This is a genomic window from Cohaesibacter marisflavi, from assembly GCF_900115225.1.
Lineage (GTDB): Bacteria > Pseudomonadota > Alphaproteobacteria > Rhizobiales > Cohaesibacteraceae > Cohaesibacter > Cohaesibacter marisflavi.
The window spans coordinates 230,309-345,651 of the sequence record NZ_FOVR01000001.1 but is presented as its reverse complement, the minus strand read 5'-3'; the positions used below and the strand labels follow the sequence as shown (position 1 = coordinate 345,651).

Genomic DNA, 115,343 nt, shown 5'->3' with positions numbered 1-115,343 from the left:
CTGGATGACTGCAAGCTAGATGGAAACCATAAAGCAGCCTCAGGTCAAGCCATTCCTTGAGCGGAGTGCAAATAGATGAGGTTCATTCTTATAGGCCCAAAATCTGCAAAAAGCGATACATATTGTTCATCAAATCAATAAAAATCTTCCCGATAACTCTGGAACATATCCTGTGATCACACGTTGCATTCTTATAACGCCTGTGCAAATTATAGGGCCTCACTTCAGTTGCGAATGGTGCAAATTTACCCGGACGACTTTCGTGGCCTATCCAAAAGACATTTCAAGGAGAAAAAAGCATGGCTGGCTCAGACGCATGCTCAATTTATGTATTTGATGCTTATGGAACCCTTTTCGATGTGCATGCTGCCGTGCGTCGATATTCAGACCGACTCGGCCCCAACGCAGCGCATCTTTCCGAAATCTGGCGGTCAAAGCAGCTTGAATATAGCTGGGTGCGCGCCCTCACCGGCCGCTATGTCGATTTTTGGACACTGACAGAACGCGCCCTCGATTTTGCCTATGAGCGCATTCCAGATGCTGATCGATCCATGCGTCAGGCCTTGCTGGACACCTATCATGAGGCCGATGCCTTTGAAGATGTTCGCCCGGTTCTTGAAGAATTAAAGGCCCGCGACGCGCAATTGGCTATCTTGTCAAACGGCACCCGCAAGATGCTGGACGCTGCTGTCGCAAAAAACGGCTTAGGCGACCTTTTCGACCATATCCTGAGCGCCGATGATGTGAAGACCTATAAGACCCAGTCATCGGTTTATGATCTGGCCATGACAGCGTTCCGCTGTTTCCCAGAAGCCATTTCTTTCCAGTCTTCCAACCGTTGGGATGTGGCTGGCGCGACGGCTTACGGTTTCCGCACGGTCTGGATTAACCGCACAGCCGATCTGGATGAATATCGCGATCTCTCCCCGGTTGCCCAGTTCAAGGATCTGAAAGGCCTTTTGACCTTGTAGAAGAAAGCAAGTTTGAAGTATTCAAAGAGCCCCTCTTGTCTCAGGTCATACAGACCATGACAAAAGGGGCTTTTTGTTATTTTACAATGCCTTTCCAAGCACCCAAAAAGTCTCCCCGCCTCTTTCAAAGGCTTCTATCTCGGAATAGCCTCGCGCTTCAAACCAGCTTCGCTCGTCTGCATGCACGAAGATTTGATCGTGGCCCAGATCCAGAGCTAGAGCTTCAACCTGATCGCTCAGAACAGATTTCAAAGCTTCCTGATCCTTGACTGCCGGACTGATTTTCACGCCAGTCTGCCAAGGTCCCAGCTCTTCAAAGGCCTCCAACTCGGCTGCAAGCAAAACCGCAAGACCTGCAATCTTTCCCTTCTGATCGCCTTCATCAAAGAGCGCCACGATCCCATCTTCCTGTTCACCATCCAGAGCGAGTCGACGGAAGGCTGCTATGCGCATCTCCAACCCCTCGCCGCTGTCATCACCAGAGAGCGTTGCATGAAAGCTGGCGCATTGCTCGACGATGGCGGGACAATCGGACAATCTTATAAATTCAACCATAAATGCCTCTTTCTGGTCAGGACCAAAAGTCTGCGTCACATCGAAATGCTACCATGCCAAAAGACAGACACGCTATCCTAGAGAGCATCATCTTTTGGAATCCATTTGCCAACCTTCGGGGCGGCATAGTTTTCCAGACGGTCGAATAGCCGTGCAATGTCCGTTTCGACAATTAGCATGTCTCGATGCTCATGCTTGACGAAAGCATCTTCTGCGGTACGATCCAGAAACCGGATGAGATCATCATAATAGCCAGCAACATTGAAAAGCGCAGAAGGCTTTTCGTGCCAACCCAGCGTGGCCCAGGTCCACATCTCGAACAGCTCATCCATCGTGCCAATGCCGCCGGGAATCGATATGAAGCCATCGGAAAGCTCTTCCATCAGCTTTTTGCGCTCATGCATGCTTTCCACCAAATGCAGTTCGGTTAGCCCCTTATGATCTATTTCCTTGGCTTTGAGCGCATCAGGCAGGATACCGATCACCTTGCCCCCTTCGGCCAAGGCAGCATCGGCACAGGCACCCATCAGTCCAGCAGAAGACCCGCCATAGACAAGACCATAGCCGCGCCGCGCAATCTCTTTCGACAGATTTATGGCAGCTTCTTCGAATTCTTTTCTGCGCCCCCAACTGGAGCCGCAGAAAACACATAGATTTTTCATCTGATTGTCTCACCTTTCAAGACGCCCGTCCCTGCGACCGCTTCAAAGGACGCCTCACGCACCGGATAGCGTTGGCTATTGCCGGATATATTCAGATGAGAGTATCGACGATTCGTTACTCAATGACGACAGCTGTTCCAGAGGCAGCCACCATCAGCATAGAGCCTTTGTCGCCAACGGTTTCATAATCGACATCCACGCCGATGATCGCATTGGCGCCCAGACGATGGGCGTGCTGGGTCATTTCATCAAGCGCGATTTCACGAGCGCGCTGGAGCTCGGATTCATAGGCGCCCGAACGCCCGCCGACAATATCCCTGATGCCTGCAAAGAAATCCTTGAACACGTTGGCGCCCAGAATGGCTTCCCCATTGACGATGCCCTTGTAATCGCGAATGACGCGGCCCTGTACGCTGGAGGTGGTGGTAATAAGCATGAAATATGAGTCTCCCATTGGATAGATCTTCAACAAGTGGGGAGCGCATCACAAGAGTCAAGAAAGAGGCCGCTATTTCCTGCCAAGACAGCCTGTCGCAGCTCAGGTAATGCATGTCATCAGATCGAAAAAGAGGCCACCCAAAGGGCGGCCTCTCTTTATGTCAAATTGCTTGAAGCAAAGCGCATTGCGCTTATTCAGCAGCGTCCTTGGTGTAGCCAAGGCGTTTGTTGAGCTGACCGATGAGATCGATAGCAGCTTCAGCAATAACCGTTCCCGGAGGATAAATGGCAGAGGCGCCCGCAGCATAAAGCGCATCATAATCCTGCGGCGGAATAACACCACCAGCAACGATCATGACGTCCGGACGACCTTCAGCAGCCAGAGCATCACGCAGAGCCGGTACGAGGGTCAAGTGACCAGCAGCCAACGAAGAGGCAGCAACCACATGCACGTCGTTCTCGACAGCCTGACGGCCAGCTTCTTCAGGGGTCTGGAAGAGAGGTCCGATATCAACGTCGAAGCCAAGGTCAGCAAAGCCGGACGCAATAACCTTCTGGCCGCGATCGTGACCATCCTGGCCCATTTTTGCGATGAGGATACGAGGACGACGACCGTCGTTTGCTTCGAACTCATCAACCAGTTTGGAGACTTTCTGTACGACGTCGGACATGGCACCAACCTCTTTACGATAGACACCGGAGATGGATTTGATTTCGGCGCGATGGCGACCGTAAACTTTTTCCAGTGCGTAGCTGATTTCACCAACAGTGGCTTTAACGCGCGCTGCCTTAACGGAGAGATCAAGCAGGTTGCCAGTGCCCTGCTCGGCTGCTGCGGTCAGGTCAGCAAGAGCCTGATCCACTTCACCCTGATCACGTTCAGCTCTCAGGCGAGCCAGTTTGTCGAGCTGCTGCTGACGAACAGAGGTGTTGTCAACCTGCAGCACTTCGATGTCTTCTTCGAAGTCTGGCTTGTATTTGTTCACGCCAACAACAGTCTGGGAACCGCCATCGATGCGAGCCTGAGTTTTTGCAGCAGCTTCTTCGATGCGCAGTTTAGGAATACCGGCTTCGATGGCTTTTGCCATGCCGCCAAGGCTTTCAACTTCCTTGATGTGAGCAAGGGCTTTTTCAGCCAGCTCAGCGGTGAGTTTCTCAACATAGTGAGAACCGCCCCAAGGGTCGATGACTTTGGTGGTCATGCTTTCCTGCTGCAGGAACAGCTGGGTGTTACGAGCGATACGTGCAGAGAAGTCAGTCGGCAGAGCCAGCGCTTCGTCAAGAGCGTTGGTATGCAGAGACTGGGTATGCCCTTGCGTTGCGCCCATAGCTTCGATCGCGGTACGCCCGATGTTGTTGTAAACATCCTGAGCGGTGAGCGACCAACCAGATGTCTGGGAGTGGGTACGCAGGGAATAGGACTTCGGATTCTTCGGATTGAACTTCTCTTTGACGAGTTTAGCCCAAACCAGACGAGCGGCACGCATCTTGGCAACTTCCATGAAGAAGTTCATGCCGATGGACCAGAAGAAGGACAGGCGCGGTGCGAAAGCATCCACATCCAGACCGGTTTCCACGCCAGCACCGATATATTCCAGACCGTCAGCGATCGTGTAGGCCAGCTCAAGGTCAGCCGTAGCACCAGCTTCCTGCATGTGGTAGCCGGAGATCGAGATGGAGTTGAATTTCGGCATATTCTGGGACGTATAAGCAAAGATGTCCGAGATGATGCGCATGGAAGGATGCGGTGGGTAGATGTAGGTGTTACGAACCATGAACTCTTTCAGAATGTCGTTCTGAATGGTCCCGGCCAGTTTGTCCTGAGAAACACCCTGCTCTTCTGCGGCGATGATATACAGCGCCATAACAGGAAGAACAGCACCGTTCATGGTCATGGACACAGACATCTTGTCGAGCGGAATACCGTCGAACAGGGTGCGCATGTCATAGATGCTGTCAATCGCAACACCGGCCATGCCAACGTCACCAACAACGCGCGGATGGTCTGAGTCGTAACCACGGTGCGTTGCAAGGTCAAACGCGATGGACAGGCCTTTCTGACCAGCTGCAAGGTTGCGGCGGTAGAAGGCGTTGGAGTCTTCAGCGGTGGAGAAACCGGCATACTGACGGATCGTCCATGGGCGCTGTGCATACATGGTAGGATATGGGCCACGCACGAACGGGGCCAGACCCGGCCAGGTGTTGAGGAAATCATATTTGGAGATTTCGCTCTCGGCATAGGCGTCTTTTACGTCGATACCTTCCGGCGTGTGCCAGAGGGAATCACCAGCGGTCACAGAAGGGCTGGCCGCCTTGAATGCTATGTCGGCAAAGTTAGGGATCTTGCTCATAATTCCAGCTCCTTATGCTTCTGCCTTGGCGACCGGGGCAATGCCCAGAACGTCATGAATTTTATTGAGTTCAGCAAGCACATCGCAGCTTTCGAAAGCGAAAGAATCAACACCGGCAGCAGAGAGTGCTTCCATGAGATCTTTCGGACGACCTGCGATATAAACCATTTTCGCGCCCGCTTCTTTCAGAGCCTTGGCGAATGCGGCACCATTTTCTTCATAAAGGCCATCAGGACCAACGATGGCTGCGATGGCAGCACCGGAAGCCTTTAAGTCGGCAACAGCTTCTGCCGGATCGGTGTAGCCTTTGTCAGACAAAGCCTTGATGCCACCCGCTTCGAAGAAGTTTTTGGTCCATGTTGCGCGTGCGGTGAAGTCGGCAATGCGGCCCATGTTGGCAAAGAAGACCGGAGGATTGCCGGCAACCTTGGCAGCATCACGCAGAGCTTCATAAGGCTCGGAAAGGCGAACCACCTTCAAAGGCGTGCAGGTTTCACCAGCAGCCGGAAGAGCCAGAGCAATCGGAGCAACGTCGACCACTTCAACATCTTTTTCTTCGATGTTCGGGAAGGCCGATGCGCCGGTCAATGCAGCGCGACGGGTTGCGATTAGCTTGTTGCGTGCATCGTTGGATCTGGCGATTGCATCAACAAAGAGGCCTTTTTTCAACGCTTCAACTGCACCACCAGCTTTTTCAGCTTCCTGGAACAGAGCCCAGGCAATTGCGCCGGTTTCATCAGTCATGCTTTCAACATAACCAGACCCTGCGGCAGGGTCAGTTACGCGATAAAGATTTGATTCTTCGATCAGCATGGTCTGCAGGTTGCGCGAAATGCGACGGTCATGCCAGGTCGGCAGACCCAGTGCCATCGTATGCGGAACGATGCAAACGCTGTCAGCCCCACCAACACCGGCAGCAAAGCAGGCGGTGGTTTCACGCAGAATGTTCACATATGGATCAAGGCGCGTCATCATTGCCCAGGAGGTCTCTGCATGAATGGAGAGAGGCAAGAAATCAACACCAGCGGCTTCTACAATCAGAGCCCACAAGTGACGCATCGCACGCATCTTGGCCAGAGAAGCAAACTGGTTTGCTTCAACGGAAAGCACCACATCAATCATGCCAAGAGCTTCAGAAGCCTCGAAACCGGCTTCTTCCAGAACACGCCAGTAAGCGACGATGGTTGCAGCAACTGCACCCAGTTCCTGTGCGTCGCTAGCGCCGGCATCATGGTAAGGCCGTGCATCAGCGGTAATGAATGGTCCCTTGAAGCCTTTGGCTTTCAGATCCTTGATCGTGCTGACCAGAGTTGCGGCCCAATCGGACGGCAGAGCACCGGTGCTTGCAAAACAACCGATTGGATCCAGGCCGAAGGAAACCTTCACAGAAGCAGCATCTGCGCCCTTGTCTGCAACAACATCCGCGAAAGCCTTGGCAGCAGCATCACCAGCAGCCCCGGTTTCCAGACGGAATGCAATCAGATCCATGACGACTTCGTTCAAAGCCTTTGCAAGAACATCCTTGTCTGCTGCCAGACCGTAGCCACGGGCGGTGGCGCTACCAGCAAACGGAATGCTGATCATGTTTACGCCGTTCAGAAGGTCATTCAAAACCAGTTCATTTGCCTTGGCTGCATCAGGATGATCCATCCGCTGACAAACGGCCCAAGGGGTATCCTTGGCGCGCATCGCCAAAGGCGCTTTTCCTGCGGCTCTTTCGAAAATCGGGGTGATTTCCGTGCCGTCTACTGTTTTCGTTGTGAGGCGAGAAATCGGCTGGCCCTTGAGTGCCTTTTCGACCATCGCGACCCAGTCTTCACGGGAATAGCCTGGAAATGTTTCGGCTATCCTCAACGCTTCGCTCATCATATTCACTCCCAATTATAGAGGAAAGATTCCGAAGGAGCTGATCGCCCCTGCGCACATTCCTCAAATCGTCTTTTTTCGTGCATCTGTCCTTATCGTGAACTGATACACTGCACTTATTTTTGCATCAGATCGCAAGGATATACACTTTGCATCACCGATCTTTGTCCTATCTCATTATCCTAAGCCAATAATTAAGCTGGTTTTCTGACATGTGTCTTTCTACAGGATAAAAAATTTTGCAAAAAACCGATGGAGCTTCGGCCTTGCATTAGCTCAGTTTGAAAGCACATGAATAGTTCGGATTTTTATCTAGTCCTGAAGATTGGCAAAGAAAGTGCAGCTAAGTCACTCCAGCCCTTAGACTAAAGCCTAAACACCCTACTTCGCAAGCTCTCCGAATGGCGCTGTTGATCGAAAATTTTCGGCCCCTGAAAAACGCCCCACCGTTTGTGTCCAAACGTTTCCTGCCGCATCGTCCAGCTGGACATCGTTTTTTCGCATAGCTGTCCCAGCAGAGAATCATATGTTTTAGAGCCTGTCAAAAATTACGAACGATTCCATGTGGCTCCGTATCTTAAAAAATCAAACTGGGGAAAATTTACCTAGCTTTTGAACCATACTGGCGAAAAATTACATTGATAATCTTGTCTCCCCGTTTTTTCGCTTGCCCAGATTTGTACAATAGTCCAACATCTAGAGCGGGTCTAAGTGGGAAGGCGATAGTGTGTCAGGAAAGAGATAATCCAACCTGATTGACTGTTGCTTTATTTTTTGTCGGTCAGGCATTTGTGTCTGATTTTATTTCAACATCGAAACAGCAGTTTATATCCATGACTGATACCCGTTGGGCTCCCTCCGATAAGTCCATTTCTGTCACTCAACCATCCAGAAATCCCGACGCCTTTTTCGAGAGTGTCGTATCACGATTCAGATCGTTCGGTGCAGAGCATATTCTTATCACAGGCCTCCCCCTTCCCGGCCGAGACCTTGGCAAACTGGTACTCTATCAGCACTGGGGTGATAGTATTCTGTCCAGCGCCCATCTTGCACAGGTGCGCGGTAGTGACGACCTTTTGCGACGCATTGCCGTCTTGTCCAAGCCGACAAGCTGGAATCTTGATGAAAAGGAAAATAGCTGGATCAAGGAATCCTCGCTCATTGGCCTTTTGCAGCGCAGCGGCACCAGCCCGCGCACCTATCGCACCTTGATCGGCATTCACGTTCATCATTTCAATGTCATGCAAGTGGCCATTTGCGTAGCCGGGCCTGAATTGAATGTGTCCGAACGTGAGCTGACAGCCCTGACAACAACCATCCAGCACGAGTTGGCAGAGATGCATTCTGTGCATCCGATCCTTTCCAGCCGCCCGGGCGAGCTTTCGACGCGCGAAAAGCTGGTTCTGAGCATGACGGCCGAAGGGAAAACCGCGGGCGACATTGCAGACGAGCTGCATATCTCGCAACGTACCGTGCATGCCCATCTGCAAAATGCCTCCGAGAAAATGCAGGCTGCCAACAAGACGCAAACGGTTGTTGAAGCCATGCGTTATGGACAGATCCAGCTTCGCTGATCTCGTAGAGGACGGGCATTGTAGATACGGGCCGCAGTACCAGTTGGGTGCGGCAGAGACGTGGTGTAAGAAACCGCAACTGAAGCGCTCTGAAAAACTGAAAAAGCCAGCGACATGGTTCGCTGGCTTTTCAATATGCTTGTGTTATCAGTTCAGTAGGTCATCATGGGAGGCAATTGTTTTGCCTCTGCAACCCAATTTTCAACATTTCCCAGAGCCGGCACCTGACGGACGAGCTTCTTCTCGACATTTGCCTCTTTCATGGCAGCGGTCAGGTTGGCAGCATTGCGATTGCGCAATTCCTTGACCGTGTCCACACCGGCAGCTTCCAGCAGTTCGGAATATTCCTCCCCCACGCCCTTGATACGCATTAGATCAGCCATATTCGCCCATTTTAGGATACGGGCATGGTCTATGCCGGTCTCCTCTTCCAGAGCCTTGCGCCCAGCGGCATCCTTGGCTTTTTCCAAATAAGCCTTGGTGTTGGTGATGCCAACAGCCTTCAGCTTCTCGGTATAGACGGGTCCGATTCCCTCGATTTTTGCAATAGAATAAGATGTCATAACTTGCCTCCACACAATAAATGGTGACCGAGCTATTCACCCATGGTCCGCCCGGCACCATCCTCCTGATTGTTGGCAGCGAGCATAGGGTATGATCACCACCAACACAGTGTAGTATAAAGAGGCGGTCTGCAAGTATTGGATGTGTCCAATTACAGGATCTGGCGAAGTGCAGGCACAGAATTGACGACATCATCCACCAGACTATCGTCTGCATTTTCCTTGGCGACGGTAATCAGCTCCGAAGCGACGGTCTGTATCTCACCCATGCTTAGGCCTTCGCTGGTCAACTGGTTCAGCGCAGCCATGGCACCGCCCATGCCACCCATGCCGCCCATCAAGCCGCCAAGCAGCCCGCCACCGCTTTCCTCGGTTTCAGCAGCGCTTTCCATAAGCGGCTGCGCTCCCAGAGCCTCAACCAGCATATTCATTTTGTCTTCGGGGGCTTCCTTGGAGAGGAAGTTGAGAATGATCTTGACGGCGGTCATGGCGAGGTCTTCGGATATGCCTGCTGCGGATGCGATCCGGGCAATGACTTGTTCCATAATGATCTCCTGAATGTGATTGGTTCAGACAAAGGCGTTTGAGTCTTTACATAGCTTACAATGGGCGATGAAAGAAACAGCAGATTGAGCCACCCTTGGGCCAATCACTGAGAATGAACTGCACGGGCGCCGGAAATATGGCTTCTATTGTCTGATAGCTGGTCCGGTTGCCTTCAATCATATTGCGCAGACAGATCAACCAACGTAAAAGATTCGGTATATTACACTCCTGACATTGCATGCGCATTTGCAGCTTTGAACCGGGACATTACTGTCAGGATCTGGAACTTCTTAGCGTTTGTATTTCATTCTACTGGGCGGGTCGGTCTTCTAGCATGACTGGCAAGCCAAAGACTCAGAGCAGGAATCGCCATGACCATGTTGCATGATGAGGCCGTTTATCTCGGCACCTCTTTTCTTTCCGCAGAAGACGGCACACAGACCAGTCAGGGTGAGTATCTGCCCCTTTCTTTGGCCAACCGGCATGGGCTGATCACGGGTGCAACAGGCACGGGAAAGACCGTGTCGCTGCAAATTCTCGCAGAAGGCTTTTCCAATGCCGGTGTTCCTGTCTTTTGTGCTGACGTCAAGGGCGACCTGTCTGGGCTGGCAGCCAAGGGGGAAGCGAAAGATTTTCTTGCCAAGCGTGCAGAGACAATCGGCCTTGGTAAAGACTATGACTTCGCATCTGTTCCGACAATCTTCTGGGATCTGTTTGGTGAGCAAGGACACCCTGTACGCACAACCATCACCGACATGGGGCCTTTGCTGCTTGCACGCCTGCTCGGGTTGAATGATACGCAAGAGGGCATTCTCAACATTGCCTTCAAACTGGCCGATGACGAAGGCTTGTTGCTACTGGATCTGAAAGATCTGCGTGCGCTTCTGGTCAATATGGAAGAGCGGCGCAAAGAGCTTTCCGCCGTATATGGCAATATCTCCACAGCCTCAATCGGCGCTATTCAGCGCGACTTGCTGGTTCTGGAGCAACAGGGTGCGGAGCATTTCTTCGGCGAGACTGCGCTTGATATCCTTGATCTGATGCGCACCACGCGAGATGGTCGCGGCGTTGTGTCCATTCTTGCCGCAGACAAGCTAATGCAGTCCCCTCGCCTTTATGCGACCTTCCTATTGTGGCTTCTCTCGGAACTGTTCGAGGAACTGCCAGAAATTGGAGACAGGGACAGGCCGCGCCTTGTCTTCTTCTTTGATGAAGCCCACCTCCTGTTTGAAGATGCCCCGAAAGTGCTCGTGGACAAGGTGGAACAGGTGGTCAAGCTTATCCGCTCCAAGGGGGTCGGCGTTTATTTCGTTACGCAAAACCCGCTTGATGTGCCCGATGACGTATTGTCCCAGCTTGGCAACCGTATACAGCATGCACTAAGGGCCTACACCCCTCGCGACCAAAAGGCCGTTCGGGTAGCAGCCGACACCTTCCGCCCCAATCCGGCACTTGATACCCGGCAAGTCATCACCGAGTTGGGCGTCGGCGAAGCACTAGTTTCCACCTTGATGAAAAAGGGTGTGCCCTCAATGGTTCAGCGCACCCTGATCCGACCACCAAGTTCACGTATCGGCCCCCTTTCAGAGGGAGAGCGCAAAGAGATCATAACCAATAGCCCCATTCTGGGCGTCTATGACCGGGTTGTAGACCGGGAAAGCGCCTATGAAGTGCTACAAACGAGAGCGCAGAATAAAATCCAGCGCGAAGAGGAACAGCGGCAACAAGAAGAAACAACCAAGGCCAAGAAAAGCCGTACAGGCTTCACTCTGCCCGACTTCAACAGGGGTGATCGGCCACAAAGCGCCCCCTCTAGATCCACCAGCAGACGCAGCTCTGGCCGCCAGACTGTTGCTGAGGCAGCAGTCAAATCTGTCGTCCGTTCGGTTGCCTCTTCTTTAGGCAGAGCTATCGTAAGAGGCATTTTAGGCAGCCTTAAAAGCGGACGTTGAGTGGCTATTCTATTGGCGCAAGTTCCTGTTAACTGACACTTATACAAAAACTTGAAATTTTACCGATTACAAGGAATTGTTAGCAATCATAGGCCATTACCAATAGGAGTGGCCTATTTTTGCATTCTTGTACAAAACAGGGGTCAAAAATAACAATAGGCTCAGACAACTGGGGGTCTGATGCCTAAACAACAACAATAATTTGGTGAGGCAAAAGTGTCGCGTCGCTTGATACCAGTGAAAAGCCTGTCAGTCATGATTCTCGCCCCTAGGCGACATGATCGTCAATTGTGGGCCGATCTGCTCAAAAATTGTGGCATAGAGCATCCGCTCTCCATGTCAGACATTGAGCAGGCGACGTCTATTGTTGCCGCAGGGCAGGCAGATATCGTCTTTGTTGATGAGAGCTATGGCCCTCAGCATCTGGCCAAGATGCTCATTCCCGCAAGACAGGTTGAATTTGCCGGAGGACGCGGTGTGTGTCTCATTCTGTGCTCCAAGAAAGCGACAGCTCAGGATGTACTCAATGCACGCAAGCTGGGTATCGCATCCCTCGTAATTCTCCCGACGTCGATTGACACTGTTCGAAAACATCTTGAACTGGCCGCCCGCTATATTCCGCAAACAGATGAAGAACTCGGCTGGACAAAGCCCAGGGAAAAAACGCCCGTCCCCACTCTCCAGAGCGAAGCCCAACCACCGAAAGATGCGGCTAGTGCCGAGGCTCTGAGTAAGCAGTTTGCAACGAAAAGCGGTGTGTCCAAAAGCACGGCCTTAAGCGATCTTGATGAAGCGCCTACTCATATCAAAGGTCCTTCGGCAAAGTCAGTGACAGCGGCTGACTTGACCGCGACACAAGCCGCCATGAAGGACCATAGTTCCCGGGATGCCTCCAATTCTGTTTCCATTAGAGAAAATGGCTCTACAGCAGATCTCGTCTCTGGGTTTGCAGAAAATATAGCGAATAGCGAGAAGCAGTCCCACGATGAAGGCAGCCCGGAGCCCCGTGCGGACCACCCTGATTCATTTCGTTCGGACGGTTTTGATGTCGACATTCCAGCCCTCACAGCACCGGGACGGTCAGGACAGTCAGCAGAAGAAGAAGTGGTATTCCTCTAGTCCGATGATGGCGTTTGCACTCCTTCGGATCGTTCCGGGAACATGTGTGAAAGTTACGAGCGCAAGGCTGGCGTCTCCATCAGGAAGCTGATAGCGTCTTGACCATCAGCATCGCGTGCGAGCGCGTGTTTATTCCGTTCCGATAAGGTAATTTCATGACAAATCTTGATTCCGTTTTGGCGCAGGTCGACGCCAATTTCGATGATTCTCTCAAACGCCTGGTCACTCTGGTCGGTTTTAAATCCATTTCTACTGATCCTGACTATAAGGAAGAATGCCAGAAGGCTGCCGAATGGATTGCCAACGAATTGAATGGCATCGGAATCGACACGCGCGTTCACGAAACTCCCGGACACCCGATGGTCGTTGGCCATGACAGCGACACTGCCGACAAACCCGGCCCTCATGTTCTGTTCTATGCCCATTATGATGTCCAGCCCGTTGATCCGCTGGAATTGTGGGATGATGATCCCTTTAATGCCAAGGTCTTTGAAAAAGACGGGGTCAAGATGATCTTCGGCCGAGGGTCTTCTGACGACAAGGGCCAGATGCTGACCTTCGTGGAAGCCTGTCGCGCTTATAAGGAAGTTCATGGCTCTTTGCCAATTGCGGTTTCTATTCTGTTTGAAGGGGAAGAAGAAAGCGGCTCGCCAAGTCTGTTGCCTTTCCTCAATGCGCATAAAGACGAACTCTCCAAGGATCTGGCGCTGGTCTGCGACACCACCATGTTTGATCCTGAAACGCCTGCGATTACAACGATGTTGCGCGGTCTGATGGGCGAAGAAATCATCATCACAGCAGCCAATCGTGATCTGCATTCGGGCGCCTATGGTGGCCCGGCGGCAAACCCGATCAAGATTCTGTCCCGCATTCTTGCCGATCTGCATGATGACAATGGCAGAGTTCAGATTCCCGGCTTCTATGATGGCGTGGAAGAACTCGCCCCGGATGTCAAAGCCCAGTGGGATGCGCTGCCTTTCGACGACGCAGAATTCCTCAGGGATGTTGGCCTTTCTATTCCGGCCGGGGAAACGGGCTACAGTGTTTACGAGCAACTCAACGCACGTCCGACCTGCGAATTCAACGGCATCACCGGTGGCTACACCGGCTCGGGCTTCAAGACCGTGATCGCGTCTCAGGCGTCGGCCAAGATTTCCTGTCGTCTCGTGGGCAAACAGGACCCTGACAAAATCCGCGAAAATCTGCGCGCTTTCGTCGAGGAGCGACTGCCTGCGGATTGCTCGGTTGACTATATCGAACATGGCTCGGCCCCTGGCCACAGCCTTTCTGCCGACTTCCCGCCGCTGCAAAAAGGAGCTGCCGCACTCAAGGACGAATGGGGCAAGGACACCATCATGATGGGTATGGGCGGTTCCATTCCGATTGTTAGCGAATTCAAGGATATTCTGGGTATGGATTCCATGCTCATCGGCTACGCTCTGGAAACCGACAATATCCATTCACCAAACGAGAAATACAATCTGGAAAGCTACCACAAGGGCATCCGCTCTTGGGTTCGCGTTCTGGCTGCTCTGGCTGAATAAGCCAAGAGCAAGCTTCCAAAAGATGTGAGGCTGGGTCCTGAAGGGTTCAGCCTCTTTTTGATCTTTTCTTTCCCTCTCTCAGGCATTTGCCAAACTAACGCCCAGATCCAGACTTAGTTGTTGTCAAATCACATGAAAGAAGACATAAGCCCCTTGTGAAGATTCGCATTGCACTGCGGCTTTTGGCCGAAAAAGGTATATGTATTCAGAGCTTGAATAATTTGGTCACACATATACACTTTTACCGGATTTTCTAGGATCTCCACCCCTGGATCAGATTGGAAGGATACAGGCTTGTTCGGCTGTTCCGACTGTCCTTCTCTTCCGAATCTGTTATGCATTCAGCGGCTGGTGTTTCGACCATGCGACAGGTTGCATTTGCGCCTGCACCTCTGTTTCAAATCGGTATCATTGATGCACACACTATTGCTTAAATCAGTTTTGCGTTCCCTTCCCGGTTTTGCCCTCTTGCTCACCTTGGCTGGTTGCAGCGTCCCGATGGGACCCATGACGGATTCAGCTGGCGCTCCACCGCCGCGGGCCGTTCTGACTGTCACCGATGCAGGCATTAGTGGCCTAACGCCGGAAACCGGATACGGCCCCAAGTCTATTGGCGCGGCCCTGCCCGGCTTTGACATAGAGACAATCCAGACCGCTGGTGAAAACGACACCCAGTGGACCTATGCGGCCTTTCGCGATGGCATGCAAATGGTTCAGATTTTCAAAGGCACCGGTGGCAAGATCGGCGTTGTCCATGGCGTTGGCGATGCGGTTGCCGGCCCCAATGGCGAACGTCTCGGCATGACCTTCGCACAGGCGCATCTGCCGCGCAGAGCCTGTCGAGTGGGCAAAAATCTCTGGCGCGGCATGGCCATTTGCAAGGCTGCCAACACAGAGAAGGTTTCACTCGTCTTTGCCATTTCAGAATATAAGGGCCCGTTTGATCGCCTGCCGTCGTCATCTGATTTGCAAGGGGCAACACTGCAGCGCATTCTCTGGACGCCCTAGTCTTTTAAATCATTGACTTAGTGCCCGTTTTTGCGTGATGGTCTGACGGCTATTGCGCAGTGTGCAATTCGGGGCATCGGCCTCAAAAAAGACCGGAAACTTATCTAAACCGAATCTTCCGCAAAAAGTCTTTTGCGAAAAGAGTGATTGAGATGACAGCGCAGACTGGCGAACATAGCTTTAGGCTTACAGACAGAGGTGGCAAAGCGCGCGCAGCGGTTGCGGGGCTGCTCGGTCTTGTGGCCGCTGGTCTTGCCAGCTCTTCAGCCCTTGCCCAGCCGTTACTTGAAAAGAGCAGCGCGAATGGCTCTGTGCCTGTTCTCTATAAAAGGATCGATGTGCACGGAGCGAGCCAGCCCCTAGTCGCAGGAAACAAATCGCCTTGGCTCCTTCAGTCTGATATTCGCACAGCTCCCTTTGTCATGAAGGCCGGTAGACCTTCTGCCCCCTTCTCACTCTTGGCCGCAGGCGCTACGACCGGTACCGGGAATGACGAGGCAAAGCCGACACCGGCAGCCCCTTCGGGGCAGTCAACCATGCCTCCCTCCATGACCAGTCCACTTCTGCCCAATGTGCCCTCCTCGCTCAATCAGGACGAGTTGGATATCCCGGCCCAAACCGGCGAGCCGAAGATTGGTGCCCCCATTTTGGATGTTACGCCCGCGACTGGCGATGGCATGCTTGCTGAAACCTCTGACGCGCCCCAAGAGACCGAAAATCAGGAAGCTGCGCCTTTGTCTGCTGCGGATAAGAATGCTTCCGATCTGGAAGAAGCGGCGAGTGCTGGCCCTGCACTGCGCAAGAGTTTTTCGGCTCTTTTCACTCAGCAGCGGCCATTTCTGCTTTATTCGCAAGACGCGTCCATAACCTATCTCATGCCCAATGCGCTGGTGGATCACACTAGGCTGAGCCGTTATCTGCGCAATATTCTCGAAGAGCGCGCTCTTGAGCAATGGCAAACACAGAGACAGCAGCAATCCGCTGCAGGAGATCCGGCGCGCGAACAGGAAGAAGACTCGCTCAATAGCAATGTGCCGCTTGAGGAACGCCCTGCGCTGGTGATTACGGGACGGGTGGAGGACCGATTTTACTCGGCGGATTTCAGCTCTCTCTATCTTGAAGAGGTCAAGAGCCTCGATGGGCAGAAGCAGATCGGCCAGATCCTGAGCTTCAACTATGATAATGTGAACAATGCCCCATTCGGGCTGCAGGATTTGTTTCAGGCCAAGGATGACAAGGAGCTGGCTAGCACAATCGAGTTGATCGATGCCTATATCCAGACCGATATCGTGCGGCAGAAATCCATCCGTCTCGGCACACTGGTGCGACCCGATCAGGATTCATGGCTCAAGGACCTCAAGCCCAGCCTGTCGCTGTTACAGAATTTCACGCTTGTTCCCTCGCGCGAAACAAGCAAAATCGCAGGCCTTTCCTTCCATTTCAATCCCGGCATTTTGGGAGCGGAAGCGGACGGTCAGTATGATGTCTATGTTCCGGCCTCTATCTTCAGTGCGACACTGTCTGAGCGCTTTGCGCCTCATTTCGGAGGGGAAGCCCTCAGGGTGAGCCGACATAATGCCAAGGGCTTTTCTGCTGCCAGCGTTAATGTAGAAGGGCTTCGGTCAGGGGCAGAGTTGGGCGGCGACATGCTGATCGAGGGCGAGGTTCCGGGCAACTGGTGCGATGGCTTCCACCTGACGCTGACAAGCAAGAGCAACCAACAGATCGTGACCGAAGGCGTCGTCAAGCTGCTGCCCGATCTACCAAGCTATGGTCTGGCCAGCAACATGATGCGCTTCCGCGCTGAACTTTCGGTTGCGGGCGACGGGGAAAAATCCGGCACGCTGCTGTTTGAGCCCTATGCGGTTACGGTTCAGGATGATCACGTCGTCTTGCGCGAAGATAGCGCTTGCAATCCAGCCAAACCGATCGCCATGCCAGACCCAAGCCGCGATCAAATCGCGATCGATGTAAACTATTAGGCCTTCAAACCACGGCTCAAGGCCTACCCAACCGAACGATCCCTTCCCGAACGAATGACGCCAAGCGGAAATCAACAGCCCATTTTGACAAGCAGACAAGGCGCTTTTGATGCGCTAGGCATTGTTCCGGCCTTGCCGCCACGCGACTCACATGGCAAAAAGGCCCTGAAAATCTGATCGTACGAACCATTGACACTGAGACAAGAGAGCGCCCACCCCAACGGGCGAAGGAAAGACGTTATGGTACCTGCTCATTTGAATGCTGATCTTCTGGCCAAACAAATCCTGGAGGGGAACAGAGCATCCCTTGCCAGAGCCATAACGCTCGTAGAAAGCCGCAAGCCTGAGCACAGGGCCATTGCACGCGATCTGCTGACCCAGTTGCTTCCCTATTCCGGCAAGGCTCATCGCGTTGGTATCACGGGCGTTCCGGGCGTTGGCAAATCCACGACGATTGACCAATTGGGCAAAAACTTGACCGAAGCAGGCAAGAAGGTCGCAGTGCTCGCTGTTGACCCCTCATCCACCCGCACGGGGGGTTCCATTCTGGGCGACAAGACACGCATGGAACAGCTCTGCAACGACCCGAATGCCTTTATCCGCCCTTCTCCTTCTGCCGGTACGCTGGGTGGCGTGGCTGCCCGTACACGCGAGACCATGTTCCTTTGCGAGGCTGCCGGGTATGATGTCATTCTGGTGGAAACAGTTGGTATCGGCCAGTCGGAGACCACAGTTGCCGACATGGTCGACTTCTTCCTCGTGCTGATGTTGCCCGGTGCGGGCGATGAACTGCAGGGCATCAAGAAAGGTGTTCTTGAAATCGCCGATATGATCGCTGTGAACAAGGCCGATGGCGACGGTTGGGCGCGCGCCCGTAAGGCTGCGGCACAATATCGCGCAGCCTTGCACATCATGACACCGGTAAGCCAGAATTGGACGCCACCAGTTATGACCGTCTCGGGCCTTGCCAACGAGAGTCTCGATAAGATGTGGAACAAGGTTGTCGAGCATCAGGAAAAGCTCACCGAAAGCGGCGAACTGCAAGATAAACGCAGTGGGCAGCAGGTTCGCTGGATGTGGTCCATGCTGGAAGACCGGATGAAATCCCTGTTGCGTGAGAATGAAAGCGTCACCAAACTGCTCGAACAGGTGGAAAAATGCGTAGAAAGCGGCACCCTGCCAGCCTCGGTGGCGGTTGAGGATGTGATGAGCCAACTGTTGACGAGCCTCAAGAAGGATTGATCGCCCTAGCTTTATGCGCTTGGCCCCAATCCAGCTTTTTACCTCTAAAAATCTCAAAAAACCGCGTGCCCCAGGTGCGCGGTTTTTTCTTTGAGCCTCATACAATTTGCAGCTTTGCGTTGGTGGTTCCTCCGATCGCACAAGCTACGCGCAACATACATGTGCAGAATGCCAAGAGACAGAAAGTGCGGGTTTGCCCTTTATATTTCTGATTGTAACATTTGTTTTAACGACTTTTCTGTAAGGTAGAAGAAATTGAACTTGAAATGGGGACGAGGTTCAATGCGGAGAGGCAAGGGAGCCATTGTCGTTGCAGATGCAAACGCCAATGAGCGCCAAGGCTTAGTTCACAAAATTTCCGAACAGGATCAAGATGTTGCCGTTTTGGAAGCATCATCCGCCGATCTATTGCGCAGCATTCTGGCGGAACAGCCCGTTGATATGCTACTCATTAGCGAGCAATTTGCTGACAATTCCGGTCTGGATATACTTGAGCTACTGGGCCCCCTTGTTCAAGGGGTGATAACCATCTTGATGGCGGACTATTTCAATCGAGAAACACTCGCTCAGGCAACTAGAACCAACCTTTATGACTGCATCCAGACGCCGCTTAAAAAGGCGGATGTAGAGCGCTTGCTGAAACGGCGCGATGCGCAGAAGACGCGATTGTCTGCTCTCGTTGTCGACTCGCAACCCGCAGCTCGCCATATCATCTTCAAGCTTCTATCCGACAGCCGGTTCGATCTGATGACCTCTGAAGCAGAGAGTGGTCCGCTGGCCGCTTCGCTTTGCAAAGCCATTCCTTACCAGATCATGCTTGTCGACCCTGCAACCAAGGATTGGCTCGGTGCAGGAATGGTCAAACATATCACGGACCGTCAGCCCCTTTGTCGTATTGTGCTGATGAGCGCCAAGGACAAGGAAAGCCTGAAAGACCAGTATCGCGACGTCAATATATCAGGTTTTCTGAAGAAGCCCTTTTACGCACAAGATCTGGATCGGGCGTTGCATAAGCTCATGAAGATTCCAGTTAGCAATCTTCTGAAAGATGATTTCTATGAAACCCAACGCCCACTGTCGGGCCCGCCCCTATCTGGCAAGTCGCGCAAGCGTGCGGCCGATGGCAGTCGGGAAATCGTCTGGCTTTAGGTGTCGGCACAAGTCATTCAGACCGGTCCATAACTTTGATGGGCTAAGCCTTGAGCTTTTGCATCAGATGAGACAGCGCGCCGTCGACCAGCTTCACTGTGCCCACATGAATACCGTTCCAGTTGACCAGCTTATGCTCGCGCCAATCGTCCATGGCGACGGCCTCTCCTTCACTCATGGGTACAAAGGCATCAATCGCAGCCGCCATCATGATTTCAGCAGCCCGGGTTGCGCCATCCCAGCATTTGATCGCCACCCCTAGACCCTGGTCTGGGAAACTGGCACAAAAGACGCCTTCGGCTCCGGTTTTGACAAAGGCTCGCTCTCCAAATATCTCCATGACGGACGTGCAGAAACGATCGTGCCCTGCAACCATGTACGGCGCCTTGGCAACCGCCTGCCTCAATCTTTGGGCTGCTTTCGCCCGTTCTGGCGCAAAATCTGTGCCGGTCCCAAAGCGAGCGAAGGCATGAGCAAGATTCTTGAGAGGAATGGCATAAGTGGGGATTGAGCAGCCGTCGATACCGCACAAGTCCATCCCTGCCTCTCCTTCAAGAGAGAAGCCGGTGGTTTGCTCAAGCACGGCCCGGACCTCCCGTTGAACCGGATGGTCCACTTTCACATAGCCATGATGATCAAATCCGGCCTCCTGCGCAAAGCAGAGGAAGCCGGCATGCTTGCCGGAGCAGTTGTTGTTTGCCGCAGTGGGGGATGCGCCGCGCATGTGCAATACGGCCTGATCAGCCTCATAACGCGGGCTATGTGCTCCGCATTCAAGTGCGCCTTCAGCCAGACCGCATGCCTTGAGCATGGCTTTGACCGTATCAACATGCACCTCTTCGCCATTGTGGGAAGCGCACGCGATGGAAAGCGCTTCGGACGGTAGATGAAAATGATCGGCAGCGCCGGATTCTATCAAGGGCAAAGCTTGCAATCCCTTGATTGCAGAGCGCGGGAAGACCGGACTTTCGATATCGCCAATGGAAGAAACCAGGTCGCCGGACGCGTCAACCACCGCAATGGCTCCCATATGCCAGCTTTCCACCCGCACACCGCGTGTTACCTCTACCAAAACAGACATTGCACCCTCGGTTCTTGATTTTTATCGTTGTGGACACTCATAAAGAAAACGACTTCGATTTGCAAAAGAGCCTAGCCCCAGTCCTTATGAAGCACAAGGGGTTAGTCATTCCAGAAGAGCCGCAGAATATCTTGAGAAATGCTGCACATTTGTCTAGGGTTCGCCAACTTTTCCTATGAGGCAACGAGACTTTGAATCATGGCATATGCGCGCGACTTTGACATTCAGATTGGCGAACGGCCGACTGGCCCGACCAACAGTATGGCCGACATAGAAGGCCTTTCCTTCGGTCACGTCACCTTGTCGGATGGTTCGACGCAAACGGGCGTCACCGTTGTGCACCCCGCGCCAGATTCGGTTTTCCAGACTAAATGCATTGCGGCTTGCCATGTGATCAATGGCTTTGGCAAAAGCATCGGGCTGATGCAGTTGGAGGAGCTGGGTCAGTTGGAAACGCCTATTGTTCTGACCAACACCTTGTCGGTTGGCACGGCCTCGACTGCACTGGTCAAGCATATGCTCGCCGGACACCCCGCCATTGGAGAGACGACGGGCACCGTCAACCCAATCGTCATGGAATGCAACGACGGGGCATTTCTGAACGATATTCGCGGGCTGCATGTTTCAGAAGAGCATGTTTTGCAGGCTCTTGCGCGCCATGATCCGCAGCTAGCGCAAGGCGCTGTTGGCGCGGGAACCGGCATGAGCAGCTATGGGCTCAAGGGCGGCATTGGCTCTGCTTCACGCGTAATCGGGATTGGCGCTCGCAGCTTCACTTTGGCCGCTACGACCTTATGCAACATGGGCCGCCTGCCCGATCTGATGGTCAATGGTCGGCCAATTGGCGCGGAGATACAGGCCTGTCAGGAAAGCGGAAATAATGCGGAACTTGGGTCTATCATCATTCTACTGGCAACAGATGCACCGCTGACATCGCGTCAACTCAAGCGCATCTGCAAGCGCGCAACAGCGGGTCTTGCGCGCACAGGCACCCAGTTTGGCTCAGGCAGTGGAGACGTGGTACTCGGTTTCTCGACAGCAGGTCGCCTGCCGCACGATGCTCCGGACACGCCCGTGCTCGCCATGGAAATGCTGCATGAAGATCAATTGGATCATCTCTTCAGCACGACGATTGAAGCCGTAGAAGAAGCGATTCTCAATGCGCTTTTCGCTTCGAAGACAACAAAGGGCAAACATGATCGCGTGCGCGAGAGCCTTGCGGACTGGTGGCTCAAGCTGAAGAAATAGCGCAGAAGCTGCGGCTAGCGGCTGCCGAGCAATGCGCGGGTAACCAAGGCAACCATCAAGGCCGGAATCGCCTTCAGCAGGGCTCCTGCGGGGTCCATCCATAAAGCGGGCACCAAAACACTGGCAGATAGCAGGTAGATCACGGTCATGACGACCATGGCCAGACAGACCTGATAGGCCATCCTTCGGATAAGGATGGCAATCCCCAGCGCAATATCAATGAAGGCAGCACTGGCAAGCAGAAACTGCACCTGAAGCACCGTTGCGCCAGAGCCTGTCAGATTCTTGGCTGCCAGTTGCATGTCGAACAGGGTCAGGACGCCGGTCAGTATCCAGAATAGAGACAAGGTGGCGACCAGTACCGGCAGCAACAAAGCCAGCTTCGAAAACCAGCGCTCCTGAGTCGTGCTCGGCATCATGGCCAGAGTTTCTTCATATGAGCGGCAATAGCGCCCGGAGATGGAATGCCACAAGGTCGGATCGCCATTGACATGTCCTTCGAGCACCTGCAGCGCAGTGGTACGCATGGGCGACCGCCAGCCCAAACGCCCGAGACCATTGGCAACGCTGGTAATCAGATCGGCTGTCCAGCCCGAGAAGCGAAAGCTTTTGACAGCAGGCGAAAAACCGAGCCAGTTGCGCATGCTTGCCACCAGTTCCTCGAAAGAGTGGCTCTCCGCTTCTACCAGATCGATATCGGCTTGTGCAGGAATCCGGCCTTCAACAGCCATAAGCGCAGCTTCGGTCAATTCATCAATATGAATGGTTTGAATACGACGATCCGCCATCATAAGCGGCTGTATATAAGGGAATCCGGCCAAAAGCCGTAAAAGAGCCGTGCCACTATAAGCAGATGGCGCCAGAACCAGCCCGGGACGCAGCACAACCCATTCGATGGAGGAATCCATGACGATATCGTCACCGATTGCCTTGGTGCGCATAAAGGCTGTGGGGGCGTTGGGTTCGGCGCCAGTCGACGAAATCTGCACAAAGCGCAAAATGCCGCGCTCCTCGCATGCATCAAGACAGGCCTTGACGGAAAGATGATGCACCGCTTCCAGGTCGGCCATCAAGCCATCCTGCAAAGCACTCGCAGCATTGACCACAGCGTCGACGTCATCCAGCAGATGCACCCATTCGCTGGATTCAAGCATGCGGCGCATGTCACCGGTATGCCACTCGACTTGCGGCAACAGCCGAGCTGCTTCTCTGGGTGTTCGAGACAGGCTCACGACCTCATGCTCAGCACGCAGTAAGGCTCGGCATATTTCCGATCCGATCAGGCCATAACCACCAAGAACCAGAATACGCATGATTGTCCCTGTCCACTCCTAAACGCAGCAAATAATAATAAAGAGCCACAATACCAGTTTAAAAACCTGATTGTGGCTGTCGACTAAATGAGTTCGATCCTAAGTCAGCGCGCGTTAAAATTCGTGCAGACTTTAGTCGCCCCTTCGCAAGAGGTCATCTTCGCAATTAGCATTACATATTTGTACCGAAACGTATCAAAAGCATCGCTCGGGGTAAATATGGTATACTAGCATATTTACGCGAGCCCATAAAAACCGCCGCCCCCACCTGTGCCGACCAAAAAAGTCGATGATCATGAGACATGACAAGCAGGTTTGTGAATGATCTCAATTGTCTGGGGATATCATCTACCCCAGACGCTTCGTGGGCTTCAACGGTAAATTTCGGTAAAATACACGGTCCCCTGCCCCGCTTCCTGCGGCCCGGGCAAACGATTCACATAGCAAGGAGGCCGCGCGGACCCTTTGGCCGCTATCACTGGCACCATGAGAGATATCAAGAATAAGGAGTGATCACGCGCAGTCGGGTCGGTGCATCTGACCAAGACCGCCAATCTGCTCAGCCATACCCAAAAGCGGCTTGAGACAATCGGGTTGAGCGACCATGTCTGCGAGTGTCTGCGAATCCAGAACCTTCAAGAAAGCCTCCAGAGCATTCTGCAGCAAGGTGCGGAATTTACATTCGGAGATCAGCGGGCAGGTATTGCTCTCCTCCGAGAAGCACTCGACAATGAGCATATTCTCTTCGGTTTGCCGGATGATCTCACCAACATTGATGTCCTTAGGGTCTTTGGCCAGACGAATGCCGCCATTCCGGCCCCGAATGGCATGAATGGCGCCGATATGAACCAATCGCTGGGCGATTTTATTCAGATGATGACCGGAGATGTCATAGGCTTCGGCGATCTCAGCCAAACGTACGGTCTGCTCAGGCTTGAGAGCGCAGTACATAAGCAGGCGCATTGCATAGTTGGAATGCTGAGTAAGACGCATGAAACCTCCAAACCTTGGCTAAATAAACCAGAGCCGCCGTTGCGATCTAGAATCGCAAATACCGACGCCCCCAACGGACTCTATACCTTAGTATAGCATCTTGGGTCGCATAGCCAACAATGACAGATTCATATTCAATCGAACATAAAAAATGCACTGCTGCCCATATCGATTAGAGACCGGGGTGATCGATACAGGCAGCAGTGCCATCGACTCTCCTCGTCGGAAAGCGATGAATGCTGAAACGTCCTCTTAAACCTTCATACTTTCGAATAAATATAAGTTTGTTGTTTCCCTACAATCAAATGTTGGTTATGTTGTAACACTTGTGATAAGAAGTATCAAGTTTACTTGTTTAAATTTATGCGGATAAATGGAGAGACAGAATGTCGCAGACAAACAACCCTCAGGAGGCGGCCTCCTCCTCTGCCGCAGCGGCCCTTAGCGGCGCATCGGGTCCCTCAGTAGCAACAGCGGAATCTCGGCTGGAGCATTTTCCAAATGCCTTCTTTGCTATGGTGATGGGGCTGGCCGGCTTTACCCTCGCGACAGAGAGACTTGAGAAAAGCTTTGGCATGGAACACAGCAACAGTCTGTATTTATTGACTTTTACAGGCATCGTCTTTGCCATACTACTCGGGATCTATCTGCTCAAGGCAATCAAGTATCCTGCAGCCATTTCGTGGGAATGGCATCATCCGGTGCGACTATGCTTCTTCCCTGCAGCTTCTATCGGGCTGATTCTGATGGGCACCGCGTTCGGCCCTTTTTCTCATGCTTTATCTTTCGGTTTCTGGGCCGTGGGCAGCGCGCTACATTTAATTGGAACGCTGGCCGTTCTCTCCACCTGGATCGGCCACAGGAACTTTGAATTGATGCATCTCAATCCTGCCTGGTTCATACCTGTGGTGGGCAATATCCTCGTTCCGATTGCTGGCAGTCGGCTGGGATATACCGAGATTTCCTGGTTCTTCTTTGCGATCGGCATCCTCTTCTGGGTCGTGCTTTTGACGCTGGTTTTCAACCGTCTGGTTTTCCACAATCCATTGCCAGAGCGCCTGTTGCCGACGCTGATGATCCTCATTGCCCCTCCTGCAGTGGGATTCGTTTCCTTTGTCACCATGACAGGCGGGATCGATCCCTTCTCGCGGATTCTCTATTACACCGGCGTGTTTTTCTTCCTGATCATCCTGCTTCAAGTGCCAAAGCTGTCGCGCATCTCCTTTGCCATGTCGTGGTGGGCTTACAGCTTCCCGCTGGCGGCGTTGACTATTTCCACTCTGCTCTATGCGGAGAAGATCCAGTCGGGCATCCACGAGACGATCGGATATGGGCTCTTCGCTCTTCTGGTCCTGGTGATCATCGGCCTGCTGATCAGGACGATGAAGGCCGTTCTTGGCGGCGAGATCTGTCAGCCAGAGTAAACCAGGCGAGCTTAGCCGGCTTCTTCATTCCGCCTCCCAAGGCGCAGAGCGCGCGCACTCGTAAAACCGAATCGCGCGCTCGTTTCCAGGTCTCCTCTGTCAGAAAACCATGCGGTGGCGCTCCTATTCAAAATGGATAGGCATGAGCAGAATCCGGTCATTTTCGCTGATTGCGAAGCCGCTCCCCCAGAGATCATTGACTCAAGACAAAATGAAAAACAAATCGGTGTTTTTCCTCATTTTTCTTGTCCAAAAATTTACAAATATTCGTCGATAGTTCACCCTTGGTCCGAATTCCCGCTACCCTTTGTTGGTGTTACACTTTAGGATGAAAAGAGCCATTATATTTGCGGTTCTCAATCAGGGAATACCCTCAAGACAATGCATGACAACCTGTCTCAGGCAAAGAAGATGTCGACCATCCCCGGAGTGGTAAAAGATCCGGCCCGCTATTCTTTCTTCGTAAGCACGGCTTTGCGTTGCCCGTCGACCTGTCTGGCCGCGCGCACTCGCGAGACAGAAAGAGCTGCGCGGCTGACAACCTCCGAACTGACCTCTTCGCCCTCCCGGTTGCATCATATCGAGAGTTGCTTTTCTGAAATGCGCCCACAATCCTCCCGCTCGGAACGTTGGGCAGACCCGAAACATTAAAAACAGATCCTCACAGGAGAAAACAAGAATGGGTATGTATGGAACACTGGAAGATCGAGTCCGCTGTCCATTCCTTATGAACAAAGTCATGAAGGTGGAAGACACCATCGACATGTTCAAGGATGGCATGAACTTGGGTTGGTCCGGTTTTACGCCTGCAGGGTATCCAAAGGCTGTGCCTATCGCACTGGCCGAGCATGTCGAGAAAAATAATCTTCAAGGCAAACTGAAATTCAACCTGTTCATCGGTGCTTCCGTTGGTGCTGAGACAGAAGGGCGCTGGGCCGATAACGACATGATCGACCGTCGCTGGCCTTACCAGACCGGCAAGAACATTGCCAAGGCCATCAACGAAGGCCGCATCCGCATGGGCGACAAACACTTGTCGCTTTTTGCTCAGGATCTGGCCTACGGCTTCTACACCAAAGATTCCAAATCCGGCAAACTCGACCTCGCCATCATCGAAGTGTCTGCGGTTACCGAAGACGGATGTCTTGTTCCTTCCGCATCGGTTGGCGTGATCCCGGAAATCATCCAGACCTGCGACAACATCATTCTCGAAGTCAATACCGCGATGCCTTCCTATGAAGGTATGCATGACATCATGGTTCTGCATGCTCCTCCGCATCGTGAAATCATCGGTATCACCAAGGCAAACAGCCGCATCGGCATGCCGTGCATCCCATGTGACCCGAGCAAGATCGTTGCCATCGTTGAATCCGAGCATACCGACAAGGGCCGTGCTCTGGCCGATCCGGACGAAGGCTCCGTAGCAATTGCCAACTACCTGCTCGACTTCTTCAAGAACGAAGTGAAGCATCATCGTCTGCCAGAAAATCTGCTGCCACTGCAGTCTGGTGTCGGCTCCATCGCCAACGCCGTTGTTGGCGGGCTGGCTGATGGTCCTTTCTATAACCTCAGCGTTTACACAGAGGTGCTACAGGACGGCATGCTTGATCTGTTCGACTCAGGACGTCTTGACTATGCCTCCTCCTGCTCACTGTCGCTGTCTCAGGATCATGGCATGCCGCGTTTCATCGAGCGCCGTGAATTCTATCAAGACAAGATCATCCTGCGTCCGTTGTCCATCTCCAACAACCCCGAAGTGGCTCGCCGCCTCGGTGTAATTGCGATGAACACGCCGATCGAAATCGACATGTATGGCCATGCCAACTCGACCTTGATCAGCGGTACCCGCATTGTGAACGGCATCGGCGGGTCGGGTGACTTCTTGCGCTCCGGCTTCCTGAAGATCATGCATACGCCCTCGGTTCGTCCGTCCAAAACCGACCCGACCGGTATCTGCTGCGTTGTTCCGCACGCCCAGCATATCGACCACACCGAGCATGACCTCGACGTTGTGGTAACCGAGCAGGGTCTTGCTGACTTGCGTGGTCTGGCTCCTCGTGATCGTGCGCATTGCATCATCAACAACTGCGTCCATCCGGATTACAAGGACATCATGAACGAGTATTTCGACATGGCCGAGAAAGACTGTATCCGCCGCGGCGTGGGCCACGAGCCTCAGTTGTGGGATCGTGTCTTCAAGATGCAGCTGAACCTCGCCCAGAACGGCACGATGAAAATCAAGAACTGGGACATGAAGGTCGATCTTTGCGAATAGATCGCCTCAAGGCTTGGTGTGATGTGGTCAGCTACGCATCTCGCCCGCCCTTTATGACCTTCCCGGTTCGATCAGGAGCGGTGGTTTCGACCATCGCTCTTTTTTTATGACAAGCCTTCTAGAAGCTGAAGTTCAACCGCGAAGGTGTCACTTTAAATCCCTGATAGAGTGAGTCTCTTCAGACGCTTAGGCATAGTTTCTAACAAAGGGATTCGCCCTCCTTCACAAAAAGATTCAAGCAGCTTCAGATAGTGATTCAAGTACTTGAGACTCTGATTCAAAACTCGCCGATAGTGCGCAGCTTCAAGCCTCTTCCCGTCGGTTTAAAAGCGACGCAGCATCTTTAGAATTTTATCCATGCCTTTAAACGAAGCGAAAGTAGGATGTGATAGTCTTCTTATATAGCCCGACTGGCTCCCAGATGGCGCCTTGGAGATCGGGCCGCGAGAAGCAGGCATAAGACAATGAGATTCACGGTTTCCACGAAAGCACTGTTGGGATTGCTCTTCACCGTCACCTTTTTCTGGGAGACGCTGTCGCTGCTGGGGAGCCATGGTGAATTCAGCAGCCTGCATTTCGAAGCCAATAGTGAACGCTTCCTACTAATCGTGCCCGCAATGACCATTCTCTGGCTTCTGCGGCACCTGCTTCCCTGCCGTGCGCACAAAGATGAAACTCCTTGGCAAGGCGATTGACGCACTGCCATGCACTTTTAGACATTATCACTCATTCTCGGCTCCGCAACGGCTCACCTTCACCACGACCGTTTATGAGTCGTTTCCAGCCTTTCTAAAAATCCCTATCAATTTTTACGAGCCTTGATTGATTTTGGTAAGGCTGGCGACAAAAGCACTGAATTATCATCATATTTTTCATTGCCTTTATTTCGGTCAAATATTTGTGTTTACTACGAAATATAGTTTCCCAAGGCTTTACAGAATAGAACAACACCCTGAAAAGGGCTTCATAATCAGGCCTTCGGCCATTTCCCTTTACTCGACACGGCTCACAAAAACGAATCGTATAAAACCGTCGAATCAAGGTTAATTTTTCGTTTATAATTGATTTGAAATCCCCCATAATTTCTCACGCCTTCTTTAAAAGCCCTCGCTAGGCTTGTTAGGCGTTGTTCACTTAGGGGGTTACCTTGTTTCGGCATTCACAACTGACAAGCTTTGCAAGAAGAAGTCTGTTGGCAGGCGTAGCGTCAGCCGGCTTGGTCGCCGTGCTCGTACCGAACAACGCCTTTGCTGCCGCCGGAACAATGCGTATGACAGAACGCACGAGCCCTCCTGCCGGACATGTCTATTACTGCGCAAACAATCCCGCTGCGTGCAATCGCTATGGGCAAGGCACAGTAGCGTTGTCTCAGGAAAGCTGGAACCAGCTGCTTGAAGTGAATGCCTCGATCAACAAGAGCATCAAGGCCCGTGCAGACGGACAAATTGATGAGTGGTCGGCCTATGTAACAGAAGGCGACTGCGAGGATTACGCGCTGACCAAGCAACAGGAATTGCTTAGAAAAGGCTGGCCATCTGATGCACTATTGCTCACAACCGCCTTTTTGAATGACGGCACCTATCATGCTGTGCTGGTGGTCAGAACAGACCGCGGTGAGTTTGTGCTGGATAATCTGAATCCCACAATCCTGCCATGGCAGGATGTGCCCTATCGCTGGAACAAGCGGCAGGCCGTGGGCAATCCCACGATCTGGCAACGGGTGGCTGGAGCCCCCGAGCCGAGAACGCAGCGCCCAGTGGCCGGTTTCCGACTTCGCGGAAGCCAATAGAGCACGTTATTTGACAGATTTACGCAGCCTCGCTGCGACCTCTCACTCCCGGAGGTAAAAGACGCCACAGGTCCCTCAAGGCGTCTGGAGCATGGTTCCCAGTCAATCACAGCGGAGGAAAAGACACACGCACCATGTTCAGGGAGACCAATCGAACTTGAGCCCGGACGGCCCACTCACACTGCTGTCCCAACTGGCCTCGAAACAGGGTTTCGAGGCCTTTTTCTGTATGACCCACAAAAGCCCCTAGCCATTGTGCTTGGACGGCTATAGGTCTGATGGATCAAAAAAAGAGGAAACGGGCACATGCAAGAGAAAAAGAAGACGGTCGCGATCATTGGTGCGGGGGCTTCTGGCCTGATGGCAGCAGACAGGCTCTCGACGCTGCGCCCTGATTTGTCCATCCATCTGTTTGATGCGATGCCGAGCCCGGCGCGCAAGATCCTGATGGCGGGCAAGACCGGTCTCAACATCTCTCATCGGTCAGGCCTTGCCAATCCCGACGCCTTTGCCAAGCATTATGGCAAGGCGACTGACTGGATGCAGCCCATGCTAGAGGAATTTGGAACCAAGGCCATTCTCGACTGGATGGAGATGTTGGGGCAGCCTCATTTCATCGGCTCGACGGGGCGGATTTTTCCCAAAGTCATGAAAGCCTCTCCCCTTCTTCGCGCCTTGATGAAACGCCTTGAAGACCGCGGCGCAACCTTGGCAACGAAGCACCGCTGGATTGGCTGGAACGAGGCCGGTGCATTGCTGTTCCACACCGAGCAGGGGGAACAGTGCTTTGAAGCGGATGCCTGCCTTCTGGCTCTTGGAGGCCCCAGCTGGCCACGCCTTGGAACAGATGGCGCCTTCTTGACGCCCCTCATCGCTCAGGGCATCGCATGTGCGCCCTATCGCCCTTCCAATTGCGGCTTTGATGTCGAGCTTCCCGAAAGCTTCGGCAAGGAATGGGCTGGCACCCCCGTTAAATCGGTGCGCCTTTCGTTCGGGGAAAGATCCGTCAGCGGCGACTTCGTGCTGTCGCAGCATGCCGCCGGAAATACTCCTGAAACCAGAGAATCGGACATTGCTCATTGCGGCATCGAAGGAGGGCCTGTCTATGCACTCTCTGCCCTTATACGCGATGCTCTGGAGAAAGGCGGCAGCGTCACCTTGAACATCGACCTGCGCCCCAATCTGACGCTTGCGCAAGTCAAAGAGCGCCTTTGTCGTCCGCGCGGCAAACAATCATTCTCGAACCATCTGCGGCGCAGCCTCAAGCTTCAGGGCGTGCAGGCCGCACTGCTTAAGGCTCTGACGGACAAATCCGTAATGAATGATGTTGATCAGCTCTCAAACGCCATCAAAAATCTGTCCCTCAGGGTAACGGCCCCTCGCCCCATCGCTGAGGCAATAAGCACTGCTGGCGGCGTGTTGCTTGAAGAGTTGGATGACAGGATGATGGTGAAAAGAGCGCCAGGATTGTTTATTGCCGGAGAGATGTTGGATTGGGAAGCCCCAACCGGAGGGTATCTGCTCACAGGCTGCTTCTCACAAGGCTTCCGTGCAGCCAAAGGCATTGCGCATTATCTGGATGCAAAAGCCTAATGTCAGCCCAAACCAGGCCAGAAGCCTGATTGGCTTGCCAGCCCGACCAGAACGCAAAGCGCAATGAGAGACGGGCTTAACCAACGTTTCCATGGCCGTTTTCTTTGCTTGGCAGTCATAATGGCCTCGTGAAAATGTTTGAGCGTATCCAGACAGGCGCTGCCGGCTCTCATTGGACTATAAGAATTCAATCAAAAATGGCTAATCCGGCCGATCGCCTTTAGAAGCTTTGAAGCAGGTTACTGGCAAACATGGACAACATGACAATGCCGGAAAGCGTATAAACGACGATCTTGAGCCATCCCCGATATCCGCGCATGCGGTCTTTCAAATAGACATGCTCCACGGCGGCATTCTCTGGTGTCGCTTTATCGGTCATAGCCAATTCCTCTTAAAAAGATCATCCCGGAGCGCGCCGGGATGTCCAATCTTGTAAAAGGGTCTGATTTTTGACGTCTACCCCCATCAAAGAAGCCAGACCAGCACCATTGCAGCTACGATCATCAGGCCGACGAGCAAGCTCATGACCGGCTCGAAAGACGGTTTATCGAGATTTCCCATAATGCGGACCTTTTCTCCATGCATCAAAGTTGCTCCGATGAAATGGGGTTAAAGCCGTCAACATTCAAGGGGCAATGATTTTTAGCTCAGGCTCTTTTTGGCAAACGAGACATAAAGATCGCGCAAGCGCGTGGTGTGGGGGCCGGGTTTTCCGTCACCAATCTTTACGCCGTCAAAGGAGACGACAGGCGTGACAAACATGGTTGCTGAGGTAACGAATGCCTCTGCAGCATTCTTGACCTCATCAGGGGAGAAGCTGCGTTCTTCAACCGTCAGCCCGGCTTCCTTGGCCAAGGCGAGCACCGCCTTGCGCGTGATGCCGTGCAAGATCTTGTTGGACAGGGCGCGGGTCACCAGCTTGCCATCCTTGGTGATGATATGGGCGTTATTGGAGGTACCTTCAGTAATCATGCCATCTTCAACAAGCCATGCATCATTGGCGCCTTCAGCAATAGCCTTGCGCTTGGCCAGTGAAGCAGGCAAAAGCGCAACGGTCTTGATGTCGCGGCGCTGCCAGCGGATATCCGGCTGCGAGATCACATCGAGGCCCTTCTCGGCCACTTTGTCCATCTTGGCGCCACGCGACTGAGTAAACATGATAAGCGATGGCTTCAGGCCCTCGGACCAGAGGAAATTGCGATCTTCAGCACCGCGGGTCACCTGCAGATAGATGCTGCCCGCCGCAATGGCGTTGCGCTCGATCAGCGTGTGCTGGATTGTTTCGATCTCTTCCATCGAGCAAGGAGCCGGAATATCGAGCTCTGCGAGCGATCGCTGCAGGCGCGCAAGATGTCCTGCATTGTCGACCAGCTTGCCATCAAGGATGGTCGAAACCTCATAAACACCGTCAGCAAACAGAAAGCCACGATCAAAAATCGAGATCTTGGCCTCTTCTTCTGGCAGATATTCTCCATTGACATAGACGATGCGAGACATGAAGAGCCCTTTCTTTTTCTTCTAATCTTTTCAATGATGGAAACCGATGAAACCCTTTGGAGCGTTGATCGACGCGAGGCCCCCGCGGCAGGAGACGAACACTTTATTATCGGCACTCAAGGAGAGTTTGCCTAACATTAGGACTGTCGGCGTATCATTACAATTTCCCCGAACTGCTCACCAACAGGCAAAGACAGTTATACACGGCAAAGCCGTTAGGACAATTTCACATATGGGAATCACCTTAGGCCTATGCGAGAAGCCCACTACCCGCCTCCGATCTGCTTGACAGACCTACGGATTGGGCAGCATCTATCAAAAACACACTAAATGGACTCGTCTGACAAGCCATGATTGATCCAGCATCCCTGAAAAAGCCGGTAAGCAAATTGTCTTCCAAGCAGTTGGCAATCGGGTCTGTTTTGGTTGCCTTGGTGGTATTGGCGCTGAAATATGCAGCCTATGCCATGACCAACTCGGTCGGGCTCTATTCTGATGCGCTGGAAACCCTGATCAATTTGGCGGCCGCCTTTGCGGTTCTGATTGCCCTCTGGCTTGGTGAAAAGCCAGCTGACCATAATCACCAGTTCGGCCACCATAAGGCAGAATATCTCTCGGCGGTGGCTGAAGGGGTATTGGTGGTGCTGGCTGCGGTTGCCATTTTCATGGAAGCCTATGAGGTCTTCACTCATCCCCGGGATTTGTCGGTACCGACTATCGGACTAGTGCTCAACGGCCTAGGTGGTGTCCTCAATGCCGGCTGGGCCTTTACATTGGTGCGCATCGGCAAAAGGCTGCGCTCCCCTGCCCTTGTGGCGGACGGCAGGCATCTCTTTACGGATGTTGTTACCTCCATCGGTGTCATCGCCGGTGTCACGCTTGCCAAGCTCACTGGGCTCGTGTGGCTTGATCCGTTGCTCGCCATGTTTGTCGGCGTTTCCATTCTCTGGACAGGATGGGAGTTGATCAAGGGGTCATTAAGCGGTCTGATGGATGAAGCGATTGATCCTGAGGAGCTGTTGCAGCTGCGCACATCCATCATGGCCAATGCGGACGGAGCAATCGAAGCGCATGATATCCGCACGCGCCATGCTGGCCGAGTGATATTTGTGGAGTTTCATCTGGTGGTCCCCAGCCAGATGAGCGTCTATGACGCCCACGCCATTTGTGACAGAATCGAAAATGCCCTGCAAAAAGAAATGCCTCACGCCGTGGTGACGATTCACATCGAGCCTGAATATATGGCAAACAAGTCTGTGTTCGATGACAATCTGACGCTGGATTAAGGCCTACGGGCACGGCATTCCGATATCAAAAAGAAACTCATGAAAACCGGTTAAGGCGCAAGGAATCATCCTGCGCTTCATGGGTGACGACCATCTATAACTATTGAGGAAATAAGAATAAATGGTCGGAGCGAGAGGATTCGAACCTCCGACCCTCTGGTCCCAAACCAGATGCGCTACCAGGCTGCGCTACGCTCCGTACCTCTGGTGGAGGCGCTTATAGCCTCCCCATCGCGGTATGGCAAGAGCATAAAAGACAAATTTCTAAACTCTTTGAAAGATTTCCACGTCGGATATCAGATCGGCTGCTTTTTCTGTCCTTAGAGCCCCTTTTCCGCCAAGACGAAGAGCGGACACCAAGCCGATTTATGAAAGATGGCCCTCACTTGTGAAAAATTTGGTTTAAAGCATTGCACGACCCATCGGCCTTCTGTATAGAAAGCCTACTCTAAGCCGGAGCAATTATTCGGGCTTGCTGGGGTGTGGCCAAGTGGTAAGGCATCGGTTTTTGGTATCGTGTATCGTAGGTTCGAATCCTACCACCCCAGCCAATTCTCTTCCTCAAAGCGATGTCTTTTCCCGCTTCTGATATTGAGGCTGATGAGGTCGTTTCTTCTCCATTTTTAAAATCCATGGATGCCATGCACTGGCTTGGTGTTTATGCGGCACCATTTCTTCCACACACAGATATGTCTGCCTGTCTTTCTGCCAGCAATCTGTGGCAGATCGTCCCAATGGATTTCGCACTCTACCCGCACCAGATGCGTATTTCACCATAGTTTCAGACCGATAGACCAAACCGAGCTTATGTGAGGCACTAATCGGTAAAGTGTGAGAAAATTGAACACACAACCAAGTGTTAAATCTTGGAGTGTAGATTTAGCCAGAGTTGAATATTAGTGTTGCGGTTTTCTCATGCAGAACATATTACCTCGCCAGGTTATTTTTCTGGCCTTTTCACTTTTGCTCGTGGTGTGCGGCTATCTGTTTTTACAGCGAGCACCCTATGGCCGAGCGATTTTTGACTTTATTTTTGTTCAGGATGGCGCTTACAGGATATCTCTGGGACAGGTGCCCCATATCGATTTCTTTTCACCAATCGGTTCACTGACGCTTTATTTGGCCAAGTGGGGAGAAGCGCTGTTTCCCCACAGCAACGCCTTTGTCTCCTTGCACATCATGACATGGCTGGTGCTTCTGCCTGTCTTCATGGCGCTCGTACCCCGTTTCAGATCCCATACAGAGTTCGGATGCGCCTTGCTGTTGTTGGCGCTGATCACACTGGTTCCCATGACACTGGACCAGACCCATCTTTCTGAAATCAGCTATTTTGCCACCTATAACCGCTTCGCAACCGCCCTGCTCCTTTTGGCCGGGCTCTGGTATATGCTACCCAAATCGCGGTTTGATGCCATTCTGCTGGCCTACCTGCTCGGCCTGCTGTTCTTCTTGAAAATTACCGCTTTTCTGGTGGTCTGCGGCATACTGCTCGCGTCCGTTATTCTGGGGCGCAGCCGATGGACGATCATCCTTGGCGGAATATGCCTGTTTTGGTCTCTGCTGCTTGGGCTGGAATTACAGAGCGGCTTCATCTCGTCCTATATCAACGATATTCACTCCATGCTTTCAGTCAATCAGGGCGGAGCCGTTTACAAGCTATTCTATACCGCTTTCACCTATTGGCTGGCGGGTAGCATCGTTGCCTTTATTGGTTTGGCCGCGCTCGCACGCCTCTTGGTCTTTCGCAAGGGACGCGCTTTTCGCTGGTCTGCCATCATTACCGATGAGGCTTATGCCATTGATACTGTGCTGCTCATGGCAGCTGCCTTCATGGCAGAGAGCCAGAATACGGGAGGGTTGGGGCTGATCGCCGGGATTGCGTGCCTGTTTGGAGCGGCAGCCTGGGAGCGCCATAAGGTGACCTCGGCGCTTCTGCTGGCAGCGACGCTGTTTCCCGTTGCCGACATGGTTGTTCATCGCGGCATGAAGGTGCTTGTAAGAGAAAAACAACCTGCCATCGAGCAAAAACTGGATGTCTTGATTCCCGGAACGCGCGTTCCCTTACCGACCGATGAGGGGGGCCAGTTTTTCGGACAATTGATTGAGCAGCAAAGAGATCGCATCCGCGCCCTTCAGACCGATCGCTTTTTCCTTACATATGACCCGACATCCAATGCTCCGGCAGTCAATCTGGCTCAGCTTTACGCCATTCTGGATGCCGCCCGGATATTCAGGGAAAAGGGGCTTGGGGACACGGTACAAAGCACGACCACGATCGCCTTTTCCGATCCGTTCGGTCGCTTGCTCGGCCTGACGCCAGCCAAACATACCACACTGGTTATGGATATAGGACGAACCCTTCCAGAGCCCTCTATTGAGGAGGCCCGCGCCTATCTGGCAAGCGCCGACGGGGTTTTTGCCGATCTTTGCAATGTTACCGATATGAATATCACGCCTTATTATCTGGCGGCTCTGGAACAGGATTTCAAAAAAACGCATCTGAATAGCTGCTGGGATTTCTATGCTCGGAGAGGGGAATAGCCGATGAAGGACAAGATGCCGAGTGAGCAGACCAAATTGGCGCTTCCTCTCGTTCTGGATCTGGACGGCACCGTTGTGCGCAGCGACATGCTTCTGGAAGCCATGCTGGTCTTTCTCAAGAAGCGTCCATGGGATATTTTTCTGATCATCTGGTGGATGCTCAAGGGGCGTGCGCTCTTGAAGCATAAACTGGCAAACGAAACGGATATCGACATCCAGTCCCTGCCGCTCAATCAGGCCCTGCTTTCCTATGTGGCCGAGCAGGGCGAAAGAGGGCGTCCCATCTATGTGGCAACAGCGGCCAATGTGAGTGTTGCCAAACAAGTTGCCGCCCGCCTGCCCAACATACGCGAGGTCATCGCCAGTGATGACCAGACCAATCTCAAAGGTCCTCAAAAGGCGCGTGTCCTGCAAGAGCGCTTCCCTCAAGGCTTTGCCTATGCCGGCGATGCAATGGCCGATCTTTCCGTATGGAAGGGCGCAAAGGCCGCTGTTGTTGTGGAAGCGCCAAGGCAAGTGGTATCAGCCGCCCAGAAGCACACGACAATCGAAAAGATCTTGCCGCGCCATTCCCTATGGAAGCCCTTCATCAAGGCGATCAGGCCCCATCAATGGGCCAAAAACGGGCTGGTTTTCGTTCCGCTGTTTCTTGCGGGCAAACTTGGAGACGCGCAGGCGATCATGGCAGCATTTGTTGCTTTCTGGGGCATCAATCTTGTTGCGTCGGCCACGTATCTCGTCAATGACCTGCTCGATTTGTCAGACGACCGGCGACACTGGTCCAAAAATAAGCGGCCGCTCGCCAGTGGTGATCTGCCCATAAGGATCGGTATCCTGTCTGTACCTGTAATTTTACTTCTCGGTCTCGCCTTGTCACTGCTGGCGGGCAAGAGCGCCCTGCTCATTGTTATCACCTACATCGCGGCCACGCTGGCCTATTCCTTTGGCTTAAAGCGCTATCCCATCATTGATGGCTTCACGTTGGCGAGCCTTTTTACCCTGCGACTGGGGCTGGGGATTGCTGCTGCGGGAACCATTGCCTCACCGTGGCTTCTGGTCTTTTCCATGTTTCTGTTTGGCTCGCTCAGCTTCGCCAAGCGCCATACGGAAGTATCCGGCGTTCTCTTGCGCGGAGGAGACGAAGTGCGCGGACGGGGCTACCAGACCCTTGACCTGCCGCTTATTCTTGCGAATGGAGTTGCCACAGGCATCTGCGCCGTACTTATTCTGGTGCTCTATATTATTGACGATGCCTTCACACAGACCTTTTATGGCGACATCACATGGCTATGGGGGTTTCCGATCTTCCTGTTTCTGTTCATTTCGCGCATCTGGCTAATGTGTCAGAGGGGACTGATGAAGGATGACCCCGTTGCCTTTGCCATAAGAGACCGGATGAGTCTGGCCCTTGGAGGCGGAATGGTCACCTGCTTCGCGGCAGCATGGATAGGAATCACATGATGGTCGTTGCAAAATTGACGCTGGATATGCGGGTACGGTTTCTTGTGGCCGGAGGCAGTGCTGCCCTTCTCAACTGGGGCATACGCTTTTTATTCAGCCTGTATCTTCCCTATCTATTAGCGGTCTGTCTGGCGCTCGTGGTGGGCATGATCTACGGGTTTATCATCTATCGTTACTGGGCATTCGTTTCGCCGCGCAGCCGCTCTGTGTTTCTTGAAATTCGCGATTTCATTCTGGTCAATATCGCAGGCGGACTGGTTACGATCATTGTCGCCTATGCGCTTAACTGGGTGTTGGGCGGACTACCGCTTCCCACAATTGTGATCGAGGGCTTTGCCCACGCCACAGGCATTGCAGCTGGTGCGGTCGTCAATTATCTGGGGCACAAGAATATCACATTCGATGTCTAGGAGACGCAGGCACACGGACACTTTTCTTGCTTCCCAGTGTCCGTGTTTCCATGCTTAAGCCCAACCACCACCATGCTTCATGCAATAGGGGGTATTGGCCTTGTCGCGTATCTAGTGGCTGTGGCGCGGAACTGTCGTGTTGCCAACGTCAAGATAGCTATCGGCGCCCTCAATAATCATCCCTTCTGCAAACGGGCGAACGGACTTGCGGAACATCTCCTGCCATGGCGTCTGGCTTTGCGGATTGTTCGGACCACCGCTTGCCAACAAGGCATCCCGTCTCTTAGCAATCTCTTCCTCAGACAGCAGGAGTGTCACACGTCTGGCATCAAGATCAATGCGCAGGCGATCCCCGTCTCTGATGATGGCGAGATTTCCCCCTGCCGCCGCCTCGGGAGACGCATTGAGGATAGAGGCAGCACCGGATGTGCCCGACTGTCGCCCATCGCCGATGCAGGGCATGTCATGGACACCCTGCTTGATCAGGTAGGATGGCGGGCGCATATTGACCACTTCCGCCCCGCCAGGAAAACCAATGGGCCCTGCTCCGCGCATCACCAGCAGGCTTTCGGGTGTAATAGCAAGTGATGGATCATCGATTCTTTTGTGAAAGTCTTCCGGTCCATCAAAGACGAAGACCGGGCCTTCAAAAGCATTCGGGTCTTCGGGATTGCTCAAATAACGAGAGCGGAACTCCTCGCTGATACCGGATGTCTTCATGATGGCATCGTCAAAAAGATTGCCGCCCAGTGACACAAACCCTGCCTTGGCAGTCAGGGGATCGCTCAGCGGGTGAATGACATCACGGTCTTCGATCTGGCAATCGCGATAGAGTGCCGCGAAAGACTCGCCAGAGGCCGTCATCACATCAGGATGGGGGATGAGGCCAGAACGCAGCAATTCCCCGATGACGGCAGGCAGCCCCCCTGCCCGATAAAAATCCTCACTGAGATAGGGCCCCGCCGGTTGAATATTGGCCAACAGCGGAACCTCATACCCTATGGCGTCCCAATCCTTATTCGTCAATTCCACGCCGAGATGGCGCGCTACGGCATTCATGTGGATCGGCGCATTGGTCGAGCCCCCCAGTGCCGAGCAAACGACAATCGCGTTTTCGAAAGCCTCTCGGGTCATGATGTCCGATGGCTTCAGATCTTCATGCACCATACCGACGATGCGTTCCCCCACCTTGTAGGAAATCCGCGCGCGCTCACTATAGGGAGCGGGAATGGAAGCTGAGCCGGGCAGCTGCATTCCGAGCACCTCAGCTAGGGAGTTCATAGTAGAGGCAGTGCCCATGGTGTTGCAATAACCAACCGAGGGCGATGAAGAGGCTGCCATTTTGAGAAATTCCTTGGCGTCGATTTCCCCTGCTGCAAATTGCTGACGCGCTTGCCAGATGATCGAGCCCGAGCCAGAGCGCTTGCCCTTGTACCAGCCATTGAGCATGGGGCCCACAGAGAGAGCCAGCGCGGGAATATTGACCGTTGCGGCTGCCATCAACAGAGCGGGCGTCGTCTTGTCGCAACCAATATTGAGCACCACGCCATCAATCGGGTAACCATGCAAGGCTTCGACCAGCCCAAGATAGGCAAGGTTTCTATCCAGCATGGCTGTGGGCCGTTTGCCGGTTTCTTGTATGGGGTGTACCGGGATCTCCATAGCAATCCCACCAGCGGAGCGAATGCCCTCTCGCACGCGCTTGGTCAGCTCCAGATGGTGTCGATTGCAGGGCGACAGGTCTGATCCGGTCTGGGCAATGCCAATGATCGGTTTGCCCGATTGCAACTCGTCCAGCGTCAAACCGTAATTTGGATAATGCTCCAGATAGATAGCCGTCATTTCGGGATTTGACAGATCATTGAACCAGAGTTCGGAGCGGAGCGGGCGTCGCTTTTTGGGATCGGACATGGAGGGTTCCTGACGGTTTTTCTAACCTCCCTCATGCAATGACCTGCAAATCATCTTTAAATGGCTGAAGGGGGAGAGCTTTTATTGGAAGGCTATAGATTTTTCCCATAGGCATAAGGGCTGACAGGAAGAATTTCAATGAAAATGCTCTCATTGTTGGCTCTGTCGTGCCCGCTCCATCGCCTCGCCGAAACTGCCCTCACCTTTCACCCTTGATGCCGACAGCGTCGCCCGCATCAGGCAACGAACATGACAAAAAGGGCATATTCTCCGTAAACTGACAATATTGTTTTACTCAATACAAAACAATACCCTAGATAAAACAACACAAATTCCACAACCAACACTCATTTCAACCCTGAATTTACATGAATCATATTGTACATCCATGAAATTAAATCCTTTGTTAACCATGATAATCAACTTTTAACTTAAGGAGACGTCGGTATTTCTGGATAGCGACAAGATATTACATCCCAAACAGGATATAGCGATCATGAGTGAGTATCAGCAACGAAACTCGCAAAACTTAGATAGTAAGACTGATTCAACTGGTGCGAGAGATATTTTATCTCGATTCAAGATCGGGCAACGGATCTATGGTGGTTTTCTTGTCCAGATTGCCTTGATAGTCACCCTGTCGATTATGGGGATCCTGGCATTCAGAGATCAGATTGTTCAGTTTGATGCCTATGGAGACATGGCCAAGGACACCAAACTTATAGATAGCCTGAGCGCAGAGGTCGTAAAGACTCAGCTAGCACAACGGAACTATTTCCGAACATCTGCAGATGACGAAAAGGCCGCTTTTCTTAAGCAATATAAAGATGTCAGCGCACTGATGGAACAGGCGCAATCTACCATTGAGCATCCGGAAAGAGCCCGCCATCTTGACCAGATCGCGAAGGCGCTCAAAGACTATAAATCCGGATTTGACGAGGTTGCCAATCTCATCGACCGCCGCAATATACTGGTCTACAAGGAACTTGGCGCGAAAGGGCTCGCAATGCAGGAAAACCTGACCAGCATTCGTTCAGGCGCCTTCTCTGCGGGTGACTATGAGTCGGCGAGTTTTGCCGGAATTGCGCAGGAGCATCTGCTGCTTGCACGTCTTTATGTGATGAAATTCCTTGATGACAACAGCGATGAAGCCGCACAGCGCACGACAAGCGAGTTGCAGGCTCTCAACAAGGCTTTGTCCGAGTTGCACGCTTCTCTCCTAAATCCTCAAAGGCAGGCTCTTCAAGAGAAAACCGCCACTCTTGCAAAGGATTATCAGGCAGCGACCAAGGAGCTGACCAATGTGATCCTTGAGCGCAATACCATTCTGGATGGCAAACTGAATACAAGCACAGACACCATATTCAGCGCAGCTGAGGCGACATCAGTTTCCGCAGATCGAGATGAAACAACGATGCGTGAACAGGTTTACGCCAGCCTCTCCAGTGCTGAGAGCGGCCTGATCACGATTGCTGTCATAGCCTTGGTGATAGCCCTGGCTGGCGCCTTCATCATCGCACGTGGCATTACCTCACCTGTCAATGCACTGACACGGTCCATGCAGCGTCTCGCAGACGGCAATGTGGATACCGGCATCCCCGGCCAGAGCAGAAAAGACGAGTTGGGCGACATGGCCCATACAGTCGAGATATTCAAGCAGAATATCGTAAAGGCCAGAACACTGGAAGCCGAGCAGCAGGAGAACAAGCGAAAGGCCGAAGAAGAGAAACGCCAGATCATGATGCAGATGGCGGATGAGTTCGAGCGTCAAGTCGGCTCCATCGTTCAGGCAGTTTCTTCCAACTCGGTTGAACTCAATGCCAGCGCCAAATCCATGACCAGCGTGAGTGAACTGACCTTGCAGCAGGCCACGCAGGCAGCCTCGGCATCTCAGCAGACGACAGCCAGCGTTCAGACGATCGCAACAGCCACCGAAGAAATGACCAGCACCATCGCCGAAATTGCTCATCAGGTGGCCACGGCCTCCCGCTCAGCAAACGACGCGGTCAACAAGGTCAGCTCGACCAACGAACAGATGGCTGTGCTTTCTGAAACCGCGAGCAACATCGGCAAAGTGGTTGAAATGATCTCCACGATTGCGGAACAGACCAATCTGCTTGCCCTCAATGCAACCATCGAGTCGGCTCGGGCCGGTGAAGCTGGCAAAGGGTTCGCGGTTGTGGCCGGAGAGGTGAAAGCCTTGGCAGGGCAAACCGCCAAGGCGACCGATGAAATCGCCAAGCAGATTGCAGAGGTTCAATCGGCCACCGAACAGTCGTCCGCTTCCATGGAAGAAGTCAGCCACGTCATCCAGCATCTCAACGAGATTTCGACGGCTATTGCTGCGGCGATGGAAGAGCAGAATGTCGCTATCAGCGAGGTTTCCAGCAACATCCATCAGGCAGCGAAGGGCACGGAGCTGGTCAACGAGAATATCGACTCCGTCAACAAAGCCTCGCAGGAAGCTGGAAGCGCTTCCAGTCAAGTGCTCGCTTCGTCTGGCGAGTTGGCCGAGCAGTCCGAGATGCTCAAGGCCGAGGTGGACAAATTCATTGATCAGGTCCGGGCGGCCTGATCCCCCTCCCCTATGCACATGCAAACGAAAACAGGGCATCCCAGCGGTGCCCTGTTTTGATAATTATGACTGTCTGCAATGCGCATCCCCTAGAGGATGAAATCTCCAAAGGAGAGATGGGTCACGTCACGCAATTCCACTTCGAAATCCGCAACAGCATCTCCATCCGTATCAGCATAGAGCGTGGCGTCGCCATTGTTTGTTTCATACCAGATTGAATTTGCTTCAGCCTGCATGCCAGCGAAATTAAATGACCGATTGCCATCCAGATTTTCATTGGCATCTATCTGAGCCAGATCGATCACATCCTCGCCGCTATCGAAGAGGAAGATGACGTCGTGATCTGGTCCGGAGGGACTGTCTTCGGCAGTTATGAAAACAAAGGTATCCTTGCCGCTGTCATTTCCGGCAAACATCACGTCGCTTCCCAAACCACCGACGATGCGATCAGCACCGACACCAGCGTAGAGTTTGTCATCGCCGAAATTACCACGCAAGGTATCGTGACCATTATCGCCATGTATAATGTCGTCGCCATCGCCCCCTAACAGGGTGTCATCGCCATTGCCTCCACGGGCGAAATCATTGCCATTTCCCCCCACCAAAGTGTCGTCACCATTGCCACCAAACAGCTTATCCCAGCCAACGTCTCCGTTGAGATAGTCATTTCCATTGTGCCCATAAAGACGATCATTTCCATAGCCACCCAAAAGGGAGTCATTACCAGCGAAGCCCAGCAGCGTGTCATGCCCATAAAGGCCATTCAGCATATTCTGCGCCATTGTGCCTTTGATGACATTGTTCTGCATATTGCCCACGCCCATGAACGCGAGGCCTGTGAGGGTTAGATTTTCAACATGTTGGCTGTTGTCTCTCAATATGTAGCTCGCAGAGCTGATGATGAGATCCGTGCCCTGACCAACATATTCAAAGACCTTGTCCTGAGTGTCATTGACGACATAGGTGTCGTTCCCCAAATTACCATGCATCTTGTCTTCGCCAAGGCCGCCATCAAGATAGTCGTTTCCCTGGCGGCCAAAGAGCTCATCTGACCCCGTTCCACCTAGCAAATAGTCAGCGCCCCTCTCACCAACGAGCGTGTCATTGCCACTGTCCCCTTGAATATAGTCGTCGCCAGCACCGCCATGTATCTGATCATTGCCATTCTTGCCGATCATGTAATTGCTCTTGTCATCCCCCCAAAGGGAATCCGCCCTGAATGTGCCCTCATGCTGCAACGTCTTGAGAATTTGGGACATCGGCACGCGCACAATGCTCTCCACCGTATCCTTGTCTTTGGGGACCAGATTCGCCGAGTTGGTCACAAGATAGGCATAGTTTCCGTCAGCAGAATAGCTGATGCCCGTTATGCCTTTGTTGGGATGAACGGGGCCTGTAAAGTCAAGCGTTTCAAACTCTCCCGAGCCAAGGCGGGTATAGACGACGTCGGGACGCATATTGACATCATCGGCAAGGAGATTGTTTGAAGAGGTCGTGAACTCGACGATATGCGTTCCCGGAATGAAACGCGCAAACAGATCATCGCCATTGGATTCCACTCCATCTGATCGCTCAGACACGCGGATCGTATCGCCGGTAAGCATGTCATAGGCGAAAACATCAATGTCGTTGTTCCTGTCATTGGCGACCAGATTGCTGGCAGCGCTCTCAAACAGCAGATACCGCCCATCTGAGGAAAAACCGCCCACAGATACGGAAGCGCCATTCGCAGCGCCGCCATTCAGGGCCTTGCTGACCAGCGTCACATCACCGGTATTGAGGTCTTTGATATAGACATCGGATGAGAAATTGGTGTCGGTCGGGCTTAGATTGTTGGCATTGCTCCAAAAGGCGACTTTGGTGCCATCGGGCGAGAAAATGGGATTGTAGGACGATCCGTTGGCCTCGGTCCCGTCTGCGGCAACAGAAATACGCTCGACATCGCCAGTTGCGAGTTCTTCAACGAAAATATCCGTGACACGATTGGTGTCGTTGGCAACAGTAGTGCTGTTGGCACTGGCATAGGCAATATGACTGCCGTCATTGGAATATCCAAACTGGCTCAAATGCCATTTCACATCCTGAGAGAAGGGATAGTCCACGGTGCTGATGTCTTTTGCAATCACTCGCGTTGTGCCGAGATTGACATCGCGGATATAGAGATTGAAGCCCTCACCAAAGCCATTCGTGGTGAAGGCAACCTCCGTTGGGTTGTCAGGGTTCTGAAGCGCACTGCCGGGCCAGGCACTGTAGTCTGCTATTGCCCCGTTTGAACTGACATCAACATTGAAAGTGCGGCCGGTTGCGGTATCGCGCAAAAAGATATTCTGCCCGACTCCATCCTGAGGCGTCAGATTTGTCGAGTCACTTGCAAAGACCACATAGCGACCATTGCCTGCTGCGGAATATGCAAAGGCGGGGCCGTTGGCATTTACCCCGGACGTCGACATGGAAATAAGCTTTGGCAAGGCAGGCATAGCAGCTCCCGAAATTGCTCATCAGAAATCAAAAAGCAACTATAGGTATGGAAGAGAAATCTTATAAAATCATTATGATATATACCTATCAGGTGATATCGGAAGACCTATGGTCACGCATCCTCATCAAGCCATTGAAATCAAACTCGTTTTCATCCCCCCATGCAGCAAGTATTTTTGGACAGCAAACAGAGTGGCGCATGACGCCTGCCTTCTGCCACCATGTGTGTGTAAGAATGATGTTTAGGCATCTGATATACAGCTTCTGTCGAACTTCAGATGCCCGGATACCTGTATACCCAAATGCAACGCCCTCGCCTACGCTTTGCAACAGGAACGAAGGCGCAATTATATCTCCCAATTGCTTCTTGGCTATCCGGCGACCAGCGCCTCAACTTCCGCTCGCGAAGGCACGGCTTCGCCTGCACCGCGCCGCGTAGTGGCCAAGGCCCCTGCCGCTGCAGCAAATTTGAGTGCATCCAGAAGGCTCTTGCCCTCAGCCAGAGCAGCGGCGAGCCCTCCGTTGAAGCTATCACCAGCAGCGACCGTATCAATGGCCTTAACATAATAAGGGTCTATGTGGCCCGACCCCTCCTCTCTTGAAGCATAGGCCAGCCCTTTGGCACCTAGCTTGACCACAGCAAGCTTAGGTCCCATCGCGAGCAACCTTTTAGCCAGAGTTTCTGCTTCCAGAAAGTTACCTGGCATGGTTCCGGTTATCGCGGCAGTTTCGGTCTCGTTCGGGGTGATGATATCCGCTTGTGCAATTAAAGCGTCCATATGACCTTCCGAGATGGGGGCAGGATCTAGGATGACGGTTGCCCCTGCGGCTTTGGCCTTACGCATTGCCGCGATGGTCGCATCAAGAGGCGTTTCCAGCTGGAAGAGCGCCACCTTGGCCCCCTTGAACACATCCGCATCAGGCCCTTCATCTGGCCAGACCATATTGGCTCCACCAACCACCGTTATCGAATTCTGCGAACTTTCATCGACATGGATCAGCGCGATACCACTCTCCGCTCCATTGATGGTGACGAGATGGCTCGTGTCCACCGTCATGGCCTCTAAATCAGCGCGCAGTTTGTCGGCAAAACTGTCCTCCCCAACAGCGGCGACAAATTTCACCGGACAGGTGGCCAATCGGGTGGCGGCCACCGCCTGATTGGCGCCTTTGCCGCCAAGTCCGGTCTGGAAGCTGCCCGCATGACTCGTCTCGCCAGCCACCGGCAAATGCTGAACAGAAACAGTCATATCAAGATTGACAGACCCGAATATAGTGATCGACATGTGGCTCTCCTTCGGCCTGCTCTCAGCGCTTTTGCGCATGCCCTCATGGCAGCTCGCTCTTCCGAGCTGCTCCGGCAAATACGGACTTTTGTGGAATGGGTAAAAATCCGGCAGGCAATCAACATGCAAGGGAATGCCGATTGCCTGCCTTCAGTCCAAGAGCTGACTGCCCCAGTCAGCTCCAGGGAGGATTTACAGAATGATCACTCGCTACCAACGCCCAGCGCGGTCATCACTTCTTTTGTTTGGGCTTCATGCCCCTTGATGAAGGCTGCGAATCCGGCGGAATCCATATATTGTGTGCCGAAACCGCGATCTTTCATGCCAGTCTGGAAACGCTCGGACTCATAGGCGACCTTCAATTGCGCCTCGATTTCCTTGACCAATGCCGGGTCCATGCCTGCAGGACCGGCAACACCACGCCATGTGCCACCGGTCACATCCTTGCCGGTGATTTCCTTGGCGGTCGGTACATCAGGATAGCGCTCTAACCGATCGCTGGACAGAACAGCAACAGTCTTGACCATGCCAGCATCTGTCAGGGCATCGGTTTCAGGAATGGAGCAGAGCACCACATCCATGCCGCCAGAGGCAAGTTCTTGCAAACCGGCAGCCGAGCCGGAAGCAGGGATCAGGTTGATTTTAGCTACATCGATGCCTTCAGCCATCATCAGCGAAATAAAGGGAATATCCCAGCTGGCGCTGCATGTACCACCGCAAGAGATCCGCAAGGAAGCAGGATCTTTCTTCAGCGCGGCAACAATATCATCAAGCGATTTCAAGTCGGAACTGACACCGACATGGATCGCAGACGGGTCGACATTGACCAGAGACAGCGGTGTGAAGCTGTCAGCGGTGAAATCGGCCTGCCCGAGAATTTTGAACTGTGCAAAGGGCGATAGCTGCCCCATTGTGTAGCCATCAGGCTTGGCGGTGCTGTAGGTCGTGTAGCCGACAATGCCGCCACCCTGTGCCTGATTGATCACATTGACCGGCTGCGAAGTCTGGCTTTCCAGTTCACGGGACAACAGTCGAAATGTAAAGTCGCTGCCACCGCCGGCACCGGCGACAACAATCATGCTGACCGGTTGGTCTGGCCATGCAAGGGCTGGCCCTGCCAAAAGCGTAGCCATGGCACTGGTGCAAAGAATTGTGCGGATAATTCTGCGGGACCTGTTCATGATATTCTCCTCCACTCAACAGGAATATTCTTTAAGAAAGTACCCTGTCGGCACCACTCATGAAGCGGTGTCGGCAAGTGAGCTGTCGTTCTTCGCGTCGCGAGACGCGAAGAGTTTGAGACCGATGATCAGGGCCCACACCAGAATGGTGACGGCACCGATCGTTCCTCCAATCGGTCGGTTGAAGAAAGTTAAGAGATCACCTTGGGATTTTAGCATTGTGGTCATGAAGGTCTGCTCGAGGAGCGGGCCAAGAATGAGCCCCAGAATGGCCGGAGCCAGAGGCACTTCATTCTCTTCCATCACATAGCCAAGCAAACCGAACAGCGCGACGAGGCCAACGGCAAAAAGCGTATTCTCGACCGAAAATGCCCCCAGAATGCAGAAGAGCAGAATGACCGGAGAAATGATGCTCGTTGGCAAGCGCAAGATCAGACCAAAGCCGCGGATGCAGGCAATGCCAAGCGGTAGCATCAGAAGATTTGCCAGAAAGAAGATCGCAAAAATTGCATAGATGACCTGAGGCTGGTTGAGAAACAGCGTCGGCCCCGGGTTGACCCCTTTGATGAACATGACGCTGATGACAATTGCGGTAATCGCATCACCGGGAATGCCGAATACGGTTGCCGGAATGTAGGCGCCGCCCAAGCTGGCATTGTTGGCCGCACTGGCTGACATGATGCGCTCCACCGCCCCTTCTTCGGTATCGCTATTGCCACGCTTGGACGATTTTTTCGCCAGAGCGTAGGAAATCCAAGCGGCGATGTCGGATCCGGCTCCGGGCAAGGAACCGACGACCGTGCCGAGCAGGCTGCCCCGAAGCAATCCGATCTTATGCGGCCACATCAGCTTGACCACTGTTTTGACAATTGAGGCAGGTTTTGCCTTCTCCGACATCTGTCGATCCTGTCCGTAACTGTTGCGCAGTAATTCCGAAACAGCGAACAGTCCGATCAGCACGGGAATGAGCCCGAGCCCGCCAACCAAATTGGTCGAGCCGAAGGTAAATCGAGGCATGCCGGAAATCGGATCAAGCCCCATGGTCGCAAGGAACAGGCCGAACAGCAAAGAGGCAAGCCCCTTGAGCAAGGACGGACCGGCCACGAAGGTGGCACAGCTCAACCCCAAAACCCCGAGCCAGAAATATTCAACGCTGGAGAAGGACAGCGCAATGCGGGCCAGCCAAGGGGCGCAGAGCGTCAGGATGGTTGCGCTGGCTACACCACCGAAGGCGGATGCAAACAGCCCGGCCCCTAGTGCCGTCGCCGATTTGCCCTGCCGGGTCAGCTTGAAGGCATCATCTGTATAGGCCGCCGAGGCAGGCGTGCCCGGCATGCGTAGCAGTGCGCCCGGAATATCACCGGCGAAAATCGCCATGGCAGATGCCGTGATGATGGAAGCAATCGCAGGGAGCGGAGCCATAAAGATAATGAAGGGGACAAGCAAGGCCGTTGCCATCAGAGCTGTCAGCCCGGGAATGGAGCCAATCGCAAGCCCATATGCAGCAGATGCGACGATCACCAAAAGCAGATAGGGATCGGCTAGCTGCGCGAGAATTGTGCCAGCGTCTACCATATGAACAATCCTGAAATTGGAGTGAGCACCCCCCAGGAAAGGGGTACATGCAGGATGGAGGCAAACAGGATGTTGACCACCAGCGCGGTTATCAGCGCTACGGCGAAAGCCAATTTCCATCGCACCCCATTGGCTATCTGGATCATTGCGAGCAGAATTGTCGCTGTGGCGAGAAAGCCCAGAGGCGTAACGGCCAGCCAATAGAAGAGAATTGCGATCGGAATGATCCAGAAACGAAAGACGAGTTGGCGGTTCTCCAGCCAGCGCGGCCGGTAAAATAAGGGCTTGTCTCGCCCGGTCACATACCCTTGGACGATGAGCCCGCCACCAACCAACACAAGACCGATGCCGATAAGCAGGGGAAAGAATCCCGGCCCGTAATTCAAATGGCGAGGCGGCACCAGACTCTGGGAGTAGAGCGCAATCGCCCCTCCCAGAATGGCCACGACCAAGCCGACGATACTATCATGAGCTTTCATGGAATTTTCTCTTGTTACTTGCTGTAACCGAGGGCAGCCATCACACGCGCGGTGTCCTCTTCATGGCTCTTCATCAAGACGGCGAGATCTTCGGTGGGCATCCATTTGACGCCGAAATTGGCCGTCTTCATTGCATTCTTGAAGCTATCGGACTGCACGGCCTTTTGGGCGGCGTCTTCCCACGCCTTGATAATGTCATCAGAAACACCCGCAGGCCCGCCAAGCGCGCGCCATGTGCCGCCATCCACCGGATGACCCATGACTTCACCGGCAAGAGGCACATCTTCAAAGCCGGGCACCGGTTCCGGGCTCAAGACCCCCAAAGGACGCACAAGACCGGCAGAGATGAGCCCTGAGGCTTCAGGCAAGGAGACTGTTTGGAAATCGACACCACCGGAGGCCAGCTCTTGCAATCCTGTGGCTGCGCCCTGTCCCGGAATCCAGGTGATCTTTTCAACTTCGATGCCGTAATCCATCATCATGCCGGCAACGGGTACATCCCAGACGCTTCCGCAGCCGCCACTGCAATGGATCTTGTATTTCGAAGGCTCGGCCTTGATTGCGTCCAATGCGCCAGCCAACGTCTCGAAAGGCGAGGACGCAGATGTAACGAGTGAGGAAGAGTCCCCATTAAAATTGGCAATTGGTGAAAAATCCGCTCCGGCGAAATCAGCCTGACCAGTATATTTGTAGCCAGCATAGGGAAACAGCAAACCGACGGTATAGCCATCCGGCTCGGCATTGACCATGCTTGTCAAGCCGACGACGCCACCGCCCTGCCCCTGATTGATGATGCTGACCGTCCACCCCATTTCCTGCTCGATGCTGCGAGCCAGAATGCGTGTGGTGGTATCGCCACCGCCGCCAGCGGCAGCGGGAACGATGATTGTAACGGGCCTTGTTGGAAAATCAGCAGCCCAGCCAGCGGACACCATAAACGGCGCTACAGTGAGCGCCAAAAGATAGTTGCGTGAGCAAATCATCGAAAACCTCCCATTCCTCGACACAAATAGGAATAAACGATGACCGATACTTTTTCAATCCCACATTTCGGAATTAAACCAATTGACCAGTTTTAGAGATCACAAATTCGGGTTCCAACCCAGACTTTTCGAAATTTCATCTGCTGCATTGGCAACAGCAGAGGCCAAACCGAGCACACGAGGCATCGGCATGCGCTCAGTTGTGCCTGAAACACTGATGGAAGCGAAGACTTGTCCACGCGAATCCCGAATTGGAGCACCAACACAGCGAATGCCCAATTCGTTTTCCTCATCGTCGATTGCGTAGCCGTTTGTACGCACTGTCTCCAGCTCTTCCTTGAGCGCAGAAAGGTCGGTAATGGTTTTTTCGGTGCGGGCTTCGAGCCCTTCCTCTTTGGCGATTCTATTGACGAGCTTGTCGTCCTGATAGGCCAGAAAGGCTTTACCAACACTGGTGCAATAGGTCGGGGCCCCCTCGATTGTCGTCAGGGTCGTCAATCTGTTCTCACCCATTTCCTCGCGCTCGATACAGACCATATGGCTGCCGTCAAAGATATGCAGATGCACAGCTTCGCCTGTCAGCTGATGCAACGAAAGGATATGCGGCCGCGAATTGCCGGTTAAATCCAGGTTGGCGATGACCACGCTGCCGAAATAAAACATTTTCAAACCAAGACGATAGGTCTGTCTTCGCCCGTCCTGATCAAGCATGCCAACATCTCTTAAAGACGCGACGATGCGGTGCACCGTGGTACGCGGGAGCCCGGTTGTTTCCACGATTTCACTGATACTCAATTGCCCCCTGGCACGGGTAAAGCAATTGAGGACCGTCATCATTTTTGTAAACAGCTTTGCGCCCGCTTCGTTTCCGCCGGCATCATTTTTTTTGACCATTGTTCTTTCCAAGCTTTTTTAAGAGGCGCCAGACTGAGAAGTCCTATCGTCATGCAACAGAAGCTCTCGCCCTCATTTGAACAGGTTTAATTCTTGTTTCGAGGCAAAATTGCAAGTCAATTTACCGTCGTTCGCGCGTTTCCTTCATGCGTACGCAGCCCGGCCTGCGCTTCAAATTCCAAAACCCTTATTTAAGGGGGATATATTTCAGAAATAATCCACAATACGGAACATAGCAACTCAGACTGTTGGAGAATCTCCACCATTGACCATCAAATAAATAATATAAATAGTAATTTTTACCGATTACAACCCATTATTCTACTATTCACAATTAAGCAAGAATCGCTAAAAAGCAGCAATTCCCTTAGCTTTTCTGCCGATTGCAGAATCTCACATCGGCAACCCATACTCGACTGAATTGGCCTGAAAGGTTACCCACCGGAATAGTGCACCCTTTGAATGGGTTTCGAAGTGCAAATTCAGCAATTGGTATTACGGTATATTCCAAATTACGGAATATTCCTCACCAAGATGTACGAGCCATAGTGACTGATGATCAATTTATTCGCCGCTCGAAAAAATCCCAATCATGCCCAGCCTGCCAGCAGCGCCGAACCAATGACGCAGCAATTGATGGTCTTGTTGACACTTACAGCAGAGACGAAACCCGATAACCACATTTCTATCTTTTTGTAATTATTATATTTTTCTATTTTTTTCTGCAGCAAGACATTTGCTATGCCTGCCTTGAGCATCCCCTTTTCACTCGTTCTGCAGAAGCGCCAAGACACCTCATTTCAAGCTCAAGAAAGCACGGTTTCTCTCAAGCCTTCACTTCATTTGGGGCGATAGCCATAAATGGACATTGAAAAGATACAATTTGCCTAACTTCCAATTGTGGATAATAATTGCGGAAAATATAGCATCTTTCTTCCACATTATGGGATTGAATATATTTTTGTTGACTTAAATTCCATTTTGAATAAACCTAACAATCAATCTCATACTCCCACCGTCAACCGGGAGTGCCCGAGGTGACATCCTGAACAACCAAGGAATTTAGACATGAAACACGCTTCAGGCCTTATGCCAGCATGTATGACGATCTGGAACGACGATCAGACCTACAGCAAACCCAAAATGGAAAAATATCTGCGCTGGTTGATCGATCAGGGCGCGCAGAATCTTTCCATCTGCGGCAGCACCGGCGAAAATATCGCCATGAACCCGACCGAACAGAAAGAAATTCTCGAGCATGTTCTCGGCTTCATTGATGGTGAAGTGCCTATTTATTGCGGCACAGGCTTCTATTCGACCATTAACACCATCGACATGAGCAAGTTTGCTCAGGACAAGGGCGCCGATGGCCTGATGGTTATCCTGCCTTACTATCTCAACCCGCATAAGAAAGCGGTGATGAGCCACTTCCGCGAGCTGCGCCAGAATGTCGATATTCCCATCATGGTATATAATAACCCATGGTTCGCCGGATATGAACTGACCCCGCTCGAAGTAAAAACACTTTTGGATGAAGGTGTGATCAACGCCATCAAGGCAGCTCATGGCGACGCAAACCGCGTGCATGAATTGCGCTTCCACTGTGGTGACAAGCTCGATATCTTCTACGGCCACGACTATGCCGCCATGGAAGGCATGCTGGCAGGTGCTAATGGCTGGCTCAGCGGCTTCCCTGCTGTTCTGCCAAAAGCATGCCGCACCCTGATGGACATCTGCATCGTCGAGAAAGACGTCGACAAAGCCCGAGCCCAGCAGGCCAAGATGCAGCCATATATCGATTACTTCTTCTATGACAAGGAAGCGGGCGTGCCCCATTGGCAGGAAGTGTGCAAATACACCCTCGCCGCTCAAGGTCTTGATGTTGGTCTGCCACGCCATCCGCTTGGCGAACTGGACGATGCCAACAAGAAGAAAATCGACAAGCTCCTCGCAGACCTGCTCTAGGTCCTGCTCCTTGCCCGGTGGCCTCATGCCATGAGCCACCGGGCTGTTCAGCACCCCTCCGAACAGGCTGTCTTCCGGATTTGTGAATGGCAGCCGTTTGGGGGGAATTTACGCAATTCGGTCAATCCGTGTGCCTGCTTTGGGAGGAATAGGAAGCTGGAGTTGGATTGAAGACGGTGTAGAGGGCACCGTGCCGAATACCCAGCATAAAGTGGAGGAAAACATGAATTTTCTAGCAAAGACGGCTCACGCCCTGCTGTTTGCTGCCGCCATGACACTTGCCGGCGGGCAAGCTCAGGCAGCAAGCAAGACCATCAAGGTCAGCACAGGCATATCCGAGCAACATTACCAGTATAAAGCGCTGACTGAATTCAAAAAGTATGTTGAAGACAAATCCGGCGGCGATATCGAGGTCCAGATCTTCCCGAACGCCATGCTCGGCGGTGACCTTGAAGTGCTCGAAGCCATAAAGCTGGGCACGGTTCACATGGTGGTCCCAACCCCATCGGTACTGGGCAACTATGTAAAAGAATTCCGCCTGCCAGATCTACCCTATATTTTCCCGAGCAAGGAAGTCTCCGCCAAGGTTGCGCGCGGCCCATGGGCACGCAAGCTGATGGATATGCTTGACCCGGTTGGCATTCATGGCCTGGCTATCGGCAACTTCGGCGTCCGCCATCTGACCAATCGCGTGCGTCCGATTGAATCCCTTTCAGATCTTAAGGGCATGAAAATCCGCGTGATGCAAAATCCGGTCATTCTGGATGTCTTCCGCGCCCTTGGCACCAACCCGACACCGATGAGCTTTGGCGAAGTCTTCTCCGCTCTGCAGACCGGCACCATTGACGGGCAGGAAAACCCATATGCCACGATCCTTCTCTCCCGCTTCTATGAAGTGCAGAAATATCTCTCCAACAGTGGCCACATGCATTCCTGGGATGTGCTGGTTATCGGCAAGCGCTTCTATGACAATATGAGCGCAGATCAGCAGAAGATCATCGACGAAGGCGCCAAAATCTTCGCCGAATATGAACATGAAGCATCGGCCAAGGCTGAAAAAGAAGCCCTGCAGGCTCTGATCGACACCGGAATCACCTACACGGAAATTTCCAAGGAAAATCTCGCAGAAATGCGCGAAACCGCGCTGCCCGTTATCGAGCAACACGGCAAGGATATTTCCGCAAGCATGTATGACGAATTGATTGCCGAAATCGAGAATGTCTCCGCGGAGTAGCTCCTGAGGAGAAAGCTCCTCTCTCGCAATGGTCTGATCCACCACCACCGGGAGAGGAGCCCTTTGCCTTTCGCAAATCGAGGCCAACTGGTGCCACTTTTGCTCGAACCGCATCCGATGGCCTCACCCCCGCACGAAAGGCAGCACGGCTCTCGGTTGCCGCTACCCCTTCCGAGCATAAGGAGAGGGTAATATGCAAGCTAATGTCTGCCCTGGAGGAGGTGGCAGGTCATGTTGCGCAAACTGCTTCAATATTCAGAAAAATTCGAAGAGGTGATGAGCGTCATTCTGTTCTCGCTCCTTGTCATCCTCTGTTTCATGCAGGTCGCCTTTCGGTTCGTCATCAATTTCTCCCTGTCCTGGACAGAAGAACTGGCAAACTATGATTTCATCCTGCTTGTCTATATCTCCTGCAGCCTCTGCATTCAGAAAGGAGCACATGTGAGAGTGGAGATCATCGATATCTTTGTTGTCGGTCGCCCGAAATACTGGCTGGACCAGCTACTCGACCTTGTCTGGACGGTCTTCATTTTCTCGGTCGGATGGCATGCGATTGCTATCGCTGAAGACGCGCTGATGATCGGCAAAACCACCCCCGCCCTCGACTGGCCCTATGGCTGGGTCTATGCGGTGATCCCTTTCACATTCGCCCTTATGACTGTTCGCCTCATCGAGCGGATGGTATCTCGCCATCAGCTCTGGGTGGCCAAAGAAGAGCATCTTTAAAGGAGGCCTGAGATGAGCGGCACAATCGTCATGTTCGTGGCATTCTTCCTGCTTCTGTTTCTGGGAATGCCCATCGCCATATCCATCGGCATTTCAACGGCAATAGCCCTGATGATGACCGATATTCCCTTTAGTTTTCTTTCTCACATCGCGTTCTCTGCGCTGGACAGTTTCGTCTTTCTGGCCATTCCGCTGTTTATCATGGCGGGCTATGTGATGGAGGTGGGCGGCCTTTCCCAGAGGATCGTCGATTTCGCCTCCAGCCTTGTCGGCAGGATAACGGGCGGCTTGTCGGTAGTCACGGTTTTGGCCTGCATGTTCTTTGCGTCTATTTCCGGCTCCTCGCCTGCTACGGTGGCGGCAATTGGCGCAATGATGATCCCCTCGATGATCCGTCGTGGCTATGGCGCCGAGTTTTCTGGCGGTCTCACAGCCTGCGCGGGGTCATTGGGCATCATGATCCCACCGTCCATTCCGATGATCATTTACGCCATCAGCGCCGATCTCTCCATCGGTCAGATGTTCGTGGCAGGCATCGTTCCCGGGTTCCTCATTGGCGCGGGGCTGATCCTGGTAGCCGTTTTCATCTCATGGAAACGTGGCTACCACGGGTCAGACCAATCCTTCTCATGGTGCCGTGTCGCCAAAACGGCATGGGCGGGCAAATGGGCCTTGCTGACACCCTTTGTTGTGCTGGGCGGCATCTATTCAGGCGTCTTCACGCCAACCGAGGCCGCCTGCATCACGGTGATCTATGCCCTGGTCGTTAGTCTCTTCATCTATAAGGACATGAAATTCAGCGATCTGTATGAGATCACCTCTCGTTCGGCCATGACGACGGGCTCCGTGATGATCATTCTGGGTTTTGCCATGGCTTTCGCCCGCTATCTGACCATTGCGCAGATTCCCAATCAGGTCGCAGAATTGATCTTGCAGATCACCGACAACGGCACCATCATTCTCCTGTTCTTCGTGGTCATGATCACCGTTACCGGCATGTTCATGGATACGACGGCACAGATCCTGATCTACACGCCGCTGTTGCTGCCAGTGCTCGTCAAGCTGGGCATCAACCCTTATCACTTCGGTATCATTCTGGTGGTTGGCACCGAGCTTGGTCTGATTACGCCACCGGTCGGGGTCAATGTCTTTATTGCCAAATCGATCAGCGGAACAAGGCTCATTGATCTGGCGCGATCCATTCTACCTTTCGTCGCGAGTATGCTGGTCATCCAGATCCTGCTTGTCTTCCTGCCGCAAATCATCCTCTTCCTGCCGAACCTTCTCTACCCGTAACGGTCTCTTCCGGCTCTTCTGGGCCGGAGCCTCCCCTTCCGGATGACTTGATGGAGAAGAATGATGACATTGCAGATACCTGACCCTGAATATTTCAAGGCTCTCCCTTCGCTCCTTGACAGGCTGGCCCACAGCATCAAGGGCACCGTGCGCAGTGATGAAGCCAGCCGCACCATCTTTGCCAGCGATGCCTCGGCCTATCAGGAGATGCCCCTTGGCGTCGTAACCCCCGAAGACAAAGAAGACCTCATCACCATCGTTCGTTTTTGTCAGGAGCATAAGGTGCCCCTGATCCCGCGCGGGGCAGGAACGTCTCTGGCCGGTCAGGTGGTGGGCAGCGGTCTGGTGCTGGATATGCGCCGCTTCAACCGCATTCTTGACTTCAACAAAGAAGCAAAATGGGTCACGGTTGAGCCAAGCGTCATTCGCAACAGTCTCAATGACTGGCTCGCCCCTCATGGTCTGCTCTTCGGGCCAGAAACCAGCACCGCAAACCGCGCCGTTATCGGCGGCATGATCGGGAATAATTCCTGCGGCATGCATTCCATCGTCTGGGGTTCAACAAGAGATCATCTGCTCGCCTGTCGCGCCATTCTGGCAGATGGCAGTGAAGCCTCTTTCCAAGCCCTCGCACCGGAAGAATTCCACGCCAAGCGCGCAGAACAGACACTGGAGGGCTCGCTCTATGAGATGCTCTATCAGGAACTAAAGAGCGAGCAGACCCGCTCAGACCTTGAAAAAGGCTATCCCAAGGCGTCCATTCGTCGTCGCAACAATGGCTATGCGCTCGATCTGCTTGCCCGTTCGAATATCTTTACTGACGGTGGGCCAGACTTCAACATGTGCAAACTGATCGCAGGATCAGAAGGCACCCTTTGCGTTCTGACCGAGGCAACACTCAATCTGGTCGAGCCACTGCCACCGGTCATCGGCGTGGTTGCCATGCATTTCGAGGATTCTATTGAATCCCTGAAGGCGACGCTTGTGGCCCTCAAATACAAGCCCACGAGCTGCGAGCTGATTGGCGCCTTCCATGTACAGCAGGCCATGGAGAACAACAAGATCAACAAATTCAACACTATCGCCCGGTGTAGCCAGTGGATTATCGGAGCACCGGAATCCATCATCGTCGTGGAACTCGCCGATGACAGCCGCGAAGCGGTAGAACGAAGGGCCGCCGCGCTCACCGCAGAATTGGCAGAGAAAAAGATGGGCTATGCCTGGCCGCTCTTCTTTGGCGAAGATGTCGAAAAGATCTGGCAGTTGCGGCGCGATCTTGGCGGCATCAACAGCTCGAAAGCGGGCGATATCAAGCCGTTTGAAGCTATAGAAGATTGCGCGGTGGATGTGGAGGATCAGCCTGCCTATGTAACCGAGCTTGAACGCATTCTGCATCGCGAAGGGGTTCAGTTCACCCACTCGGCCCATGCCGGGGACGGTGAGTTGCACACCATTCTGTTTGTCAATCACAAGACCCAAGAGGGCATTGCTTCCGTGCGCTCCGTATTGGAGCAGGTAGCCAAGCTCGTCAAACGCTTCCGCGGCTCCCTCTCCGGGGAGCATGGAGATGGACGCCTCAGGGCCGAATTCCTGCCAGAGCTTTTGGGGGACGCCAATTACCAGCTTTGCAAGCGGGTGAAATCCACCTTCGATGCATCTCACATTTTCAACCCGAACAAGATCGTCGACGCGCCACCGATGGATGTGTCCCTGCGCTATATCCCCGGCGAGGAAACGCCAGATCTGCCAACCTATTTCAATTGGGACAAGGATCAAGGTCTGATGCGCGCCGTGGAGCGTTGCTCAGGCATCGGGGAATGCAAAAAAGTGACCTCCGGCCTCATGTGCCCAAGCTATATGGGCACAAGGGAGGAGAAAGACTCCACCCGTGCCCGTGCCAATATCCTGCGCGGTTTCCTCTCGCGCACCGACAAAGCCAACCGCTATGATCACAAGGAGATCAAGGATATTCTCGATCTCTGCCTCTCCTGCAAGGGCTGCAAGAGCGAGTGTCCGGCAGGCGTCGATATGGCGCGCATGAAGGCGGAATTCCTGCAGCATTACTACGATTTGCACGGCAGCGGTTTGCGCCCCTGGCTGGTTGCTCATTTTACGACCCTGATGGGGTTGGCCCTGCCCTTTGCGCCGCTTTACAATCTCTTTATGGGCAACCGGGTTCTCTCGGCTCCGGTCAAACTGGCGGCCGGCTTTGCGCTCGACCGCAGCATGCCCGCACTCTGTCGATTGAGCTTTGAAAAGCAATATAATCGGGAGATGCCGACCACGGCCAAAGCCATGCGTAAGGTTCATCTGTTTTGTGATGAGTTTACCAATGTGAATGACGCTCATATTGGCATGGCGACCGTCCACCTCCTTACGCGCCTCGGCTACGAGGTTGTCCTCCTCCGCAACAAGGAAAGTGGCCGGTCGTCTCTTTCTCAAGGATTCGTCAAGCGGGCCAAGCTCTTTGCCGACAGCAATGTGGCAGCCTTTGGCGATATCGTTTCCGAAGACGCACCGATGATCGCCGTAGAGCCCTCCACCATCGCTTGTTTCAAGGATGAATATCCTGACCTTGTTGCCCCGGATCTACGCGTCAAAGCCAAGGCGCTTTCCAAAAACAGCCTGATGTTCGAGGAATTCATCGCCCGAGAGATGGATGCAGGCCATATAGGTCCCGAACACTTCACCCAAGAGGCCAAAGAGGTGCGAGTACATGTGCATTGTCATCAAAAATCAATCTCTTCAAGCGACCTGGTCGTCAAGGTTCTATCTTTGCCCGAGAATTATCATGTAAGCGAGATTCCGAGCAGCTGCTGCGGCATGGCAGGCGCCTTTGGTTATGAGAAAGAGCATCATGCCCTTTCCATGACCATCGCCGAGCAGATCCTTCTTCCCGCCGTTCGCGAGGCCGATGAGAGCGTCATCATCGCTGCTTCGGGAACCAGTTGCCGGCATCAGATAAAAGACGGAGCCAAACGGGAGGCGCTTCACAGCGCGGAGATTCTTTTGCAAGCCCTGAAGATCTGATAAGGCCTGAAAACAAAATGACGCATGGCCGAGAATTTAGCCTTGGGTGGAGTGGCAAGGCATGTGGGCGGGAGGCTTTTCTTTCAACAGAAGAAGGCCCCTCGCCTGCAATTCTTATCAAGCTACATGCCCGCTCGTAGATAATCCTTTCACCGATTGCACCCTGAATTGAACACAAAGAGCGAGCGCAACCCACCCCATGCAACTCAAATCATTATGAAAAATTGGAATATGTACTGATAATAGTGTCATCTATATTGCCAAATTGTACTGATATTGCTAATCACTATTTTCATGACAAATTGGTGGCCAGATCCTGCAAAGCTCAAAAGACCCGTCTACAAGACCTTGCAGGGATTGATAATTGACGCGATCGATGCGGGAGAACTGCAACCGGGGGACCGGATGCCGACCCACCGTGATTTCGCCTACAAACTCAACATCTCCGTGCAAACTGTTTCACGCACTTATGACGCCCTGTGCAAGCTGGGCTATCTGGCTGGAGAAGTCGGACGCGGCACCTATGTGCGTTATCGCGAGACGACAGACACCCCGATGCCCTTTGTACCGAACCGACAGGAAGGGCTGATCGACCTCTCCATGCTCAAGCCGGTCACCTCGTCGCTGCATTACGACACCATGCAGAAGGGTCTTGAGGAGTTGTCACGGGATTTTACCAAGGATCTGGTGCAATCCTTTCGTCCTGAAGAAGCCTTTCGCGAGCATATAAAGATCGCCTGCCGCTGGCTGAAATCCCATCACATTCATGCGGACCCAAGCCACACCACTTATACGAACGGCGCCATTCCTGCGCTGGTTGCCTCCATCATGAGTGCCGCGCCTCCGGGATCTACGATTTGCGCCGAAGAGGTCAGCTTTCACAGCATCCGCCCCTTATGCGAGTATCTTGGTGTGCGCCTTGAAACCGCCGGTATGGACGAGGAAGGCCTGATACCGGAGCAATTCGAAGCGCTCTGTCAGAACCACTCCATCCGAGCCCTTGTGATTTCGCCGACCGTCTCTAACCCCAGAGCCTATGTGATGGGGAGTGCAAGGCGGCAAGAAATCCTTGATATTGCGAGAAGAAATGACGTCTTTATCATCGAGAATGATGTCTTGGGCACCTTGATCAAAAATGCCCCACCGACGCTGCATCAGCTCGATCCGGAGCGCGTTTTCTACATTACATCCTTCTCCAAAACCATCATGCCCGGCTTGCGCGTCGGACTCCTGATCACCCCTCCTTCCATGTATATTGTCACCAAAAACCGCCATTTGGTTACCAACTGGATGGCCAACCCCCTGACAGTCGACTTACTGACGCACTGGTTTGATAATGGCACGGCAGACCATCTCATATCGTGGCAAGCCCGCGCTCTACAGCAGCGACAGAAGCTTGCAGCCAGATTGCTCAAGGGCCACAGCTATTTGAATCACAAATGCGCACCTCACATCTGGATTCCACTTCCCAAGATTTGGCAAGAAAGTGAATTTGTGGAAAGAGCGCGGAAAAATAATGTAGCGATTGCGGGCAGTTTACCCTTCATCATGGCAGAACATTCAAATGAAGGTGACCCCATCAAACTCAACTCCGTCAGAGTGGCTCTGGGGCCTTGCAGTGAAGAGCAATTGACTCATGCACTCAATGTCATAGCAACCCTATTGGGGGCAGGATCCGAGAAACCGTTGCCTATGTTTTAGGCCAACTGCCGTTGAAATTTTACTCATTTGCATAGCGTTGAAACAGAGTCAGTCTTGAGGCTCAAGTTAAATTGTCATGATTTAATGTTTCAATTGACCTGAAATTGTCTCTGTTTGATTGTGTGGCAACAACAATAAAAACGCATTCATATCCGACAACGAGGGAAGTGATGAAAACTCCATTTGTTAAAAAATTATGTACGGCAACATCTGTTGCCTCCCTGCTCGCCGGTTTTGCTCTTGTGCCTTCCATGGCCCAGGCGGACACCTGGAAATATGCTATCGAAGAAGCCATCAACGAAGTGCAGGGCGTATACGCAACCAAATTCAAAGAAGAAATTGAAGCCAATTCCGACCATGAGGTTCAGATTTTCCCTTATGGCACACTTGGCGAATCTGCCGATACCATGGAACAGACCCAGGCAGGCATCCTGCAGTTCGTTGACCAGTCTCCCGGGTTCACCGGCGCCCTGATCCCGGAAGCGCAGGTCTTCTTTGTACCTTACCTCTTGCCGACCGACACCGAAAAACTCAACGAGTTCTTCCGCACCTCCAAAGCAATCAATGAAGATTTCATGGGTCTTTACGCCGAGCAGGGCCTTGAGCTGCTCAAGATGTTCCCGGAAGGCGAAGTCGCCATGACCACCAAGGAACCGGTGCATAGCCCGGAAGATCTCAACGAGGTCAAGTTCCGCGTCATGACCAACCCGCTTCTGGTGGAAGCCTATCAGGCCTTTGGCGCCACTCCTACTCCGTTGCCGTGGGGCGAAGTGTATGGCGGTCTTCAGACCAACATCATTCAGGGACAGGAAAACCCGACCTCCTTCATCGAATCCACCAAGCTGTATGAAGTCACCGACGTCATCACCTATGCGGGTCACAGCAATTTTACGACCGCAGTCATGGCCAACAAGGAATTCTATGACGGCCTGAGCGATGGCGATAAAGAGCTGGTTCAGAATGCAGCAACCGCAGCTTTCGATTATATCCTCGACTATCAGAAGGGGCTTGAAAAAGAAGCTCTTGATGCAATCAAGGAAGCCAAGCCATCCATCGAGGTCAATGTGTTGACCGAAGAAGAACGCGCTCCGTTCAAGGCAGCTGCTGCCAAGGTGGAAGCCAAGTTCATCGAGATGACCGGCGACAGCGGCAAGGCCATTCTGGATCAGATGAAAGCTGATCTGGAAGCCGTCTCTGCGGACTGATCAAAAGCCAACCGGTAGCGGGAAATGCCTGGGCGTCTTTCCGCTACCGGAGCAGGATTTCCAGTCTAGGTATCAGCCTCCCTCTTATGCCCGATAGAACAGGGCCATGAGCGCTGGTGCCCTGACCATGCTGGAAGCGGGCTTTTGCTGTCCGCTTCTTTTCCTTGGTTTTTGCTTCAGTTGGGAGCTTGCCATGTCCATGGACAATCATTCGGACACGACCCTGCCGGGCGTGCTGGGGCTGATTGACATATCGATCGCCAAGATCGAGTCAATGATGCTGGCCCTTGGGGTCATTCTCATGGCGACCAATACCGTCGCCAACGTTATCGGTCGTTTTGTTTTTCAGAACAGTATTTTCTTTTCTGAAGAACTGAACCGTTTTCTGATCGTTCTGATCACTTTCTCTGGTATCTCTTATGCTGCCAGACAGGGGCGACATATTCGCATGTCAGCAATTTTTGACAAGCTGATGTCTCCTGCACGCAAGGTGCTCATGATTATCATCGCGATCTGCACAGCGGTGATCATGCTCGCGCTGGCCTATTTTTCCTTCTCCTACATTCTCACAGTCGCCAAATCGGGCCGTGTTCTGCCTGCTTTGCAGATCCCGGTCTACTGGATCTATCTGTGGGTGCCGGTTGGGCTGTTCCTGACCGGGCTGCAATATATTCTGACTGCCATTCGCAACATCACGTCCAAGGATATCTATCTTTCCAGCCAGGTGCTTGAGGGATATTCCGAAGACGAATACGAGGTTTAGGAGCGTATCATGGCTATTACGATGTTCCTCGTCATGGTGGCGCTGCTGCTAATCGGGTTCCCCATGATGGTGCCGCTGATGGCAGGTGCTTCCATCGGCTTCTATTCCATGTTTGGCGGCTTCGGCAAAATGGATTTCATGGTTCAGCAGTTCATGGCGGGCATTCGGCCAGCCTCACTGATTGCGGTGCCCATGTTCATTCTGGCCGCAGATATCATGACAAGAGGTCAGTCTGCCGGTCGCCTAATCGACATGGTGATGAAATTTGTCGGCCACATCAAAGGCGGTCTGGCCGTGACCACAGCTGCAGCCTGTACATTGTTCGGTGCCGTTTCAGGCTCGACGCAGGCAACTGTGGTTGCCGTTGGCTCGCCCTTGCGCCCACGCATGCTCAAGGCAGGTTACAAGGATTCCTTTGTGCTGGCCCTGATCGTCAACTCGAGCGATATCGCCTTTCTCATTCCGCCATCCATCGGCATGATCATTTATGGCGTTGTGTCCAACACGTCCATCGCCGAGCTGTTCATCGCGGGCATCGGTCCGGGGCTGTTGATCCTGTCGCTCTTTTCGATCTACAGCATCATCTATGCCTATGTGAATGATGTCCCTACCGAACCGAAAGCGAGCTGGAAAGAGCGCTTTGAAGCGGTTTTGGGGGCAATCTGGCCTCTTGGCTTCCCGGTTATCATCGTTGGCGGCATTTACGGCGGCATCTTCTCGCCCACCGAAGCGGCTGCGGTCTGCGTCTTTTATGCGGTGGTGCTGGAGATGATCGTCTTCCGGTCTCTCAACTTTGGAGATCTTTACGAGATCTCCAAGTCTACAGGCCTGATCACGGCGGTTGTCTTCATTCTGGTTGCCGCAGGGGCAGCCTTCTCATGGGTCATTTCCTTTGCCCAGATCCCACAGCATATTCTGGCAGCCATCGGCATTTCGGAAATGGGAGCAATCGGGGTACTGATTGTCATTTCCCTGTCCTTCTTCATCGGCTGCATGTTTGTGGATCCCATTGTGGTTATCCTGATCTTGGTGCCGATCTTTGCGCCGGTCATCAAATCTGTCGGACTGGATCCGGTTCTGGTGGGAACCATCATCACACTTCAGGTGGCGATTGGCTCAGCGACGCCGCCCTTCGGGTGTGATATTTTCACAGCGATGGCAATTTTCCGACGCCCTTATTTCGATGTTATCAAGGGAACCCCACCATTCATCTTCATGCTGGTCATGGTGTCAGCATTGCTGATCATGTTCCCGCAGATTGCATTGTTCCTGCGTGATATCGCGTTTCGCTAAATGGGAGGAGATGGCGAATGTTTGAAAGGATAATCGTGCCGATAGACGGCTCACCCTGTTCTCTGAATGCACTGGAAAAAGCAGTCGAACTTCAGAAATTGTGCGGGCTCGACTGTGTGCTCAAGATCATCTGTGTCTATCGCCATCAAGGGGCGCGAGAGGCTTCGGTCTCCATGGTGCGCCCCTCCACCCCTGATGTCATCGACAAGGCCCTGTCCCAGCATGCACGCGAAGTGGTGCAGGACGCCAAAAACAGGGCCTTCGAGATGGGCGGGCGCAACGTCACCGCCCATGTCATGCAAGGGCCAACGGCGCGCACCATCATGCGCTTTGCCTCAGAGCATCAGGGCGACCTGATTGTCATGGGCGGGCGTGGCTATGGCGATCTGGAAGCCCTGCTTCTGGGCAGCGTCTCACACAAGGTGACGAGCCTTGCCCATTGTCCCGTTATGATCGTGCGTTGAGCACCCGCGCATTTTGCTTTGGTGAAAAGAAACAAGAACAGAAAAGAAGAACAGGCCATGGTGACCCAACTCAATCTGACCTTATCCCTGCGCAACAAGACCGTTCCCTGTCGGGTGGGCCTTTTGCTGTTGGAAACGGACCATACGACCGAGCTGGAATTTGCGCGGCACATGCCGCACGATCTGGTCGGGGTCTATGCCAATCGGGTCACCTATGCCAATCCCACCACGCCGGAAAATCTGCGCAAAATGGTGCCCCTTCTGGGGGAACGGGCCGAGCAGATTTTGCCAGAGGCGGATCTTGATGTGGTCTATTATGGCTGCACCTCAGCCTCCTTTGTTATTGGCGACGATGTCGTGGCAAGCGAGATTAACAAGGCCAAGCCGACCGCAAGCGTGGTAACGCCTACATTGGCAGCCTTGGCTGCCTGCCATCAGCTGCGGGTCGGCTCTATGGCCATCCTGACGCCTTATCTGCCCGAAACCAGCGCACCGCTGGAACCCTATTTCACAGAGCGAGGCATTTCGGTCGTCAAACATTCCTGCCTTGGCATAGAGGATGACCGCATCATGGCGGCGCTCAATGCCCGCAGTCTCATTCAGGCGGCCATTGAGGCCGATCACCCCTCGGCGGATGCCCTGTTCATTTCCTGCACGGCACTGCGTGCGCTGGAAGTGGTGCCCGAGCTTGAGAAGCGTCTTGGCAAACCGGTCATCACCAGCAATCAGGCGGCCATCTGGTACATCCTGCGTCTTCTTGGCCTGCCGCAACCCGTCCGCAACAGCTGCCAGCTGTTTCACACCCTGCCTGAAGCCGCCTGACAGGGGTTCATTCACGCCACTCTTTCGAGGCCTGCCATGACCCGCCCGCACCAAGCCCCCTCGCCCGACGCCTTTCAGTCGCCTCCCATATCCCTCTCTGACATTCTGCAAGCGCAAAGACGCATAGCACCTCATGTAGTGCAAACGCCCATGCGCCATTCGCAAACCCTTTGCGAGAAGACCGGCGGCGAGATTTATCTCAAGATGGAACATCGCCAGCATACTGGCAGCTTCAAGCTAAGGGGTGCCACCAATGCCGTGCTTTCGCTGACTGATGAGCAGAAAGCTAAAGGTATCGCTGCAGTTTCGACTGGTAACCATGGGCGTGGCCTTGCCTTTGCGGCCCGCAATGCCGGGGTGCGTTGCGTTATCGCCATGTCCGAGTTGGTACCGCAGAACAAACGAGACGGCATCGCAGCATTGGGAGCTGAAGTGGTCATACACGGCCGCTCGCAAGACGAAGCACAACAGGCAGTCGATCGCATGGTGGCCGAAGACGGTATGGCGACCATTCCCCCCTTTGATCATGCCGACGTTATCGCCGGTCAGGGCACGCTTGGCTTGGAGATCTTGCAGGACCTTGCTGATATCGACACCGTGCTGGTGCAGCTTTCCGGCGGCGGGCTGATTTCAGGTGTGGCTGCCGCGATCAAGGGCATCTCCCCCAAGACACGCATTATCGGCATTTCCATGCAGCGGGGCGCTGCAATGCATGCCAGCCTTGAGGCGGGCAAACCGGTACAGGTGGAAGAATTGCCGACACTGGCGGATTCCCTTGGCGGCGGCATTGGTCTTGAGAACAGCTACACTTTTGCGATGACACAAGCTCTCGTCGACGAGGTGATCCTGCTGAGCGAGGAAGAGATCGCCGAAGGCGTACGTCATGCCTATTGGCAGGAAGAAGAAATTTTAGAGGGGGCTGGCGCAGTCGGGATCTCGGCCTTGCTTACCGGCAAGATCGAGGCCCCGGGGCGCTGCGTGGCCATCCTGTCGGGTCGCAACATCGATATGTCCATGCATCACAAGCTGATTTCCGGCGAAATGGTTACGCTTTAAGGAGGCACCGATGTCCATTCTCATTCTGTCTGAACAGGATTTACGCCAAGCGGTCACACTGGATGCCGAGAGTGTCTCTTGCATCGAAGAGGCAATCGAGAGCCTTGCAACAAAGCAGGTCGTCATGCCGCCGATCCTGTCGATGGAAATTCCCGAATTCAATGGTGAAGTGGATGTCAAAACCGCCTATGTTCCCGGCCTGGATAGCTTTGCCATCAAGATCAGTCCGGGCTTCTTTGACAATCCCAAGCTCGGCCTGCCCAGCCTTAACGGTCTGATGGTTTTGTTTTCCGCCCAGACCGGCATCGTGGAAGCGGTGCTACTGGACAATGGCTATTTGACCGACCTGCGCACCGCCGCCGCAGGCGCTGTTGCGGCCAAGGCTCTGTCGCGGGCCGATTCCAAGGTGGCTACAATTTATGGTACGGGCCTTCAGGCGCGTTTGCAGCTGGAAGCCCTGTGCCTTGTCCGCCCGATTACCTCCGCCCGCATCTGGGGACGTTCGCCAGACAAGGCGAAGGCGACAGCCAGCGAGCTAAGCGAAAAGCTCGGCATCGACATAAAAGCCTTCGAAAGCGAGCAAGAGGCCGCCAAGGGCGCTGACATTCTGGTGACCACGACACCATCGCAATCTCCCATTCTGATGGCCGACTGGCTGGAGCCGGGCCAACATGTCACTGCCATGGGGTCGGACGCCGATTACAAGAATGAAATCGAACCAGCCATCATCGGCAAGGCCAATCTCTATGTCGCCGATCGCCTGACACAGACACGCAAGCTGGGCGAATTGCGTTCGGCGATCGCAGCGGCTGTTGTCACCGGAGAGACTCAGTTTCCCGAGCTAGGCACTATCGTTGCCGGAACGCGTCCGGGCCGGGAAACAGAGGCGGATATCACCGTATGTGATCTGACCGGCATGGGCGTGCAGGACACCGCGATTGCGACGCTCGCCCGCCAACGCGCCATGGCGCTAAAGGCCGGAGCCGAATTTTAAATCTAATAGGAATCCGTGATTACGAAACATTCAAGACAAGAAGGAACCGAGCATGACAATGGAACATGTGAAGCCAAGACTATTCTTCACTCAGGAAGAATATGACCGGCGGCTGGCCAAGACACGCAAGGCCATGCAGATGAAAGGCGTTGACGTCCTTATCTGCACTGAACCGGCCAACATGGCGTGGCTGACCGGCTATGACGGCTGGTCATTCTATGTGCATCAGTGCGTCATCGTGACGATGGAAGGCCAGCCGATCTGGTATGGCCGCACGCAGGATGCCAACGGCGCAAAAGTGACCTGTTATCTGGATCACGAGAATATCCTGAGCTATCCGGATCATTATGTGCAATCCACCGAGCGCCATCCTATGGATCTGCTCTCGGCCATTCTGATCGACAAGGGCTTTTCCTCGGCCAGCATCGGTCTGGAGATGGATAACTATTATTTCTCTGCCGCAGCTTATTGTTCCCTACTCAAGCATATGCCCAACGCCAAGTTCGTGGACTGCAATGTGCTCGTCCATTGGCAGCGTGCGGCCAAGTCAGAGCCTGAGCTGGAGATGATGCGAACCGCTGGCCGGATCGTCGAAGCCATGCATGCCCGCATTCGGGAGCATGCCCGTCCCGGCCTTCCCAAGAACGAGCTGGTTGCCGAGATCTATGACGCGTCCTTGCGCGGCGTTGAAGGCATCGGAGGCGACTATGCCGCCATCGTTCCGCTTCTGCCATCGGGCGCGGATGCCTCGGCCCCGCACCTCACATGGGATGACCGCCCCTTTAAGCTTGGCGAAGGCACCTTCTTTGAAGTGGCCGGTAGCTATCATCGCTATCATTGCCCGCTGTCTCGTTCGGTCTTCATGGGCAAGCCAACCCAGCAGTTTCTTGATGCCGAGAAAGCAGTTCTGGAAGGGATGGAAGCCGGGCTTGAAATGGCCAAGGTGGGCAATGTCTGCGAAGACATCGCCAATGCCTTCTTTGGGGTGTTGAAGAAATACGGCATCGTCAAGGACAACCGGACCGGCTATCCGATCGGTCTGGCCTATCCGCCGGATTGGGGCGAACACACCATGAGTTTGAGAGCCGGTGACAGAACGGTTCTGGAAGAAGGCATGACCTTCCACTTTATGACCGGCCTGTGGCAGGACGGATGGGGTCTGGAGATCACCGAAAGCATCGCCATTGGCACCAACGGGCCGGAATGTCTGGCCAACGTACCGCGTGAACTGGTCATCGTCGACTAGGGAAAGACAAGCGTGTCGGGCCGCCCTCAAATCTTTGCTTGTGGCAAGCAAGAACGAGAGTGGCCCGACCTCCATTCAGCCTGGAGGTAGGTATGCAGCAGCTGCTTGAAAAGACAAAAGAAATACTGGCGCAACTGGTGGCTTTCGAAAGCCTCTCGGGGCAATCCAATCTTGATATGATTGACTATATCACGAGCTATCTGGCCAGCCATGGCGTGGAAGCAAAGCTGTCTTATGATGAGACGGGCAACAGAGCCAACCTCTTTGCTTCCATCGGGCCTGATGTAGAAGGCGGCATCGTGCTCAACGGACATACCGATGTCGTTCCGGCTCGAGGGCAGCCATGGACGCACGACCCGTTTGACCTGTTGGAAAAAGACGGCAAGCTCTATGGTCGCGGCGCGGTCGACATGAAGGGGTTTCTTGCCTGCGCTCTGGCGATGGTTCCCCATTTCAAGGCAACAGACCTCAAGCGGCCGATCCTGTTTTCCTGTTGCTATGACGAGGAAATCGGCGGCTTCGGCGCGCCCATATTGGCGCGGGATATCATTGCGCGAGGCCCCAAACCCTCCGTTGCCATTGTTGGTGAGCCAACCTTGATGAATCTGGTCAATGGCCACAAGGCAGGCTATGAAATGCATACGGACCTCATCGGCCTTTCCGCCCATGCCTCCGACCCGCGCAAGGGCATGAATGCCATCGAATTTGCTGCGCGCTATATCGGCAAGATCATCGAAATTGCCGATCGCTGTTCGATCAACCCGGATCTGCAAACCCCCTTCGAGCCTCCTTATACCACGTTCAATATTGGCACGATCAACGGTGGCGTTGCCCGCAACATCACCGCCAACAGCTGCTCGATTGACTGGGAATTGCGCCCTATTCCTTCCGATGACGGACGGGCCATTCTGGTCGAGTTGCAATATTTCTGTGATGACGAATTGCTGCCACTGATGAGGCAAAGCTACCCCGAGGCAGAGATCCGAACCATCATCGAAGCAGACGTTCCGCCGCTCTGGGCAGATGAATCCTCTGCTGCTGTGCAATTCGTACGCCGGATCACCGGCATCAATAACAGCGAAGTGGTCTCATTCGGCACCGATGCGGGGCATTTCGAGCGTGTCGGCATCTCGACCGTGGTATTCGGCCCCGGCTCGATCAATCAGGCTCACAAGCCCGATGAATATATCGAAGTCTCAGAAATATCACGCTGTCTTTCCTTTTTGAGCGACGTCTCGGATCATCTGGAAAGCCTCGACAGCGACTAGTGAGGGCCCTCACCAAACGGGCAGAAGATGAATCCTCTGCCCGATAGGGTCCGGGCAGATTTTTGCTCTGAAATTGCAACCATCTTTGGAGGCACATTCGCCTCCTCATGGCCCACTATCGGGCAAAATGAGGGGAGATGCCAAGATGCTTGACTCACAGACCAAAAACAGATCTCACGCCCTTGGGAAGCTGGATGATCTGCGCCTGTTCAAGGAATTTTCCTATATCAATGGCGAATGGGTGTCCCAGAGGGAAACTCCAGCCATCGCCGTGCATGATCCTGCGGATGGATCATTGTTGGGTACAGTGCCAGCTCTTGGCGCAAGCAAGAGCCGGGCGGCTGTTGATGCAGCTCAGGCCGCCTTTGGCCCATGGGCAGCCAAGCTGCCGCAAGAAAGAGCGGCCATTCTGCGCAAATGGTTCGATCTCATCCTTGAAAACAAGGAAGATCTGGCGCTGCTGATGACGCTGGAACAGGGCAAACCGATTTCGGAAGCCCGTGGCGAAATCGACTATGCGGCGAGCTTTGTCGAATTCTATGCGGAAGAAGCCAAACGCCCCAACATCGAGGGTGTCACCTCCCATCTACCCGATGGAGAAGTGGAGGTCTGGCGCGAAGCCATCGGCGTTGTTGCTCTCATCACACCATGGAACTTCCCGTGTGCCATGATCTCGCGCAAGGCGGCCGCCGCGCTGGCCGTGGGCTGCACCTGTGTTGTCCATCCGTCTCGGGAAACCCCCTATTCAGCTACGGCGCTGGCCGAGCTGGGTGAACGGGCCGGCTTGCCAGCGGGCGTTTTCAACGTCGTGACAGGCTATGCCGCAGAAATCGTCGAGCCGTGGACCCAAGATCCACGCGTGCGTGCCTTATCCTTTACCGGTTCGACGGAGATCGGTCGCCTGCTCTATCGGCAGTCGGCGGAAACGGTCAAGCATCTGGTGATGGAACTTGGCGGTCATGCGCCCTTCATCGTCTTTGCCGATGCAGATCTTGATCGCGCCGTTGATTGCGCCATCTCAGCCAAGTTTGCAACCTCCGGACAGGATTGTCTGGGCGCCAACCGCTTCTATATCGAACGCTCCGTCTATAAGGCATTCGCCGAGAAATTCACCGCAGCCACCAAGGCCCTAACCGTTGGAAAGGGCTCAGACGATCCCGACATCGGCCCGCTGATGAATACCAACGCGGTGAAGAAGCAGAAAGAGCATGTGGAAGATGCCCTCAAGAAGGGCGCCAAGCTGCTGTGCGGTGGCAAGAGCCATTCGCTGGGGCCGCTCTTTTATGAGCCGACCGTTTTAGGCGATGTGCCGCGGGATGCGTTGATCGCTCATGAAGAAACCTTCGGGCCTGTCGCTGCGCTCATTGCATTTGATAGCGATGAAGATGTCATCGCAATGGCCAATGACACCGAATATGGCCTTGTCGCCTATCTGCATACGGGCGACGCCAAGCGGATCTATGCCGCTTCCCGCGCCCTGCAATATGGCATGGTCGCCGTCAACCGCACCAAGGTCACCGGAGCGCCCATTCCCTTTGGCGGCATGAAGCAATCCGGCCTCGGGCGTGAAGGCGCTCGGCAGGGCCTAGAGGAATTCACTGAAATCAAATATGTGTGCCGCGACTTCTCTTGAGGGCCGCGACGACCGAATAAGGCGCCCGACGCGCCAAACATTAGGAGAAAGATATGTTGGAGAATGATCAATTAGCGCAATGGGATCGGGAAAATTTCTTCCATCCGTCCACGCCGCTCGGCCAGTTCGCTCGTGGTGAACTGAACAACCGCATCGTAACCGGCGGCAAGGGCGTTTATATTGAAGATCGCGAAGGCAACAAACTGCTCGACGCATTCGCTGGCCTCTATTGCGTGAATATCGGCTATGGCCGTCAGGAAATCGCCGAAGCCATTGCAGCGCAGGCCAAGGAACTGGCTTATTACCACTCCTATGTAGGCCATGGGACTGAAGCCAATATCACGCTGGCCAAGATGATTCTCGACCGTGCGCCAGACCATATGTCCAAGGTCTATTTCGGCCAATCCGGCTCTGATGCCAACGAAACCAACATCAAGCTTGTCTGGTACTACAACAATGTGCTGGGGCGTCCGGAAAAGAAGAAGATCATTTCCCGCTGGCGCGGCTATCATGGCTCAGGCCTGATGACCGGTTCCCTCACCGGCCTTGAAACTTTCCATAACCAATTCGATCTGCCGCTGCCTTACGTGGTGCATACGGATGCTCCTTATTATTTCCGTCGCGACAATCTGGGGCAATCCGAAGCCGAGTTCGTCAAACAGTGCGCGGACAATCTCGACGCCCTTATCCAGAAAGAAGGCCCGGATACCATCGCAGCCTTCATCGGTGAGCCAGTTCTTGGCACCGGCGGCATCGTGCCTCCTCCGGCAGGCTACTGGGAAGCCATTCAGGCTGTGCTCAATAAATATGACATTCTGCTGATTGTGGACGAAGTGATCACCGGTTTCGGTCGCCTCGGCTCTATGTTCGGCTCGGATCATTATGGCCTGAAGCCGGACATCATGACCATCGCCAAGGGCCTCACCTCTGCCTATGCGCCGCTTTCCGGCTCCATCGTGGCAGATCGGGTCTGGAAGGTTCTGGAAGATGGCACGGACAAATACGGCGCCATCGGCCATGGTTGGACCTATTCCGCTCACCCGATCGGGGCTGCTGCGGGCGTTGCCAACCTCAAGCTGATCGACGAGTTGAAACTGGTCGATAATGCCAAGGATACCGGCGCCTACTTTGTTCAGGGGCTTAAAGACGCCGTTGGCGATTTGCCAATTGTTGGCGATGTGCGCGGCGAAGGCATCATGGCCGCTGTCGAATTCGTCAAGGACAAGGACAGCCGCACCTTCTTTGACCCGACTGACAAGATTGGCTATGCGGTGGTTGGTGCGCTTCTGGAACGCCACAAGGTGATCGGTCGCGCCATGCCACAGGGCGATATTCTTGGCTTTGCACCGCCGCTCTGCATGACCAAAGAGGAAGCCGACACCGTGATTGCCGCCACCAAAGACGCAATCGAAACGGTTATCGCCAAACTCTGATCATTACCAACGCAAAAGCAAGGCGGGCTCCATGCCCGCCTTGTTCGTTTTCCTACCCGATATTTTATTCTTTTCCATAGGCTGGTCGGCAGAGAGAAACTGTCCTTGGCCTTTCCCGGTTCAATTATGCTACCAATAGCAAAGAGCCAATGGTTTGCTCAGCAAACCCCATTTGCCCAATAGCCGATAGCGCACGGAGATTTGATATAGATGCCTGCCGCAGGACTGAAACTGGATGACAGAGATTGGGCGATCCTGAAGATTTTGCAGACCGAGGGGCGCATCACCAAGGCGGCTCTGGCGCAGCGGGTCAATCTCTCTCCCACCCCCTGCTGGGAAAGGCTGAAACGGCTGGAAGAGGCGGGTATTATCGAAGCCTATGAAACCCGTCTTTCCCTCAAGGCTTTCGGCGCTCTCGCCGTGGTATTTGTCGAGGTGGAACTTGATAGCCATCGTTCGGAGGATTTTGAGCGGTTCGAGACGGCCGTTCAGGACTATCCGGAAATTCTTGAATGCTGGGCCGTGGGCGGTGGGCTTGATTACATTCTCAAGATCGTTGCCAAAGATGTCGATCACTATCAACGGCTCATCGACCATATGCTCGAAGCCGATATCGGGCTGAGACGCTATTTCACCTATGTGGTGACGAAGCCGGTGGTCAACAGATCGGCGTTGCCGCTGGAAAAACTCCAGCTTGGTTAACTGACACCTGCCCCTTTCCACGTACTGTTTCCACCGCCCGAAGTGCGCCCTCTTTTCATCGGCTATGACTTCAACAAATAGTGATGAAGCGTGCAAAGATCCGCAAAAATATTCACTTGCACGAGGCGGTAGAACGCAGGCAATTTCCGGACTATTCCGCGTCTTCTGCTCAGTTCAATATATGTATAAACTCCTACTATCAAAGCGTGTTTTCACATCAAGGACACGCATGTCCAAAAGACAATTCTTTTCTTAGCTTTGAACAAGTCACGATCCTCGCAAATTTTACTTATCCAGATGCTGATTCGACACAGAGGATACTATTCGTTATTGTCCGATTCACGGAAACGTGAGGATAGAGAAAATGTTCAATACGATCATGGTTCCGGTGGACTTGCGTCACACCTCCAGGCTGGAGAAGACGTTGACCATCGCAGCTGATATGGCAAAAACCAACGAAGCAGCTGTCATCTATGTTGGTGTCACCGGCCCTGAACCAGGGGACTTGGGCCACACGCCGAAGGAATTTGGCCAAAAATTGCAGGCCTTTGCGTCCGCGCAAACACAGGCTCACGGGATAGAAGCAACAACCCATGTGATTGTTGCCAATGACCCGGCAATCGATCTGGACAAGAAGCTGCTGGAAGCCGTCGAGGCTACAGGCTCTGATCTGGTCATCATGGCATCCCATATTCCCAACATATCGGACTATATCTGGTCATCTCATGGTGGCCATTTGGCAAGCCACACGAAGGCATCGGTCTTTCTTGTTCGTGGCTAGCCAAGGGTGCCTGCTGTTGGCACCCACTATCCGAATGATCTATCTCATCATCCAAAATAAAAACAATATGGAGACTGCATCGTAATGACGAATGCCGAAGAAGCTGGCATCCCCGCGCCGGAAGGCGATACGGAAATTATTGAAACCGATTACGAAATCGGTCAGGACAATGTCGAGGGTCAGGTTGGACCATTCGGATTTGACGTGCACAACCCGGTCTTTCTTGTCTCGGGACTATGCATTGTAGCTTTTGTTTTTTATGCGCTGGCCCTGCCCGAACAGGCAGCATCCATTTTTGGCTGGCTGCGCCCGTGGCTCACGTCGACCTTTGACTGGTTCTTCCTTGGTGCTGCCAATATCTTTGTTCTTTTCTGCCTCTTTCTCATTGTCAGCCCTTGGGGCAAGGTGCGACTTGGGGGACAGGATGCGGAACCGGACTTTTCCTACAGGGGCTGGTTCGCAATGCTCTTTGCCGCAGGCATGGGCATCGGCCTGATGTTCTTCGGGGTTCTGGAACCTGTCTATCACATGGCGGTTTCCCAGCCATTGGGAACACCGTCCCCATTGGATGGCTCGGGCAATATCATTGCCGAGAATGTTGAGCAGGCCAAGGCGATGGCGCTTGCTGCCACCATCTACCACTGGGGTCTTCACCCTTGGGCCATCTATGCCATTGTGGCTCTGGCTCTGGCGTTGTTTTCCTTTAACAAGGGCTTGCCGCTGACGATCCGCTCTGCGTTCCATCCGATTTTCGGTGATCGCATTTGGGGCTGGACCGGTCATATCATTGATATTCTGGCCGTGTTTGCGACCCTCTTCGGCCTCGCCACATCGCTGGGCTTTGGTGCGCAGCAGGCCAATGCGGGCTTGCATCATGTCTTTGGCGTTCCCATCGGCACGCCAGTACAGATCATCCTCATCACCATCATCACGGCGGTTGCCCTCTTCTCGGTCCTGCGCGGTCTTGATGGCGGGGTCAAAATGCTCTCCGAAATCAACATGGGTATCGCGGCCTTGCTGCTGCTGTTTGTCCTGTTTGTGGGGCCGACATTGATGATCTTGACCGACTTTGGTGAAGGGCTTGTCGCTTATGTCGAAGATCTCGTTCCACTGTCCAATCCCTTTGGGCGGACCGATATGGATTATCTGCATGGCTGGACAACCTTTTACTGGGCTTGGTGGATCAGCTGGTCACCTTTCGTCGGCATGTTCATTGCCCGTGTTTCTCGCGGCAGAACCGTGCGCGAATTCATCACCTGTGTGCTGTTGATCCCGTCTCTGGTCTGCGTCCTCTGGATGGCAGTCTTTGGTGGTGTGGCAATCGATCAGGTTCTGACCGACCCGTTGACCTCGGCAGTCAAAGACAATGTGATCGACAATTACAATCCGCCGCTTTCGCTGTTTGCGATGCTTGAAGGCCTGCCCTTCTCCAGCATAACATCGGTGATTGCCATCGTGCTGGTGATTGTCTTCTTCGTTACCTCGTCCGACTCTGGCTCGCTAGTCATTGATACCATTACGGCAGGCGGCAAGATTGACGCTCCGGTTCCGCAGCGCGTTTTCTGGGCTACCTTCGAGGGCGCGGTTGCAATCGTGTTGCTGGTTGGCGGCGGCCTGACCGCCCTGCAAGCGATGGTCATTTCCACCGGACTGCCGTTCGCGGTGGTGCTGCTGGTCATGTGCTATGCGGTCTATAAGGGCCTCAGTTCGGAGCCACGATAACGGCTAAAGCATATGGCCACAGGCCAGCCTGCTTTTCCAATAAACAAAGGCCCGGCATCTTGTGATGCTGGGCCTTTTTGTATTCTTCACGTGAGCCTATGCTGTCAGCTCTCGGCTCTACCTCACGGTTTGAGAATGGTGGCTCCGGTGGTCTTGCGCCCTTCCAGAGCCTTGTGGGCTTTGCCTGCGTCTTTCAAAGGTACGGATGCCACCACATCGGCCTTCACCGCACCACTGACAAGTTTGTCAAAAAGATCCGCAGCGCGTGCTTCCAGATCGGACCGCTTGGCCACATAGTCAAACAACACAGGGCGGCAGGCGGCTTTTGATCCACTGGCCAAATCGGAGAGTTTGAAATCCTCGATCATGCCGGACGACTGTCCAAAGTTGGCAAACATGCCAAAAGGCTTGAGGCAACTGATCGACCCACGCCATGTATCCTTACCAACGCTGTCATAGACCACTTCGCAGCCTTCGCCTCCGGTCAGTTCCATGACCTTCTCGGCAAAATTCTCTTCACGATAGTTGATGACATCGCTATAGCCATGCTGAAGCGCAAGCGCGACCTTTTCCGCCGAGCCTGCCGTGCCTATGGCGCGCGCGCCCAGGGCCTTGAGCCACTGGCCCAGAATGAGGCCAACCCCGCCAGCGGCGGCATGAACCAACACCGTATCCCCTGCCTTGACGGCATAGGAGGAGGTAACGAGATACTGCGCGGTCAGGCCCTTGAGCATAACGGAAGCAGCTAGGTCATCGGATACCCCATCGGGCAGCACAACCAGACGATCCGCGGCAAGCACGCGGCGCTCGCGATAGGCACCGAACTTGAGGACATAAGCAACCCGGTCGCCAACCTTGAGCCCTTCGACGCCTGCACCGATGGCTTCTACAACACCAGCAGCCTCCGCGCCGGGGATCATCGTGTCTTCTGCCCAGGGATAAAGCCCCGTGCGATTATAGACATCGATAAAATTGACGCCAATTGCAGTGTGGCGCACCAAGGCTTCTCCGGGTCCGGGTTCGCCTGTTTCCAGCGCGCACCACTTCATGACTTCCGGACCACCAGGTCTGGAAGCGACAAGTGCCATATCCATTTTCTTCTCCGATTTTTGCACCGACGCCGCATCAAAAAGAGGCGTCGGAGCCCAAGTCATGTGTTTATGTCAGGCGCTCAGGCCAAAAATTCGGGGTCAACAGGCACCTGCATAGCAGTCACCATATGGTTCGTCTGTGCAGCCAGCCCGACAATGGAGAGCAACTCGGCATAGGTGTCTTCAGTCATACCCTTGGCGCGGGCCTGCGCCGTGTGCGAATGCAGGCAATAGGAACAGGCGTTGGCTGCTGAAACGGCGATGTAAATCATCTCGCGCGTCATCGGGTCAATGTTGCCCGGTGTCATCATGACAGCCTTGAGCCCTTCCCATGTGCGTTTGAGCAAGGCCGGATCAGCCGCTCCCAGCGCACGCCAGAAGTTGTTGATGAAGTCGGTTTTGCGCAGGTCGCGAATTTCGTCAAAGACTTCCTTTACGGCCGGGATCTTTTCGGCTTCTTCATTGGTGAGCAATTTGACAGTTGCCATTGTGGTATCCTCCTAGGCGTGTGCCCATTCCATATAGAGTGAACGAGCCTTCTTGGTGATTGGCCCGTATGCGAGTTCCCGGTCTTCTATGCGAGATACCGGGATGACCTTGGAGATATTCCCGGTAGAAAAAATTTCGTCCGCTTCCATGAAATCCTGAACCGTCAGGGTCATTTCATGCACGGTGTAGCCAGCGTCGCGCAACAGCCCGAGGACACGCTTGCGCGTGATGCCAGCAAGGAAGGTGCCATTGGGGATGGAGGTGAACACCTCCCCGCCGCGCACCATGAAAACGTTGGCGGTGGCCAGTTCGGCTACATTGCCCGCGCAATCGGTGACCAATGCATTGTCAAAGCCCTTTTTCTGGGCTTCACGCACCATGCGGGCATTGTTGGCATAAAGGCCGGCTGCCTTGGCGTTGGTCGGTGCAACGGCAATGGTCGGGCGGCGGAACTGGGTGGTGGTAATGGAAAAACCTGACGGCTCCACCATCGGAATTTCTTCGAGACAAAGGGCAAAATCGGTCGATGAGGCCAGCGGTGGCAAGGTACCGATATCGCTTTCCTCTGCCCAATACATTGGCCGGATATAGACATCGGTATCGGGAGCAAATTTCTTGATGCCGTCTTTGGCAAGTGCTTCGATCTCTTCCCCCGTAAAGGTCGGGTCCAGCATCAGGGCTTCAGCAGAGCGATTGATCCGCTGGCAATGCAGGTCCAGATCCGGTGAAACGCCCTCAAACAGGCGCGCGCCGTCAAACACCAAAGACCCGAGCCATGTTGCATGAGAAGCGGCGCCCAGAATGCGCACATCTCCCTCATGCCAATCGCCCTTGTAATAGGTCCACATTGCGCGCTCGGATGCCATCATGTTTCTCCTCGATGAGTTTTGGGCCGTTAATGGACTGCCGCATACATGATTTTTTCCTCGGTCGCCTCAGCAGGTGAAAATTCCTCCACGATGCGCCCCTGTCGGCAGACGAGAATACGGTCTGAGAGGTTCATGATCTCTGGCAGGTAGGAAGAAATCACCACCACCGCCAGCCCCTGATCAGCCAAGCCGTTGATGATCTGATGGATTTCCGCAATAGCCCCCACATCCACACCGCGGGTGGGTTCATCGAAAATCACCAGTTTGGGCTCCTGCACCAGTCCCTTGCCGATCACTACCTTCTGCTGGTTACCACCGGAAAGCTCGACCACGCGGGCATTGTCATTAATGGCTTTGATGTTCAGCTTTTTGGACCAGGCGGCCGCTACATCGCTCATTTCGTTCTTGCTGATATACCAGGCCTTGTCATGACCGGCAGCAATGAGCCCCGCATAGATATTCTCGGCAATCGACATGGTTTCGAAGAAGCCTTCGCTCTTTCGATCTTCGGTGACATAGACAATACCGTCATTGACCGCTTCGCGCGGTACATAATAGCGGGTCGGCTTTTCGTTGAGCACCACGGTTCCGCCGCGCAGGAAGTCGCGCTTGTAGATGCCGGAAATGATCTTGAAAGTCTCGGTACGGCCAGACCCGATCAGCCCAAAGACGCCGGTGATCTGGCCAGCAAAAACGGAGAAAGAGTTGTTGCGAACCATGGCGCCCATGGAAATATCCTGCACGGAGAGCACCTTCTTGCCCGCCTTGCGTACGCCGCTTTCGCCACGATCGCGATAAAGCTCGCCCGAAAGGGTACGGCCGACCATGGCAGCAATCACCGTGTCGCGGGTGAAATTCTCGGTCTTGTCACTGGCCACCAATTCACCATCGCGCAGGATGGTGATGCGATCGGAAATCTGAAGTGCTTCCTCAAGGGCATGGCTGATGAAGATAATCGACACGCCGCTCTTTTTGAGCCGCTCGATCAGCGCAAAGAAATGGCGCTTTTCTTCCGGTGTAAGGGTAGCGGTCGGCTCATCGAAAATGATGACTTCGGCCTTGTGATGCACCGCACGGGCAATCTCGACCATCTGCCGCTTGGCAGCACCAAGGGTGGCGACCAACGCTGTCGGGTCTACAGAGAAGTTGAGCGATTGCAAGAACTGCTGGGCCGAAATGAAGGTGCCACGCAAGCGATTGAGGAAGCTCTCCGAGCCCAGATAAAGATTCTGCGCCACCGTCATGGATGGAACAAGGCTGGTTTCCTGAAACACCATGGCAATGCCCGCTTCAAGTGCCTCATTCGGGTTGGTAAAGACCGTCTCCTTGCCATGATGGAACATCTTGCCACTGGTTGGCTCGACCACGCCCGCCATCATCTTGGTAAGGGTGGATTTGCCAGCGCCGTTCTCACCGAGAAGCGCGTGCACTTCGCCCTTGTGCAGCTCGAAATCCACGTCCTTGATGGCAGGAACGCCGCGGTAGGCCTTGGTGATTTTTTCCATGCGAATGATGGGGTCCATATCCTTAGCCCTCCGCTTTCGTATCTTCGATGCCAAGCAGCAAATCACCGCCCTTGGAAGCGACGATGATCTCGCCACCATGCTCGATGGCGCAGCAGACACCATGACGGTTGCCATTTGAACGGCTGTGCATACTGGTGATCGGGTTCATGGCCTTGCCCAACCGCACGACCATGCCGTAGGAACGAGCCGGGGCCCAAGCCTTGTAAACACCCATGGTGCGGATGCCGCCACATTGCAGCGGCTCAAGGAAGCTGCGGTTGGAATAGAGCGCCGGAGCAATCCAGTATTCGCGGGGAACGCTTTCCATCATGTCATAGCGATAATGTTTTTCCTGTAGCACCAGCTCAACCAGCCGGTTGCGCGGAGCAAAAACGGAAAGAATAGCACCACCATCCTCTGTCGGCATGATGCGGGAGGGATATCCGGGAATCTGGTCAATCAGCGTGGAGACATTCTTATCTGCATCTATCTGCATCACGCGATGCTTCCAGCTTTCAGAGAAGACCACACGGCCACCGCTCAAGGGGCACAGACCATAGGGATAGGCCAAGCCGCCGGCGACCTTTTCGAACGGCTCGCTAGGGGTATGGCGCACCCAGATAGACCCGCAGGCCTTCTTGCTCATCAGGTCGGCAGCCCAATCCGAGCAGGCATGTTCCGAAGAGCCATTGGCCAACCAGAGAGAGCCATCATAGGAATAGGCCAGTGCGGTGATTGCCTTGATCTCTTCGAGCAGATGGACAGGCTCCCCTTCAACGAAGAGCTGGCCAGTTTCCAGAGCGACCGCCAGTTTATCGTCGGGCGAAACAGCCAGGGCCGTGATCGGCGCTTCGAAAGAGCGCAGCACCTTGGGCTCGTTGCCCTTGTTTATGGCATAGATGGCATTGCCCGAGGTGGCAATCACCTCTCCTTTCAGCACGGCCAGATTGTCCGGCTCGGAAAGGTGGGAGACAATTTCGGCGTCATCCAGCACCGTGTTGGGACGGAAAGCGCCATCCATGGGCGGAATGGTGACGGCCTTGCCGCGGAAAATATCGAGGATGGGATCGAGGATCATGCTTTTTCTCCCCAATAGGACGTCATGCCGGTCCAATTCGGGTCGGCGCCTTCAATATCAAACAGGCCGATGCGGTTGTTCAGAATGCCTCCGATAAAGAGCTTGCCCTTATGCTCGCGCATCGAGGTCACCATCGGGTGGTTCTGACCGGTAAGATCACCCATGGTCTGGATGATTGTGCCGCTGTCGTCGAATTTGACGATACCGCCGGTGTTGATGTTCGGGAACAACCAGTCATCCTGCGGCAGGCGACGGGTCATGCGCTTGCGCATGTCCGGGTGGCGCAGTGAGAGGTCAAAACTGGGTGTGCGCATGCCGAGCCATGCCATCCAGTAGGTGCCATCGGACGCACGGTTGATATTATCGGTATAGCCCGGCATATCCTTGATGACACATTCCACGGTACCTGCCTTGGGGCCAGCGATCCAATAACGATGGATGCGGCTTCTCCAGCTTTCAGAGAAATAGAGCGACTGACCATCATGGGCCATGCACACGCCGTTGGTGTAGCGGTAGCCATCAAGCAGCGTCTTGGTGGAGCCATCCTTGGGATCATAGACCAACAGGCGCCCTGTACCACGGTTCTCAATAGAGTCGAGCATCCATTCATGAGCATCATAGCGCTTGGTGGAATCGGTAAAATAGATCTTGCCGTCAGGCGCGATGTCGAGGTCGTTCGGATCACGCATGCGGGCGTCATCGACGATGGAGGTCAGCGAACGGCGCGTCTCGGCAGAAAGGCGCGTGACTTCGCGGTCCGGCGAGATTTTGTAGAGCCCCATTGCACCAACGCAGGTGATGAGGTTTTGATCCTTGTCGAAGGCCAGCCCCAGCGGGAAGCCACCGACATGGGCAAAGACTTCAGACCGTTTATAGTCGGGTGCAAAGTAGCGGATGATCTCGCCATGGCGTGTGCCGCAATAAAGATGATCATCGCGGTCGAGGATCACATCCTCAGGCCCTTCCAACTCGCCCAGACCTATATGCTGGGCCGAGGAAAGCTTGTTGTTGAGGGAATAGGCCGAACCAGATCCAGGTTCTGCGGATTCCGATTTTCCCATCTTGAGATAGACCGGCGCGACATAGACCTCGTTGAGCACCTTGTGGCGGTTTTTCAGCCAGCGGATATCGATGGTTACAGCGAGCGCCAACATGATGCCGAGGACCATCTGGTTGGTGCCCGTACCGAAGCCAAGGCGAATAAGACCGTTGGTCATCACCAGCACGATGATCGCGCCCATGATGCCCTTGACCACGGAGCCACGACCACCGCCCAAGGAGTTGCCGCCAACAACGGCAGCCGTCAGCGCCAGAATTTCAAGACCGTGGCCTGTGCCCGGCCCAGCGCTCGACAATCGTGTTGCCATGAGGAAGCCAGACACGCCGGCACAAAAGCCTGAAAAGACATAGGTCATGAAAACAGTGCGCCGCACGCGGATACCGGCATTATGCGCCGAGCGGCGAGAGCCCCCAACTGCCTGCACATGCCAGCCAGGCCTCGATCGGGTGAGAGCAATGTGGGTGATCAGCGCAAAGACAATCGCCGTCAACACCGGCACCGAGAAGCCAAACAGCGTGCCATCACCGATGAAATCCCACAAGTCGGACGACATGAAGGACATCTGCGTTGCGGCACCATATTGCACCACGAGAATATCAAACAGGGCACGCCCGATGATGAAGGTCACCAGCGTGGTAAGGAAAGCGCGCAGGCGCAGAAAGCCGATGAGATAGCCGTTGATCGCGCCGCAGACAACACCCGTTGCGATGGCAGCCAACAGACAGACCCACACCGGCGCTTCGAAAATGAAGAAGGTCCCAACAGACGCAAATGTCGCCAGCGCAAAGATGGAGCCAACCGAAAGGTCGATGCCGCCCCCCAGCATGACAACTGACAACCCCGTAACAACCAGAGAGAATTCCCCCAGTTGCCGGGTGGATTCCTGCAAGGAATAGGGTCTGAAAAACCCCGGAATAGCAGATCCGAAGGCGGCCACAGTGATCACCAGGGCAATGAAGGGAATGGCGTTATCCGTCCAACGCTTGGTCAGGATCTCCCCGATAAGATGATCAGGAATGGTATTGTAGCGCCAGGCTTGCAGTCTTTCACGAAAGGCCATCTATCAATTTTCCGACGACTTGAGCCATCCGTCACGTAAGGGAGGATTCCAGAAAGAGACGGAGTGGGAATAGAAAAAACAAAGATTCCACCTGCTTGACTGCGGATCAGCACCGGCAAGGAGGCGGAGTGGAACGGGCAGACTAAAAGCACCCTGCCCGCGCCTGATTAAGGCTGGCAGCGCCCCAAGCGCTGCCAGACCAGATCGCGACTTTTATTCGCCAGCAGCTTCAGCCTGAAGCGCGGCAAGATCCCAACAGCTGTCAGGCTTGAGGTTGTCTTTGGTGGTTGCCTTCAGCAACGTGTAGATATACGGCGCTGAGGTGCCTGCAGGCTGACCGCTCTGGAGCAGATATTTGATGATCGCCACCATATTGTGGGTTTCCTGAGCCAAGTCAGTCATGACCACGGCACCATAGGTGCCATCTTCGATGAGATCACAGTCAGCGGTTTTCTCACCGCCGCCCGTGGTGACAAGGAAAACATCGTCCTGCTTGCCAGCATCGCGAATGGCTGCGGCGGCACCAGAGGCATCCCCATCCCAGAAGTCGATGATGCCGCAGATATCAGGATTCTGCTGCAACATGGTGGTGGTCACGTTACGCGAGGTAGTGGCATCCCAGTTGGAATCAGGCTTGGCGACCACTTCGAACTCAGGATATTTGGCGAGCACTTCCATGATGCCTGCATATTGGAACAGGCTGGTTGCGTTGACCTGATCGCCCTGCACCAGACCAATCTTCTTGGAAGAATCCGGGCCACAGCCTTTGACAACGGCTTCTGCTTCCAGACGGCCAAGCTGGGTCCAATCACTACCAACATAGGCATCAGCCTTGAAGTTGGCCGGGTTGTCCACGAGGATGACATAGATGCCAGCCTTCTGGGCGCGCTTCATCAGCTTGGAATAGGAGTTCATGTCCGGTGACATGACAATCAGAACATCAGGCTTGTTTTCTGAGGCAATGGCTTCGGTGATGGCCTGTGCGCCAGCTTCCACGCTCCAGTTGGGGTCGCGGGTTTCGAAGATACCGCCAAAGGCGTCCACTTCACGCTTCAGGATAGCGGCCCAGCCCTGCGCCAGATCGAAGCCCATGGCCATCGGCACGAGCATGATACGCTTGCCTTCCATGGCCTTTGCATAGATCTGTGGTGCAGGATCGCCAGCGGCAGCAACCTGCGTAACAAGGGCGGCTGAGCTGATGGTAAGCGCCGCAGTCGCGGCCATAAGGGTCTTGATGATGTTCATGTCTGTCCCTCTGTTGGAAAGGATTGTGATTGCTCGGACTTTTGATTTTTATTGATATAGATACTGTTGGTTCTGGACTTCGTGGGTGTAGTGGGGTCTTGAGGGGTCTATACGGGGCTTGCTTTAAATGTCTCCCTGCTGCGCAGTCTGTTCATCGCGGGGATTGAGAATACCGTCGACGATGATGGCGCCCAGCAGGATGCCTGCCTTGATCAGATTCTGGTAGAGCAGCGGAATATCGATGATCGTCATGGCGTTGAGCATAATACCGATAAGAGCTGCGCCGAACAAAACGTTGCGCACGCCCCCTTTGCCGCCTGAGAGGCCGATGCCTCCGATGACCGTGATCAGCACAATGTCATAGAGCAGGTTGGAATTGACGATACGGGTATTGATGGAATGCAGGCTGGAAGCAGTAAGAATGCCGGCGATGAAGGCAATGAGCGCGGAAATCACATAGCGCAGCACCATCATCGGACGGACCGGCATGCCGGAATTGCGCGCAGCCTCCGGGTTGTCGCCCGCATAATAGACATAGCGTCCCCACTTGCTGTAACGCAGGAACAGGAAAGTCGCAAGGGCAAGACCGGCAAAGAGGAAGACCTCGACCGGAATGCTCATAAAGCGCATACCGCCAAGAATCTCGACCCAGTGCCCGGACGGCACAGGGACAGCATCGGTGTTGATCAGCTGGGACCGCACAAAGCCGAAAACGAATGATGAGCTGGCCAGCGTTACGAAAATAGCGGGCACATCGGCATAGGCCACCAGAACGCCGTTAATCAGCCCGATGGCCAACACGCCAGCCAAAGCCAGAACAAGAGCACTCCCCTCTCCCATGCCCGAATTGAGCATTTGCAAATAGCAGGCAACGGACATAGCCATGATGGCTACCATGGAAAGGTCAATGCCACGACCGATAATAATCATGGCCATGCCAAGAGCAAGGATCCCCAAAACGGAAACAGAGCGCACAATGGCAACCAGATTGTTTGCCGAGAAGAAACCCGGCAGAAGCAAAGACGCCAGCGCAAACATAACCACCGTAATCGCCAGTACGATGCTTTCCTGATTGAGATTTTTTATGAAGCTCATTTTGCGCTACCCTACTCCATGCCCAGCCACTGCATAATATTGATGCAGCAAGCCATCTTGCCTAAACAATAAGCAGCGTAGCGTCAGTTGGAACAGCGCGTCCAATGAATATTTTTACGTATAAACCATGCGCATTCTGCATGGATTGCTGTTTTGCGCAAAAATCAAACGATTATATGACCTGAAGATGCCCATATTGTGCGGGATGAAGTGAAAATTCTTCCTGATATTGCTCGTTACAAATATGGTCTCCGAGGGAATCAATAAAGCGCTGACCATAGGCGGGCAACGGCTGGCGCACATTCCACATGGCGCAAATCCCAAAGGTAATCGGTTCACCCTTGAGCGCAATGGGGCGGCTGCGCAGCTTTGGCTCTTGCGGCTGGGCAGACGATGGCACGACAGCTACGCCGTTGCCGCCGATAGACATGGCCAGCAACGTGTGGGGCGAATTGCTCTCCAGCACCACACGAGGCACGGTTCCACTCACCCGGCAGGCTGCATCAAACACCTCACGGGAGACATGTTTCTTATTGAGCGTCAGAATGGGCAGGCTAAGCAATTCTTCAATCTCGATCGGGTCTTCCTCATTGCCCAGAAACTCCGCGCCACCAACAGCCAGAAAACCGAGCTGCCCCAGAGGACGACTTTCCAAAACCTCGATCGGTGCAGACGGTTCGGCGCTGATGGTCAGATGGAAGACACCATCCACCAGCTTGCTCGCCAGCTCAGGTCCACCGCCATCTTCAAGGCGGATCTCGATGTCCGGATTGTCTTCGGTCCATTTCTTCAGAAAGCTCGGCATGTAGCGCTCGATCAGTTGCGAGCATGCGCCGATTTTGAGAAGGCCGGATTCCCCCTCTGTGAGATCGTCTGCAAAGGTACGCAGTTCCCTATCCGCCACCAGAACATTGTTGATCTTGGCCAGTAGAGCCTCGCCCTGCGGGGTGAAGCGTATATTTCGTCCAGACTTTTCGAAAAGTTTTACGCCCAGATAATCTTCAAGCGCCTTGACCTGTCGGGAAAGGGCAGACTGGGTGATATTCAACCGTTCCGCAGCCTTTGTGAAATTCATCAATTCGGCCACGGCAACAAAGCTGGTGTAATTGCGAATATCCATCAAAAATACCTTGTCTGAAGAAGAGCAATCGGGAAATGAATATCAAAAGCTAAAGCCAAATTTGAAATTTTGTCAAATCTGGACATATCAAACACTCAGAATATGTCGCAATAGAGCGCTCAGTGAGCTTTTATTTTCCTTTTCGGACCATCAGTGTCAAGCTGAGCGGTGTCTATTTTCCGGACGAGACTTTCTGAATTATTTTCAATGTGCTATTGAATCTGAACCGAATGAGAACAATTTGCGTATCAGGGTAAATAATTACAATTTATTTGGAAATTTTGGTTAAGCTAATGTTAGCTGACCGGGGCTGATCAGGTCTCATCGCCTCAAAATGCCATTGAGTTCGGAGTATGTAATTTTGCTGTCTCGGCTGACACACAATGCAGAGCGACAATCAAGCGCTCAAACAAGGCTCGTTCGCAAAGGAGGCTCTTCTCTTGTTGCGCTCTGCCTTGCGAGTACGCTTTTGTCTACAGGCTGGACCAGTCCGGCTGCCGCATTTGAGTTGTTCGGCTATGAGTTCAGCACCAGTGGCATCAAAGCCGTCTCCGAGGCAGAGCCGACCGCCGATATCCCAGACCCTGTAACCTATTCAGTCACACTTACGAGCGATGACGATGCGCTGACCGATGAGCTGAAAGACACGTCCCTTCTGATCGAGAAAGAGGAAGAGCCAGCTTCCGGCACCACAGGCCTGTTGATGCGCGCACGAAGCGACCAGAAACGCCTCATCGCCGCGCTCTATCAAAAAGGCCTTTATGGTGGCACGGTGGATATCACCGTCAATGGCGAACGCTATGATCGTGTACCGCTGGATGAGGAATTGTCTTCAGCCGGTCCGGCCAAGGTTGCCGTCTCGGTATCGAGTGGACGCGTATTCACCTTCTCCAAACCGGATGCCCAGTTGAGCAACGGGGAAGCGATCGATCTTGGTGAATATGGCGTCATCGCTGGATCTCCTGCCTATTCGCAGCTGGTGCTGGATGCAGAAAGCGCCATTGTCGCCGACTATAAGAAGCGCGGCTTTGCTCTTGCAAAAATCGAAGAGCGCTCCCTTGCTGCCGATCACAAGACCGGCAAGCTGGATGTCACGCTGCGCGTTGACCATGGCCCACGAGCCCGTCTCGGGCAGGTGACAGTGACCGGCAACGAGGATGTCAAAAGCGAGCTGATCGTCCAGCAGGCCAACATACCCGTGGGCGAAACCTACAGCCCCGAAGCCATTACCAGGGCCAGCCGAAATCTCAGAGCGCTTGGTGTGTTTGACAGCGTTATCGTCAAAACGGCTGATGTGGTTCTGGATGATGGTAGCCTGCCGATCGAGATTTCCGTCAAGGAACGCAAGTTCCGCACCATCGGCGCCGGTGTTACCATCGGCAATCTGGATGGCGTCGGGTTGGAAGGCTATTGGGTGCATCGTAACCTGTTTGGCGGGGCGGAAAGTCTGCGCGTTCAGGGCTCGATTGCCAATATCGGGCAGGATGACGTCAAGGATCTGGATTATAACGCCGACATCATCTTCAAGAAGCCAGGCGTGATCGGGCCTGCCAGCACGTTCGACGCCAAGCTTTCGTTGGATTTCACCAATCCCGAGGCCTATCAGAAGCGCGCTGTCAGTGGCGAAGTCGGGCTGAGTTATCAGTGGACCGACGCGCTTTCGACCCGCGCAGCCTTCAAAACCGAATATGCGCGCATTACGGACAGCTCGGGCACGAACACCAATCTGCTTTTCTCTACGCCGCTGGAATTGGCCTATGACAAGCGCGACAGCAAGTTGGACCCGACTGAGGGCTTCTATGCACTGATCGATGCGGAGCCGACCATCAGCAGCGATGGCTCTATCGGCTTCCTCAAAACGAGCGCAACCCTTTCTGCCTATCAGTCTCTGGACAGGGCCAAACGCTTTGTGCTGGCTGGCAAGATCTCTGCGGGTACCATCGTGGGCGCATCCAAGAGCGATGTGCCAACCGACCGACGCTTCTTTACCGGCGGTGGAGGCTCCATTCGCGGCTATTCCTACCAGATGGCGGGACCGCGTGATTCCAGCAACGACCCGACCGGCGGACGCTCCTATATTGCAGGATCCCTTGAAGCCCGCATGAAAGTGACCGATACCATCGGCCTTGCCGCCTTTGTCGATGTCGGCAACACGTTCAACAGCTCCATGCCCAAATTTGAAGACGAATGGTACACCGGCGTGGGAGCAGGCGTGCGCTATCTCACGCCAATTGGTCCGCTGCGCCTTGATGTGGCCGTTCCTCTCAAGAAAATAAAGGATGAGCCCAAATTTGGTGTTTATCTGGGCCTAGGACAGGCATTCTAGTTGTAATCATCTGTTGAACTGATTCTCCAGACTCTCCAGACATGAGGCCACTATGACGTCTGCTCGTACCCTGCTATTCCGGGGTTTCTATAGTCTACTTTTCTTGATCCTGGCTCTGCTGCTGGTCGGCTATCTCCTGCTTGCCACCAGCTTTGGGCTATCGATGACGACGTCACTGGTCAATTCCGTTGCCAGTAGCGATGAGCAGAAGGTGGAGATTTCAGGTGTTGACAGTCTTCTGGGCGACATTGAGATCGGCCAAATTGCATTGTCCGACAAAGACGGACCATGGCTCACCGCCAAGGGGCTGTCTGGCCGCTATTCTCTTGCGGATCTGTTTGGCCTCACCCTGTCGGTGGATGCGCTCTCGCTGGATGAACTATCGGTTGAGCGTACGCCGCTGGCGAGCAGCCAACCGGCTGCCGAGAGCAGCAGCGATGGCTCTCTTATCCCAACCCTGCCAGCCGTGGAAGCGCAGATCGACAGCTTGTCCATCGGGAAAATCTCTCTTGGAGAACCTCTCTTGGGCAAAGAGGCCGAACTCACTCTGGCTGGCAACATGGCGCTTGTTGGTGCCCCCTTCCAGACAAATGGGGTGCTCGATCTTCATTATCTGGACGCCCCCGAGGATGGGCTTAGCGCGCGCTGGACGCTCAACCCTACCGCAGACCAGCGACTGTTGGACTTGACATTCACTGAGCCGCGTGGAGGCCTCGCCGCGCGTCTGATGGATATTGCCAATCTGCCCGCCGTTGATGTGAGCCTTAAAGGAGACGGACCGGCGAATGACTGGCGCTCGGACCTTGCCGTCAAGCTTGATGGGAAAACCACTGTCAGCGGGCAAGTGGTCGTCGGCTTTGATGAAAGCGGATCGCGTGTCAATGCGAAACTGCTGGGCAAGCTTTCGCCCTTCTTGCCCCAGTCTGTTCTTCCCCTCGTTGCAGGTACCAGCAACATCAACCTTTCGCTTGAGCAGTCGCAAGAGGATGTGATCGAGCTGAAGCAATTTTCCTTCGCATCCGGCTTGGCGCGTCTTGAAGCCAATGGCTTTCTGGACAATCGGGATAGCAGTCTGGACATAAAGATGGCGTTTGATCTGGGCTCTGAGGGTACGCAGATTGAAATGCAGCAAGAAGATGCGCCATCTCTGATGATCGGGCATGTGGGCCTCAAGGGACGCATGAGCGGAACCTTGCAGAAAGCAGCCCTCACACTTGATGGCTCCGTTGCCAGCCTGTCGCAGGATGCCATTACACTTGAAAACGCATCCCTGTCAGTCACCGCGCCGGAGCTTGATATTGAAAATCGCGAAGGAGCGATCAATGCCACCATGGCGCTCGATCAACTGGCCACAGGTTCAGCCCCGCTCAACGCGATCCTCTCTGGCGACAAGACCCTACTGGTAGAAAGCGCGCTCGACGGAGAGACCATACGTCTCAACAAGGCCGAGCTGGTTGCAGGCCTTGCGTCCCTTACGGCAGAAGGGAGCTACGCGCCAGATGCGCTGGCACTTGATGGTACCCTTGCCCTATCAGATATCAAGCCACTCAATGAGGGGCTTTCCGGCGCTCTGGGAGGTGATTTCTCGGTTGAAGGAACGACCAGCAACCCACGACTGACCCTCGCCCTACGCGGTCAATCTCTTTCGGTCTATGACAAGTCGATCGAAAATCTGAAGCTGGATCTTGCTTCCAATGCGGCACCGGACGCCACATTGACGCTTTCAGCGCAGTATGATGGATCGCCCATAGAGAGCGCCCTTGAACTGGTCACCAATGAAGATGGCAGCCGTTCCATCAACCAGCTCTCGGTCACGGCACCGGGCGCTGAAGTAACCGGTTCTCTTGCCATATCGCCTGCCGGATTGGCATCGGGCGATCTGGATGCAGCCATCAAGGATTTTGCCGCGTTGGGTCCCCTGTTGCTGCAGCCGGATCTGAAGGGCTCGCTTAAGGCTGACATCGCCCTGTCGGCCAGCGACGGTAAACAGTCGGTCACTGTCGATGCTTCAGCGCCGGAGCTGGCAATGAAGGATATCTTTGTTTCCGGTCTGACGCTGAGTTCGCAGATCAATGATGCGACCGGAATCATGAGCATGAATTCCGATCTATCCGTTGAACGCATCTCTGCCTCTGGCGAAACCATCCGCTCGCTCAAGGCCAATATGAAAGGTGGCAACGGCACCCTGCCTTTCTCCATGACGGCACGAGTCTCTCAGGCGCCTTTGACGCTGGAAGGCAAGCTGTTGCAGCAGGAAGGGCAAACAGCCCTCGCGCTTGATCGCTTCACTGGCAGTTGGAAAGGCATCGATCTCGGTTTGGTCGAACCGGTGCGTGTCGATCTGGCCAATGGCGCCTCGCTCGCCAATGCCCTCAAGCTTTCTGTCGATAGCGGTCTTGTGACGGTTTCCGGCTCGGCAGGTGATCAGCTCGCCCTTGATGTGGCGCTTGACGCGCTGCCACTGGCCATTGCCGAGAAGATCGCACCAACGGGTGAGACGCCGACAGGTCAGCTAGATCTGACGGCCAAAATTTCGGGCACCTCAGCAGCACCGGAAGCCAGCTGGCAAGGCACGGTTAGCGGCCTCTCTGTCCGCTCGACCCGTCAGGCTGGTGTTCCACAATTGGCGATCAGCAGCTCGGGCCGCTTTGCCAACAATTCTGTTTCCTTGCAAAACCACCTTACGGGAGGCGGAGCAGACCTCAATGTCAATGGCAGCCTTTCGCTTACCCGCCAGAGCATGGACATATCCGCCGAAGGCTCGGTTCCTTTCTCCCTTGCCGCACGCAGCCTTGCCGATGCGGGCTTGCAGCTTGAAGGGGGGGCTTCGGTCTCGGCCAAGGTAACGGGCTCATTCAGTGCGCCGAACATCAATGGCAGCATCACGACACAGGGCGCGCGTTTCTCTGAATTTTCGTCAGGCATCGTTCTACGCGATCTGGGCGGCACGGTTCGCCTTGCCGGTCAGCAGGCATCCATTGAATCTGTAACGGGACGGCTGGGCCAGAAAGGCACGCTGACAGTCAATGGTACAATCGGGCTGGACGCCAACGCCGGACTGCCCGCCGATATCACCGTTACCATTCGGGACGGCAATTATAAATATGAAGAGATCCTCACGAGCCTGTTTAACGCCAACATGAACTTGAAAGGTGAGCTGACAGGGGCGTCGGTCATTTCCGGTCAGGTCAACCTCAAGACAACCGAGATCCTCATTCCTGAGTCCCTGCCCTCTTCCGTCTCTCCAGTGGATGTATCGCACAAGAATGCGCAAGGACGCGTCGCAGAACAGGCTGAGAAATTTGCTCCCAAAACCCAAAGCGACAGCAGTGCGAATGCCGGTCCGGCCATGCGGCTTGATCTGGACATTCAGGCCCCGCGCAGCATCTATATACGCGGTCGCGGCATGGATGCAGAACTGGGTGGCTCCATCCGGATTACTGGCACCACAGCAGATCCGCGCCCGTTGGGCACCATTGCCATGCAGCGTGGGCGACTTGAAATTCTCACCAAACGACTGGATTTTGACAGCGGAACTGTAACCTTTGCGGGAACACTGGACCCGGCTCTGGATTTCTCGGCCACTTCAACCAACAGCGGCACCACCTACACCGTATCCGTTGAGGGCTACGCCTCCGCGCCCGAGATCGGCCTCTCCTCATCCCCCACACTGCCGGAAGACGAAATTCTGGCGCATCTGTTCTTTGACAAAGAGCTTTCCGAACTCTCTGCCATTCAGCTTGCACAGTTGGCCAATGCTGTGGCGACCCTTAGCGGGGTCAATTCCGGCCCCGGCGTTCTGGACCGCCTGCGCAACATGGCGGGCATCGACAATATCGATATCAAATCTGATGCGGAAACCAACGAGACAACCGTCGGAGTCGGGCGCTATATCAACGATCGCACCTATATCAATGTCGAGAAGAGCACGGCCAGCGACGCAGGCAAGGTGAGCATCGATCTTGATATCACCGATCAGATCAAGGCCCATGGCGAAGCCAGCTCAGACGGGGAAACCAAAGCCGGCATCTTCTTCGAGCGCGATTATTGAGAGTTAAATGCACAGCGCCTGTTTGAAAGCCAATCGGCAGGCGTCGAAGATCTTTAGGCCCGCTTGGGGGAGACGTCCGGATCACTTGCGAGTTCCGAGCTCTCGCTTGAGCCATCCTTGACAGCACGCAGGCTGGACACCTGCATGTCCGTTTTGTCGTCAGGCTCTGCTCTCAGAATGGAACAGCGGATATCGAGCGGCACTTCATGCATGATCTCTTCGACCGTCATGGGGCGGCTGATCAGGTAGCCCTGAAGCTGATCGCATTCATTCTCACGCAGGAAGGCTGCTTCCTCGACCGTTTCCACGCCCTCGGCCACGATATCCATGCCAAGCCCTTTACCCAGCCCGATGATCACCTTCATGATGGCGACAGCACTTTTCTCCTGCCCGAGGGCAACAACGAAGTTGCGGTCAATCTTGATGGTGTCAAACGGATACTTGGACAGGTAGGAAAGCGACGAGTAACCAGTACCGAAATCATCCAAAGCCAGAGACAGCCCCAACCGCTTGAGTTGTTTCATCACCGCCAGACCACGTTCATCATCTTCGATCAACATGCTCTCGGTAAGCTCGAGCTCGATCTGCGACGGATCGGTTCCCGTCTTTTCCAATGTTTCTTCAATCGTCTTGACAAAGTCACGCTGCTGGAAACCCAGCGGGCTGACATTGATACTGAGATGCTTGCCCTTCAGTCCTTCGGCTGCGTCCCGACAGGCACGCTTGAAGACCCAGTTGTCGATGTCCACGATCAGACCACTGGCTTCGGCCACGGGAATGAATTCCGCCGGACTTACCAGCCCTTTCTGCGGATGGTTCCAGCGTAGGAGAGCTTCATAGGAGTCAATCTCCAACGATTTGGCGTTGATGCGTGGCTGATAATAAAGTTCGAACTCGTCCTCTTCGAGGGCCTTTTCAAGGTCTGCCTGCAACGCACGGCGTTTTTCCATCAACTGGTTGAGGCCGGTTCGATAGATGTTGGAAATATTCCGCCCTGTCTTCTTTGAATGGTAGAGCGCAATATCCGCGCGCGAGAATATGGTTTCCGCATCCTTGGCATGTTCTGGGCTGAGCGCAATGCCCACACTGGCCCCCACCATCACGGATTTCTTGTCATCAATCTTGATGGGGCGGGACAGCTCGTTGACAATCCGGTGACCGGTATCGGCGGCCTGATTGGTAAAAAGAATATTGCGTTGAATGATCGCAAATTCATCTCCGCCCAGTCGCGCAACACTGTCGTTGACGCCAGCAAGCGCCTTCAAGCGTGCGGCGGTTTCCTTGATGACAATATCTCCGGCTGGGTGGCCATACACGTCATTGACATTCTTGAAACGGTCCAGATCGATCAGAATGAGGGCGATCGCCCGCTGTGGGGTTGACGTCTTTACGGCGTTTTCCAGCTGCGCGTTAAAAAGCGAACGGTTGGCCACGCCCGTCAGGGCATCATGTTGGGCCATGATGCGGATATGCTCTTCGGCGGCCTTGCGTTCTCTCAGATCAACAAAGCAGGAAATGCGCACTTCCCGTCCCTTGTAGTTGATCATACGCCCGCGAATGGCGACTGGTATCCGCTCGCCAGATTTAGATACGAGCACTGCTTCATATGGCTCGCTGCAATTCTCGGCGATAGAGCGCTCGATCCGGCCGCGATGACGTTCATCAGCGAACTGCATGATCGATTTGCCGATCACTTCCTCAAGACTGTAGTCCAGCAGCTCGGCAATTTGAGGATTGCCGTCGATCACCATGCCATTCTGGTGAATGGCGATCCCTTCAAAGGTGGCGTTGGAAAGAGCAGATATGCGTTCAGCTTCTTCGGACTGGGTCTTGAGGATCTCCAGCTCGCTCAGCTTTTTATGCTCGGCTTCAAGATTACTCATGAGTTTGTTGAACAAACCGGTGAGGTTTTCTGCTTCATCTCCGGCAACGGCAGGCAATCTCTGTGAAAAGCTTCGCTGACCGGAGAGCAGCTTCTCCATGGCATCTTCGACATGTCCCACACCAATACGGGTGGCATGCTCGGCGATATTGAGGCCGATCAACTCTTCCTCGCGGCTTGCCCGCAGACGCAGAAAGCGCTTCAGGAACCAGAAGCAGATAAAGCCGAGGCCGAAACTGACAAGAAAATTGAGCCCTGCACCGAGCGACTGAATCATGATCTGATATTGGCGGCCATTTTCGAAATGCTCTGCAGGCGCCAATAGAGCCAGCCCGATGGTTCCCACAACACCCGCAAAGCCATGTGCTCCGATAGCTCCGACGGCGTCGTCGATTTTCCATTTATGTTCCAGAACGCTGTTTGCAATGACAGCCACGAGACCACCAATGGCTCCAATGACAATCGCACCCAATGGCGTCAAGACTGCGCAGCCAGCCGTGACAGCGACCAGTCCACCGATAAGGCCGGCAAGGGACTTTTCCGGCAGATAGTGGCCATCTTGATGATAGCCGAACATGAAACCGGTCACAGTGCCGAACCCGCCAGCGAGCACAGTGTTTAGTATAATGAAAGCGACACTCTCGTCGGCCTTGAGCGTTGATCCGCCATTGAATCCCAGCCAACCGATAAAGAGCAAAAGCCCCCCGGTAGTCGCAAGAACAGGACTATGTCCTGCGAGCCGGATCGGATTGCCTTGCCGATCAAAACGGCCCTCACGCGCACCAAGCAGAATGCAGCCTGCCAGAGCCACCCAGCCGCCAGTGCCATGCACCACCGATGAACCGGCAAAATCGATAAAGCCCATATTGGCAAGGAATGCGCCCTCATTGGGCATCAGGGCATTGCCCCAGGCCCAATGGGCGAAAACAGGAAAGATGATGGCCGAGAGAAAGACAGAGGCGACCACATAGGATGACAATCTGATACGCTCGGCGATGGCGCCGGACACAATCGTCGCCGCCGTTCCACAGAACATCACCTGAAAAACAAAGAAGCCAGCCTCCTGAGAGGTGAGATCCTGAAGCCCAAGATAGCGCCAATCCAGCCCAAAGATGCCATAGGACTTTCCAAAGGCCAGCATGAAGCCCAGAATGGTGAAGGCAGCCACCGAGAAGACAAAATCAAGCAAATTCTTCTGGGCGACATTGATGGAGTTTTTCGAGCGCACCATCCCCGCTTCCAGCATAAGAAAGCCCGCCTGCATGAACATGACAAGCGCCGAGGCCGCCATGACCCATGTGAGGTCAATATTTGCCTTCAGACTGGATAACTCCGATGCATGAGCCTCACCGGTCAAACAGACTGTAGAAAACAACAAGAGATAGAACACGGATGATATACGCATACTGGCAAAACATATTTGGACAAAGAAAAACCAGTCCCAAGCCTATGCGCTCTGCGTTAAATTTCGCTTTATTTTGCAAGCTTTGGTTTAAATCGCGACATAAAGTGTGATGCTCATTAGTTTTCCTTGCAAGAAATACCAAGGGCTATCATTTCGACTGAGGCCTGTTTCACGGGGCTAATCGGCTTGTCTTGCTGAATTGCTCTGGTTTGCAATGCTGTCTTTAAGACTAGCCATATTGACCCTGACCAACGAGAAACCTAATCTCGACCTATTCTGGGCAGACACGAGGGGATTCACACTGTCCGGATTGGGAGGGGTTTGAACTAGCTGATTTCATGCGTGTTTTATTTGTTGAAGATAACATGGCGTTAGCCGAAACCGTCGTTGAACGCTTCCGCAAGGAAGGACATGTCATCGATCATGAAAGTGACGGGGATGAAGCGGACTATATTTTGCGCCAGAAGCAGTTTGATCTCATTCTGCTGGATATCAACCTGCCCGGCAGGAACGGGTTCGAGTTGCTCAGAGCCATTCGGGCGCGCAATCTCGATACGCCGGTGCTGGTGCTTTCTGCCCGTTCGGAGATTGATGACCGGGTCGTAGGGCTGGATGCTGGCGCAGACGACTATATGACCAAGCCGTTTGATTTTCGCGAGTTGATTGCCCGCTGCCGGGCGCTGGCACGGCGCAAATCCGGTCTCGCGCGCAACCTGTTCACCGCTGGCAATTTCACCTTCGACTGGGGCACAAAGCTTGCCAATGTCGCGGGCAAGGATATCGAGCTTCGTAACAAGGAAGTACAATTGCTCGAACTGTTCCTTACCAGCCTCGATCGGGTTTTGACCAAGGAAGAAATCGCTGACAAGATCTACAATTTTGATGAAACACCCAGCTTCAACGCGATTGAACAGACCATCACGCGCCTGCGCAAGAAACTGGATGGCTCCCCTTTCCTCATCAAGACTATTCGAGGGCTTGGCTATATCGGGCATATGGATGAGACTTGATCCACCCTTCGCGCGAGATCATGGGCACCGATGAAACACGCTTCCAAACGCCTCACACAGAAATCCATGCGCCACCGGCTCATACTGAGCATGGGGGCAGGCTTTCTGGCCATTCTGACGGTGATCTGCATCGGCTTGTGGGGCTATGCGCAGCAGGCTGCCAATGAATCCTATGATCGGCTGTTGCATGGGGCGGCCCTTGCCATTCTGGAACGGGCCAATCTGGCTTCGGGTGAGGTGCGGGTCGACATCCCCTATTCTGCCTTTGAGATTCTGGGACTGGCAAAGGAAGACCGCGTTTTCTATCGCATTTTCACGCAAGATGACGAGACCATCACGGCCTCTCACAATCTGCGCCCCAAAGCCAACTACAAGCCCAGCGAAAGCCCGGTCTATTGGGATGACGCTTTCAGTGGCGAGTCCGTCCGTTTCATGCAGCAGGCGCGCTTTCTCACGGGTGATAACCGCTCACTTTGGGTTATCGTGCAATTCGGCCAAACCTGCATTGCGCGTCATGACATGATAGCAGAGCTGTTCTGGCGCGGGTTTGCAGTGGCGCTTTTCATCACCGTGGTAGGGTTGCTGTTTGTCTGGATCGCGATCAATAGCGCCCTTCATCCCCTGATCGATGTAGAGCAGAATTTGCGACAGCGTGACATTTCCGATTTCACGCCCCTGCCCGTCACACCGCCGCGCGAAGTGGCCAGCCTTGTGCTCTCGATCAACGGCTTCATCTCGCGGCTGAAGAATAATCTTGATCACTCGCAAATCTTCATCGCCGATGTGACACACCAGATCAGAACGGCCCTTTCGGCGCTTCAGGGCCAGTTGGAGCTGGCCAGCAAGGAGCAGTCGCCCGAGCTTTTGAAAGGCCGGATTGAAAAAGCGGAGCGGCAGAACCGGCAGACCATTCACCTGACCAACCAGCTGTTGGCCCACGCCATGGTCATTCACCGGGCCGACCAGAAGATTGTCTCGGATATTCATCTGGCAGATTTGCTTAAAACCGTTTTGCAGACGCTGCTGCGTGAGCATGTGAAGTCCGATATCGATTTTTCGGTCAATATTGCGCCCGATATCGAGAATGGCGGCAAGACTGCCGATCTGATTGCAGGCGACAGCATCTCTATCCGCGAGGCCATCAGCAATGTTATCGACAATGCCATCAAACATGGCCCAGCCAATAACCGCATCGATATCTCTCTTTTTGAACATACCCTGAAACTGCGCGGCAGAGAGAGAAAGCAGCTTATCCTGCAAGTGGATGACGCCGGTCCGGGCATTCCGGAGGAGCGACGCGCAAAGGTGCTGGAACGTTTCTACACCACGGGAACAGGCAACGACGGGTCAGGTTTGGGCCTCAGCATCGTTGACGAGGTCATGCGCAGCCACAAGGCACAGCTCAGGCTCGGCCACTCGGCTTTGGGAGGCTTAAGCGTGAGAATGATATTCACCCGTAAAACAGTGGGGATACCCACATGAGCGCACAGAGCCTCTTCCCCCTTATTTCACCTCTTTCAGCCTGTTCGGCTCGCTCAGCCAAATACATGCTTTTCGCGATCACTGTGTTGTTGACAGCGATGCTGGCAGCCATACCAGCTGCCTTCTCGCAAGAAAAAACCGAGATCGATATCTGGAGCACCACGGACACCGCCGCCTTTGAAAGCGTCATCAGGGCTTTTGAAACGGCCAATCCGGATATCGAGATTGCCTATCACGAAATCACCACCAACGCCCTGTTCGAGCATGTGCTCTATGCAAGGGACCGCAAGGACACCGCCATCGATCTGGTCATTAGCTCAGCCATGGACTTGCAGGTAAAGCTGGTCAATGAAGGACTGGCCTCTCCCTTCAGCACCGATCGTGCAGGCGCTACACCAAGCTGGGCCGAATGGCGCAACGAGCTTTACGGCTTCACCTATGAGCCGATTGTGTTGGTCTATAACAAGGAGGCCTTCCGGGGTTATCCGCTGCCCAAAACCCATTCCGATCTGGCGGATCTATTGATCAATAATCTGCCCACCTTCGAAGAGAAAGTGGGCACCTATGATGCGGCCTCGTCGGGAGCGGGCTACTTGTTCTTCACGCAAGATGCCATTCAAAGCGACAAGATTTTCCGTGTGATCGAAGCACTCAGCCGCGCAAAGATGCGAACCTATGACTACACATCGGCCATTCTGGATGCGGTTGCCTCCGGCGATCTGATCCTTGGCTATAACGTCATCGGCACCTATGCGCTGGAACGCGCCTCCAAGGATCCGAATGTCGGCATTTTCCAATTCAAGGATTACACCATTGTCATGTCGCGCACGGCCTTCATCTACAAACATTCGAGGAAAAAGAGAGAAGCAGAGCGCTTTCTGGAGTTTCTGCTATCTGAAACCGGGCAAGAGAAAATGGCTCGAGACTCGGCCTTGATACCCATTTCGCCAGACATGCGGCGGTTGAAATTGCCAGCGGATTCCACCAACGCCTATTTGCCAATCAAGATGGGCATCGGCTTGCTGACCTATCAAGACCCGCTAAAACGCAGATATTTTCTGGATGTCTGGAACAGTATTTTCAAAAAGCCGGAAGAGCAGTGATCGGGCGTGATCACCCCTTGCTCTTGTCGGCGACAATGCGGTCAGCGAGATCGCGAAGAATGGTCAAGCCATAAGGCCAGCGACCGAAGCCAGCCTCGGAGTTGATATGTCCGGCTTCCCCGACATCGATAAAGTCGGATGCCCAGCCATCAGCCAGCCCCTTGGCGCGTGCAAAGGAGATGAGCTTGTCGTTATGGCTGGCGACCACCACCGTTGGAATACCCAGATTCTCGTGCGGAATGCGTTCTTCCACGGCAAAGCGCATGGGCTCGGCTGGAGCGACGAACATACCGCCAACCACATTCAACTCACCTCGGGCTATGACGCAGGCAGAAGCAAGAGCCCCCAGCGAATGGCCGATGAGAATAGCGGGACGATTGCGCTTGGTCAGGAGCCTTCCCACGGCATCAATCCATAGCACAATATCGCGCTGATCCCAGCGGCTCTGATCAATGCGGCTGAAGAGATCGATTTCCCGCTCCCAAAAGCTCTGCCAATGTTCAGGTCCACTATTTTTAAAGCCGGGAACAAGCACAAAATCAAACTGTTCTGCATGTGTTGCGAGTGCCTCCAGAACCTCAGGATCTGTCAATTGTCTAATCAAAAGGCGACTCCATGAAAAAATGTTTGAAAGTATGCGTCGATAATCTAGTACCAACGCGTTTAATCTTCAACTCCCGCTTGAGAGATGGCCATTCTCATTGAGAGTCCAGCGCAACGAACCTCTCTGACAGGATGAAACACAATGCTAACGCATTGTTTCTTTTATTTTTCTTTTGAGAATACGCTGTGTTTCAGAAAAGTATTTGCTATCTATCGCATGCTCTCGTCCAAAATGCATGACAACTTTTGGCAAAGTTGACTTTATTTTTCCAAATAGCTTCGCATTCTTTCTTCCATGGCCCTTATAATGTCACCTATTTCATGGGTCCGCGAGCGGGCGCAGGCGTGCGCTGGCTGATCGCAAATGAGACACCGTCGCGGCGCCATGCCGATATCACGACGGGAAACCGCTCGCCCGTCTGCGCCATGGACATCAAGATCCCATAGTCGCCCCAGCGGGTGCCTTTCTTCCAGCTCGACCATCGCCTTTTTGAGCTTTTCAGCCTCACTGGCAACAGCGAATAACGCCTCCGGGCCAGTGGAAGCGTTCTGAGACCAGAGCATGTGATTCTCCCAGCCCTTAGCCGAGAGCTTTTCATGCACGGCCCGCTCTGCCTCCTTGGCGAGTAATTCGCTCATGGGGCATAATTTTACCGGCCCGGGCATGACGACAGAAAAGGTGATTGTCGGCATGCGATAATGGGCCAGGCCATCTTCGCGCCGACGCACCCGCCGTTCGCGGGCCAGCAGCATATCCTTGAGGGCGACCTCCGGGCCATCGGTCCAACAGGGTTCTTTCATGAAACCTCCGTGCTTGCCGACAACCCCATCGCATCGATGCGCGCGAGAAACAGGGTAACGCCTAGCAGGTCAGCGCTCCCGCCGGGGCTCAAATTCCGGTGGATCAGCGCTTCATCCATGGCCATCAGTCTTGCATGGAAATCCGGGGCAAAGACACCGCCAAGGCGCTTGAGCCGTTGCGCTTCACGGCGCACGAAAAACAGACCTTCCATGCCGCCACGGGCAACCAGATTGGTATCCCTGTTCCGGATGAGTAATTCGAGCAGCGCGGCGAGCAAGGCGGTTTCCTCGTCCTGCCCTGCCTCTCTTGAGCAAAGAAAGGCTGGAAGAGCATAGAGCCGCACCAATTCAAAGCCGCTTTCCGCTTCGCCCCGAGCGCCGGTGAGGCCATAGCGACGATAGATATATTCCCCAGCAGTATTGGCAGTCTTTACGCGGTTGGCGAGCTCACGCTTCACCAGCCCCTTGACCATCTGCGCGGCTTCGCCGCAAAGCGCCAAGACCGAGAGCCCTTCCCCGCGTCCGATGCAACGTCCCGCTGCGCCGAGCAACAGGCCAAAGGCGAAGATGCCGCCCTTGTGGGTATTGATGCCGCCGGTGGCCTCATTCATTGCCTCTTCGCAGATAAGACCGTGTCCACGCAGAGCCTGCAGTGCAACAGAAGTAGGATCGCTCGCTGTTTCCACACCTGCCTTGACGAATGACGCCATCAGAGGGCGCAACGCGTCGGCACTGGCAAGAAAGGTCGCCAGCGTCATATCCTTGTGCGAGCCGTTGTTGCGGGCATCCACAAGCCCCGGCTTTGGCGTGAGGGTTGCTTCGGCAACGAGGGCTTCATGGACAAGGTCGGCAAGGCGCTCCGGCAGGGACGACCACACAGGGGCAACAGGAGAAATTGATATCCCCAGTTGTTCCTGTTTCAATAGCCCATAGGTTGGCGCAGTGGCGATCTCCAAAGAAGGATCACTAATCACTTCCTTAAGATCGCCCTCGCCTATCTCCTCATCCATGAAGGACCCACTTGTCATTTGGCAACCTGACGCACGGTGTCGATCACTGTGCCATCACGATAGCGGACAACGCCGACCACCTTGTCGAGGAACTCGATCGGCTTGGGTTCACCCGTAATGGAGATCGCCCGCTGATAGAGTTCTTCCATGGTGCGAACCGGCAGATTGGCAGCGCGCAGCCGCTCTTCCACGTCTGATCGGTTCGGGTTGACGGCGATGCCGTGGTCTGTGACCAGTACACCGACCGTCTCGCCCGGCGTAACCCGCGTGGTGACATTCTTGACCACGGTCGGGATGCGCGAGCGGATAAGCGGCGCGGCCACGATGGACAATTTGGCCCCTGCTGCGGTATCGCAATGGCCGCCAGAGGCGCCTCGCATGACACCATCAGAACCGGTCAACACATTGACGTTGAAATCAAGATCGATTTCCAGTGCCGACAGGATCACCATATCCAGCCGATCCACCACAGCCCCTTTCGACATGGGGCTTGCGTAATAGTGAGCCGAGATTTCGACATGGTTGGGCGAGGATTCCAGCGAACGCGCGGCCACCGCATCAAAGCTCTGGGTGTCGAGCAATGTGCCGATCAGGCCCTTATTGTGCAAATCGACCATACCACCGGTCTGTCCGCCAAGCGCCCATTGGGCCTTGATGTCCAGATGGCGCATGCGATCTTCCAGGAAGCGCACCGTTGCCGTAGACGAGCCGCCAGTACCGGTCTGCATGGAAAAGCCATCCTTGAAATAGCCCCCATGCTCCATGACTTCCGCCGACAGGCGCGCAATCAGCAGCTCGCGCGGGTTGGTCGTGGCACGGGCTGCCCCAACAGAGATTTTGGCCGGATCACCAACCTCATCCACCTGCACGATCCAGTCCACCTGATCCTGACGAATGCTGGCCGGAGCATTCGGATAGGCGACGATTTCCTCGGTCAGCATGATGACATTCTTGGCGAAATAGGCATCGACCATGGCATAGCCCAGAGACCCACAGCGCGAACGCCCTGAAAAGCCGTTGGCGTTGCCATAGGCGTCGCATGCCGAAACGCCGATAAAGGCGACGTCGATGTTGATTTCACCGGTTTCGATGAGAGCGCAACGCCCCCCGTGAGAATGCACGGTAATCGGTTCGTCCATCAGCCCGTGGGAGATGGCATCGGCCAACTTGCCACGCATGCCGGAGGTGTAGATCTTCCGGATCACGCCATTCTTGATATGCTCAATGAGCGGCGCGTTGGCAGAGACCAGCGAGGAAGAAGCCAGCGTCAGATCCTTGAAGCCCATATCGGCAAGGATCTGCACCACCATATTGATGACCTTGTCGCCCTCGCGATAGGCATGGTGGAAGGAAATGGTCATTCCGTCCTTGAGGCCCACACGGCGTACGGCTTCCTGCACCGTATCGACCAGCTTGCGATCAAGCTTGGCGACTGGATCGGCCAGATAAGGAATTTTTGCTGCAAAGCCCTGAAACAGTTCTGGTTCTGCCACCGTCTTGCTCCTCCCCGGAGCCGAATGATTGTTCTTGTCCATTGTCAGCCCTCCCTATCGTCTCACGCCGGAAGCCTGAGCGCGGCTCAGAACCCGTTTGGCGCTATCCACGATGGGCGCATCGATCATCTTGCCATTGAGCGCGATGACCCCCAGCCCTTCGGTCTCTGCCTTTTCGGCCGCGGCAACGACACGGTTGGCATAATCGACATCTTCCTGCGTTGGGGCGTAGGCATTGTGCAAGAGTTCGATCTGACGCGGATTGATCAATGATTTGCCGTTGAAGCCAAGCCGTTTGATGACGTCGACTTCCTTGAGAAAGCCTTCCTCATTGTTGATGTCGGAATAGACCACATCGAAGGCATCGATCTTGGCGGCACGGGCAGCGTGCAACACGGCGCAGCGGGCATAGAATAGCTCAGAGCCATCGCCGCGTTCGGTCTGCATGTCGACCACATAGTCAAAGCCAGCAACAGCAATGCCCATCAGGCGTTTTGAAGCGGTGGCAATGGCAACCGAATTGATCACACCGGATGCGGATTCAATGGCAGCCATGAGCAATGTCGAGCCAACTTCGCGGCCGCATTTGCGCTCAAGCTCCTCAACGCAGGTTTCCAGTTCCTTCACATCATCGGCCGTTTCTGTCTTGGGCAGGCGGATGACGTCGGCGCCGCCGCGCACGGCGGCCTCGAGATCATCCTTGCCATAAGGTGTCGACAGAGGGTTGATACGGACAACACGCTCAATGCCATCATAAAGCGATGATTTAAGGGTGTGATAGACCAGCAGACGGGCAGCATCCTTTTCGCGCAGGGATACAGCATCTTCAAGGTCGAACATGACCGAGTCCGGCTTGAAGACGAAGGCGGTCGAGATCATCGCGGCATTGGAACCGGGGATGAACAACATGGAACGACGCAAAGTCATGACAGGGTCTCCCACTCTACCGATTTGTCACCCGCGGCGCGCAGAAGAGCGGCTTCCAGGCGGGCTTCGATCACGCAATCCAGCGCTCCCTTGTCTTCGATGATAACGGTGGCCCCTTCGGACACGCCGAGCTTTGCAAAGGTCTCTTGCGCGACCTTTCGGATCTGGTCGCCGAACTGGTGCTGAACTTCGCTGTTCAGGATCAACTCAAGCGGTCCTTCTGACGGTGAGACCCTGACAAAGAGATCGCTCGATTCGAGTGTCCCCGCCAACGCCTCCTGTATGATCTGCATGTTTCGCTCCTTTAGATTTTTAAAATCGATGGCACGCATGGCGGCGACAGGCCGTCAGCTGTCAAACTGATGTGGCATATTTATTCATGATCAGATCAAAGGTCGGTTTGGGTACGAACTCCTTGATCTTTTCAAAGTTTCCTCCCGCCAACAGGCGGCGCACTTCTGAAGCGGAAACGGCGATGCCGCTGCGCTTGGTGCGCTCCAGCTCAACCACCTCGATGGAATGGGCTATGGAGCTTGGCTCCTGGAGCCAGAATTTCATGTCATTGTTGTATTTGCGCGTGGTATCGCAGAATGGCTCGGTGCCGACAAAGCGGTGGGTCACGCCAAGGGCCGGGGCAATATATTTGCGGAAAAGCAACAGATCGACCGCGGTGCGGCATTGGCCGACCATGCCCTTGTCCTTGAAGAAATAGGCCGGGAACGTGGCCCGCGAGACCATATATTTTGAACCGCCATGCAAGGTGAGATTGGGAATGTCCTTGGTCATCTCCTTGGCCAGCATGAAGCGATCATGATAGGAGAAGAGCGAGGCATCTTCCTTGACGATGAACAGATGGAGCCAATCACAGGATTTCGCTGCTTCGGTGATCAGATAGAGGTGACCGAGCGTGAAGGGATTGGCGTTGGCCACCACGCAGCCAATCTTGTCCGCCTCCACCTTGTAGTGGGCCAGAGAGGCACAATAATTCTTGATACCGACCGGCGTATTCTCTAGCAGGGCCGTCTGTCCGGGCACTTCGACCAGCGGATAGAAGCCGCAGCCCAAAAAGAAATCCGCATTATGCGGCTCGGTATAGACGAAAAGAATTTGATATCCCTGGCTATGGGCGAGATAGGTTACCTCACTGACGAGCCGCAGACTGATCGCGCTGCCTCGCAGAGTCTGGCAAATGGCAACATCCTTGATGATGCCCTTTTCGAAGCCTGCACAGGCTACGAGCCGCCCTTCCTGCCGCGCCGTTACGAAAAACTCGATTTGCTTCTCGTAATCAAGGCCGCAACTGGCCAGCAGGTCGACGATTTCCCTTCGGGCCACAGGGTCAGAGGCCGGTTCAACCGTCAAGAATTCCAATCCGTCGCTCACTAGCACATTCCTTTAGCCGTTTGAGCAATCAGAATTTACATTGTCACACCGTCTAAAAGCCTCTCAGTGGCACCATGGCACCCTGATATTAATGGGCTAAAAGAAAGATCGTCGCAGGATTGCGGACAGTGACAATGGATATTCTCATTCCTTGTTGATTGCGGTTTCATCCACCCTCATTGATTGCCGGTTTTTTACTGATCGCCGCTTTTGCAGCCACAGTCGCAATCATATTAATCGCCCTTTTTATCCGATATTTCTGTCAAGTCTCTGACCGAGGTCATAATCGCAGCAAATTAGCCTAAAAAACTGTGATTTTGTCGAAGAAATCGGATTGCTTTCCTTTGAGGGCTTTTAAGAGAGTGCCACCCAAGGCTGGCACTCCCCTTGTTTCTGATGCAACTCCCGATCCGTTATCGTTGGGGGACTGGTTTATTATGTCGGACCGGGAGATGCGTCTTAATTGGATACTTCCTCTTCTGCTTCAGCAGAAACCGGTTTTGGTTTCTTGGGCATGAAGCGGCTGACGAAGATGGGGAGCACAAAGCCGATGATCGAGATCGACCACAGGGTGATCGCGAGCGGGCTTGCGAACAGAACCGTCCAGTCACCATCAGAAATGGTAATGGCGCGGCGCAGGTTGCTTTCCATATTGTTGCCCAGCAGCACCCCGAGAATGACCGGAACCAGCGGCACATCAAGCTTGCGGAACAGCCAACCAACAACACCGAAGGCCACCATGATCAGAAGATCGAAGCTAGACCCGGCAATGCCGTAGATCCCGACAAAGCTGACCATTGCGACGATCGGCATCAGGATGCGCGGTGGCACAAGCAGCACGCGGATGAAGATACCCACGAACGGAATGTTGAGCAGCAGCAGGATGAAGTTGCCGATGAAGAGCGCAGCAATCAGGCCCCAGACCACATCAGGATTGTTGGCAAAGAGCAACGGCCCCGGCGTGATGTTGAGCGCCAGCAGAACGGCCAGAAGAACAGCGGTCGTGCCAGAGCCGGGAACACCGAGTGCCAGCATTGGCACCAGTGCACCACCGGCGGCGGCATTGTTGCCCGCTTCAGGCGCAGCCACACCGCGCGGATCACCCTTACCGAAGGTGCCATTCTTGTCGAGCAGACGCTTTTCCATGGAATAGGAAATGAAGGACCCCAAAGAGGCTCCGGCACCGGGCAGAACACCGGCAATGAAGCCGACAATACTGGTGCGGATAATCGAAGGGAAACTGCCCCAGAATGTCTTCATGGTTGGCGTCAGACGACCGAGCTCGACCTTTTTGCCTTCTGCATCTGCATCGCCGTGGCGATTTTCGATGAAGATGAAGACTTCCGAGATCGCAAACAGGCCGACGATGGCAACGAGGAAGTCAATGCCATCATAGAAATGCACGAGACCAAAGGTGAAGCGTGGCACACCGGTCTGGGTATCCACCCCGACCATGGCAAGACCAAGTCCGACCATCGCTGCGAAAGCCGATTTCGCCTGATTGGTGGAAGAAACACCACCCAGCGTGGCGAAGGCCAACGCGAACAGAGCGAAATATTCAGCAGGCCCGAAGGCGAGCGCAATCTTGACCAACTGCGGCGCCAGTAGCACTAGCCCCCAGGTTGCCAGAAACGAACCGATGAAGGACGCAAAACCGGAAAGCGCCAGCGCCTCCCCGCCTCGGCCATTGCGCGCCATGGGGTAGCCATCAAGGCAGGTCATCAAGGCAGGCGCATCACCGGGGATGTTGAGCAGGATGGAAGAAATACGACCGCCATACATGGCGCCGTAATAAACGGACGTCAGCAGAATGAGAGACGGCGTAGCGCCAAGGCCCAGCGAGAAGGCCAGAGGAATGAGGATCGCGACCCCGTTTGACGGGCCAAGACCGGGCAGCGCGCCCATGATGGTTCCCAGAAAACACCCCAGCAGTGCCAGAATGAGGTTCTGAAAGGTCATCGCAATCACAAAACCGTCTGCAAGAGACGAAAAAGTTTCCATAATCCGATCTCCTTAGAAACCAAGCGGGCCCTTGGCCAGCGACAGGCCAAAGAGAAGGTGAAAAATGACATAGATGCCGACGGAGATGGATATACCGACCACCACAGACTGGATGGCGGATGTCCCCAAACGCCAGGTGAGATAGGTGGACGCGACAGCCGTTGCGATCACAAAACCAACAATTGGCAGAAACTCGGCATACAGCACCATCACGACGATGGAGGCGACAAGCTCGACGAACCGCGGAAGCGTCGGCCATTTGGGCGCGGCGTCCGGTTTCAGAATGATTGTCAGGGACGAGATTGCCAGAATGGCGGCGATAATCAATGGGAAGGCCTTGGGGCCGACCGCATCGGAGAGAAAGCTCTCCTCGATTATCATGGATGAATAGGCAAAGAGCGCGGCCAGCAGGAGCCCAACAGCTCCGAAGATACGATCACTCATGATCATTCCCTCGTTAGACGGAAATTGCGGCGGCCGGTCTCAGCCGCCGCAACCGGGATAGCTTATTATTATTTGATGATGCCGATATCGCGGGAAATCTGCTGGATCTTGGCAACAGATTCACCAACGAACTGCTCGAATTCTGCGCCCTGCAGATCAAGCGGAGCCAGACCGTTGTTCTTCATGACAGTCTTCCACTGCGGGGTATCATAAAGTTCGTCGATCTTGGAAACCCAGAAGTCATAAGCGTCATCGCTCATGCCCTTTGGAGCATAGAAACCGCGCCAGTTGGCACCAATGGCGTCAATGCCCTGCTCTTTCGCGGTTGGGAATGCGGCATAGTCGCCATCAAGGCGTTCCGGAGACAGAACGGCAATCACGCGGATATCACCTGAATCCACGAAGCCTTTTGCTTCGGAAATATCGCCGGAGAATGCCTGAACAGAACCAGCCAGCAACTGGGTTACCGCTTCGCCACCACCATTGAAGGCGATATATTTGACTTTGCGCACATCACTGATACCTGCGGCGTTGGCTGCGATCAGAACCTTGAGATGGTCCCAGCCACCAACAGCGGACCCACCAGCAACAGCAATAGAGCTTGGTTTGTCTTTAAGCTGCGTCATCAGTTGGGTTAGGTCTTTGATCGGGCTATCGGCTGCCACTGCAATCACGCCATAGTCTGCGCCAATAGCACCAACCCAGCGGACCTGATCCATGGTGTTGCCCGGATAGGCACCCTGTGCCAGACGGGTTGCTGTTGCCGAAGAGGCAGCCACGATGAGGTTGCTATCGTCACCACGCTTGTTGACCACGGCTGCATAGGCAACGCCACCGCCACCGCCAGCAAGGTTTACCACCTGCATGGTGGAATCGATCAGGCCGAGATCCTGCAAGGATTTGCCAACCTGACGGCAGGTGAAGTCCCAGCCACCACCAGGGTTGGCAGGAGCGATACATTCCGGATTTTCAGGTTCGAACGCTTGCGCTGCGGCAGGTACGAGAGACATTGCTGCGACAGCGAGTGCTGCGCGGACCACTTTGGAAATCATGATTTCTCCTCCACAATTAAGCCAGCCTTATTTTATTTGGCGGGCCATCGCGGGGATAGTAGTCTGCTTGTCTGACAGGAAGCTGTCACAGTGGAATGAATATTGTGGTTTCAGTATTATCCTAATTGATAATATAAAAAGCCTGAAAAGACAGTCTCGCTCGTTGCGATACCTTGCCTTCACCTTTTCTTTTTCTTTTATTTCAAAAAGGGTTAAGTCGGTCTTCGGGAGCGGACCAATTAATTCTGACCAAGGTAATAAATAGCTTGGAATTTTACCTGATATGACAGAACTGCTTTATCTGTCAGGAATAGAAGTCTGATATTTCTCGCCTGTTCCGGCATTTTTACTAACCCGACCAACCTCCGAATCGCGCGTAGCCAAAAGCACAGCAGAGAGACAAGCAGGCAAGAGACAAAAAGAGCGGCATACTCTGCCGCTCCCCTAATCTTCATTGTCTGAAAGCGCTTAGTCTACGTTCTTGCGCAGTAGCTAAAGGTTGCCAAGCAGATCGTTGACGCGTTCTTCTATACGAGCCAGCGCGTCATCAACGGACTTGTTGCCATTGATGGCGGCAGCCAGTTCTTCACCGACAATATCCTGAAGCGCAAACTGGCGCATCACGCCTTCCGGCAGGGTCTGCCCGATCTTGGCTATCTCGACGATCTTGTCGCGGTGCGGCAGAGCCTTGAATTCAGGCATGTCGAACACGGCTTTCACAGATGGCAGATGGCCGGTGCGAGCCCATTCATAGTCATTGTCTTCGAGGAATTTGAAGAGCTTGCCGATGGCCGCCATCTTGTCTTCATCGCGATCTCCACGCGGAACAGCCCAGCCATGCCCGTCCACATAGGTGGCGTTCTTGGCCGGATAGAATTGCGGCACAGGATAAACGGTGTAGCCACCGGAGAGCGCATTGCCCTCTTCCTTGGACTGGGCATCCAGATCGCCGATCAACCAGGTACCGTTAACCTCAATACCACCTTCACCAGAGGAGAAACCGGAGACAGCTGCCGAATAGTCCATATCGAGCGTGGAAAGGCCTTCGTCGTGGATCTTCTTCATGAATTCCAGCGCCTTCTTGGCTTCAGGTCCAGAAAGATCGATCTTGGACGGATCTTTGAAGAAGTCATAATCCTGCTGCATCATCAGCGTGTAGAAAATGCGCATATAGGCAGCGGTTTCGTTGGCATAGATCTGGACTAGATATGGCTTGCCGGTTTTTTCCTTGAACTGTTTGCCCTGTTCGAAGAATTCATCAACCGAGGTTGGCAGAATCGGTGTGCCATCGGCATTGACGAGCCCCGCTTCTTTCATCAGGTTGAGGTTGACATGGAACAGCATGGTCCAGTTGTCAAACGGCAGGGCATACATCTTGCCGTCCTTGGTGGCGCCGCCACGGGCAGCGTCGGAAAAGTCTGCCGGATCAATGCCAGCCGATGCAAACAGATCATCAAGCGGCATGAAGAGGCCACGGGTGGAGTAATCGGAAATCGCTGAATAGTGAACCGAGACCACATCGGGCGCTGCGTTGGAAGCGAGCTGGGCGTTGAGCTGATTATAGCCGGGCCATTCCACTGTGGTCACGTTGACCTTGATGTCCGGATTTTCCGCTTCGAACTTGTTGACCAGAGACGTGATAATGCCGCATTCGCCAACCGCCTTGGAGACGTCGGTAACAGTGCCATAGTCCGCTTCGCATGCGCCGAAGAAGCGTTGCAGTTCAATCGTCGTGTCGGCCTGTGCCATTGTGGCCATGCCGAGCAAGGCGGCAGAGGCCGTTGCCAATAGAATGGATTTCATTTTTCTCTCCCTATGTTGGGGCCTTCGCCCCTAAAATGACCGGCCTGCCCTCCTATTTCTTCCCTCTTCCAGAAGGCTGCCGATAATGTTAGCCGCCCATAGCTATTTGACGGCTCCTCCCGAAACAGCGGTCACGATATTCCGCTGGAAAAAGATATAGACAATGATGACCGGCAATGAGGCGAACACAGCCTGCGCGGCGAGAAAGCCAAGCCCCTCGGTCTGGGCGAAATTGCGCTGTGAGGATGCGATGCCTATGGTTAGCGTATACATGTCCTTTTTGGTGGCTGAAATCAGCGGCCACCAATAATCGTTCCACGCCAGCAGGAAGGTGAAAATACCAAGCGTTGCCTGTGCTGGCATGGTCAGCGGTAACAGCACCTTCCAGAAAATGCGGAAGCGCGGTGTGTTGTCGAGCAGGGCAGCTTCGTCGATCTCCTTGGGGATGGCGCGGAAAAACTGCGTCATCAGGAACACACCAAAGGCCGAGGACATGCCCGGCAACATCAGGCCAAGATAGCTATTATGCATGTTGAGCCAGCTGAACATCTGGTGACGCGCGATGATGACCGCCTGCTCCGGCACAGCAAGACCAAACAGCACGATAACAAAGATCGTCTTGCGGAATGGGAATTCCAGCCGCGCAAAGGCATAGCCTGCCAGCGACGATAGGGTGAGCACGCCCACAGTCTGCCCTACCGCAACCACCATGGAATTGAGAAACCAGCGAAAGACCAGACTGGAATGGAACAGATCGGTATAGTTCTTCAGGGTATATGGCGCAGAGAACACCGCTTCGGACCCACGCATCAAAAGCGTGTTATCCTTGAAAGACAGCCCCAGCACCCAAAGCGCTGGCGCGATCATGACAATCGCGAAGACGGCAGCGATCCAGAAAAGGGCTCGGTTGGATGTCAGTTTGTCAGGCGAAAAGCTTCTGTTTTTCTTGCTCAGAACAGCCATGGCTCAAGCTTCCCCTTTTCGAGATGTCACCCAATATTGCACCATTGCCGCCAGCAGAATGATGAGGAACAGCACTTCGGAAGCCGCCGTGCCCATGCCGACATCCCAGCGGATGAAGCTGGTATCGAAGATATAAAGAACGATCGGACGCGAAGAGCCTGCCGGTCCGCCGTTGGTCATCAACTGGGCCTGCCCGAACAGCTGGAACTGCATGACGATCTGCACGATGGCCACAAGCACGATGGTGGATTTGATCGAAGGCAGCGTAATCCGCGTCAACACCCGCCAGCGGCTCGCATTGTCGAGCGCTGCGGCTTCATAAAGATCAGATGGTATCTGCTGAAGCGCAGCAAGAAACAGCATCATAGGCAAGCCCAGACACCACCATACGGTTGCCACGCCAACCGAAAAGAGCGACCAGCCCTCGGTGGAAAGAAAGCCAATCTGCTCCCAGCCCATTTTGTCAAACAACAAGGCCAGCAGGCCATCGCCGGGAATGAAGACAAAGCGCCAGATCAGCGTAACGATGGTGACCGACAAGACAGTGGAAGAAAAGAACAACCCGCGCAGCAGCGACGAGGCGCGCGTGGTCTTGTTGAGTGCCAAAGACAGGAACAACCCCAGCGCCACGAGGGTGGGCACAGAAACAAGAACGAAAATGACCGTATTCCAGACTGCCTGTCCAAAAACAGGATCACTGAAGACGCGATAATAGTTTTTCAGGCCAATGAAGCGGGCACCACCGAAAAGGTCGCTCTTGTTGAGCGAAAGCCACATGCCCCAGAAGAGCGGAAAAACAAGCAGACTAAGAAAGACCGTCATATAGGGCAGAATGAACAGAGCGTTTGACCAGCGGGAGCGACGATAGGACTCAGCCATCTTACGCCTCCTCTGCCATATGATAGGCGCGCCCTGTGCCATCGAAGACATGCAGGGCGGAACGATCAAAGTCGAATTTCACCGTTTCCCCAGCCCTGACCGTCGAGCGGCCGCTGTCCTCGACAATCATTTCAAAGCCCGTATCGAGCTTGCCATAGAGCAGTGTGCGTTCTCCAAGCCGCTCAACAACGGTAACCGTCAGGTTCAGCCCATCCGCACCGGGTTGGACTACATGTGTGTCTTCGGACCGAACGCCCATGGTTGCGCCATCCAGAGCAAAGCTTGCGGGCAGCGGCACTTGAGTTGCGACCATGCCAGCCCCTTCCACCTCCAGCGTTGCGCCTTTTTGATCAGAGCTTTGCGCGCTGACAATGCCTGTGATCGGCATCATCGACATAGCGGGCGAGCCGACAAATTCAGCAACAAAACGGGTAGCGGGTCGCTGATAGATTTCCATCGGCGTGCCGATCTGCTCGATCTTCTTGTCATGCATGACAACGATCCGGTGAGCCAGCGTCATGGCTTCCACCTGATCGTGTGTCACGAAGATCATGGTCGATCCAAGCCGCTGGTGCAGCTGAGCCAATTCGAGACGAGTGCGGCTTCTCAACGCTGCATCAAGGTTGGATAGCGGTTCATCAAACAGGAACGCTTTGGGCTCCTTGACGATAGCCCGCCCGATAGCCACGCGCTGACGTTGACCGCCAGAGAGTTTGGTAGGCCTGCGATCAAGCAGATGGGCCATCTCCAGCGTTTCGGCGGCGGACTGGACGCGGCTGTCGATCTCGGCCTTGTCAACCTTGAGATTTTCCAGACCAAAGGCCATATTCTGCGCCACGGTCATATGCGGATAGAGGGCATAGGTCTGAAACACCATGGCCACCCCGCGCTTGCCCGGAGGCAATGTATCGATCCGCTCGCCTCCGATATGGATCGTACCCTTGTCGACCGATTCCAGCCCCGCGATCATCCGCAGTAACGTTG

91 protein-coding genes and 2 tRNA genes (1 of these 93 cut by a window edge) are annotated in these 115,343 nt (G+C 54.0%); 47 read left to right on the top strand and 46 right to left on the bottom strand.

Annotated elements, in window-relative coordinates; genetic code table 11:
* Window positions 1-299 precede the first annotated feature (299 nt).
* Window positions 300-971, top strand: coding sequence for a haloacid dehalogenase type II (locus BM258_RS01470; protein ID WP_090068115.1), 672 nt, complete (start codon window positions 300-302; stop codon window positions 969-971).
* 81 nt (window positions 972-1,052) lie between these two features.
* Here the strand turns inward: BM258_RS01470 and BM258_RS01465 are convergent, their stop codons facing one another.
* The 5 genes from BM258_RS01465 to BM258_RS01445 all read right to left on the bottom strand — a co-directional run bounded on the left by BM258_RS01465 (window position 1,053) and on the right by BM258_RS01445 (window position 6,846).
* Window positions 1,053-1,526: a hypothetical protein gene (locus tag BM258_RS01465; RefSeq protein ID WP_090068113.1), complete on the bottom strand. Its 474-nt coding sequence runs from the start codon at window positions 1,524-1,526 to the stop codon at window positions 1,053-1,055.
* Between the two features lie 77 nt (window positions 1,527-1,603).
* Window positions 1,604-2,188 (bottom strand): LOG family protein, encoded by a 585-nt coding sequence (locus tag BM258_RS01460; protein WP_090068111.1) that lies wholly within the window; start codon window positions 2,186-2,188, stop codon window positions 1,604-1,606.
* Window positions 2,189-2,303: 115 nt separating this feature from the next.
* On the bottom strand, window positions 2,304-2,624 hold the full coding sequence (locus tag BM258_RS01455) for a heavy metal-binding domain-containing protein (protein ID WP_090068917.1): 321 nt from the start codon (window positions 2,622-2,624) through the stop codon (window positions 2,304-2,306).
* Window positions 2,625-2,817: 193 nt separating this feature from the next.
* Window positions 2,818-4,977, bottom strand: coding sequence for a methylmalonyl-CoA mutase (scpA, locus tag BM258_RS01450; protein ID WP_090068109.1), 2,160 nt, complete (start codon window positions 4,975-4,977; stop codon window positions 2,818-2,820).
* A gap of 12 nt (window positions 4,978-4,989) precedes the next feature.
* Window positions 4,990-6,846: a methylmalonyl-CoA mutase family protein gene (locus BM258_RS01445; RefSeq protein ID WP_090068107.1), complete on the bottom strand. Its 1,857-nt coding sequence runs from the start codon at window positions 6,844-6,846 to the stop codon at window positions 4,990-4,992.
* An 830-nt stretch (window positions 6,847-7,676) separates the two neighbouring features.
* Between BM258_RS01445 and BM258_RS01440 the strand changes: the two genes are divergently transcribed.
* Window positions 7,677-8,417 (top strand): helix-turn-helix transcriptional regulator, encoded by a 741-nt coding sequence (locus tag BM258_RS01440; protein WP_090068105.1) that lies wholly within the window; start codon window positions 7,677-7,679, stop codon window positions 8,415-8,417.
* A gap of 152 nt (window positions 8,418-8,569) precedes the next feature.
* Here the strand turns inward: BM258_RS01440 and BM258_RS01435 are convergent, their stop codons facing one another.
* On the bottom strand, window positions 8,570-8,980 hold the full coding sequence (locus BM258_RS01435; RefSeq protein ID WP_090068103.1) for a DUF4332 domain-containing protein: 411 nt from the start codon (window positions 8,978-8,980) through the stop codon (window positions 8,570-8,572).
* 152 nt (window positions 8,981-9,132) lie between these two features.
* The gene (locus BM258_RS01430) at window positions 9,133-9,525 is read right to left on the bottom strand and encodes a hypothetical protein (RefSeq protein WP_090068101.1); all 393 of its coding nucleotides are present in this window, start codon (window positions 9,523-9,525) and stop codon (window positions 9,133-9,135) included.
* Window positions 9,526-9,903: 378 nt separating this feature from the next.
* On the opposite strand from BM258_RS01430, the gene BM258_RS01425 reads away from it, so the two are divergent.
* The 7 genes from BM258_RS01425 (at window position 9,904) to BM258_RS01390 (ending at window position 19,522) form a co-directional block, all read left to right on the top strand.
* Entirely contained in the window at window positions 9,904-11,478 is a 1,575-nt protein-coding gene (locus tag BM258_RS01425) for a helicase HerA-like domain-containing protein (RefSeq protein ID WP_090068916.1), read from the top strand.
* A gap of 336 nt (window positions 11,479-11,814) precedes the next feature.
* A complete protein-coding gene (locus BM258_RS01420) occupies window positions 11,815-12,597 on the top strand; it encodes a hypothetical protein (RefSeq protein WP_139229177.1) in 783 nt (260 codons plus the stop codon).
* A 155-nt stretch (window positions 12,598-12,752) separates the two neighbouring features.
* Window positions 12,753-14,141, top strand: a complete 1,389-nt coding sequence (locus BM258_RS01415) for a M20/M25/M40 family metallo-hydrolase (RefSeq protein ID WP_090068097.1) — start codon at window positions 12,753-12,755, stop codon at window positions 14,139-14,141.
* Between the two features lie 507 nt (window positions 14,142-14,648).
* Window positions 14,649-15,149, top strand: a complete 501-nt coding sequence (locus BM258_RS01405; RefSeq protein WP_175527865.1) for a DUF1131 family protein — start codon at window positions 14,649-14,651, stop codon at window positions 15,147-15,149.
* 152 nt (window positions 15,150-15,301) lie between these two features.
* Window positions 15,302-17,131: a DUF3298 domain-containing protein gene (locus BM258_RS01400; protein WP_090068091.1), complete on the top strand. Its 1,830-nt coding sequence runs from the start codon at window positions 15,302-15,304 to the stop codon at window positions 17,129-17,131.
* A gap of 240 nt (window positions 17,132-17,371) precedes the next feature.
* Window positions 17,372-18,373, top strand: coding sequence for a methylmalonyl Co-A mutase-associated GTPase MeaB (gene meaB / locus BM258_RS01395; RefSeq protein WP_090068089.1), 1,002 nt, complete (start codon window positions 17,372-17,374; stop codon window positions 18,371-18,373).
* Between the two features lie 282 nt (window positions 18,374-18,655).
* Complete coding sequence (locus BM258_RS01390; protein WP_090068087.1) at window positions 18,656-19,522, top strand: response regulator; 867 nt, start codon at window positions 18,656-18,658, stop codon at window positions 19,520-19,522.
* Window positions 19,523-19,565: 43 nt separating this feature from the next.
* On the opposite strand, the gene BM258_RS01385 is transcribed toward BM258_RS01390, so the two are convergent.
* Window positions 19,566-20,603 carry an asparaginase gene (locus tag BM258_RS01385; protein ID WP_090068085.1) on the bottom strand — a complete coding sequence of 346 codons (1,038 nt, stop codon included), beginning with the start codon at window positions 20,601-20,603 and terminating at the stop codon, window positions 19,566-19,568.
* A 198-nt stretch (window positions 20,604-20,801) separates the two neighbouring features.
* Between BM258_RS01385 and BM258_RS01380 the strand changes: the two genes are divergently transcribed.
* A complete protein-coding gene (locus tag BM258_RS01380; RefSeq protein WP_090068083.1) occupies window positions 20,802-21,851 on the top strand; it encodes a DmpA family aminopeptidase in 1,050 nt (349 codons plus the stop codon).
* Between the two features lie 14 nt (window positions 21,852-21,865).
* Here BM258_RS01380 and BM258_RS01375 read toward each other — a convergent pair whose 3' ends face one another.
* The gene (locus BM258_RS01375; protein WP_090068081.1) at window positions 21,866-23,164 is read right to left on the bottom strand and encodes an SDR family oxidoreductase; all 1,299 of its coding nucleotides are present in this window, start codon (window positions 23,162-23,164) and stop codon (window positions 21,866-21,868) included.
* 513 nt (window positions 23,165-23,677) lie between these two features.
* Window positions 23,678-24,157 carry an RrF2 family transcriptional regulator gene (locus BM258_RS01370; protein ID WP_090068079.1) on the bottom strand — a complete coding sequence of 160 codons (480 nt, stop codon included), beginning with the start codon at window positions 24,155-24,157 and terminating at the stop codon, window positions 23,678-23,680.
* A gap of 386 nt (window positions 24,158-24,543) precedes the next feature.
* On the opposite strand from BM258_RS01370, the gene BM258_RS01365 reads away from it, so the two are divergent.
* The 6 genes from BM258_RS01365 to BM258_RS01340 all read left to right on the top strand — a co-directional run bounded on the left by BM258_RS01365 (window position 24,544) and on the right by BM258_RS01340 (window position 31,238).
* The gene (locus BM258_RS01365) at window positions 24,544-25,581 is read left to right on the top strand and encodes an SLAC1 anion channel family protein (protein ID WP_090068077.1); all 1,038 of its coding nucleotides are present in this window, start codon (window positions 24,544-24,546) and stop codon (window positions 25,579-25,581) included.
* 411 nt (window positions 25,582-25,992) lie between these two features.
* The gene (locus BM258_RS01360) at window positions 25,993-26,232 is read left to right on the top strand and encodes a hypothetical protein (protein WP_139229176.1); all 240 of its coding nucleotides are present in this window, start codon (window positions 25,993-25,995) and stop codon (window positions 26,230-26,232) included.
* Between the two features lie 28 nt (window positions 26,233-26,260).
* Entirely contained in the window at window positions 26,261-27,856 is a 1,596-nt protein-coding gene (locus BM258_RS01355; RefSeq protein ID WP_090068073.1) for an acetyl-CoA hydrolase/transferase C-terminal domain-containing protein, read from the top strand.
* A gap of 464 nt (window positions 27,857-28,320) precedes the next feature.
* Window positions 28,321-28,551 (top strand): hypothetical protein, encoded by a 231-nt coding sequence (locus BM258_RS01350; RefSeq protein WP_090068071.1) that lies wholly within the window; start codon window positions 28,321-28,323, stop codon window positions 28,549-28,551.
* Between the two features lie 497 nt (window positions 28,552-29,048).
* Window positions 29,049-29,645, top strand: a complete 597-nt coding sequence (locus BM258_RS01345) for a transglutaminase-like cysteine peptidase (RefSeq protein WP_090068069.1) — start codon at window positions 29,049-29,051, stop codon at window positions 29,643-29,645.
* 306 nt (window positions 29,646-29,951) lie between these two features.
* Window positions 29,952-31,238: a TIGR03862 family flavoprotein gene (locus BM258_RS01340; protein WP_090068067.1), complete on the top strand. Its 1,287-nt coding sequence runs from the start codon at window positions 29,952-29,954 to the stop codon at window positions 31,236-31,238.
* Window positions 31,239-31,458: 220 nt separating this feature from the next.
* Here the strand turns inward: BM258_RS01340 and BM258_RS24390 are convergent, their stop codons facing one another.
* Together BM258_RS24390 and BM258_RS01335 are read right to left on the bottom strand one after the other, a co-directional pair.
* Window positions 31,459-31,617, bottom strand: coding sequence for a hypothetical protein (locus tag BM258_RS24390; RefSeq protein WP_175527864.1), 159 nt, complete (start codon window positions 31,615-31,617; stop codon window positions 31,459-31,461).
* A 263-nt stretch (window positions 31,618-31,880) separates the two neighbouring features.
* Complete coding sequence (locus BM258_RS01335) at window positions 31,881-32,735, bottom strand: D-amino-acid transaminase (protein WP_090068064.1); 855 nt, start codon at window positions 32,733-32,735, stop codon at window positions 31,881-31,883.
* A gap of 350 nt (window positions 32,736-33,085) precedes the next feature.
* Between BM258_RS01335 and BM258_RS01330 the strand changes: the two genes are divergently transcribed.
* A complete protein-coding gene (locus tag BM258_RS01330; protein ID WP_090068062.1) occupies window positions 33,086-34,021 on the top strand; it encodes a cation diffusion facilitator family transporter in 936 nt (311 codons plus the stop codon).
* A 122-nt stretch (window positions 34,022-34,143) separates the two neighbouring features.
* On the opposite strand, the gene BM258_RS01325 is transcribed toward BM258_RS01330, so the two are convergent.
* Window positions 34,144-34,220 (bottom strand) — tRNA-Pro (locus BM258_RS01325).
* Between the two features lie 277 nt (window positions 34,221-34,497).
* Here BM258_RS01325 and BM258_RS01320 point away from each other — a divergent pair.
* From BM258_RS01320 to BM258_RS01300, 4 genes are all read left to right on the top strand, one after another.
* Window positions 34,498-34,572 (top strand) — tRNA-Gln (locus BM258_RS01320).
* Between the two features lie 364 nt (window positions 34,573-34,936).
* Complete coding sequence (locus BM258_RS01310; RefSeq protein WP_090068058.1) at window positions 34,937-36,562, top strand: hypothetical protein; 1,626 nt, start codon at window positions 34,937-34,939, stop codon at window positions 36,560-36,562.
* A gap of 3 nt (window positions 36,563-36,565) precedes the next feature.
* Entirely contained in the window at window positions 36,566-38,023 is a 1,458-nt protein-coding gene (locus BM258_RS01305; protein ID WP_090068056.1) for a UbiA family prenyltransferase, read from the top strand.
* The gene (locus BM258_RS01300; RefSeq protein WP_175527863.1) at window positions 38,020-38,433 is read left to right on the top strand and encodes a GtrA family protein; all 414 of its coding nucleotides are present in this window, start codon (window positions 38,020-38,022) and stop codon (window positions 38,431-38,433) included. Before BM258_RS01305 ends, BM258_RS01300 begins: the two co-directional genes overlap by 4 nt.
* A gap of 111 nt (window positions 38,434-38,544) precedes the next feature.
* On the opposite strand, the gene BM258_RS01295 is transcribed toward BM258_RS01300, so the two are convergent.
* Window positions 38,545-40,344: an IlvD/Edd family dehydratase gene (locus BM258_RS01295; protein WP_090068052.1), complete on the bottom strand. Its 1,800-nt coding sequence runs from the start codon at window positions 40,342-40,344 to the stop codon at window positions 38,545-38,547.
* 700 nt (window positions 40,345-41,044) lie between these two features.
* On the opposite strand from BM258_RS01295, the gene BM258_RS01290 reads away from it, so the two are divergent.
* Window positions 41,045-42,919 carry a methyl-accepting chemotaxis protein gene (locus BM258_RS01290; protein WP_210186617.1) on the top strand — a complete coding sequence of 625 codons (1,875 nt, stop codon included), beginning with the start codon at window positions 41,045-41,047 and terminating at the stop codon, window positions 42,917-42,919.
* An 89-nt stretch (window positions 42,920-43,008) separates the two neighbouring features.
* On the opposite strand, the gene BM258_RS01285 is transcribed toward BM258_RS01290, so the two are convergent.
* The 8 genes from BM258_RS01285 to BM258_RS24385 form a co-directional block, all read right to left on the bottom strand.
* Window positions 43,009-45,396: a PD40 domain-containing protein gene (locus tag BM258_RS01285; RefSeq protein ID WP_090068048.1), complete on the bottom strand. Its 2,388-nt coding sequence runs from the start codon at window positions 45,394-45,396 to the stop codon at window positions 43,009-43,011.
* A 372-nt stretch (window positions 45,397-45,768) separates the two neighbouring features.
* Window positions 45,769-46,683, bottom strand: a complete 915-nt coding sequence (locus BM258_RS01280) for a ribokinase (RefSeq protein WP_090068915.1) — start codon at window positions 46,681-46,683, stop codon at window positions 45,769-45,771.
* A gap of 203 nt (window positions 46,684-46,886) precedes the next feature.
* Complete coding sequence (locus BM258_RS01275; protein WP_090068047.1) at window positions 46,887-47,864, bottom strand: Bug family tripartite tricarboxylate transporter substrate binding protein; 978 nt, start codon at window positions 47,862-47,864, stop codon at window positions 46,887-46,889.
* A gap of 57 nt (window positions 47,865-47,921) precedes the next feature.
* Window positions 47,922-49,439: a tripartite tricarboxylate transporter permease gene (locus tag BM258_RS01270; protein ID WP_090068044.1), complete on the bottom strand. Its 1,518-nt coding sequence runs from the start codon at window positions 49,437-49,439 to the stop codon at window positions 47,922-47,924.
* Window positions 49,433-49,918: a tripartite tricarboxylate transporter TctB family protein gene (locus BM258_RS01265; RefSeq protein WP_090068042.1), complete on the bottom strand. Its 486-nt coding sequence runs from the start codon at window positions 49,916-49,918 to the stop codon at window positions 49,433-49,435. The genes BM258_RS01270 and BM258_RS01265 overlap by 7 nt, the downstream gene beginning before the upstream one ends.
* Before the next feature lie 14 nt (window positions 49,919-49,932).
* The gene (locus BM258_RS01260; protein ID WP_210186616.1) at window positions 49,933-50,901 is read right to left on the bottom strand and encodes a Bug family tripartite tricarboxylate transporter substrate binding protein; all 969 of its coding nucleotides are present in this window, start codon (window positions 50,899-50,901) and stop codon (window positions 49,933-49,935) included.
* Window positions 50,902-51,000: 99 nt separating this feature from the next.
* On the bottom strand, window positions 51,001-51,795 hold the full coding sequence (locus BM258_RS01255) for an IclR family transcriptional regulator (RefSeq protein WP_090068040.1): 795 nt from the start codon (window positions 51,793-51,795) through the stop codon (window positions 51,001-51,003).
* A gap of 590 nt (window positions 51,796-52,385) precedes the next feature.
* Window positions 52,386-52,553 (bottom strand): hypothetical protein, encoded by a 168-nt coding sequence (locus BM258_RS24385; protein ID WP_175527861.1) that lies wholly within the window; start codon window positions 52,551-52,553, stop codon window positions 52,386-52,388.
* A gap of 310 nt (window positions 52,554-52,863) precedes the next feature.
* Between BM258_RS24385 and BM258_RS01250 the strand changes: the two genes are divergently transcribed.
* The 20 genes from BM258_RS01250 to BM258_RS01155 all read left to right on the top strand — a co-directional run bounded on the left by BM258_RS01250 (window position 52,864) and on the right by BM258_RS01155 (window position 77,129).
* Window positions 52,864-53,760 carry a dihydrodipicolinate synthase family protein gene (locus BM258_RS01250; protein ID WP_090068038.1) on the top strand — a complete coding sequence of 299 codons (897 nt, stop codon included), beginning with the start codon at window positions 52,864-52,866 and terminating at the stop codon, window positions 53,758-53,760.
* A 223-nt stretch (window positions 53,761-53,983) separates the two neighbouring features.
* Window positions 53,984-54,994, top strand: a complete 1,011-nt coding sequence (locus BM258_RS01245; RefSeq protein WP_090068036.1) for a TRAP transporter substrate-binding protein — start codon at window positions 53,984-53,986, stop codon at window positions 54,992-54,994.
* A gap of 231 nt (window positions 54,995-55,225) precedes the next feature.
* Window positions 55,226-55,720: a TRAP transporter small permease gene (locus BM258_RS01240; RefSeq protein ID WP_090068033.1), complete on the top strand. Its 495-nt coding sequence runs from the start codon at window positions 55,226-55,228 to the stop codon at window positions 55,718-55,720.
* Between the two features lie 12 nt (window positions 55,721-55,732).
* Window positions 55,733-57,016: a TRAP transporter large permease gene (locus tag BM258_RS01235; RefSeq protein WP_090068031.1), complete on the top strand. Its 1,284-nt coding sequence runs from the start codon at window positions 55,733-55,735 to the stop codon at window positions 57,014-57,016.
* A 63-nt stretch (window positions 57,017-57,079) separates the two neighbouring features.
* Entirely contained in the window at window positions 57,080-60,046 is a 2,967-nt protein-coding gene (locus BM258_RS01230) for an FAD-binding and (Fe-S)-binding domain-containing protein (protein ID WP_090068029.1), read from the top strand.
* A gap of 294 nt (window positions 60,047-60,340) precedes the next feature.
* Window positions 60,341-61,747 (top strand): MocR-like ectoine utilization transcription factor EhuR, encoded by a 1,407-nt coding sequence (gene ehuR / locus BM258_RS01225; RefSeq protein WP_090068027.1) that lies wholly within the window; start codon window positions 60,341-60,343, stop codon window positions 61,745-61,747.
* A gap of 170 nt (window positions 61,748-61,917) precedes the next feature.
* Window positions 61,918-62,952 (top strand): TRAP transporter substrate-binding protein, encoded by a 1,035-nt coding sequence (locus tag BM258_RS01220; protein ID WP_090068025.1) that lies wholly within the window; start codon window positions 61,918-61,920, stop codon window positions 62,950-62,952.
* A gap of 106 nt (window positions 62,953-63,058) precedes the next feature.
* A complete protein-coding gene (locus BM258_RS01215) occupies window positions 63,059-63,715 on the top strand; it encodes a TRAP transporter small permease (protein WP_244544551.1) in 657 nt (218 codons plus the stop codon).
* A 9-nt stretch (window positions 63,716-63,724) separates the two neighbouring features.
* Window positions 63,725-65,008 (top strand): TRAP transporter large permease, encoded by a 1,284-nt coding sequence (locus BM258_RS01210; protein ID WP_090068022.1) that lies wholly within the window; start codon window positions 63,725-63,727, stop codon window positions 65,006-65,008.
* Window positions 65,009-65,025: 17 nt separating this feature from the next.
* Window positions 65,026-65,472 carry a universal stress protein gene (locus tag BM258_RS01205; RefSeq protein WP_090068020.1) on the top strand — a complete coding sequence of 149 codons (447 nt, stop codon included), beginning with the start codon at window positions 65,026-65,028 and terminating at the stop codon, window positions 65,470-65,472.
* A gap of 57 nt (window positions 65,473-65,529) precedes the next feature.
* Window positions 65,530-66,294: an aspartate racemase/maleate isomerase family protein gene (locus tag BM258_RS01200; RefSeq protein ID WP_090068018.1), complete on the top strand. Its 765-nt coding sequence runs from the start codon at window positions 65,530-65,532 to the stop codon at window positions 66,292-66,294.
* A 36-nt stretch (window positions 66,295-66,330) separates the two neighbouring features.
* The gene (gene eutB, locus BM258_RS01195; RefSeq protein ID WP_090068016.1) at window positions 66,331-67,350 is read left to right on the top strand and encodes a hydroxyectoine utilization dehydratase EutB; all 1,020 of its coding nucleotides are present in this window, start codon (window positions 66,331-66,333) and stop codon (window positions 67,348-67,350) included.
* 10 nt (window positions 67,351-67,360) lie between these two features.
* Complete coding sequence (eutC, locus tag BM258_RS01190; protein WP_090068014.1) at window positions 67,361-68,344, top strand: ectoine utilization protein EutC; 984 nt, start codon at window positions 67,361-67,363, stop codon at window positions 68,342-68,344.
* Window positions 68,345-68,402: 58 nt separating this feature from the next.
* Window positions 68,403-69,590 carry an ectoine hydrolase DoeA gene (gene doeA, locus BM258_RS01185; RefSeq protein WP_090068012.1) on the top strand — a complete coding sequence of 396 codons (1,188 nt, stop codon included), beginning with the start codon at window positions 68,403-68,405 and terminating at the stop codon, window positions 69,588-69,590.
* Between the two features lie 92 nt (window positions 69,591-69,682).
* Window positions 69,683-70,858: an acetylornithine deacetylase gene (gene argE / locus BM258_RS01180; RefSeq protein WP_090068010.1), complete on the top strand. Its 1,176-nt coding sequence runs from the start codon at window positions 69,683-69,685 to the stop codon at window positions 70,856-70,858.
* A gap of 145 nt (window positions 70,859-71,003) precedes the next feature.
* A complete protein-coding gene (locus BM258_RS01175; RefSeq protein WP_090068008.1) occupies window positions 71,004-72,491 on the top strand; it encodes an NAD-dependent succinate-semialdehyde dehydrogenase in 1,488 nt (495 codons plus the stop codon).
* Between the two features lie 53 nt (window positions 72,492-72,544).
* The gene (locus BM258_RS01170) at window positions 72,545-73,924 is read left to right on the top strand and encodes an aspartate aminotransferase family protein (RefSeq protein WP_090068006.1); all 1,380 of its coding nucleotides are present in this window, start codon (window positions 72,545-72,547) and stop codon (window positions 73,922-73,924) included.
* A 210-nt stretch (window positions 73,925-74,134) separates the two neighbouring features.
* Window positions 74,135-74,626 carry an Lrp/AsnC family transcriptional regulator gene (locus BM258_RS01165; protein WP_090068004.1) on the top strand — a complete coding sequence of 164 codons (492 nt, stop codon included), beginning with the start codon at window positions 74,135-74,137 and terminating at the stop codon, window positions 74,624-74,626.
* Between the two features lie 364 nt (window positions 74,627-74,990).
* On the top strand, window positions 74,991-75,407 hold the full coding sequence (locus BM258_RS01160; RefSeq protein ID WP_090068002.1) for a universal stress protein: 417 nt from the start codon (window positions 74,991-74,993) through the stop codon (window positions 75,405-75,407).
* An 84-nt stretch (window positions 75,408-75,491) separates the two neighbouring features.
* The gene (locus BM258_RS01155; protein ID WP_090068000.1) at window positions 75,492-77,129 is read left to right on the top strand and encodes a BCCT family transporter; all 1,638 of its coding nucleotides are present in this window, start codon (window positions 75,492-75,494) and stop codon (window positions 77,127-77,129) included.
* A 122-nt stretch (window positions 77,130-77,251) separates the two neighbouring features.
* Here BM258_RS01155 and BM258_RS01150 read toward each other — a convergent pair whose 3' ends face one another.
* The 9 genes from BM258_RS01150 to BM258_RS01110 all read right to left on the bottom strand — a co-directional run bounded on the left by BM258_RS01150 (window position 77,252) and on the right by BM258_RS01110 (window position 87,741).
* Window positions 77,252-78,223, bottom strand: coding sequence for a quinone oxidoreductase family protein (locus tag BM258_RS01150; RefSeq protein ID WP_090067998.1), 972 nt, complete (start codon window positions 78,221-78,223; stop codon window positions 77,252-77,254).
* A gap of 77 nt (window positions 78,224-78,300) precedes the next feature.
* Window positions 78,301-78,708 carry a carboxymuconolactone decarboxylase family protein gene (locus BM258_RS01145; protein ID WP_090067996.1) on the bottom strand — a complete coding sequence of 136 codons (408 nt, stop codon included), beginning with the start codon at window positions 78,706-78,708 and terminating at the stop codon, window positions 78,301-78,303.
* A 12-nt stretch (window positions 78,709-78,720) separates the two neighbouring features.
* Complete coding sequence (locus BM258_RS01140; RefSeq protein WP_090068909.1) at window positions 78,721-79,575, bottom strand: branched-chain amino acid aminotransferase; 855 nt, start codon at window positions 79,573-79,575, stop codon at window positions 78,721-78,723.
* Window positions 79,576-79,604: 29 nt separating this feature from the next.
* Window positions 79,605-81,101, bottom strand: coding sequence for a sugar ABC transporter ATP-binding protein (locus BM258_RS01135; protein WP_090067994.1), 1,497 nt, complete (start codon window positions 81,099-81,101; stop codon window positions 79,605-79,607).
* Window positions 81,102-81,105: 4 nt separating this feature from the next.
* Complete coding sequence (locus tag BM258_RS01130) at window positions 81,106-82,161, bottom strand: NHL repeat-containing protein (RefSeq protein ID WP_090067992.1); 1,056 nt, start codon at window positions 82,159-82,161, stop codon at window positions 81,106-81,108.
* Window positions 82,158-84,281, bottom strand: a complete 2,124-nt coding sequence (locus tag BM258_RS01125) for an ABC transporter permease (protein WP_090067990.1) — start codon at window positions 84,279-84,281, stop codon at window positions 82,158-82,160. Before BM258_RS01125 ends, BM258_RS01130 begins: the two co-directional genes overlap by 4 nt.
* Before the next feature lie 213 nt (window positions 84,282-84,494).
* Entirely contained in the window at window positions 84,495-85,526 is a 1,032-nt protein-coding gene (locus tag BM258_RS01120) for a sugar ABC transporter substrate-binding protein (protein WP_090067988.1), read from the bottom strand.
* Between the two features lie 123 nt (window positions 85,527-85,649).
* Window positions 85,650-86,621: an ABC transporter permease gene (locus BM258_RS01115; RefSeq protein WP_090067986.1), complete on the bottom strand. Its 972-nt coding sequence runs from the start codon at window positions 86,619-86,621 to the stop codon at window positions 85,650-85,652.
* A gap of 172 nt (window positions 86,622-86,793) precedes the next feature.
* Window positions 86,794-87,741 (bottom strand): LysR family transcriptional regulator, encoded by a 948-nt coding sequence (locus tag BM258_RS01110; RefSeq protein ID WP_090067984.1) that lies wholly within the window; start codon window positions 87,739-87,741, stop codon window positions 86,794-86,796.
* A 469-nt stretch (window positions 87,742-88,210) separates the two neighbouring features.
* Between BM258_RS01110 and BM258_RS01105 the strand changes: the two genes are divergently transcribed.
* Both BM258_RS01105 and BM258_RS01100 read left to right on the top strand, forming a co-directional pair.
* Entirely contained in the window at window positions 88,211-90,067 is a 1,857-nt protein-coding gene (locus tag BM258_RS01105) for an autotransporter assembly complex protein TamA (RefSeq protein WP_175527860.1), read from the top strand.
* Window positions 90,068-90,119: 52 nt separating this feature from the next.
* A complete protein-coding gene (locus BM258_RS01100; RefSeq protein ID WP_090067980.1) occupies window positions 90,120-94,118 on the top strand; it encodes a translocation/assembly module TamB domain-containing protein in 3,999 nt (1,332 codons plus the stop codon).
* 53 nt (window positions 94,119-94,171) lie between these two features.
* On the opposite strand, the gene amt is transcribed toward BM258_RS01100, so the two are convergent.
* On the bottom strand, window positions 94,172-97,405 hold the full coding sequence (amt, locus tag BM258_RS01095) for an ammonium transporter (protein WP_090067978.1): 3,234 nt from the start codon (window positions 97,403-97,405) through the stop codon (window positions 94,172-94,174).
* Window positions 97,406-97,743: 338 nt separating this feature from the next.
* Here amt and BM258_RS01090 point away from each other — a divergent pair, with 338 nt between their 5' ends.
* Genes BM258_RS01090 through BM258_RS01080 form a run of 3 tightly spaced genes read left to right on the top strand, consistent with a single transcriptional unit; the run spans window position 97,744 to window position 101,000 of the window.
* The gene (locus BM258_RS01090; RefSeq protein ID WP_090067975.1) at window positions 97,744-98,415 is read left to right on the top strand and encodes a response regulator transcription factor; all 672 of its coding nucleotides are present in this window, start codon (window positions 97,744-97,746) and stop codon (window positions 98,413-98,415) included.
* A 30-nt stretch (window positions 98,416-98,445) separates the two neighbouring features.
* Entirely contained in the window at window positions 98,446-99,897 is a 1,452-nt protein-coding gene (locus BM258_RS01085; protein ID WP_090067973.1) for a sensor histidine kinase, read from the top strand.
* Window positions 99,894-101,000 (top strand): ABC transporter substrate-binding protein, encoded by a 1,107-nt coding sequence (locus BM258_RS01080; protein ID WP_090067971.1) that lies wholly within the window; start codon window positions 99,894-99,896, stop codon window positions 100,998-101,000. The genes BM258_RS01085 and BM258_RS01080 overlap by 4 nt, the downstream gene beginning before the upstream one ends.
* A gap of 10 nt (window positions 101,001-101,010) precedes the next feature.
* Here the strand turns inward: BM258_RS01080 and BM258_RS01075 are convergent, their stop codons facing one another.
* From BM258_RS01075 to BM258_RS01005, 14 genes are all read right to left on the bottom strand, one after another.
* Window positions 101,011-101,604: an RBBP9/YdeN family alpha/beta hydrolase gene (locus BM258_RS01075; protein ID WP_210186615.1), complete on the bottom strand. Its 594-nt coding sequence runs from the start codon at window positions 101,602-101,604 to the stop codon at window positions 101,011-101,013.
* Window positions 101,605-101,864: 260 nt separating this feature from the next.
* Complete coding sequence (gene citX, locus BM258_RS01070) at window positions 101,865-102,404, bottom strand: citrate lyase holo-[acyl-carrier protein] synthase (protein WP_090067967.1); 540 nt, start codon at window positions 102,402-102,404, stop codon at window positions 101,865-101,867.
* Complete coding sequence (gene citG / locus BM258_RS01065) at window positions 102,401-103,414, bottom strand: triphosphoribosyl-dephospho-CoA synthase CitG (RefSeq protein ID WP_090068907.1); 1,014 nt, start codon at window positions 103,412-103,414, stop codon at window positions 102,401-102,403. The genes citX and citG overlap by 4 nt, the downstream gene beginning before the upstream one ends.
* Before the next feature lie 14 nt (window positions 103,415-103,428).
* Entirely contained in the window at window positions 103,429-104,949 is a 1,521-nt protein-coding gene (gene citF / locus BM258_RS01060) for a citrate lyase subunit alpha (protein ID WP_090067965.1), read from the bottom strand.
* Between the two features lie 12 nt (window positions 104,950-104,961).
* Window positions 104,962-105,834, bottom strand: a complete 873-nt coding sequence (gene citE / locus BM258_RS01055) for a citrate (pro-3S)-lyase subunit beta (protein WP_090067963.1) — start codon at window positions 105,832-105,834, stop codon at window positions 104,962-104,964.
* The gene (gene citD / locus BM258_RS01050) at window positions 105,831-106,127 is read right to left on the bottom strand and encodes a citrate lyase acyl carrier protein (protein ID WP_090067961.1); all 297 of its coding nucleotides are present in this window, start codon (window positions 106,125-106,127) and stop codon (window positions 105,831-105,833) included. Before citD ends, citE begins: the two co-directional genes overlap by 4 nt.
* A 61-nt stretch (window positions 106,128-106,188) precedes the next feature.
* Window positions 106,189-107,217 (bottom strand): [citrate (pro-3S)-lyase] ligase, encoded by a 1,029-nt coding sequence (gene citC / locus BM258_RS01045; RefSeq protein ID WP_090067959.1) that lies wholly within the window; start codon window positions 107,215-107,217, stop codon window positions 106,189-106,191.
* 459 nt (window positions 107,218-107,676) lie between these two features.
* Complete coding sequence (locus BM258_RS01040) at window positions 107,677-109,218, bottom strand: tripartite tricarboxylate transporter permease (protein ID WP_090067957.1); 1,542 nt, start codon at window positions 109,216-109,218, stop codon at window positions 107,677-107,679.
* A gap of 12 nt (window positions 109,219-109,230) precedes the next feature.
* Window positions 109,231-109,662 (bottom strand): tripartite tricarboxylate transporter TctB family protein, encoded by a 432-nt coding sequence (locus tag BM258_RS01035; RefSeq protein ID WP_090068905.1) that lies wholly within the window; start codon window positions 109,660-109,662, stop codon window positions 109,231-109,233.
* Window positions 109,663-109,730: 68 nt separating this feature from the next.
* Entirely contained in the window at window positions 109,731-110,714 is a 984-nt protein-coding gene (locus tag BM258_RS01030; RefSeq protein ID WP_090067955.1) for a Bug family tripartite tricarboxylate transporter substrate binding protein, read from the bottom strand.
* A gap of 492 nt (window positions 110,715-111,206) precedes the next feature.
* Complete coding sequence (locus BM258_RS01020; protein ID WP_090067951.1) at window positions 111,207-112,517, bottom strand: extracellular solute-binding protein; 1,311 nt, start codon at window positions 112,515-112,517, stop codon at window positions 111,207-111,209.
* Window positions 112,518-112,619: 102 nt separating this feature from the next.
* The gene (locus BM258_RS01015; RefSeq protein WP_090067949.1) at window positions 112,620-113,480 is read right to left on the bottom strand and encodes a carbohydrate ABC transporter permease; all 861 of its coding nucleotides are present in this window, start codon (window positions 113,478-113,480) and stop codon (window positions 112,620-112,622) included.
* Between the two features lie 3 nt (window positions 113,481-113,483).
* Window positions 113,484-114,359 carry a carbohydrate ABC transporter permease gene (locus tag BM258_RS01010; protein ID WP_175527859.1) on the bottom strand — a complete coding sequence of 292 codons (876 nt, stop codon included), beginning with the start codon at window positions 114,357-114,359 and terminating at the stop codon, window positions 113,484-113,486.
* A 1-nt stretch (window position 114,360) separates the two neighbouring features.
* Window positions 114,361-115,343, bottom strand: partial view of an ABC transporter ATP-binding protein gene (locus BM258_RS01005; protein WP_090067945.1) — the 3' portion only. It continues 130 nt past the right edge of the window; 983 of the gene's 1,113 nt are visible here — the last part of the coding sequence; its start codon lies beyond the right edge, outside the window; it ends in the stop codon at window positions 114,361-114,363.

Coding starts and splice junctions, on each gene's coding strand:
- BM258_RS01470 (WP_090068115.1), top strand. CDS start 300: ATGGCTGGCTCAGACGCATGCTCAATTTATGTATTTGATGCTTATGGA.
- BM258_RS01465 (WP_090068113.1), bottom strand. CDS start 1,526: ATGGTTGAATTTATAAGATTGTCCGATTGTCCCGCCATCGTCGAGCAA.
- BM258_RS01460 (WP_090068111.1), bottom strand. CDS start 2,188: ATGAAAAATCTATGTGTTTTCTGCGGCTCCAGTTGGGGGCGCAGAAAA.
- BM258_RS01455 (WP_090068917.1), bottom strand. CDS start 2,624: ATGCTTATTACCACCACCTCCAGCGTACAGGGCCGCGTCATTCGCGAT.
- scpA (WP_090068109.1), bottom strand. CDS start 4,977: ATGAGCAAGATCCCTAACTTTGCCGACATAGCATTCAAGGCGGCCAGC.
- BM258_RS01445 (WP_090068107.1), bottom strand. CDS start 6,846: ATGATGAGCGAAGCGTTGAGGATAGCCGAAACATTTCCAGGCTATTCC.
- BM258_RS01440 (WP_090068105.1), top strand. CDS start 7,677: ATGACTGATACCCGTTGGGCTCCCTCCGATAAGTCCATTTCTGTCACT.
- BM258_RS01435 (WP_090068103.1), bottom strand. CDS start 8,980: ATGACATCTTATTCTATTGCAAAAATCGAGGGAATCGGACCCGTCTAT.
- BM258_RS01430 (WP_090068101.1), bottom strand. CDS start 9,525: ATGGAACAAGTCATTGCCCGGATCGCATCCGCAGCAGGCATATCCGAA.
- BM258_RS01425 (WP_090068916.1), top strand. CDS start 9,904: ATGTTGCATGATGAGGCCGTTTATCTCGGCACCTCTTTTCTTTCCGCA.
- BM258_RS01420 (WP_139229177.1), top strand. CDS start 11,815: ATGTCAGACATTGAGCAGGCGACGTCTATTGTTGCCGCAGGGCAGGCA.
- BM258_RS01415 (WP_090068097.1), top strand. CDS start 12,753: ATGACAAATCTTGATTCCGTTTTGGCGCAGGTCGACGCCAATTTCGAT.
- BM258_RS01405 (WP_175527865.1), top strand. CDS start 14,649: ATGACGGATTCAGCTGGCGCTCCACCGCCGCGGGCCGTTCTGACTGTC.
- BM258_RS01400 (WP_090068091.1), top strand. CDS start 15,302: ATGACAGCGCAGACTGGCGAACATAGCTTTAGGCTTACAGACAGAGGT.
- meaB (WP_090068089.1), top strand. CDS start 17,372: ATGGTACCTGCTCATTTGAATGCTGATCTTCTGGCCAAACAAATCCTG.
- BM258_RS01390 (WP_090068087.1), top strand. CDS start 18,656: ATGCGGAGAGGCAAGGGAGCCATTGTCGTTGCAGATGCAAACGCCAAT.
- BM258_RS01385 (WP_090068085.1), bottom strand. CDS start 20,603: ATGTCTGTTTTGGTAGAGGTAACACGCGGTGTGCGGGTGGAAAGCTGG.
- BM258_RS01380 (WP_090068083.1), top strand. CDS start 20,802: ATGGCATATGCGCGCGACTTTGACATTCAGATTGGCGAACGGCCGACT.
- BM258_RS01375 (WP_090068081.1), bottom strand. CDS start 23,164: ATGCGTATTCTGGTTCTTGGTGGTTATGGCCTGATCGGATCGGAAATA.
- BM258_RS01370 (WP_090068079.1), bottom strand. CDS start 24,157: ATGCGTCTTACTCAGCATTCCAACTATGCAATGCGCCTGCTTATGTAC.
- BM258_RS01365 (WP_090068077.1), top strand. CDS start 24,544: ATGTCGCAGACAAACAACCCTCAGGAGGCGGCCTCCTCCTCTGCCGCA.
- BM258_RS01360 (WP_139229176.1), top strand. CDS start 25,993: ATGTCGACCATCCCCGGAGTGGTAAAAGATCCGGCCCGCTATTCTTTC.
- BM258_RS01355 (WP_090068073.1), top strand. CDS start 26,261: ATGGGTATGTATGGAACACTGGAAGATCGAGTCCGCTGTCCATTCCTT.
- BM258_RS01350 (WP_090068071.1), top strand. CDS start 28,321: ATGAGATTCACGGTTTCCACGAAAGCACTGTTGGGATTGCTCTTCACC.
- BM258_RS01340 (WP_090068067.1), top strand. CDS start 29,952: ATGCAAGAGAAAAAGAAGACGGTCGCGATCATTGGTGCGGGGGCTTCT.
- BM258_RS24390 (WP_175527864.1), bottom strand. CDS start 31,617: ATGACCGATAAAGCGACACCAGAGAATGCCGCCGTGGAGCATGTCTAT.
- BM258_RS01335 (WP_090068064.1), bottom strand. CDS start 32,735: ATGTCTCGCATCGTCTATGTCAATGGAGAATATCTGCCAGAAGAAGAG.
- BM258_RS01330 (WP_090068062.1), top strand. CDS start 33,086: ATGATTGATCCAGCATCCCTGAAAAAGCCGGTAAGCAAATTGTCTTCC.
- BM258_RS01310 (WP_090068058.1), top strand. CDS start 34,937: ATGCAGAACATATTACCTCGCCAGGTTATTTTTCTGGCCTTTTCACTT.
- BM258_RS01305 (WP_090068056.1), top strand. CDS start 36,566: ATGAAGGACAAGATGCCGAGTGAGCAGACCAAATTGGCGCTTCCTCTC.
- BM258_RS01300 (WP_175527863.1), top strand. CDS start 38,020: ATGATGGTCGTTGCAAAATTGACGCTGGATATGCGGGTACGGTTTCTT.
- BM258_RS01295 (WP_090068052.1), bottom strand. CDS start 40,344: ATGTCCGATCCCAAAAAGCGACGCCCGCTCCGCTCCGAACTCTGGTTC.
- BM258_RS01290 (WP_210186617.1), top strand. CDS start 41,045: ATGGCCAAGGACACCAAACTTATAGATAGCCTGAGCGCAGAGGTCGTA.
- BM258_RS01285 (WP_090068048.1), bottom strand. CDS start 45,396: ATGCCTGCCTTGCCAAAGCTTATTTCCATGTCGACGTCCGGGGTAAAT.
- BM258_RS01280 (WP_090068915.1), bottom strand. CDS start 46,683: ATGTCGATCACTATATTCGGGTCTGTCAATCTTGATATGACTGTTTCT.
- BM258_RS01275 (WP_090068047.1), bottom strand. CDS start 47,864: ATGAACAGGTCCCGCAGAATTATCCGCACAATTCTTTGCACCAGTGCC.
- BM258_RS01270 (WP_090068044.1), bottom strand. CDS start 49,439: ATGGTAGACGCTGGCACAATTCTCGCGCAGCTAGCCGATCCCTATCTG.
- BM258_RS01265 (WP_090068042.1), bottom strand. CDS start 49,918: ATGAAAGCTCATGATAGTATCGTCGGCTTGGTCGTGGCCATTCTGGGA.
- BM258_RS01260 (WP_210186616.1), bottom strand. CDS start 50,901: ATGATTTGCTCACGCAACTATCTTTTGGCGCTCACTGTAGCGCCGTTT.
- BM258_RS01255 (WP_090068040.1), bottom strand. CDS start 51,795: ATGGTCAAAAAAAATGATGCCGGCGGAAACGAAGCGGGCGCAAAGCTG.
- BM258_RS24385 (WP_175527861.1), bottom strand. CDS start 52,553: ATGCTCAAGGCAGGCATAGCAAATGTCTTGCTGCAGAAAAAAATAGAA.
- BM258_RS01250 (WP_090068038.1), top strand. CDS start 52,864: ATGAAACACGCTTCAGGCCTTATGCCAGCATGTATGACGATCTGGAAC.
- BM258_RS01245 (WP_090068036.1), top strand. CDS start 53,984: ATGAATTTTCTAGCAAAGACGGCTCACGCCCTGCTGTTTGCTGCCGCC.
- BM258_RS01240 (WP_090068033.1), top strand. CDS start 55,226: ATGTTGCGCAAACTGCTTCAATATTCAGAAAAATTCGAAGAGGTGATG.
- BM258_RS01235 (WP_090068031.1), top strand. CDS start 55,733: ATGAGCGGCACAATCGTCATGTTCGTGGCATTCTTCCTGCTTCTGTTT.
- BM258_RS01230 (WP_090068029.1), top strand. CDS start 57,080: ATGACATTGCAGATACCTGACCCTGAATATTTCAAGGCTCTCCCTTCG.
- ehuR (WP_090068027.1), top strand. CDS start 60,341: ATGACAAATTGGTGGCCAGATCCTGCAAAGCTCAAAAGACCCGTCTAC.
- BM258_RS01220 (WP_090068025.1), top strand. CDS start 61,918: ATGAAAACTCCATTTGTTAAAAAATTATGTACGGCAACATCTGTTGCC.
- BM258_RS01215 (WP_244544551.1), top strand. CDS start 63,059: ATGAGCGCTGGTGCCCTGACCATGCTGGAAGCGGGCTTTTGCTGTCCG.
- BM258_RS01210 (WP_090068022.1), top strand. CDS start 63,725: ATGGCTATTACGATGTTCCTCGTCATGGTGGCGCTGCTGCTAATCGGG.
- BM258_RS01205 (WP_090068020.1), top strand. CDS start 65,026: ATGTTTGAAAGGATAATCGTGCCGATAGACGGCTCACCCTGTTCTCTG.
- BM258_RS01200 (WP_090068018.1), top strand. CDS start 65,530: ATGGTGACCCAACTCAATCTGACCTTATCCCTGCGCAACAAGACCGTT.
- eutB (WP_090068016.1), top strand. CDS start 66,331: ATGACCCGCCCGCACCAAGCCCCCTCGCCCGACGCCTTTCAGTCGCCT.
- eutC (WP_090068014.1), top strand. CDS start 67,361: ATGTCCATTCTCATTCTGTCTGAACAGGATTTACGCCAAGCGGTCACA.
- doeA (WP_090068012.1), top strand. CDS start 68,403: ATGGAACATGTGAAGCCAAGACTATTCTTCACTCAGGAAGAATATGAC.
- argE (WP_090068010.1), top strand. CDS start 69,683: ATGCAGCAGCTGCTTGAAAAGACAAAAGAAATACTGGCGCAACTGGTG.
- BM258_RS01175 (WP_090068008.1), top strand. CDS start 71,004: ATGCTTGACTCACAGACCAAAAACAGATCTCACGCCCTTGGGAAGCTG.
- BM258_RS01170 (WP_090068006.1), top strand. CDS start 72,545: ATGTTGGAGAATGATCAATTAGCGCAATGGGATCGGGAAAATTTCTTC.
- BM258_RS01165 (WP_090068004.1), top strand. CDS start 74,135: ATGCCTGCCGCAGGACTGAAACTGGATGACAGAGATTGGGCGATCCTG.
- BM258_RS01160 (WP_090068002.1), top strand. CDS start 74,991: ATGTTCAATACGATCATGGTTCCGGTGGACTTGCGTCACACCTCCAGG.
- BM258_RS01155 (WP_090068000.1), top strand. CDS start 75,492: ATGACGAATGCCGAAGAAGCTGGCATCCCCGCGCCGGAAGGCGATACG.
- BM258_RS01150 (WP_090067998.1), bottom strand. CDS start 78,223: ATGGATATGGCACTTGTCGCTTCCAGACCTGGTGGTCCGGAAGTCATG.
- BM258_RS01145 (WP_090067996.1), bottom strand. CDS start 78,708: ATGGCAACTGTCAAATTGCTCACCAATGAAGAAGCCGAAAAGATCCCG.
- BM258_RS01140 (WP_090068909.1), bottom strand. CDS start 79,575: ATGGCATCCGAGCGCGCAATGTGGACCTATTACAAGGGCGATTGGCAT.
- BM258_RS01135 (WP_090067994.1), bottom strand. CDS start 81,101: ATGGACCCCATCATTCGCATGGAAAAAATCACCAAGGCCTACCGCGGC.
- BM258_RS01130 (WP_090067992.1), bottom strand. CDS start 82,161: ATGATCCTCGATCCCATCCTCGATATTTTCCGCGGCAAGGCCGTCACC.
- BM258_RS01125 (WP_090067990.1), bottom strand. CDS start 84,281: ATGGCCTTTCGTGAAAGACTGCAAGCCTGGCGCTACAATACCATTCCT.
- BM258_RS01120 (WP_090067988.1), bottom strand. CDS start 85,526: ATGAACATCATCAAGACCCTTATGGCCGCGACTGCGGCGCTTACCATC.
- BM258_RS01115 (WP_090067986.1), bottom strand. CDS start 86,621: ATGAGCTTCATAAAAAATCTCAATCAGGAAAGCATCGTACTGGCGATT.
- BM258_RS01110 (WP_090067984.1), bottom strand. CDS start 87,741: ATGGATATTCGCAATTACACCAGCTTTGTTGCCGTGGCCGAATTGATG.
- BM258_RS01100 (WP_090067980.1), top strand. CDS start 90,120: ATGACGTCTGCTCGTACCCTGCTATTCCGGGGTTTCTATAGTCTACTT.
- amt (WP_090067978.1), bottom strand. CDS start 97,405: ATGCGTATATCATCCGTGTTCTATCTCTTGTTGTTTTCTACAGTCTGT.
- BM258_RS01090 (WP_090067975.1), top strand. CDS start 97,744: ATGCGTGTTTTATTTGTTGAAGATAACATGGCGTTAGCCGAAACCGTC.
- BM258_RS01085 (WP_090067973.1), top strand. CDS start 98,446: ATGAAACACGCTTCCAAACGCCTCACACAGAAATCCATGCGCCACCGG.
- BM258_RS01080 (WP_090067971.1), top strand. CDS start 99,894: ATGAGCGCACAGAGCCTCTTCCCCCTTATTTCACCTCTTTCAGCCTGT.
- citX (WP_090067967.1), bottom strand. CDS start 102,404: ATGAAAGAACCCTGTTGGACCGATGGCCCGGAGGTCGCCCTCAAGGAT.
- citG (WP_090068907.1), bottom strand. CDS start 103,414: ATGGATGAGGAGATAGGCGAGGGCGATCTTAAGGAAGTGATTAGTGAT.
- citF (WP_090067965.1), bottom strand. CDS start 104,949: ATGGACAAGAACAATCATTCGGCTCCGGGGAGGAGCAAGACGGTGGCA.
- citE (WP_090067963.1), bottom strand. CDS start 105,834: ATGACTTTGCGTCGTTCCATGTTGTTCATCCCCGGTTCCAATGCCGCG.
- citD (WP_090067961.1), bottom strand. CDS start 106,127: ATGCAGATCATACAGGAGGCGTTGGCGGGGACACTCGAATCGAGCGAT.
- BM258_RS01040 (WP_090067957.1), bottom strand. CDS start 109,218: ATGGAAACTTTTTCGTCTCTTGCAGACGGTTTTGTGATTGCGATGACC.
- BM258_RS01035 (WP_090068905.1), bottom strand. CDS start 109,662: ATGAGTGATCGTATCTTCGGAGCTGTTGGGCTCCTGCTGGCCGCGCTC.
- BM258_RS01030 (WP_090067955.1), bottom strand. CDS start 110,714: ATGATTTCCAAAGTGGTCCGCGCAGCACTCGCTGTCGCAGCAATGTCT.
- BM258_RS01020 (WP_090067951.1), bottom strand. CDS start 112,517: ATGAAATCCATTCTATTGGCAACGGCCTCTGCCGCCTTGCTCGGCATG.
- BM258_RS01015 (WP_090067949.1), bottom strand. CDS start 113,480: ATGGCTGTTCTGAGCAAGAAAAACAGAAGCTTTTCGCCTGACAAACTG.
- BM258_RS01010 (WP_175527859.1), bottom strand. CDS start 114,359: ATGGCTGAGTCCTATCGTCGCTCCCGCTGGTCAAACGCTCTGTTCATT.